This is a genomic window from Microbacterium sp. NPDC058342, from assembly GCF_042723935.1.
Classification (GTDB): Bacteria; Actinomycetota; Actinomycetes; order Actinomycetales; family Microbacteriaceae; genus Microbacterium.
In genome coordinates this window covers 1-115,343 of sequence record NZ_JBHXID010000001.1, presented here as the reverse complement: position 1 = coordinate 115,343, position 115,343 = coordinate 1, and the positions used below count along the sequence as shown (strand labels likewise).

Below are 115,343 nucleotides of genomic sequence, written 5' to 3'. Positions count from 1 at the left end.
CGGCGCCGTGGTCAACCTGCTCGCACTGTACGGCGCCGTGCGGGTGGCGGCGGGCCGGCGACGGCCGGGCCGGATGCCCGTGGTGCGGTCGGTGCTGGCGCTGGCGGCGTTCGGGCTGCTCGCCGTGACCGAGACGTCGGCGTCCCGCGACGCCCTGGAGCCGGCGTCGCTCCTGCTGACCACCACGTACTACTCCGCGACCGTGATCGGCGCGGTGCTCGCCGCCGGGCTGGTGCGTCGCTGGGCCGACCGACCACGCCCGCTCTCACTGGCCACTCTCGCCATGGTCGCGCTGGTGTGCACCCTGAGCAACCCGATCTTCCTGGCGTGGGCGGTCGCTCCGCTCGCGGCCGTCCTGCTGGCGTCGTCGCACCGCTCGCTGCTCGGCCGCCGGTCGCTGCTGCCGCTGTTCGCCCTGCTGGGCGGCACGGCGATCGGGTTCGGAGCGCGTATTCCCTTCTCGGAATGGATCGCGAACTCCGGCGCCGGATACGCGCAGCCCGCGCTCTGGGCCGAGTCCGCGGGGTACTACGCAGAGCTCGCGGGGGTCCGGTTTTCGACACCGGGCGGTCTCGCGGCCGGCGTCTTCAGCGCTCTGCTTCTCGTGGTCGCCATCCGCCACAGCATCCAGCGCTCCGCCGAACCCGGGGGTCGCGTCCTCGCCGCATTCGCGTGGTTCGCGCCTGTCGCGGTCGTGGCCGGCGCAATCGTGCTCGGCACGCACGCCGCGCGCTACCTGCAGCCGCTCGCCTTCGCCTCCGTGCTCGCGATCGTCGCGCATCCGGTGCGGCTGCGCCTGCCGGCCGCCCGGTTGCGGGCGGTCGTCGCCGCGGCATCCGCCCTGCTTCTGCTCGGCGCGGGGCTGTCGCTGCCGAGGATCGCGGCGGCGGCAGGACAGCCGGATGCCGATGCGCGGTGCGTGGCCGACTGGGTCGACTCCTCCGGCCGCACGGGCGCCGGCCAGTTCTGGACGGTGCGACTGCCGAAACTGCTGCTCGAGGATCCCGCGAGGCTGGTGCAGGTCGACCACACGCTGCGCGGCTATGCCTGGCTGGTGAACCGCACCGACTTCGACGCGGGCGAGGTGACCTTCCTGCTCGAAGACGAGCAGACCAGCCCGTGGGACGTCGCCGGCCTTCCCGAGCCGGAGAGAGTCATCGTGTGCGGGCGCTACCGCATCCTCGACTTCCCGTCGCATCCACTCCCCCTGGGTCCCGCGCGCTCCTGAGCTCGCGTCTGGGTCGCAACACGCCGCATCCCCCGCACCCACACCGCGTGTTGCGCCACATCCAGCACGAGAACGCAGGACGAGAGCGCGAGAGCGCAGCGCTCCTGAGCCCGTTTGGGTCGCAACACGCCGCATCACCCGCGCCCACACCGCGTGTTGCGCCACATCCGGCACGAGAACGCAGCGCTCCTGAGCCCGTTTGGGTCGCAACACGCCGCATCCCCCGCACCCACACCGCGTGTTGCACCACATCCAGCAGGAGAACGCGGCACGAGAACGCAGCGCGAGAGCGCGCCCGCGAGCGGATGCCGGACGCGAGGCCTCGAGGGCCCGAGCGGCTCAGGCGGGCGGGGCGCTCGTCTCGCCGGCGCGGAAGACGCACGAGAAGTGCACCGACTCGCCGCGCTCCCCCGCGATCATGCGCGCGACCTGCTCGCCCGCGGCGCGGCCCTTCGCGACGGCGGGCTGGGCGACGGTCGTCAGCCGCAGCGAGCCGAGGCCGTCGGCGGCGATGCCGTCGAACCCCACCACGCTCAGCTCCAGCGGCACGCGCAGTCCCAGCTCCTCCGCCGCGCGAATCACGCCCACCGCGAGCAGATCGCTCTGCGCCACGATGGCCGTCGGCCGGCTCTCGAGCAGATCGCCGCGGGCATCCGCCAGCAGATTGCGCGCGGCGAGCATGCCCTCATCGATCAGGCTCGCGGCCGCCGTCACGCCGGGGGCATCGGGGTACACGTCGCGGAATCCGGCAAGGCGGTCGAGGGTGACGTCGACCGTCGCTGCGGCCACGCGCTCGGGGGTGATCGGCCCCCGCTCGCGATCGACGTCGAGCGCGAGCGTCACCGTCGCGACCCTCGCATGGCCCAGCCCACGCAGATGCTGTGCGATCTCGGCGCTCGCCTCGCGGTTGTTCAGGGTGATCCGCGGGATCCCCTCCCCCGCGTCGCCCTCGATCACCACGACCGGAAGGCCGCGCTGTCGCACGGTCTCCAGAGCCGCGCGTGTGCGTCCCGAGCATCCGATGAGCACGACGGCGTCCACCGGCGCCTCGGTGATGGGCGGCGCCTCGTCGCCCTGCGGGTCGTCGCGCAGCAGCAGGATGCCGGCGCTGATCGACGCGAGAGCGTCGGAGAGCCCGTCCATCATCGCCGTCGTGACCGGATCGAGAAAGGCATGCCGCAGCTCGCCGCCCAGCACGACTCCGACGATTCCGCTGCGGCCACGCCGCAACGACGCCGCGCGCGGATCCGGCCCGGTGTATCCCAGCGACGCGGCGGCCGCGAGCACCTTCTCCCGCGTGGCGTCGGCCACGTTGACCTTGCCGCTGAACACGACCGACGCCGTCGACGTCGAGACGCCGGCTTCGCGGGCCACGTCCGCGATGGTCGCGCGGCGTGCGGTGCTGCTCATCCTCCGAGGATAGCCCCGACCGGTCACGCGCATCGAATCGATTCGATACGATGGTGCGATGGACACCGCTCTCACCCGGTCGCAGTTCGTGCGCTGGCGCCTCGCGATCTTCGCGATCTTCCTGGCCAGCGGCCTCTCGATCTCGACCTGGGCGTCTCGCGTGCCCAGCATCAAGGACGACCTCACGCTCGACAACGCGCAGGTCGGCCTCATCCTTCTCGGCATGGGCGTCGCGTCGATCATCGGCATCTCCACGGGACCCGCCGTCATGGCGCGCACCGGCGCTCGGCGGGGGATGCTCGTGACCATGCTGGCCTTCGCGACGGGGATCGTGCTCATCGGCCTCGGCTCGACCGTCTTCGTCTCGGTGCCGGTCGTGCTGCTCGGCATGGCGCTGTTCGGGTTCGGCAACGGCAGCGTCGACGTCATGATGAACGTCGAGGCCACCGCCATCGAGCAGCAGATGGGCAAGACCATCCTTCCGGTGTTCCACGCGTTCTTCAGCTTCGGGACGGTGATCGGCGCCGGGATCGGCGCACTCGCCGCCGGCGCAGGACTGTCGGTCGCGACGCACGCCGCGATCATGGGCGCGCTGATTGCCGTGATCGCGGTGACGTGCTTCTTCCAGGTCCCCGTGCGCGAGGCCGCACTCGACGCGGCGGACGAGAAGCCGCACTGGCGCGAGCGGATGCACGTGGCGCTGGAGGCATGGCGCGAACCGCGCACCTACATGCTCGGCGTCGTCATGCTCGGGATGTCGTTCGCCGAAGGCGGCGCGAACGACTGGATCGCACTCGGCGCCGAAGAGGGGCACGGAGCGCCCGCCGGCATGGGCGCGGTCGCCCTCGCGACCTTCTCGGTCGGCATGACCGTCGTGCGGCTGTTCGGCGGGCCGGTCGTCGACCGCTTCGGGCGCGTCCTCGTGCTGCGCCTGCTCGCCGTGACGGCCGCGGCCGGCATCCTGCTGTTCATCCTGGCACCCACACTGCCGCTGGTGCTGCTCGGCGCCGCCCTGTGGGGCGTCGGCGCTTCGCTCGGCTTCCCGATCGGCATGTCGGCGGCAGCCGACGATCCGGCCAAGGCGGCCGCGCGGGTGAGCGCCGCGGCGACCATCGGATACGTCGCCTTCCTGGGCGGGCCTCCCGTGCTCGGCATGATCAGCGCGCACATCGGGCTGCTGAACACCCTGTTCATCCTGGTGGCCCTCGTGATCGCGTCCGGCCTGTTCTCCGGCGCCGCGCGTCCGCTGCGCGCCGACGAGACCACGGCGACGAAGTAGGCTCTTCGGGTGCGTCTCGTCATCGCCCGCTGCTCCGTCGATTACACCGGGCGGCTCAACGCCCATCTGCCCCTCGCCACGCGCCTGCTGGTGCACAAGGGCGACGGCAGCCTGCTCGTGCACTCCGACGGCGGCAGCTACAAGCCGCTGAACTGGATGAGCCCGCCGTGCACCCTGACCCCCGAGATCCCGGGCGAGGAAGAGGCGGGCGCCGGCGTCGTCGAGGTGTGGCGCGTGACGCACCGGAAGACCGGCGATGCCCTGCGCGTGCAGATCTACGAGATCATCCACGACTCGAGCCACGATCTCGGAATCGACCCCGGCCTGCAGAAGGACGGCGTCGAAGCCGACCTGCAGCGCCTGCTCGCCGAGCAGGTGGAGCTCATCAGCGCGGGGGCGACGCTCGTGCGCCGCGAGTACCCGACGGCCATCGGCCCTGTCGACCTGATGGTCCGGGATGCCGGCGGCGCGGCGATCGCCGTGGAGGTCAAGCGCCGCGGCGACATCGACGGGGTGGAGCAGCTCACCCGCTATCTCGAGCTGCTGGGGCGCGATCCGCACCTCGCTCCCGTCAGCGGCGTCTTCGCCGCACAGGAGATCAAACCGCAGGCGCGCGTGCTCGCCGAGGACCGCGGCATCCGCTGCGTCGTGCTCGACTACGAAGGCATGAAGGGCGTCGAGTCCGGGATTCCCCGGTTGTTCTGAGCCGGCCCGCAGTCGCGGCGTCGGTAGGCTGAAGACATGCCCGAATCGCCCTACTCCTGCATTCTCTGGGACGTGGACGGCACCATCGCCGACGCGTCGGCGGGCATCCTGCCGCGCCTGCGTCAGGTGTTCGCCTCGTACGGTCTGCCCGACCCGGATGCGGCGGAGCTGTCGCTGTGGATCGGACCGCCCATGTACGAGTCGTTCCAGCTGCGCGCGGGCATGGACGAGCAGCGCGCGCATGAGGCGGTCTCCCGCTACCGCGAGCTCGCCGCCGCAGACGGCTACGCGGCATCGGTGGATATCTATCCCGGTGTACCGGAGGTGCTTCGGGCGGTGCAGGATGCCGGCATCGCGCAGTCCACGGCCAGTACCAAGCCCGAGAATCAGGTGCGTGCGATCCTCGAGCACCACGGCCTCATCGACGCGTTCGCGGCGATCTCGGGCGCCCGGCCGGGAATCGAGGGACGCTCGGACGGCAAGTCGTTCGTCGTCGGTCAGGCCCTCGAGCGCCTGCGCGCGGCTGGCGTCGACACCTCACGGCCGCTGCTGATCGGCGACCGGCACCATGATGTCGAGGGCGGCGCCGAGCACGGCATCCCCGTCGTCTTCGTCGACTGGGGCTTCGGCGAGCCCGCCGAAGCGGATGCCGCCGCGTTCCGGGCATCCGACCCCGTCGCCCTGAGATCCCTGCTGCTGGGCTGAGCCCGCGCCCGCCCCAGCACGGCATCCGGATGCCGGCTCAGAACACGGATGTCGGCAGGATGCCGGCCTTCCCGCCGACATCCGTCGGTCCCGCCGACATCCGTGTGCGGCGGATGCCCGCACACGCAGAACTCCCCGTCGGCACTGCAGTCGCAGCGGCCGACGGGGAGTCCGCTCCCGCCTCAGATGGGGCGGATGTTCTCAGCCTGCAGGCCCTTGGGGCCCTGCGCCACATCGAACTCGACGCGCTGGTTCTCGTCGAGCGAGCGGTAGCCGGAAGACTGGATTGCGGAGTAGTGCGCGAAGACGTCAGCGCCTCCGTCGTCGGGGGAGATGAAGCCGAAGCCCTTCTCCGAGTTGAACCACTTGACTGTGCCCTGGGTGCTCATTTACTGCCGTTCTGCTGATTGCTACGCCGACGCAGGACGCACCGACTGCGCTAACGCTATCCCAGAGGGCCCCCACGTCAACAGCACCTACCAGAAGGTGACCCAAATGTTGCATCCGAGAAGCGCCCGGGGCAAGAAGTTGGCCCTCACCGCGGGGGGAGCGATGAGGGCCAAAGACGACCGGAGGGTGCGTCAGCGTTCAGCATACACAAATCGGCAATCTTTTGTCCCCCATATGGGGGACAAAACGCGGAATGAGTGTCATGATGAGAAAGGCCCCCTCGCAGAGCACATTGGGGACTGTGCCAACGAGAGGGCCAAGCGCATGCGTGGATCGCCGGGGACTGGGGCCCCCTTCACCGACTGGGGTTCGGTGAGAGACGATCGATTTCCCACCGCGCATGCACTTTCACACTAGAGGAGGGGTGGTCCGAAGTCCACGGCTTCGGGCGCCCCGGGTGTGAAAGGCCTTGAGGGGAGATCAGCAGGCTCGGAGAGGGAACGACAGCACAGCGAGGCCGTTCCTCTCCGAGCCGCGCGGATCCTTCTCGGCCATCCTGCGCGCGGCCTAACCTGCTCCGCTCCGCACTGTCAATCCCCTGGGCCCGATTCGGGCGCGGTGGCACTCTGAGTTGTCCGCAGATGGGCGGTTCACCGCCCTCCTCACGAAGGGAGCGCCACATGGGAGCCATGGACGACGCCAAGCACAACGTCGAGAAGATGGTCGGCAAGGCCAAGGAGGGTATCGGCGACGCGACCGATGACGAGAGCCTCCAGGCCGAGGGCAAGGTCGACCAGGTGAAGGCCGATGCGAAGAAGGTCGGAGACGACGTCAAGGACGCCTTCGACAACTAGCGATCACCGCGTCGCCGACGCGTGACGGTCCGCATCGCGGATCGCCCTGAGCAGGACGGGTGCGCCTCGGTCCCGGATGGGATCGTGGCGCACCCGTCTGTCTCCACGGCGGTTCGCGGGAGAGGAGGAGCGGATGCCGCTCACCACCCGCTTCGGCGTCGAGGAGGAGTTCCTGCTGCTCGACGCCGCCACTCTCGTGCCGGTGTCGGCGCGCGCCTTGCACGACGTCGTGCTCGGCGACGCTCCGGAGGGCGGCAGGCTGACCGCCGAGTTCCTGACCAGCCAGACCGAGGCCGCCACGGAGCCGGTTCCCTCTCGCGGGCGGGCGCAGGTGCAATTGAGCGGCATGCGCCGGATGCTGGCACGGCACGCCCCGGTGGGAACGATCGTCGCGGGGATCGGATCTCCCTTCGCGGTGGCGGGCCCCATGCACATCTCGACCTCACCGCACTACGACGATGTCTCCGACCTGATCGGACGTCTCGCGGCGGAGCACGCCGTGAACGGCCTGCACGTGCACGTGGAGGTGTTCGGCGACGAGGAGCGCGTGCGCGCGCTGAGACGGGTGCGCGAAGCGCTGCCCGTGCTGCTGGCCCTGAGCGTGAACTCACCGTTCGCGGGCGGGCTGCCAGCGGGTCTGGCCAGCTGGCGCAGCATGCTCATCCGCCGTCTGCCCGTGTCGTGGGGTCCTCCGGCGTTCGAAGACGCCGACGGGTATCACCGCGCGGTGGAGCGGCTGCTGGACGCCGGTGCGCTGCCGGCACGCTCGTCGGTGTCGTGGGCGGCGCGGCTGTCCGCGCAGTACGACACGATCGAGGTGCGGGTGGCCGATGCGCAGCTGGACGTGGAGGACACGCTGCTTCAGGCGGCACTCACCCGGGCGATCGTGGTCGCCGACGACGATGACCCCGCCGTGACGCCGGCGGAGGAGCTCGACGCCTCGCTGTGGCTCGCGGCCCGACACGGCATGCGTGCCCGCCTGCTCCGGGCGGACGGGCCCGCCGAGCCCGCCTGGGCGGCGGTGGAGCGGATGCTGTCTCGCATCCGTCCGGCCCTGGACGAGCTGGGCGACGCGGAGTTCGTCACCGACCGGCTCGCGCGCCTGCGGACCGAGGGCACGGGTTCCGAGCGTCAGCTGCGAGCGCACCGCGAATCCGGAACGGCCGGGCTCGCGTCTCTCGTCGAGGTGCGCTGACGCACACAGGTCAGCATCCGCTGTATAGTCAGCACATGCTGACCATCGCCTCACGGCTCGGCGCCATGAATCGCCTCGGCCGCGCGATGGCGGATGCCACGCGTTCCCGCATCCTGCTTTCGCTGCTCGAGGGACCCGGCTACCCTGCGCGCCTCGCCGAGGAACTCGGGCTGACCCGGACGAACGTCTCGAACCACCTCGCATGCCTGCGCGGCTGCGGGATCGTCGTCGCTGAGCCGGAAGGACGCCGGACGCGCTACGAGATCGCCGATCCGCATCTGGCATCCGCGCTGACGGCCCTGGTGACCGTCACGCTCGCCGTCGACGCCGACGATCCGTGTGTCGACCCGCGGTGCACGCTGTCCGGATGCTGCGACACGGAGGAAGCGGGATGACCATCGCGCTTCGGGGCTCGTCGCGCACCACCCTGCTGCGCCGACGCATTCGGATCATCGTCGCGGTGACGATCACCTGGAACGTCCTCGAAGCCGTCGTCGCCCTGATCGCCGGCGGAGCGGCGTCATCCGCCGCCCTGGTCGGGTTCGGACTCGACTCCATCGTCGAGGTGCTCTCTGCAGCGGCCGTGGCCTGGCAGTTCGCGGCCCCGGATCCTCGGCGCCGCGAGAAGGCGGCCCTGCGGGTGATCGCGGTGTCGTTCTTCGCCCTCGCCGCATACGTGTCGGTCGACGCCCTCCTCTCACTGACCGGCCTGCGGGAGCCGGAGCACGCGCCCATCGGCATCGTCCTCGCCTCGCTGAGCCTGTTGATCATGCCGTTCCTGAGCTGGTTCGAGCGCCGCACCGGGCGCGAGCTCGGCTCCGCCTCGGCGATCGCCGACTCGAAGCAGACGCTCATCTGCAGCTATCTCTCTGCGGCGCTGCTGGTCGGCCTCGTGCTGAACACCCTGCTGGGATGGGCGTGGGCCGACTCGGTCGCCGCACTCGTCATCGCCGGGTTCGCCGTGCGCGAGGGCTTCGAGGCCTGGCGCGGAGACGCCTGCTGCGCGGCCCCGGTGTCGATGCTCACGGGAGAGCGCCCGGCTCCCGCCTGTGCCGATGGATGCTGCGCGACCGGCGGGAACGGTTGACGGTCACCGCGACCGGGAGCGCCGGACGATGGGTGATACTGGCACCATGGCCGTGCGAAACTCAACGACCGCGCTCACCTCGCGCGCGCGGAAGGTCGCGTCCGATCAAGGCTACGGTGCGCTCAGGTCCGCGCATCGGCTGAATCGCGACCACGGCCGTCGCCTGACGATCGCGGTTCTGCTGCTGCCGGTGTGCGCCGTCGTCTTCCTGAGCATGGGATGGCGGAGCTCGCCGTGGAGCCCGGGCTCGTCGTCGGTGGCGGGCCTGATCGCCTCCGGTGGCGCGGGTCTGGTGTTCTTGGTCCTGTCGGTGATCCTCGTCGTCCCGACGCTGCGCAGAGTTCTCTGGGGCGGGGCACGGCTGTTCCTCTTCGAGCACGGTGCCGTCGCGGAACGGCTCGGAAGCCACGCCTACGTCTGGCCGTACGAGAACGCGACCATCCGGTACGTCTGCTGGGAGGAACCCTGGGAGGGGGATTCCCGCGATCGACCGCAGGTGTGGGTCAGGTTCCAGGACGGCGAGCAGATCTGCTTCGACGGATACGGCAGGAAGGACCGCGAGGAGCTGGAGGCCGCGCTGCGGACGCTGGGGCTGAGCACCGAGCCCGAGCGGATCGGCCCGCTCACGGTCACGAAGGCGCCCACGCCGCTCTGAGACCCCTGCGCGGAATCCGATCCCTCCCCGGTTTCCCCGGAAACGCGTGTTCCTCCCGGCCTTCGGCCCCCGCATCCTTCTACCGTCGAGACAGTGACCGCTACACGCGTCGGATCGCGTGCGTCCGATCCACGGATGCGCGGACCGCGCCGGGAGAACTGCGATGACCGACAGGACCCGCGACACAGACCCCTCCGACCCGCGCCCCGCGCCGAAGTCGTCACCGAAGACGATCCTGAAAGAGGTGACGCACCCGGCCCTCATCCCCGGGATCGGAGTCGAGGACACGCCCCGGGTGTTCAGCACGAACTGGGCGGTGTTCGGCATCGCGGGAGTCCTCGTACTCGGCGTCGTGATCTGGGGATTCGCCGCTCCGGAGAACATCAGCGCCGTGGGCGCGGCATCCCTGAGCTGGGTGACGCAGAACTTCGGGTGGCTGTTCTCGATGCTCGCCGTGGCGACCATCGCCTTCATGTTCGTGGTCGGCTACGGCCGCACCGGTGGCATCCGACTCGGGGCCGACGACGAGTCGCCGGAGTTCTCCACGGTGTCGTGGATCGCCATGCTGTTCTCGGCGGGCATGGGCATCGGCCTGCTCTTCTGGGGTCCGGCCGAGCCGCTGACGTACTTCACCGACGTGCCTCCCGGCTTCACCGCTGAGGCGGGCAGCAGGGATGCGATGCTGACGGCCCTGGCACAGTCGATCCTGCACTGGGGACCGATGGCGTGGGCGTTCTACGCACTCGTCGGCGGGGCCATCGCCTACGCGGCGTACCGGCGCGGCCGGGCGCCGCTGATCTCTGCGATCTTCCGGCCCATCTTCGGCGAGCGCACCGAGGGGTGGATCGGCGCGGTCATCGACGTCTTCGCGATCATCGTCACTCTGTTCGGCACCGGCGTCACGCTCGGCATGGGGACTCTGCAGATCGCCAGCGGAATCGAGGTCGTCTCCGGAGCGGGTCCGCTGGGCAACACCGCGCTGATCGCGATCATCACCATCCTGACCGCCGCGTTCGTCGTCTCGGCCGTCTCGGGCATCAAGCGCGGCATCCGGGCACTGTCGAACATCAACATGGTCGTGGCGGGGATCATCGGGTTGTTCATCTTCATCGCCGGGCCCACCCTGTTCCTGTTGAACATGATCCCGGCAAGCGTCTCGGCGTTCTTCGGCGAGCTGTGGACGATGCTCAGCAGGAATCCCGCACAGAGCGACGACGCGGCGGCCTTCATGGCCAGCTGGACGAACTACTACTGGGCGTGGTGGATCTCGTGGACCCCGTTCGTCGGCATGTTCATCGCGAAGATCTCCCGTGGCCGCACTCTGCGCGAGTTCGTGACCGTCGTGATCGTCGTCCCCTCGGCGGTGTGCATCGTGTGGTTCGGGATCATGGGAGGCACGACCATGCTGCTCGAGTCGCAGACCGGTGAGATCGCGGCGGCCGGCTCACCCGAGGCGATCCTCTTCGCCGTGTTCAGCGAGCTGCCCTTCGGCGTCGTGCTCTCGGTGCTGGCGATGATCTCGATCGTGCTGTTCTTCGTCACCTCCGCCGATTCGGCGGCGATCGTCATGGGCTCGATGAGCCAGCGGGGCAGGCCGGAGCCCTCCAGCTGGGTGACGATCACCTGGGGCGTGCTGCTGGGAGCGGCCGCTCTCGCCCTGCTGCTCGCGGGCGGAGAGACGGCGCTTTCGGGCCTGCAGTCGATCATGGTCGTCTCGGCGCTGCCGTTCGCCGTCATCGTGATCGGCGTCATGATCTCGTGGGCGAAGGAGCTGAACACCGATCCGTACATGCTCCGGCGCCGGTACGCACGGGCGGCGATCGCTCAGGGCGTGCGTCGCGGCATCGCCGAGCACGGCGACGACTTCGTGTTCGGAGCGACGGAGGTCGCCGCCGACGAGGGCGCCGGCGCGGGGATCGACACCGACGATCCCGCGCTGACGGAGTGGTACGAGACGGCGACCGAGCAGATCCCGATCGTCACCGCGGTGGACGTCACCCGCACCCTCGAGCCGGGGCGCATCCAGCCCAAGGGTCCCGACGATCCGACGCACACGGCATCCGGCGACGCGTCGCTGACCGTGGGCGAGGACCGCCGGGAGACTCGGCGGCGTCGGCGGGATGCCGGCGACGGACCCCCGACGGCGCCGGAGCCGGACGACACGGGCGGCTGATCAGGCGCGCGAGCAGCTGCCGCTCTTCGTACCGGAAGTGGCTCTCCATGATCGCGGAGACGCCTTCGAGGTGTCGTTCCACCTCATCGGCCGAGGCGGACCGCTGCACCGCCGCTTCGAGCTCTCCGATGAGCTGGTCGATCATCGAATGATCCTGCTCCAGGCTCCTCAGCACCGGAGCCAGGTCGGGATGCGCCGCCTCGATCGCTCCTTCTGGTCCGACGCCTCCATGTCTGACACTGCCTGCCACCGACACGCGACGCTGCACCCAGCCTACGCCGGAATCCCGGCCGGTGAGGTCTGCGGAGACGACGAGGGCCCCGGCTGACACCGGGGCCCTCGTCATTCTGTGCGCGAGGGGGGACTTGAACCCCCACGCCCTTGCGAGCACTGGCACCTGAAGCCAGCGCGTCTACCTATTCCGCCACTCGCGCATGTCGTGCTCCGAAGAACTCAACCTGCCAAGGTTATCACGTGCGCGCGGGCGCTCCGAACACGGCCGGCAGGCGGGCATCCGGCGGCGACACAGCGCTTTCCGCCCGACATCGCGCACCCGCAGCCGTCTCGTGCGAGAGGTGGATTCTCACCGCGTCGGCGCCGAAACCGACGCGCGACAGGCGGACATTCAGCGGGTCTGGCTACGATGGCCCTACCGGTCGGCATGCCAGAGGAACCTCGTGGGACTACTTGACAGCTTTGAGAAGGGTCTCGAACGCGCTGTGAACAGCGCTTTCGCGAAGACCTTCCGCAGCGGCATCCAGCCCGTCGAGATCGCCTCGGCCCTGCGCCGCGAGGCGGACACCAAGGCGGCTGTCGTCAGCCGCGAGCGCATCATCACGCCCAGCGACTACCTCGTGCGGCTCAGCCCCGACGACCACGAGCGGATGCGGGGGCTCGGCCATGCCCTCAACGACGAGCTGTTCGCCCTGCTCACCAAGCATGCCCGCACCCAGGGCTACAGTTTCTCGGGCCCGTTGCACATCTCGCTCGAGGCCGACGAGCGCGTCGCCACGGGCACGGTGCGGGTGAACTCCTCGTCGGTGGAGAGCGCGGTCACCTGGGAGGGCGTCATCGAGGTCGACGGACACCGGCACACCCTCACCAGCGCCCGCACCGTGATCGGGCGCGGCAGCGATGCCGGGATCACGATCTCGGATGCCGGCTCGAGCCGGCGGCACGCCGAGGTCCTCTGGGACGGCGAGCGCGCCATGCTCCGCGACCTCGGCTCCACCAACGGCACCAAGGTCGACGGGCAGAAGGTGCGCGAGGCCGCACTGGCCCCCGACACGTCGTTCACGATCGGCCGCACCGAACTGGTGTTCCGCGTCGTGCCGGTCACGAACCCCGGATCGGGTCCGTCTTCGGGCTCAGGCAACCGGAAGGGGACCCTGCGATGAGCGAGCTCGTGCTGCTGGTGCTGCGCATCGGCTTCCTGGTGCTGCTGTGGTTCTTCGTGTTCGGCGTGGTGTACTCGCTGCGCGCCGACCTGTTCGGCGTGCGCGTGCGCAAGATGCCCGCCGGCGAGGCGGCAGCGGCGGCTCCCGTGCAGCGGGCGCCCCAGGCGCCGCGTCCTGCCGCGGCATCCGTCAAGACCGCATCCCGTCTGGTCATCACCTCCGGGCCGAAGGTCGGCCTCGAGGTCCCGCTCGGCACGGCCGATTCCCTCTCCATCGGCCGGTCCAGTGAATCCGGCCTCGTCATCCGCGACGACTACACCTCCAGCCATCACGCTCGTCTCTCGAAGCGCGGAGACATCTGGACCCTGCAGGACCTCGGCTCCACCAACGGCACGTTCCTCGACGGCGAGCGCCTGAGCGAGAAGCCGGTGCAGATCCAGATCGGCACTCCGATCAAGGTGGGCGCGACGACCTTCGAGCTGCGAGCGTAAGGGCACCGCACCGCGATGGTCTTCGAGGGCTCGAGTGCCGCGATCTCCCACACCGGGAAGGTCCGCTCCAACAACCAGGACTCCGGCTATGCCGGTGCGAACCTGTTCGTGGTGGCCGACGGCATGGGCGGACACGCCGGCGGAGACGTCGCATCGACTCTCGCGATCGGCCGCATGGAGGACCTGGACCAGGCCTACGCCTCGACGGATGACGCACAGGCGTCGTTGCAGGCGGCAGCGACGACCGCGGCGGCGGACCTCGTGCGCGCCTCGAAGGAGCGCCCCGAGCTGGCCGGGCTCGGCACCACGCTCAGCGCGATCATCATGGTCGACGATCACGCCGTCATCGGGCACATCGGCGACTCCCGCATCTACCTGTATCGCGACGACGCGCTGACCCAGATCACCACCGACCACACCTTCGTCCAGCGACTCGTCGACTCGGGACGTATCACGCTCGAAGAGGCCCGCTATCACCCGCGCCGCTCGGTGCTCATGCGCGTGCTCAGCGACATGGACATCGCGCCCGACCTCGACATGTTCGTCATGCCGACCCAGCCCGGCGACCGCTGGCTGCTGTGCTCCGACGGGCTCTCCGGCGTCGTCGACGAGTTGCACATCGCCAAGGCCATGCGCCTCGGGCTCGCTCCCGGTCGCACGGCCGACAACCTTCTCAAGCAGGCCCTCGACGGGGGCGCCCCCGACAACGTCACGGTCGTTCTCGTCGATGTGGGCGGCGCGCATCCGCTCTCCTCCGGCACCGGAACCGTCGTCGGCGCGGCATCCAACCCCTCCGACCTGCCCGTTCCCGCCGCACGCACCTCGTTCACGGGCTGGCTGCACCCGGTCCGCCAGGCCGCCAACGAGCCCAGCCACTTCGAACCCGACTCCGATTACTTCGAGGAGATCATCGAAGAGGACCGGCGGCGGCGCACCCGCCGACGCATCGCCTGGCTCGCCGCCCTGCTCGTGGCGGTGCTCGCCCTCACCGGCGGTGGCATCCTCGCCTACAACTGGACCCAGACGCGCTACTTCGTCGGCGCCGATGAGGACAGCGTCGTGATCTACCGCGGGGTGCAGCAGGATCTCGGCCCCATCAAGCTGTCCACCGAGGTGAAGGACACCTTCATCCTGCTCGCCGACCTGCCCTCCTATCAGCGCGCGTCGGTGGAGCGCACCATCAACGCCCGCTCGCTCTCCGACGCCGTCGCCATCACCGAGCGGCTGCGCGCCAGCGCTCTGCCGCCGGTGCCGGTCGAGACCCCGACACCGCAGCCGACTCCCGCCCCCACGACCGAGGAGCCGACGCCATGACCGACGTCAGCGCCGACACCAGCGTCATGAGGGCGCTCAAGAAGATCCGGATGCCGCAGAAGCAGCGCAACCGGGAGTTCTGGCTGCTCCTGTTCGCGCTGGCGGTCTCGGGTGCCTCACTCACCCTGGTGCAGCTGGGTGCGCTCGGCGCGATCGACCCGATCATCCTCCTGATCGGCGGGGGCCTCGCGGTGGTCGTCTTCGCCGTGCACGTGGTGCTACGGGTCGTCGCATCCGACGCCGACCCCTTCGTCCTGCCGATCGCGACGGTGCTGACCGGGCTGGGCATCGCGATGATCCACCGGATCGACATCGCGAAGAACTTCGCCGGGTGGGACGCGTTCTCCACCAAGCAGCTCGCCTGGACGGCGATCTCGCTCGCCGGCGCCATCGCGCTCATCATCGCCCTGCGCAACTACCGTGTGCTCTACCGGTTCACCTACCTCTTCGGCCTGGCCGGCATCGTGCTGCTGATCCTGCCCTTCATTCCCGGCCTCAAGGCCAGCGGCTCGAACGCCGACGTCTGGGTGTCGCTGGGCGGCTTCATCTCGTTCCAGCCGGGTGAGCTCGCCAAGATCTGCCTGGCCGTCTTCTTCGCCGGCTACCTGGTGCGCACCCGCGAGAGCCTGAGCTCGGTCGGCAAGCGGTTCCTCGGCATCACGTGGCCGCGCATGCGCGAGCTCGGGCCCGTGCTCGTGGTGTGGATCATCTCGCTGCTGATCATCGTGCTGCAGCGCGACCTCGGCACCGGCGTGCTCATCTTCGGCATGTTCGTCGCGATGCTGTACGTCGCGACGGGCAAGACCAGCTGGGTGGTGATCGGCCTGGCCGGTGTCGGCATCGGAGCGTTCCTGGCCACCCGGGTGCTCGCCTACGTGCAGCGGCGCTTCACGAACTGGCTCGACGCGTTCAACCCCGACGTCATCAGCGCCCGCGGCGGCAGCTACCAGCTCGTGGAGGGCATCTTCGGCCTCGCACACGGCGGCCTCATCGGCACGGGCTGGGGCCAGGGACGACCGCAGATCACCCCGCTGGCGCACAGCGACTACATCATCCCGAGCCTCGGCGAGGAACTGGGCGTCGTCGGGCTGTTCGCCATCCTCTGCCTCTACATGGTGTTCGTCAGCCGGGGGCTGCGCATCGGGCTGGCAGGGCAGGACGACTTCGGCAAGCTGCTCGCGACCGGCCTGTCGTTCACGCTCGCCCTGCAGGTGTTCATCATGGTCGGCGGCGTGACCCGGGTCATCCCGCTGACCGGACTGACCACGCCGTTCCTCGCGGCCGGCGGATCGTCTCTGGTCGCCAACTGGCTCATCGTCGCGCTACTGCTGCGCATCAGCGACGGCGTGCGCCGTCAGCCCAGAGTGGTGATCGGATGAGGGAGGTGATCGGCTGACATGACGAAAGAACTGCGCCGCCTGAGCTTCGTGATCCTCGCGATGTTCCTGTCGTTGTTCCTGGCATCCAGCTGGATCCAGGTGATCGACGCCGACAACCTCGCCCAGAACGCGGCCAACACCCGCACGCGCGAGGACAGCTATCAGATCCAGCGCGGCTCGATCCTCGTCGAGAACTCCGCGATCGTCACCTCGGTGCCCGCCGACGACCGCTACCAGTACCAGCGCGTGTACACGGATGCCGCGATGTGGGCACCCGTGACCGGATACTTCAACCCCGTGCTGCAGTCCGCGACCGGCATCGAGAGCGCCCTCAACGCCGATCTCTCCGGCACCGGCTCCAACGCGTTCTTCGCCGAGATCGAGCGCATCCTCTCCGGTCAGCCGCAGCAGGGCCTCAGCGTGCGCCTGACCATGAACGCCAAGGCGCAGCGCGCCGCGTGGGACGCCCTGCAGGAGAAGGGCTACCAGGGCGCCGTCGTCGCGATCGAGCCGTCCACCGGCCGCATCCTGGCCATGGTCTCGACCCCCGGGTTCGACACCAACAAGCTCGCCGCGCACGACAGCACGGCCGTGAACGCCGAGCACGACCGCCTCGCCGCCGAGCCGGACAAGCCGCTGTACAACCGCGCGATCGCCGGCAACCTGAACCCGCCGGGGTCCACGTTCAAGGTCGTGGTGGCGGCCGCCGCCCTTGCATCCGGCGACTGGACCCTCGAGTCCACGCTGCCCAACCCCGCGCGCTACACGGCGCCGAGTGGTGAGCCCATCTCCAACGCCTGGGGCGGCACCTGCGGCGACGGCAAGACCACCACGATCGCCGAGGCCCTGCGACGCAGCTGCAACATCCCGATGGCCGAGCTCGCCGTCGAACTCGGCGACAAGGCCGTCCGGGTGATGGCCGAGAAGTTCGGCTTCAACGCCGACTTCGAGATCCCCCTGACGGTCACCCCCTCGAGCTACCCCTCCGGCCTCGACGACCCGCAGACCGCGCTGACCGGGTTCGGCCAGGGCAAGGTCACGGCGACTCCCCTGCAGATGGCGATGGTGGCCGCGGGAGTGGCCAACGAGGGCGCCGTGATGAAGCCGCGAATGGTGGATGCCGTGATCGGCGACGACTTCGCCGTGCACAGGCAGTTCACCGACGAGGCCTTCGAGCAGGCGCTCAGCGCCGAGCAGGCCGAGGCTTTGACCGCAGTGCTGACCCAGGGAGTCAGTTCCGGGGCGGCGACGGGTGCAAGAATAGACGGCGTAGACGTCGCCGGGAAGACGGGCACGGCGGAGAACGGCGGCAACCCGTATTCGCTGTGGTTCACAGGTTTCGCACCGGCGGAGAATCCGAAGGTTGCGGTGGCGGTCGTCGTCGAAGACGGCGGTGGAAGAGGACAGTCGGGTTCCGGCAATGGAATTGCCGCTCCGATTGCGAAGAAGGTCATAGAGGCGGTGCTGGGCAGATGAGGCCGACGCAGGGTGTGTCGTTCGGTGGTCGCTACGAGCTGCAGTCGCGGATCGCGATCGGCGGCATGGGCGAGGTGTGGGAGGCGACGGATCACGTCATCGGGCGCACCGTCGCGATCAAGATCCTCAAGGACGAGTACATGGGCGATCCGGGCTTCCTGGAGCGCTTCCGCGCCGAGGCCCGCCACGCCGCGCTCGTCAACCATGAGGGCATCGCCAGCGTGTTCGACTACGGCGAGGAGAACGGCTCCGCGTACCTCGTGATGGAGCTCGTGCCCGGAGAGGCGCTCTCCACCATCCTCGAGCGCGACGGAGCACTGAGCGCCGACAAGACGCTCGACATCGTCGCCCAGACGGCATCCGCACTGCAGGCCGCCCACGCGGCCGGGCTGGTGCACCGCGACATCAAGCCGGGCAACCTGCTGATCACGCCCGACGGGCGCGTGAAGATCACCGACTTCGGCATCGCGCGCATCGCCGACCAGGTGCCGCTGACCGCCACCGGCCAGGTGATGGGCACCGTGCAGTACCTGTCGCCCGAGCAGGCGTCCGGCCACGCGGCGTCTCCGGCCACCGACGTGTACTCGCTGGGGATCGTCGCGTACGAGTGCCTGGCGGGCAAGCGTCCCTTCACCGGCGAGTCGCAGGTGGCCATCGCCATGGCGCAGATCAACGAGCAGCCGCCGCCGCTCGCGGCGACCGTTCCGATTCCGGTGCAGAACCTCGTGATGGCGATGATCGCCAAGAAGCCGGCCGACCGTCCGTCGTCGGCCGCCACGGTCTCGCGCGCCGCACAGGCGTTGCGCCGCGGTGATCTGAACTCCGCCGCGATCGCCGTGCCGGCCATCGCCGGTGCCGGGGTGGCGGATGCCGACGACGCGACCCGCATCCTGACGGGGATGGGCGACGACCAGTCCACCCGTATCCTGCCCACGACCGCGCAACTGCCCACCGAGCAGGCCGTCGCCGAGGAGGAGCCCCAGGAGAAGAAGAAGCGCAGTCCCTGGACGTGGCCGCTGGTCGCGCTCATCGCCCTGCTCGTTCTGGCCCTCGGCGGCACGCTGCTGAGCCTGTTCCTCAACCCGGGCGGGAACGATCCGGACAAGACGCCGACCTCGCAGAGCCAGACGCCCACCCCCGACAACAGTCCCACGCAGGCCGAGCCCGAGCCGGTGGACGTCGCAGCACTGGGGCTGGAGGGCATGACCTGCGAGGCGGCGAGCGCCGCCCTGGAGGCCGTGGACCTCGTTCCGCAGTGCACCGAGCGCGATCCCGCGCCCGCCGAGGACCAGCAGGGCCTCGTGTACGAGGTCGTCGACACCGGCAACCAGCTGCCGGGCGCGACGATCGAGATGCTCGTGTACGCCGGTCAGGTGCAGATCGATCCGCCCGCATCAGCTCCGAGCATCCCCGGAACCGTGACCGAGGGCCAGGAGGCCACGGTCAGCTGGAACAACTACGTCTGCCCGTCCGGTACGGACGCCCTCAGCTCGTACGAGGTCACGCTGACGAACGCGACCTTCACCAAGCCCGACGGCTCCACGGCGAACGTGCTCAGCTTCCCCGCAGGGACCAACTCGCAGGTGATCACCGTCGCCGAGGGAACGGCGGGCCAGACCGTGACGGCCAAGTACCGGGCCTTCTGCGGCGAGCGCCCGTCGGCGATGTCCGGCTCGGGAACATCCACCTCGATTCAGCCCGCCGCGGTCGATCCGGGCGACGGCGTCACGCCTCCGCCGGCCGACGGCGAGTGATCAGGTAGCGCCGGGTACTCTGGCGGAAGGGTTCGGAAGCTTCTAGGGGGAGACGGGACGTGTCGACAGAGCCGCGCATTCTGGGCGACCGCTATCGGGTCGACGAGGCGATCGGCCAGGGCGGGATGGCGCAGGTGCACCGTGGCCGCGACCTGACGCTGGGGCGCGAGGTCGCGATCAAGATCCTCGACCCTGAGCTGGCCCGCGACACGGCGTTCCGCACCCGGTTCCGCCTGGAGGCGCAGGCCGCGTCGCGCATGTCGCACCCGTCGATCGTGCGCGTCTTCGACGCCGGCGACCCCGCGACGGGGCAGTCGGCGGAGGGCTCCGCGAAGGCGGGAGCCGAGCCCTACATCGTGATGGAGCTCGTGCACGGCACGCTGCTGAAGGACCTGATCGCCGAGGGGCCGCTGTCTGTCGAGGACGCCATCCGTTACACCGACGGCATCCTCGAGGCGCTCGAGTACTCGCACCGCGCCGGTGTCGTGCATCGTGACATCAAGCCGGGCAACGTCATGATCACCGACAAGGGCACCGTCAAGGTGATGGACTTCGGCATCGCGCGCGCCGTCTCCGACTCGTCGTCGACCGTGGCAGAGACCACGCAGATCCTCGGCACCGCCGCCTACTTCTCGCCCGAGCAGGCCAAGGGCGAGCCGGTCGACGCGCGCACCGACCTGTACTCCACCGGCGTCGTGCTGTACGAGATGCTCACGGGACGCCAGCCGTTCCGCGGCGATTCGCCGGTGGCCGTCGCATACCAGCACGTGAGCGAGACGCCCGTGCCTCCGTCGGAGCTGAACGAGGATCTGCCGCGTTCGCTGGACGCCATCGTGCTGCGGGCGCTCGCCAAGGATCCGTACCAGCGCTTCCCGGACGCCGTCTCGTTCCGCGCCGCACTGAACGGCGTCTCCTCGGGCGAGGCGCCGACGAAGAAGCAGATCGGTGCGCTGACGAGCGAGCTGTACGGGCCGAATCCTCGCCATGCGCAGGAGACCGCACGCTCGCTGCGCCAGCTGAGCACCGACACGACCATGACCCGCACCCAGTCCGGCCCGCCGGTCGCCTGGATCTGGGCGGGCGTCGCGCTGCTGGCCGTGCTGCTCGTCTCGGTGCTGTTCTGGGTGGTCAGCCTCGCCGTGCGCCCGCCGGATGTGCCCGCGAGCTCGGTGACCGTGCCCAACCTGGTCGATCTGACACTCGCCCAGGCGCGCGCCGAGCTCGAGGAGGAGGACCTCCTGGCCGACGTGCGCGAAGAGGCCAGTGCCGACTTCGCCGAGGATCACGTCATCCGCTCCCAGCCCGGCACCGGCGCGAAGGTGTCGAAGGGCGAGTCGATCATCGTGTACGTCTCGACCGGGGCCGACACGGTGGAGATGCCCGTACTGGAAGGTCTCTCGCAGGACGCCGCGAAGGAGGCGCTCAAGGCCGAGGGGCTGAAGCTGGGCACAGTGCAGCAGCAGAACGATCCGCGCGCCGCGGCGGGCACGGTGCTCAGTGCCAGCCAGGAGGCCGGCAGCCAGATCGCGCCCGGCACGGTCGTGAACCTCGTCGTGGCGAACGGCAAGGTGACCGTGCAGGACATGACCGGGTGGACCGTGGATGCCGCGACGAAGCAGCTCGAGGATCTGGCCCTCGTCGTCGACCCTCAGGAGCAGGGCGCCTGCGGTGAGGGTCAGTCGCCGAACACCGTGATCTCGATGTCGGTTCCTCCGGGCGAGGTGAAGATCCTCTCGACCGTGGCGTTGCGCTACTGCGTGGCGGGCTGACCGGCGGCGACGCCCGCCAGCCAGTTGGCGAGCAGGCGATGCCCGTTCTCGGTGAGCACGCTCTCGGGATGGAACTGCACCCCGAGGATCGGCAGACTCTCGTGCTCGACCGCCATGATGGTGCCGTGCTCGGCACGGGCGGTCACGCGCAGCGACGCGGGGAGGGACCGCTCGGCGAGGGCGAGGGAGTGGTAGCGTCCGGCGGCGAAGGGCGAGCGGATGCCCTGGAACAGCCGCGACCCGTCGTGCGTCACCTGGGAGACCATGCCGTGCATGAGCTCGGGCGCCCGGGACACCACGCCGCCGAACGCCTCGCCGATCGCCTGGTGCCCCAGGCACACGCCCAGCAGCGGCATCCGCCGCCGCGCGGCCTCACGCACGACCGCCAGGGATGCACCGGCGTCGGCCGGGGTCCCCGGTCCGGGGGAGACCATGACGGCGTCGTGCGCGTCGAACCACCGATTCAGCCGGTCGGCGACGAGGGCGTCGGCCTCGACCATCGTCACGTCGGCGCCGAGCTCCTGCAGATAGCCGATGAGGGTGTGGACGAAGCTGTCGTGATTGTCCACGACCAGCACGCGCGGGGTCATTCCAGGTCGATCTCTCCCGGGGTGACGTACGGGCTCACCCAGGGGAACACGTAGAAGAACAGCCCGTAGAGCGCGCCGGCCAGCAGCACGAGCAAGATGATCAGGCGCACCCACCAGGGACCGGGCAGCAGGCGCCAGAGAGCGGCGTACATCAGGGGGCTCCTTCCGCTGACGGGGAGGCGACGTCGACGGACGCGAGCGAGGCGGGCGGGCCCTCTGCGCGCGGCTGGAAGCCGTCGAACACCCCGTAGGCCACGATGCGCTCGGCGAGCGAGTACAGCGGCGAACAGGCGGTGAGGGTGATGAATCGCTCGCCGGTCTGCTGTGCCGGCATCTGCGGTACGTCGGAGAGCACGTCGACCTGTGTCGGTTTGACGTACTCCAGCGTCCGGAATCGGTAGGTGTACCAGCCCTCGGGGGTCTCGATGACGATCGCGTCACCCAGGCGCAGCTTGTCGATCCGGTTGAACGGCTTGCCCCAGGTGGTGCGATGTCCGGCGAGCGAGAAGTTGCCCACCTCGCCGGGCATCTTCGACTGCGTGTACAGGCCGATGCCGATCTTGTCGAGCGTGCGGGCGCGTGAGGTGCCTCCGGCGATGTTCACGCTGTAGTCGTCGCCGAAGCGGGGGATGAGCATGTTGGCGAAGATCTCGGCGTCGTCCGGATGCGGGAGCACCGGTGGCTCGTAGACCGCCTCTCCGTCGTCGGTGGTGTCGATGACGGGCGGGGGCTCGGGGACCGGCTCGGCAGCCCACTGCTGTGACAGCTCCGCCCCCTTCTCGTTGTTCTGCGCGCCGATGATGATGTCGCCGATCCACATCTGCCACGACACGAACAGCAGCACGAGCACTCCTGCGGTCAGCAGGAGTTCACCGAGGACGCCGGTGACCGTCGCTCGCCCGCGTCGCGGGGCCGGACGGCGGCGGGCGGACGCGGCAGCATGCATGAGGGGAAGTCTATTCGTCATGGCTAGACTGATCCTCATGGCACGATCTCGCGTACCCGAAGAGCCCGTTGACCGCCCGGAGGGCGAGCAGGCTCCCAACGCCGTCTGGTTCAAGCCCGTGATGGTGGGATTCATGCTGCTCGGGCTGGTCTGGATCCTCGTGTACTACATCTCCGGATCGCAGTACCCGATCCCCGGGCTCGAGGGCTGGAATCTCGGCATCGGGCTGGGCATCGCCCTGATCGGCTTCCTCATGACGACGCGCTGGCGCTGACCGGCGACGTGAAAGGCCCCTCGCGCTGCGAGGGGCCTTTCTTCGTCTCGGGGCAGGTTGTCCCCAGACTTATCCACAGGCTGGGGAGAATTACACCGCTGTTATTCACACCTCGGGACAACCTGTTAACAACCTCTGATCAGCCGAGAATCAGCAACGGCGGGACGACCGCCGTCGTCACGACGAGCAGGGCTGTGAGAACGATCAGCAGAGCGATCTGCCAGAAACGCTGCTCGCGCCGTCGCGTGCGCGTGAAGACGAGTGCCACGAGCGCCCCCACCACTGCGCCGCCGAGGTGCGCCTGCCAGGCGATGCCGCCGACGAAGAACCCGAAGGCGAAGTTGATGGCCAGGATCACGAGGATGCCCGTGACGTTGGCGCCGACGTGCCGGCCGATGATGAGCAGGGCGGCCATCAGGCCGAAGATCGCACCGGAAGCGCCCACGGTGGCCGTGGTCGGATCGATCACCGCCACGGCGACCGATCCGCCGAAGCCGGCGATGAGGTAGAGCGCCAGGTATCGGATGCGGCCGAGCATCGGTTCGAGGATCTGACCCAGCATCCACAGCGCGAGCATGTTCAGCGCGAGGTGGATGAATCCACCGTGCGCGAAGACCGAGGTCAGCATCCGCCACGGTTCGAACGGATACCCCGACAGATCCGGGTAGAGGTACACGGCGGCGAAGAGCAGCCGGCCGGTGATCGCGTCGCCGATGCCGGGAAGCAGCTGCAGCAGGCCGATCGCCGAGGTCACGGCCAGCAGCACGTAGGTGACGACCGGCTTGCCGCCACGGCCGAGGGCCATCGCGCCGCCACCCCACTGCCGGCGGGCCCGGCGCTGCGCGGGCGACTCGGCCTTGCGCTGCGCTTTCATGCACTCGGGGCAGATCACCCCGACGGGTCCCTGCGTCTGGCATTCCGGGCAGATCGTGCGCATGCAGCGCTGGCAGAGCACGAAGCTCTGCCGATCCGGATGCCGGTAGCAGAAGTTGTCGCGATTGCTCGTGAACTCTGGGGTCGTCATCCGGATCGGCTCGTGCTCTCAGGCCGCGACGATGTCGATCGACTGCAGGACGACCGGCTCGATCGGGCGGTCGCCGGCGGCGGTGGGGACTGCCGAGATGGCGTCGACGACGGCCTTGGAGGCGTCATCGGCGACCGCGCCGAAGATGGTGTGCTTGCCCTGCAGCCAGGGGGTCGGGTCGGTGGTGATGAAGAACTGCGAGCCGTTGGTGCCCTCGGCCTGACCGGTGATGGCGTTGCGGCGCAGGCCCGCGTTCGCCATGGCGAGGATGTAGGGCTCGTTGAAGTTCAGCTCCATGTTGATCTCGTCGTCGAAGTTGTAGCCGGGGCCGCCGACGCCCTGTCCGAGCGGGTCGCCGCCCTGGATCATGAAGTTGGGGATGATGCGGTGGAAGATGACGTCTTTGTACAGCGCGCCCTCACCGGGCTTGCCGGTGGCGGGGTCGGTCCAGTCCTTGGTGCCGTCGGCCAGGCCGACGAAGTTCGCGACGGTGTTCGGAGCGTGGTCGCCGAACAGATCGATGACGATGTCACCGTGGTTGGTGTGCAGGGTTGCGACGTGAGAAGCGTGAGGCATGCTCCATATTCTCGCAGAGGCGGCGGACACGGAGCCGAATGGTCGCACATCTTGTGGGAGTGCGCCAGGTCTCTGCTGCCATTCAGTGTCGTCTGGCAAGATGAACACCTACGACTCCGATCGACGGGAGAGCAACGTGAACCTCAGCCGCAAGCGCAAGAAGGAACTGCGCAAGCTTCAGAACGACGCAGGACAGCTCTGGGAGGCGCAGCAGGTGCTCGTCGGCCACGCCACCGACATCGCACGCGAGGCGGGGCGTCAGCTCGGCCACTTCAACCGCGAGCAGGTCGTGCCGGTGGTGCAGGACACCTACAACCGACGCGTCGCGCCGACGGTCGACCGCGGCCTGAAGATCGGCAAGCACGTCGTCGACGACAAGGTCGTCCCGATCGTGGGTGGCGTCGTCGGCACAGCGCTTTCGGCCTGGGATGTCGCGAACGCCAAGCGTCACGGCCTGGTGCACCGTCCCGCACCGAAGAAGAAGGGACTCGGCGTCGGCTCGGTCATCGCCATCGTCCTCGGCGCCGCCGCCGCGATCGGCGTGGTCGCCGCCGCCTGGCAGGCGCTGCGCGCCGACGACGAGCTCTGGGTCGCCGACGACCCGCTGTCCACCCCCGACGCGTGATGGCGGACCCGCACGAGCGGGTCCGGGCGGCGGCATCCGCTCGCGGTCTCGACATCGAGATCCGCGAGCGCCCCGCTGCGCGCAGCCTCCACGGGGCCGCCGAACTGCTGGGCCTGCAGCCGTCTGACATCGTCAAGACGCTGGTCGTGAAGCGATCCGACGATTCGTACCTGTTCGCCCTCGTGCCCGGCGGGCGCTCGATCTCGTGGCCCAAACTGCGCGGGATCGTCGGGGTCAACCGGCTGCGCCTCCCGGAGCCAGAGCTCGCCCTCGCGGCGACGGGCTATGAGCGCGGCACCATCGTGCCGATCGGCAGCACGACCGACTGGCCCGTGTACGCCGACGAGACGATCGTCGGCCGTCGCATCGCGATGGGCGCCGGCTCGCACGGCTACAGCCTGTTCGTGCATGCCGACGACCTCATCCGCGCCTACGGGGCCACCGTCGCCGACATCTCCGAGCCGGAGCATCCGCGCGACGGATCCGCAAGGTGATCCTCCGGCGCCGGCGGTCGCGTCAGAGCACGCCCGCCATGCGCAGGGCGATGTCGACGAGCTTGACGCGCTGCAGCTGGGCGACCTCGGCGACCGTGAACCATGCGGCCATGTCCGTGGATCCGTTCGTCTCGAAGCGCAGCGCCCCGCCGGTGATCCGCGCGCGGTAGACGATGCGCAGAGTGTGCAGCGGCGTCGGCGCCTTGCGCACGCGCTGCGAGGCGGGGATGACGCGGGAGTGGATGCCGAGCAGCTCGGTGGTCTCGATGCGGAACCCGGTCTCCTCGCGCAGCTCGCGCCGCACGGCCAGCTCCGGGTCTTCGCCCTCCTCCAGTCCGCCGCCCGGCATCGTCCACGCTGTGCGGCGTCCCTCGATCCAGCGGGCCAGCAGGATGCGGTCCTCGTCATCGGTGACGACGGCGTAGGCGGCGACGCGCAGATCCATGTGTTCACAGTAGTGCGTGCGCACCTGGGGCATCCGATCAGGAATCGAGAAGCGGGGCACGCCGAGCCCTCCGTAGTGTGATCTCAGACACGAAGGAGGCCATCATGGCGAAGGCAGGACAGACCGCGAACTTCACGGCCGAGGAGCGCGAGGCGATGAAGGCGGCCGCGAGCGAGAAGCGCACCGCACGCTCCCGGTCGAAGAAGGACCCCGAAGAGGTGCGCCGTGAGGGCGAGGCCGAGGTGCGGGACAAGCTCGCGGCGATGCCCGATGACGACCGTGCGCTCGGCGAGGCCCTGCACGCGATGGTCGCCGAGGCGGCGCCGCATCTGGTGCCCCGCACGTACTACGGCATGCCCGCGTATGCGAACGAGGCCGGCAAGGTGGTGTGCTTCTACAAGCCGCGCTCCAAGTTCAAGGTGCGCTACTCGACGTTCGAGTTCGACCAGGCCGCCAACCTGGACGACGGCGCGGTCTGGCCGACGGCGTACGCGGTCACGTCGTTGGGCGACCAGGAGCGGGCGTTCCTCGCCGAGCGGGTGCGCCGCGCCGCTTCCTGAGCCGGGCGATCGGGATGCCTGAGTTCAGGCGTCCTGAGGGACCTTCGACGGCTCGCCGTCGTCGGCGCTCTCGCCGGCGTCGATGTGCTCCTCGGTGAGCCGGATGCCCCCGCTGCTGTTCGCCGACGTGGCGAGTTCGGTCAGCCAGCGCTGGCTCAGAGCGGGTGTCTCCGGCTCCTCGAACACGAAGCGCAGGGAGATCGAGGGGTGCAGCCACAGCGTCGAGCGGCCCGTGGGCTCACCCTCCGGGTGCTGCCAGGACAGCGTGAAGCTCTCATTGCGTCGGAGCTTGGTCGCGACGACGACCTTGAGGTGCGCGAGTGTGCGATCTTCCATCGTGATCGGTTCAGTCGCGTCGCCGTAGTAGAGATATCCCATCGGAGCCAGATTATGGCGGGGTTCGCAAGCCAACCCTCGTATCGAGCGCTTCCATACAACCGGCGCACTTACTGTTCGCCTGCAGTACGAAACGGGCTCAGTGCTCGAGCGTCTGCTGCGGGGAGCGCCCGTAGGTCTCCCGGTAAGTGGCGCTGAAGCGGGAGGTGTTGCCGAAGCCCCAGCGGCGCGCGATCTCGGTGACCGACCGCCCGGGATGGGCGTTCTGCAGTTCTCGGTGGGCGCCGTCGAGCCGCACCTTGCGAAGATAGGCCGCCGGCGTGATCTCCAGCGCCCGGCGGAACGCGTACTGCAGGCCCCGGGTGGAGATGTGCGTCGCCTCGGCCACGTCATCGATCGTGATCGGCTCGTGCGCGTGGGCGTCCATGTACGCGACGGCGCGACGCACGACCGAGCTGCCCGACAGGCGCGGATCGCGCATCGCCGCGTCGAAGAAGGTCGTGTGAAAGGTGCTGAGCGTGGTCACCAGGGCATGCCTGACCAGCGCGGCTTCGATGAGCGGGTCGTCGCCACCGTCGGCGAGGGCGCTCAGCACGTAGTCGAAGGCGCGGTTCCAGTTGCGTCCCGCGTTGTCGTCGCGCGGCGCCGCATCCGTCAGGCGCACGCGGAGCAGATCGTCGCCGGTGATGCGCCTGGCGAGGTCCTCGGCGATGTCGCGGTCGAAGATGAAGGCGCTCACATCCGCCATGGTCTGCCAGTGAGCCTGAACGTGCACGCTGTCGGTGGCCCACGGCAGTGACGTGCTCAACTCTGTGCGGGCACTGCGCACCCAGCCGGCGCTGGTGGCGACGCGGCACGCCAGGACCTGATCCTCCGGACGCACCTCAGAGGTCACGGTGGCGGTGAGTCCGTAGCGCACGACCGACAGTCCTCCGGTGCGCGCCGAGCGCCAGCGGAACCCGAAGGCCTTCGGATCGACGCGCTGCAGCCGTGCCGAGGGCACGAACCGGGTCCAGAGCTCCTCGACGTCGGATTGATCACCGGAATCCACCCGGACGAACTCTGCCATCGCGCTCCTGACACGCCGAGATGAGGTCGAAGACCGCCCCTCTTCACCATAGGCTGACCCACCGACATTCCGCGTCAGTTGTTGACGACGATGACCTCGTACTGAGCAGGGTCGCGCTGAGAGTTCAGCCAGGGCTGCACCTGCGATACGACAGAGTCGGCCGAACCGCCCATGATTCCCATCGGGAAGCCGCTGGCATAAGAGGCAGCAACCCAGGTAAACACTGCGTTGCCATTCCCATCCCCCGCATGAAGCTTGCGGACCATGATGATGGTCTTACCCGTCGAACTCTCCTGGTTGAGCTTGCTCAGCGCACTGCCCGAGTCATTCCCGGCGCTACCCAGATTCTGTGCGATCTCTTCCTTCACCGCCGGGGGCAGCGGCTGCTCAACATCGATGAGCACGTGCGAACCATCGTTCATCTCATACGGGCGCAGCGTGCCGCGCTGGCCGTTGAGCTGCTTCGCCTCTTCAGCGGACAGCGAGTCACCGGGTGCGCCGGTGATCGGCTCGGGCGAGGCTGTCGCCTGCGGGCTGGGAGCTGAGGATGCCGGCGCAGCTTCGCTCTCGGTTGCCGCGCAGCCTCCCAGCAGGAGGGACGCCGTCAGCACGGCGGTGAGGACCGCGGAGGCGGTGAAAGCACGCATAGCCGGATCATAGCGGGCAAGCGAAAAGGCCCCGCGAAGCGGAGCCTTTTCTCACTGTCTCAACACAGTGTGGAGCCTAGGAGATTCGAACTCCTGACATCTTGCTTGCAAAGCAAGCGCTCTACCAACTGAGCTAAGGCCCCCGAACCAACTCGTCTATCTTACCCGCGACGTTTCGGGCACGCAAAACGACACGAGCTCGATGGACGCCCCACCCCATGTCATCACCGAACGCTGTCAGGCTCGTCACACCTCGAGCCTCATCGCTTGCTTGCGTCGCTCATCCCACACCGGATTTATCCGCGGCACTGAATCGAGCAGCCGCTGCGTGTACGGGTCTTGCGGCATCGTCAGAACGCGGTCTCGCGGACCGTTCTCGACGACTTTGGATCTGCTCATCACCAGAACGTCGTGAGCGATCTCACCGACGACCGCAAGGTCGTGCGTGATGAAGATGTAGCTCATGCCCGTCTCTTCCTGAAGCTCCTGCAACAGGTCGAGGATCTGTGCCTGGACCGAGACGTCCAGGGCGGAAACCGCCTCGTCGCAGATGACGATCTTCGGATCGACTGCGAGGGCACGCGCGATGCTTATGCGCTGCGCCTGCCCGCCGGAGAACTGCCAAGGGTGCCTCGCAGCGTGTTCGGGCTGAAGTCCGACCCGTCGAAGAAGTGAGCGCACGATCTCCGGGTGCTCACGTCGGTCACCCTTCTTCTGATATCGCAATGGCGCGGAGATGATCTGTTCGACCGTGTGACGCGGGTTCAGCGAGGAGAACGGGTCCTGGAACACCATCTGCACCTCGCCGCGGTAGAGCAGTTCCGATCGGGGAGAGCATCTCGTGACATCCTGCCCCTCCAGCACGATGCTTCCCGCAGTCGGCTCGAGCAGTTTCGCCACGATCCGCGCAGTCGTGGACTTTCCGCTGCCCGACTCCCCGACGATGGCCAGTGTCTTCCCCCGGGCCAGTTCGAAGCTCACATCGTCGACCGCACGGAACGCCCTCCCTGGTCTGGTGCGGAAGAGACCCTTTCGGCTCGCGGGATACTCCTTGACGAGGTTCCGTACTCGAAGGAGGGGACCTTCTTGCTTCATCATCACCGAAGGCCGCCTCTCGTCACGGGATCCACGAGTCGTGGCGTCGCGTCCAGGAGTCTTCGTGTGTACTCGTTCTCGGGAGATGAGAACAGACGCTCCACCGGGGCGTACTCGACGAGGTGGCCCGATCTCATGACGGCGACGTGGTCGGCGATCTCGCTGACGACTGCCAGATCGTGCGTGATGAAGAGCATCGACGCATCTGATGACTGCTGAAGCTCGGCGATGAGTGAGAGGATCTCCGCCTGGACGGTCACGTCGAGCGCCGTCGTGGGCTCATCGGCGATGATCAGTTCGGGTTCGCACACCAACGCCATGGCGATCATGATGCGCTGTCGCATCCCGCCTGAGAACTGATGCGGGAAGTCATCGTGTCTCCGAGCCGCGTCCGGAATCCGCACCCGTTCCATCGCCTCGATCGACCCCATCCTGGCGACCCTCCGAGATACGCGTCGATGCGCGAGGTATGCCTCCGCGATCTGGAACCCGACGGTGAGGTACGGATTGAGGCTGGACAGCGGGTCTTGAAAGATCATGGCGACACGGTTTCCCCGCAGCCGTTGCAATGATCGCTCGGACGCCCCGATCAACTCCTGCCCCTGCAATCTGATCGATCCGGTGACGGATGCCTTTGCGGAAAGGAGGCCCATGATCGACAACGCGGTCATCGACTTCCCCGATCCTGATTCGCCGACGACACCCAGCGTGTTTCCTCGCTCGATGGAGAAGGAGACCGCTTCCACGACTCTGGCTGTCGGAAAGTCGATCGTGAGACCCTCGACACTCAGCAGTTCCGCGTTCTCGCTCATGCCGCCCTCCGCACCCTCGGATCCAGGAAGTGATAGACGATGTCGACGACGATGTTCGCGATCACCACGGCGAACCCCGCCAGCAGTGTGATCCCCATGAGGACCGGCTGATCGTTCGTCGCGATCGCGTCATACGCAAGCTTGCCCACGCCGTTGAGCCCGAACACGGTCTCGGTGATGATGGCGCCACCGAGCAGGGTTGCGAAGTCGATCCCGAACAGAGTGACCACGGGGCTCAATGACGGGCGGAGAGCGTGTCGCCCGATGATCACCTTCCTGGAGAGACCCTTCGCCCGTGCGGTGCGGATGAAGTTCTCATCCAACGTCTCGATGATGCTCGATCTCGTGAGTCTCGAATACAGTGCAGCGAACATCAATGCCAGCACGATCCAGGGCATGAGATAGGACTGCAACCAGAGCACGGGCTGTTCGAAGGGACTGACGTTCGACGGGAAGGGAAGCCACCGCAACTTGACCACGAGCACGTACTGCAGCACGAGAGCGACAAGATAGTTGGGGAGCGCGATGCCGATGAGCGCAAAGGTCATCATTCCCTTGTCCCAGACGGTTCCGGCCTTCAGCCCGCTGATGACGCCGCCCGCGATTCCCGCCACCAGCCACAGCACCGCCGCTCCCACAGCGAGCGTCTGCGTCACGGGAAGTCGACTGGCGATCATCCCGAGGACGTCCTGGCGGGTCTGAAAACTGTATCCGAGACACGGTGCCGCGCAGTGGATGGCGCCCGCGCCCTCTCCGATGGTGCGGCCGACGAAGAGCGACGAGATGTAGGTCCAGAACTGCGTGAGGAACGGCTGATCCACACCGAGCATCGAACGTATCGCGTCGATCCGTTCGGGTGAGCAGGTCTGACCGCAGATGCTCGCTGCAGGATCGGGTGTCAGGGTGAAGAAGATCAGCATCGTGAACAGCGTCACGAGAAAGAGCGTCCCGACGCCGCCGATGATCCTCCGAATGATGTAGAGCGTCATCCGAGACGACCTCCCTGAGACCAGCGCGACTGGATATGGTCGCCGACGACCATGCAGCAGAGAACAGTCAGGAACAGGAAGGTTCCCGGGACCGCGAAGTACATCGGGTCACTCTGATACCACGACAGGGCAGAGCTGATCATCTGACCCCAGGAGGGTTCCGGCGGGCGAACGCCCACGCCCAGGAAGGAGAGGCCGGCCTCGGTCGATATGAATGTGGGCAGCTGTATCGTCGCCATCACGATGATCGTCCCGGAGAGATTGGGCAGGAGTTCCCGGAATGCCGTCGCCATGCGTCCGGCTCCCGAAGCTCGGGCCGCATCGATGAACTCCCGCCGTGCGAGCGACATGGCCTGTCCTCGCACGACTCTGGCCATCGCCGGCCAGCTGAAGACACTGAGCACGACGACCAGCATGATCGGCCGATTCTCGCCGGGCAGGGCTGACAGGATCGCGATCATGAAGATCAGTGACGGGAACGCGAGCAGGAAATCCATCAGACGGGAGATCACGGCGTCTGTCCACCCGCCGAAGAAGCCCGCGAGCAGTCCGAGCCCCACGCCGAGGACCGTGGTCAGCGCGGTGGCGCTCACCGCGATGAAGACCGACGTCCGCGCGCCGTAGACGACTCGCGCGAAGAGGTCGCGCCCGTTCAACGGCTCCACGCCGAACCAGTGGTCGGAACTGATTCCGCCCCATGGGCCCACGGGGAGACCACCCATTCGAGGATCCACCGCCGACTTGTCGAACTGGTACGGATCCCATCCGCCCAGGCCCGCGATGAACGGGGCGAAGACGGCCATGATGGCGACGAGCGAGAGGAAGCACAGTGCCAGGGTGACGGGAAGACGCCGACGCTGAGCGGTCCGGCCCTTCCGGCCTGCTCTCCGAGCCGGCGGCGCGACCGCCGGCTCGGGAAGCAGATCCCCGCTTGAGTCGAGAATCTTCGGATACGCCATGGGGGGTTATCGGCCCTCTGGGTCCTTGAGCCCCACGGATGTCAGATCCACGTACCCGGTCATTCCGGCGTGGGCGAACGCGTTCCCCACGTTGGTTCCGACCATCTGCAACGACGTGCCGTGCACCAGAGGAACGAACGGGGCGAGTTCCAGGATGTCGCGATCGAGCTGCCCATACCGGCTCTGCTTCTCCTCGAGGTCGGTGATCAGCGGAATCTCGTCGAAGCTCTTGTTGATCGCGGGGTCGTTCAGCTGGCCGTAGTTGCTGTTGCCCTTCTCCGCAATCCGGTCGCCGTCGAACAGCGGCTCAAGCAGCGTTTCACCGGTCAGCCACCCGTTGCACCATCCAGAGAAGGCGAGGTCTTTCTGTTGTGACGGCGTGCCGATGACCTCGAAGTACGTCGCCTGGTCGACAGGATTGAGCGTGACCTCGATGCCGGCTTTCTTCAGTGACTCCTGGATCGCCTCCGACTGCGGTTGCCACACCGGGGTGCGCACATCCATCACGAGGGATATGCCGTCGGGGTACCCGGCGTCCGCCAGCATCTGCTTCGCCTTTTCGGGATCCCCACCGTTGTCCGGGCTCGGGTACAGATCGAACTCCTGACGCCCCGGCGTCCCCGGAAGCAGCATCTGCGTCGCGATCGATGCGAGCCGCGGGCCGCCGATCGCATCGACGACGCCGTTCTTGTCGACCGCATAGCTGATCGCGCGACGCACCTCCACATCCTGAAGAGGTCCTGCGGTCGTGTTCATGATGAGAAATGAGGTGCAACCGGGCAGGCTCTGCACGGTGCGCGACCGCAGGTTTTCGTCGGCCGATACCTGTGCGAGGTTTGCCGGCTGCAGCCCACCGGTCGAGATCGCGTTCGCGTCCTCACCCTGGCCGGCGATCAGACGCTGATCGATGGTGTTCTGGTCGTATCCGAAGAGGAACTCGAACTCGTCGGGGTAGGCGGGGCGCACCGGATCGGTCTCGGCATCCCACTCCTCGTTCCGCACCAGAGTCAGGTGAGAACCGCGTTCGTACTCCTCCACCCGATAGGGGCCCGACGAGATCGGCTGGTCGTCGATCTGGGTGGTCGACGAGACCTTCCCCGCGGGGAACGGAGTCATCGGCGACATCGCGGTGATCGACGCGAAGTCCGCCTGCGGATGCTCGAGCGTGAACCGGATGGTCTTGTCATCGACGGCCTCGATCGAGTCGAGACCGTCGGGATCCTCGTAGATGCCCTGATAGTCAGCGGCTCCCTTGAGAACGTGATGATAAGCGGAGCCGATGGCCAGAGAAGGATCGAACGACCTCTCGATGCCGTACTTCAGGTCGGCGGCCGTGATCCGACTGCCGTCCTCGAACTTCAGCCCGTCCCTGAGCGTGAACGTCCAGACCGTGCGGTCCTCGTTGGGTTGACCCAGGTCGGTGGCCATGTCCGGCACGACCTCCGTGCCGCCCTCGCCGGGTTCGTTCGCCCACGTCGTCAGGTTGCGATAGATGAGACGGTAGAAATTCGTGACTCCGCCATCGTTGCCCATCGCCGGATCAAGATGGGAGAAGTCGTTGGGACTGAAGACGCGTACGGTACCGCCCGTCTTCGCCTCTCCGGTGTTGAGCGCGAAGCCCGTCTCGGCGATGTCCGCCGTGGAGCCGGGTGATGACGGTGTCGACGTGCATCCCGCAAGTCCGGCGACGGCGATGGTTACCGCGGATACGGTGGCCACCGTTCGGATCCGGGTGCGGCGCCAGCGACCGGTTGATCGCGGCACATCGTTCGGGTGTCTCGTAACCACTTCGTTGGGGTTAACCATAGTTTTTCCTTTATTAAGGGCATGATTCAAAGGACACCCTAAGTATCTGGGTGCCGCGCCGAGGGTGCTACGAGTGCTTTCCTGTGCCACACCATGGTTCTCCTTTTGCATAGGAGGGGTCGCCGAGGCGGAGCCCCGGCATGCGGGCGGGGCGGTGAGACGAAAAAGGCCAAGCGAAATGCCGCTTGGCCTTGTATCTATCGGTGGGGCTACCAGGACTTGAACCTGGGACCTCTTCATTATCAGTGAAGCGCTCTAACCGCCTGAGCTATAGCCCCGTCAACCTCCAAGACTTTACCGGATGACACTGAGCAAAAGCGAATCGAGCCCGGCCTGCGAACAGGCCGGGCGTTTCCGATCCGCGCTCAGCCGTCCGACGCGCGCAGCGTGACCGAACCGGCCGATACGGTGGCTCGGATCTGGCTGCGGCCGGCGTCATTCTGACGCAGGTTGCTGTCGAGCGATCCGGCGCTCACCCGCTGCTGAAGGTCGTAATCCGCATCGGGCAGCGTGAGATCCAGCGCCCCCGCCGACACGCCGATTGCGACGGTCCGCGGCTGAACGGCCAGCGACGAGACGATCCGGCCCGCGTTCACGGTGAACTCGGCCGTCCGGACACCGTCCAGGTCGATGTCGGCGCGGCCGGCGTCCAGGTGCACGTCGAGGTTCTCGGCGTCGCCGTTCAGGCTCAGCGAACCCGCGTCGATGTCGACGTCGAGCTCACCGAAGACGCCGTCGGCGTCGAGCGAGCCGGCCTTCAGGGTGAGGTCGGCGTCGAGTCCGCTCAACTCGTCCGGCAGCACCAGAACGGCGCGCTCCTCACCACGCAGCCAGTCCGGCTGCCACCAGTCGAACCCGCGATCAGGACCGCGCAACTGCAACTCGTCGCCGTCGCGGCGCAGCTTCCAGCCGTCGGCGGACCCGCCCTCGATGCGCAACCGCGCCTCATCGTCGTCGGAGCTGAACTCCACTCGCACTTCCGCCGCGCGCACGTCGACGTCGAGAGCAGTCACGCCCTGCACGTCGGCCTGCACCGTCCCGCCCTGCGATCCGGTCTGCCTCAGTCCCGTCGCTGCGGCCGCGGCGCCCGTGCCCAGCAGCACCACGCCACCGAACACCGCCATCAGGATGGTGATCGCGCCGATGCTCTTCCTCGTGCCGCTCATCGCAGCCCTCCCTGGTTGTCTCGTCCGGCATCCGTGGACGCCGGGTGCGTGTTCTCGATGTGAGCGAGTGCCGCGAGCACCCGCCGGTTCCCGTCCTCGGGATCCAGCCCGAGCTTCTGGAAGATCGCCGTGATGTGCTTCTCGACACTGGCCTCGCTGAGGAACAGCAGGCCGGCGATGGCACTGTTCGACTTGCCCTCCGCGATCAGCGCGAGCACCGTGCGCTCGCGCTCGGTCAGGCGCAGCATCCGCTCGTCGCGGTTGCGTCGTGTCAGCAGCTGGGCGACCACCTCGGGGTCGAGCACCGTACCGCCGCCGGCGATGCGCTGCACCGACTCCAGGAACTCGGCGACGTCGGCGACCCGGTCCTTGAGCAGGTACCCGAGGGCGCCGCCCTGAGCCGCGATCAGATCGCTCGCGTAGCGCTCCTCGACGTATTGCGACAGCACGAGCAGCGCCAGCGCGGGGTGCCCTGAGCGGATGGCGAGCGCGGCCCGGATGCCCTCGTCGGTGAACGTCGGCGGCAGTCGCACGTCGAGGATGCACAGGTCGGGCGACTTCTCGGCGACTGCGCCCAGGAGCCCGTCGGTGTCGGGGAGGGCGGCGATCACGTCGTGGCCGGCGTCTTCGAGCAGGCGCACGAGTCCCTCGCGCAGCAGGACGGAGTCCTCGCAGATCAGGATGCGCATGGCACCGTCACCTCCAGGCTGGTCGGACCGCCCGCGGGACTCTCCAGGCGGAAGGTTCCTCCCGCCGCGAGCACGCGGTTCGCGATGCCGTCGAGTCCGCCACCGGGCTGCACCTGCGCGCCGCCCATGCCGTTGTCCTCGACGCGCGCCCACAGGGCGCCGTCACGACTGCGCACCACCACGCGGCATTCGCTCGCGCGGGAGTGCTTGGCGGCGTTCGTCAGCGACTCGGCGATGGCGAAGTAGACGGCCGCCTCGGCATCGCGGCACCGGGCTCCCGCCCCTGTCATTCCGGCATCGAGGCGCACGTCGAGCTGCACGGGGATGTGCGAGCGTCCGCCGAGTGCCGAGAGGGCGGCATCCAGACCGCGATCGTCCAGGACTGAGGTGTGGATGCCGCGGGCGAGCTGTCGCAGCTCGGTGATCGCCGCCTTCGTCGAGGTGTGCGCCTCGCCGATCAGCTCCTTCGCGGCCGTCGGGTCGGTGTCGATCTTCTGCTGTGCGAGGCCCAGCGTCATACCGACCGACACCAGCCGCGGCTGGACGCCGTCGTGCAGGTCGCGCTCGATGCGGGTGCGCTCCAACTCGGCGGCACGGACAGCGCCCGCGCGCTGCGCGGAGGTGGTGCGCACCTGCGCGCTCAGCTCGGCCTCGCGGCTGGGGACGACGAGGGTGCGGCTCAGCAGGCGGTGCAGCAGGGCGAGCCCGACGATGCCCGCAGCGGCGGCGAGCACCCCGAGGATTCCGACGACCGGTGCCCAGCCGACCGGCATGACGGCCCCGAACGGACCCTCCATCTCGCCCTCCGCGCGCAGCGGAGCGAAGGCGATGACCGCCGACCAGACCACGCCCCACAGCAGACGCAGCACGAGCGTGCCGGCGATGCAGCCGAGCACGAAGTTCAGCATCGCGCGCCACATCCGGCCGTCGATGGACTGGCGCCCGATGCTGCGCACCCAGCCGCCGAAACCGGGGCGGAGGCGCGGGCGCAGCCGCAGGTCGGGAAGATCCTCACCATACAGATCGGCGACGCGGCGCACCTCGAACCAGGCGACGCCGTACAGCGCGTACACGAGCCCCACCAGGACCAACAGGCCGATGCCGAACACGAAGGTGAGGCCCAGGCCCACACCCAACATGGCGGTCAGGGTGGCGAAGACAGCAGTGCCGAGCGCTCCGAGAGCCGCGAGTTCGAGGGCGGTCAGCAGGATGCGGAACGGACGCTTCGCGGCATCGTCGGCCGCCGCAGGTGCCGCCGCGGGCGCGGCGCTCCCGGGCGTCCGGCCCTGCGGCGGGGGCGTGAGCGAAGTCGGATTCGTGGTCATGGCCTCCACGCTACGGGCGCCGCCGAGCCCGGGGAACGAGGACAGCCGGACAGCTGCGTTCGGGTTTTCCCTACCCTGCGGCTGCTGAGAAGACGACGGGCGGGATCCGAATCGGATCCCGCCCGTCTTGCGGCTCGGTCTGCACCCGGGGTCAGTTCGACATGAAGCCGATGAGCAGCCCGCCGGTGACCTTGACGGCCAGGTTGTAGATACCGGCGATCACGGCACCGAGCACCGTGAACACGATGAGGTTCAGGATCGAGACGACCGCGCCGAACGCCATCACCTGCGGCAGGCCGATGAGGCTCTGCAGGTCGATCGCGCCGTCGGTGATCTTGTCGAGGAAGTCACCCGTCTGTGCGAGCACGTTCGTCGCCTGCAGCACCATGAAGATGAGGAAGAACGACACCATCGTGACGATCGCCAGCGCCACTGCACCGAGGAACGACAGCTTCACTGCCGACCAGAAGTCGACGTAGACCAGGCGCAGGCGCACCTGCTTGCCGGTGGTCTTGCGCGTGGACTTCTTCGCCAGCTTGTCTGCCACTGTGCTCATCGGTCAGCTCTCTTCGGGGGTCTCAGCGGGGGTCTGGGGCTCCGAGGTCTCGGCTTCCGTCTCGTCCTCTTCTTCGATGCCGCGCTCGCTGTTGCGGGCGACGGCGAGGATGCGGTCATCGCCCGACATGCGGGCGAACACGACTCCCATGGTGTCGCGGCCCTTGGCGGGCACCTCGGCCACGGCAGAGCGTACCACCTTGCCGCTGGACAGAACCACCAAGACCTCGTCGTCCTCGGAGACGATCAGACCGCCTGCGAGAACGCCTCGCTCGTCGCTCAGCTTGGCCACCTTGATGCCCGTTCCGCCGCGCTTCTGCACCTTGTACTCGCTCACGCTGGTGCGCTTGGCGTAGCCGCCGTCGGTGACCGTGAAGACGTAGGAATCCTCGGCGACGACGGATGCCGAGAGCAGGCAGTCAACGTCGTCCTTGAACTTCATTCCCCGCACGCCCTCGGTCGCGCGGCCCATCGGCCGCAGCGCGTCGTCGGTGGCGTTGAACCGCACCGACATCCCCTTGGCGCTGATGAGCAGGATGTCGTCGTCGGCGTTGACCAGCTTGGCGCTGACCAGCTCGTCCGCTTCGCGCATGCGGATGGCGATCACGCCGCCCTGACGGTTGGTGTCGTAATCGCCCAGTCGGGTCTTCTTCACCAGGCCCCCGCGGGTGGCGAGCACCAGGTAGTCCTTCGCCTGGTAGTCGCTGATCGCGAGCACCTGGGCGATCTTCTCGTCGGGCTGCAGGGCGAGCAGGTTCGCGACGTGCTGACCCTTGGCGTCGCGGCCGGCCTCGGGCACCTCGTACGTCTTGGTGCGGTACACCCGGCCCTTGTCGGTGAAGAACAGCAGCCAGTGGTGGGTGGTGGTGACGAAGAAGTGCTCGACGAGGTCGTCGGCGCGCAGCTGCGCGCCCTTGACTCCCTTGCCGCCCCGGTGCTGCGAGCGGTAGTTGTCGCTGCGGGTGCGCTTGATGTAGCCCTCGCGGGTGACGGTGACGACCATCTCCTCGACGGGGATCAGGTCCTCCATCGACATGTCGCCGTCGAAGCCGTGCAGGATGTGCGTACGGCGCTCGTCGCCGAAGCGGTCGACGATCTCGGTCAGCTCGGTGCGGACGATCTCGCGCTGGCGCGCCTCGGTGGCGATGATCTCCTTGTAGTCGGCGATCTTCGCCTCGAGGTCGGTCGCCTCGTCGACGATCTTCTGACGCTCCAGCGCCGCCAGGCGCCGCAGCTGCATGTCGAGGATCGCCTGGGCCTGATCGTCGTCGATGTCCAGCAGAGACTTCAGTCCCTCGCGCGCCTCGTCGACGGTGGGGGAGCGGCGGATCAACGCGATGACCTCGTCCAGCGCATCCAGTGCCTTCAGGTAGCCCTGCAGGATGTGCATGCGCGCCTGCGCCTTGCGCAACCGGAAACCGGTGCGGCGGACGATGACGTCGAGCTGATGATCCAGCCAGTGCGTGATGAAGCCGTCCAGCGCCAGGGTGCGCGGAACACCGTCGACGATCGCCAGCATGTTCGCGCCGAAGTTGTCCTGCAGCTGCGTGTGCTTGTACAGGTTGTTCAGCACGACCTTCGCGACGGCGTCGCGCTTGAGCACGACCACCAGGCGCTGACCGGTCCGGTCCGAGGATTCGTCGCGGATGTCGGCGATGCCGGTGATCTTGCCGTCCCGGGCGAGCTCCCCGATCTTGACCGCGAGGTTGTCGGGGTTCACCTGGTACGGCAGTTCGGTGATGACCAGGCAGGTGCGGCCCTGGATCTCCTCGACCTCGACCACCGCACGCATGGTGATCGATCCGCGGCCGGTGCGGTAGGCCTCGTGGATGCCCTTGGTGCCGAGGATCTGCGCACCGGTCGGGAAGTCCGGACCGGGGATGCGCTGGATCAGTCCGTCGAGCAGCTCGTCGCGGGGGAGGCCGGGGTTCTCGAGTGCCCAGAGCGCCGCGTTCGACACCTCTCGCAGGTTGTGCGGCGGGATGTTGGTGGCCATACCGACCGCGATGCCGATCGAGCCGTTGACCAGCAGGTTCGGGAACCTCGCCGGAAGGACGTCGGGTTCCTGGGTCTGACCGTCGTAGTTCGGCGAGAAGTCGACGGTCTCCTCTTCGATGTCGCGCACCATCTCGAGGGCGAGCGGAGCCATCTTGGTCTCGGTGTACCGGGGGGCCGCGGCGCCCATGTTGCCCGGGGAGCCGAAGTTGCCCTGACCGAGTGCCAGCGGATAGCGCAGGGACCACGGCTGCACCAGGCGCACGAGGGTGTCGTAGATCGCCGAGTCGCCGTGCGGGTGGTACTGACCCATCACCTCGCCGACCACGCGGGCGCACTTCGAGAACGACTTGTCGGGCCGGAAGCCGCCGTCGTACATGCCGTAGATCACGCGGCGGTGCACGGGCTTGAGTCCGTCGCGCACGTCGGGAAGTGCGCGACCGACGATGACCGCCATGGCGTAGTCGAGGTACGACCGCTGCATCTCGGACTGCAGGTCGACCTGGTTGATGCGGCCGTGCTCGTGCACGGGCTCGGGGCGTTCTTCGTCAGTCATGTTGTTCTTTCAGTACCGGTCGTTGAGCGAGCGAAGCGAGACGAACGCCTCAGATGTCAAGGAAGCGCACGTCCTTGGCATTGCGCTGGATGAACGTGCGCCGCGACTCGACGTCCTCACCCATCAGCACGCTGAAGATCTCATCCGCGGCGGCTGCATCGTCGATGGTCACCTGACGCAGCGTCCGGGTGGTGTGATCCATCGTGGTCTCCCACAGCTCCTTGGCGTTCATCTCGCCGAGACCCTTGTAGCGCTGCACCGGGGCGTCCTTGGGCAGACGCTTGCCGTTCGCGGCGCCGTCCTTCAGCAGAGCGTCGCGCTCGGCATCCGAGTACACGTACTCGTGCGGCGAGTTCGACCACTTCAAGCGGTACAGCGGCGGCATCGCGAGGTACACGAAACCGGCCTCGATGAGTCCTCGCATGTAGCGGAACAGCAGCGTCAGCAGCAGCGTGGTGATGTGCTGGCCGTCGACATCGGCATCCGCCATCAGCACGATCTTGTGGTACCGGGCCTTCTCGATGTCGAAGTCCTCGCCGATGCCCGTGCCGAAGGCCTGGATCATCGCCTGAACCTCCTTGTTGCCCAGGGCCTTGTCCAGGCGCGCGCGCTCGACGTTGAGGATCTTGCCGCGCAGCGCCAGGATCGCCTGGGTGTGCGGGTCGCGACCCTGCACCGCGGAGCCGCCGGCCGAGTCACCCTCGACCAGGAAGATCTCGCTGATCGACGGGTCCTTGCTCGTGCAGTCCTTGAGCTTGTCGGGCATCGCGGCCGACTCGAACACGCTCTTGCGCCGCGCGGTCTCGCGGGCTTTGCGCGCGGCGAGACGGGCCGTCGCGGCGTCGATCGCCTTGCGGATGACGTTCTTCGCCTGAACCGGATTGCGATCGAACCAGTCACCCAGTTGATCGTTCACGATCTTCTGCACGAAGGTCTTCGCCTCGGTGTTGCCGAGCTTGGTCTTGGTCTGACCCTCGAACTGCGGCTCGCCGAGCTTGATGGAGATGACCGCCGTGAGTCCCTCGCGCACATCGTCGCCGGAGAGGTTCTCGTCCTTCTCCTTGAGCAGGTTGTTGGCACGCGCGTAGCGATTCACGAGTCCGGTCAGCGCCGCGCGGAAGCCCTCTTCGTGCGTGCCGCCCTCGTGCGTGTTGATCGTGTTCGCGTAGGTGAAGACGTTCTCGGTGTACGAGGTGGTCCACTGCATCGCGAGCTCGAGCGAGATCTTGCGCTCGGTGTCCTCGGCTTCGAAGTCGATGATCTCCTCGTTGACGACCTCGGCCTTGCGCACCTTGTTGAGGTACTCGACGTAGTCGACCAGGCCGCGCTCGTAGAGGAAGACATCGGAGGGCTGCCTCGTCTCGATCGCGCCGTCGACCTCCTCCTCGAGCGCGGATGCCGCACGCTCGTCGCGCAGGGCGATGCGCAGTCCCTTGTTCAGGAACGCCATCTGCTGGAAGCGGGTGCGCAGCGTGTCGTAGTCGAAGTCGGTCGTCTCGGTGAAGATCGTGGCATCCGGCCAGAAGGTGATGCTCGTGCCGGTCTCGGTGGTCTCCTCGCCCTTCTCCAGCTTCTGCTGCGGGGCGCCGCCCTCGGCGAAGCGATGCCGCCAGACGAAGCCCTTCTGGCGGACCTCCACGTCGAAGCGGGTGGAGAGCGCGTTCACCACCGAGGAGCCCACGCCGTGCAGGCCGCCCGAGACCGCGTAGGCGCCGCCGCCGAACTTGCCGCCGGCGTGCAGGATGGTCAGCACGACCTCGACGGTCGACTTGGTCGGGTCGGAGGAGTGCGGGTCCACCGGGATGCCGCGGCCGTTGTCGACCACGCGCACCGCGCCGTCCTCCAGAATGGTCACCTCGATGTTGTCGGCGTAGCCCGCGAGCGCCTCGTCGACGGAGTTGTCGACGATCTCGTACACCAGGTGATGCAGGCCACGAGGACCCGTCGAGCCGATGTACATGCCAGGGCGCTTGCGGACGGCCTCGAGCCCCTCGAGGATCTGGATCTGGTCGGCACCGTAGTCGCCGGGAACCTTCCCTGAGCTTGTCGAGGGGTCGTGCTCGTCGGCGGGGTTTTCAGGCGTCATCAGAAATGGTTCTCCACATCGAAAGTACTCACCCAGTCTAGCGGGTCTGGGAGGTCGACCTGGGCCTCAAACGCCGTGTGGGCGCTTCTGAGCGCTTCAAGGTGCGTTCGTGATGCCCTACCCGTAGGTGTCCCGCGGGCCTCTTCCCGGCACGACGCGCGGTCCCCACTTCCACGACGGCACGTCCGGTCCGATGAAGCGCAGATTCTCGACGCCGGCATCCGGATACCGATTCGAGATCTCGGTCATGATGACCGCCCGCATGAACTGCAGGTTCTTCGCCCACGCGGTGGAATCGCACTTCACGGTCAGCACGCCCCGCTCCAAGGACAGGGGCTCCGAATGCTTCGCCGTGTCGGCGCCGGCCAGCTCGGCCCACTGACGCACCAGATCCTCGGCGGCCAGCGTCTTCTCCCAGCCGGAGTCCTTGGTGAGCTTGGCGAGCACATCCCCGAGCGTCCCGGGATCGCGCCCCTGGGTGAACGGAGCGTTGTCGTCGTCGACGACCAGTCGCCTGCGCCGCTTCCAGTTCTTCGCACTGGGCTTCAGTCCGCGCAGGCGCAGGTAGGTGGCGACGGTCTCGGGGGGCTGCGGGTCAGTCATCCGCCGCCTCCGCCTCGTCCACCTGCGGGCGGTCGTCGGCGATCGTGCCCGCACTGATTCGCACGACATGGCGGTGCAGCGGCTCGGGGATGTCGGCTTCGACCGCCGCCGTGACGATCACCTGCTCGTAGCCGGCGGTCAGCGACGCGAGTCGCTGACGCCTATCGGCGTCGAGCTCGGCGAAGACGTCATCGAGGATGAGCACCGGGTCGCCCGCCGGCGATTCGGCACGCAGCAGCTCGGCGGATGCCAGCCGCAGCGCCAGCGCCATCGACCAGGACTCACCGTGCGAGGCATATCCCTTGACCGGCAGATCGCGCACGCGCAGGATCAGGTCGTCGCGATGCGGCCCCACCAGGGTGAGTCCGCGTTCGATCTCCTTCCCGCGTCTGGCCTGCAGTGCCGTGCGGAAGAGGTCTTCGATCTCGCCGCGCACGTCGGCATCCGCATCCGCTCCCTCCTCCTCCGGGTCACCGCCGCGCACCGACAGCGCCCATTCCAGCTGCGGACGATGATCGGCACCGGCGATCGCCGCGTAGGCGTCGGTGAGCGGACCCTGCAGATCGGTGGCGAGACGGATGCGCGCGTGGATGATTTCGGAACCCAGCGCGATGAGCTTGTCATCCCAGACGTCCAGGGTCGACAGCCCGTCACCGCGCACGCCCCGCGTGCGCGCCGATTTCAGCAGCGCGGTGCGCTGACGCAGCACGCGCTCGTAGTCGGCGATCACCCCGGCCATCCGCGGCGTGCGCTGAATCAGCAGCTGATCGGCGAATCTTCTGCGCGAGGACGGATCACCCCGGACGATCTGGAGGTCTTCAGGAGCGAAGAGGACGACATGCGCATAGCGCGGCAGCTCGCTGGTCTTCGAGGGGGACCCGTTGATGCGCGCCTTGTTCGAGCCCTGCCTGTTCACCTGCACCTCGACGAGCACCTTGCGCTCACCGTGCGCGAGACGGGCCCGCACGACCGCGAACTCCTTGCCGTCTCGGACCATCGGTGCATCCGACGACACCCGGTGCGAACCGAGCGTCGCGAGGAACACGATCGCCTCGGCGAGGTTCGTCTTACCCTGGCCGTTGCTGCCGACCAGCACGTTCGGGCCCCGGTGCAGAGTCAGATCGGCGGTCGCGTAGTTGCGGAAATCGCCCAGGTTCAGGTGCTCCACAATCACCGGGACAGCCTACCTTCGAGGCCGGACATCGGTCCGGGGACCGACGCCGGCGATCACCGTAGCAGCAGGTTCGGCTGCAGCAGGTACTTGAACGAGTCGAGGCCGGCCTGATCCACCGAGGTCTGGCTGGTCACAAGAACCGGGCTGAGCTTGTTCGCGTTGTCGCTCGAGGTGAACGTGACGCGGGTGAACTCGCTCTTGACGGCGCCGAGGGCCTCGAGCAGGTACTGCGGGTTCAGGCCGAGGGTCACGTCGTCACCGCCGTTGAGGTGCGCGTCGACCGACTCGGATGCGCGGGCCTGCTCGCTGCCCGAGGCATCCATCGTCACACCGTCGGCCCCGAAGGTGAACCGCAGCGGGGCGGAGCGGTCGAGCACCAGCGCGACACGGCGGACCGCCTCGATGAGCTCAGCGGTGTTCACGACCGCGTAATGGTCGGTCTGCTCGGGGAACAGCCGGCGCACCGGCGGGAAGTTGCCCTTGATCAGGAGTGAGGTGACCGTCTTGTTGCCGGCGGTGAACGCGATGATCTCGCGATCGCCGGCTCCCGAGAAGGCGATCTCGATGTTTCCCGCATGGGCGAACGTCTTGCCGACCTCGGTCAGCGTGCGTGCGGGGACCAGGGCGGTCTGGTCGCCGGCCTCGCCGTCCCAGGGGACGTCGCGCAGCGACACCCGGTAACGGTCGGTGGCCACCAGGCTGAGGTTGGTGCCGGAGACCTCGAGCTGCACCCCGGTGAGCACAGGGGTGACGTCGTCGCGGGATGCCGCGAACGCCACCTGCGCGATCGCGGTGCCGAAGTCCTCGGCGGGCACGACTCCGGTGGCGCCACTGACCTCCGGGATGGAGGGATATTCCTCGACGGGCATAGCGGCGAGCGTGAACCGCGCGGATCCGCAGGTGACGGCGATGCCGCCGTCCTCCTCGACCGCGATCTCGATCGGAGCGTTGGGCAGGCGGCTGGCGATGTCGGAGAGCAGACGGCCGTGCACGAGGATCGTACCCGGGTCGTCGACGGTCGCCTCGATCGTTGTGCGAGCGGATGCCTCGTAGTCGAACGCCGAGAGGGTCAGCCCCTCTGCGGATGCCTCGATCAGGACACCCGCGAGGATCGGCTGCGGGTTTCGCTGCGGAAGCAGCTTCACGACGAAGGACACAGCCTCGCTGAACACATCGCGGTTGACCTGGAACCTCACGGACGCTCCCTCGTTGCACTTCACCTGTTCGCAGTGGGCCCACTGCAGGCGATCCCATGCTAGTCGCAGGAGGGTGAGCGCTCGCTACCCTGCGAGTGCCGTGACGCGGTTCCCGTCCACATCCGTCTGGTCATCGGGGAGCCCATTTCAGAGAGAGATCTCTTAACGGTGTTAACAACTGTGGATTCTGTGGATAAGTCGGTGGATATCAGCGGAGAGTAAGAAACTACAGCCGTGTGAGATGTGGAAGCCCTGAGGAATCCGGGGGTTTCCGGGGCATCCGGTCGATGTGCCGACTCCGACGTTATCCACAGCCGACGCAGGTCCAGGGCATCCGGAGGCCGATGTTTCCACAAGTTATCCACAGTGCCTGCGGACAACTGTCCCGATGCCGCTGAGCGACAGGCGTGTCGCGGTCGTCAGCGACGGCTGATCTGCGTGGTGATCTCGGTCACCTGGTTGTAGATCGAGCGGCGCTCCTTCATGAGCTCACTGATCTTCTTGCAGGCGTACATCACTGTGGTGTGATCGCGGTTGCCGAACAGCTGCCCGATCTTCGGCAGCGACAGGCTCGTCCGCTCACGGCAGAGGTACATGGCGATCTGTCGGGCGACGGCGATCTGCTGCGAACGGCTCGAACCGTACAGGTCGTCGACCGTGAGCTTGAAGTAGGCCGCCGTCGACGTGATGATGTCGGTCGGCGAGATGACGTTGTCCTCGGTGGTGTCGACGATGTCGCGCAGCACGGTCTGAGCGAGCGAGATGTCCAGCGCCGACCGGTTCAGGCTCGCGAAGGCCGAGACGCGGATGAGCGCCCCCTCGAGCTCGCGGATGTTCGACGAGACCACGGTGGCGATGTACTCGAGCACCTCGTCGGGGATGTGCAGCGACTCGCTCTGCGCCTTCTTGCGCAGGATCGCGATGCGCGTCTCGAGGTCGGGTGCCTGGACGTCGGTGATCAGACCCCACTCGAACCGGCTGCGCATGCGGTCCTCGAAGCCGGTGAGCAGCTTGGGTGCCACATCGCTGGTGATCACGACCTGCTTGTTGTGGTCGTGCAGCTGGTTGAAGGTGTGGAAGAACGCCTCCTGCGTCTCGGCGCGGCCCTGCAGGAACTGGATGTCGTCGATCATGAGGATGTCGACCTCGCGGTACCGGCTCTGGAAGGCGGCGCCCCGGTTGTTCGCGATCGAGTTGATGAAGTCGTTCGTGAACTCCTCGCTGGAGACGTAGCGGACCTTGACCCCGGCGTAGAGGGACTGGGCGTAGTCGCCGATCGCATGCAGCAGGTGCGTCTTCCCCAGACCGGAGTCGCCGTAGATGAACAGCGGGTTGTAGGCCTTGGCGGGTGCTTCGGCGACCGCGACCGCCGCGGCGTGCGCGAAACGATTGGACTGGCCGATCACGAAGTTGTCGAAGGTGTACTTCGGGTTCAACCGTGATTCGTGGCGCAGCACGGGAGGGGAGTCGGCAGCCTGTTCGACGCGCAACGGCTCGGAGACGGCGAACTCGGGCACCGAGATCGGTGCGGTCGGCTGATCGGCGAGCTCGTGGTTCACCACGGTGCGATACGAGGTGACCTCCTCGCCGATCGCGGAGAGGGCCTCCATCAGCGGCATCCGCAGGCGCTTGTTGATCTGCGCCGCGGTCAGGTCGTTCGGGACGTCGAGGTAGAGCACGCCGCCCATCACCCCGGCCGGCACGACCAGGCTCAGGAACCCGTGCAGCTGAGGCGAGACGCGATCGTCCTCGGAGAGACGCTGCAGCAGGGTCGGCCAGATCGGCACATCGGGGTGGGCTGCAGAGGTCATGGTGCTCCGGCGAGGTTGTGGAAAGGCCGCGTGAAGCGTGAACTCCCCCTGTGGATAACGTCGGATGCCACGGTAGTCATAGCCCGGCGAGACGGCAACCCGCCCCCGGAAACACGCGGGTGTGTCGTGATGTCACGCAATCTCCACAGTTGTGGATAATGGGTGTGCGTAACTGGCGGGCGGCACAGCGGCATCCGTCGGCGGATTTGCCCTGCGCCGTGGCAGGTCGTACCCTTAGTCGGTTGACTTATGCCTTTTGGCAGTACCCCCTGTCTCCGGATGATCAAGCCCGGTGACACCAGTTCCGGAGTGATTCCATGAGCAAGCGCACTTTCCAGCCCAACAACCGTCGTCGCGCCAAGAAGCACGGCTTCCGCGCCCGCATGCGCACCCGCGCCGGCCGTGCCATTCTGTCGGCCCGCCGCGCGAAGGGCCGCACCGAGCTCTCGGCCTGAGCCCTCGCCCGGACCCGCCGTGCTCGCCCGGCCGAATCGTCTGACCCGCGGTGTCGACTACCGCCAGGTGGTTCGTCGCGGCAAGAGGTGCGGTGGAGCGCGCGTGATCACGTCCGTCCTGCCCTCTGCGCAGGACGGCGTGCCGCGATTCGGGTTCATCATCAGCAAGCAGGTGGGAACCGCCGTGGTTCGCAACACCGTTCGACGCCGTCTCAAGGCGGCATGCGCGGAGTTCGCCGACACGGTTCCCCAGGGCACGGATGTCGTCATCCGTGCCCTTCCTGCATCCGCAGACGCCGACTTCGCCCTGCTCCGCGGCGATGTCGCCCGCTGCCTCGACCGTCTGGTCGGCGGGGCGGTGCGCGCATGAGCGCCCTGCCGTCCTATGCGTTCGGAACCGCCCGGTTCCGGGCATCCGATCTGCTCCGGGGCGTCCTGATCCTGCCGAGGAACGCCGTTCTGGCGTTTCTCGTTGCCTATCGATCCCTTATCTCTCCGCTGTATGGGGACGTGTGCAGGTATTACCCGTCCTGTTCCGCATACGCTGTAGGTGCGGTGCAGCAGCACGGTGCCGTGCGGGGAGCAGTGCTCTCCGCGTGGCGCATCCTGCGCTGCAACCCGTGGAGCAAGGGTGGCGTCGACGACGTCCGCCCGCACGCTCACTTCCGATACGACCTGACTCCTCGCGGGTTCGTCGTACCCGCTCGAAAGGACTGAACAGTGGGTCTTGACCTTCTGCTCGCAAGCACCACCGCACCGGCCGACTCCGGCGGCGGCTTCGACCTGCTCGGCGTGATCCTCTGGCCGCTGAAGTGGGCGGTCGAGCTGATCCTCGTCGCCTGGCACTGGCTGCTGACCGTCGCCGGCCTTCCCGCCGCCGAGGGCATCACCTGGGTGCTGTCGATCGTCGGACTGGTGATTATCGTGCGCGCGGCGGTCTTCCCGCTGTTCGTGAAGCAGATCAAGAGCCAGCGGAAGATGATGGAAATCGCTCCTGAGCTGCGAAAAGTCCAGGAGAAGTACAAGGGCAAACGTGACCAGCTGTCCCGCGAGGCGATGAGCCGCGAGACCATGGCGCTGTACAAGAAGCACGGAACGACGCCGATGTCGAGCTGTCTGCCGCTGCTCGTGCAGATGCCGATCTTCTTCGCGCTGTTCAGCGTGCTGCGCGATGTGGGTACCCACGCGCAGGCCGGCGGCGGCGGCGTCGGGATGCTGACGCCCGAGCTGACCCGCGAGTTCTACGACGCGAAGCTGCTCGGATCGGTCTCGCTGCACGAGACCCTCGGCGACGCCTGGAACGCGCAGAACACTCCTGCGATCGTGCTGCTGGTCATTCTCGTGGTGCTCATGATCGCGTCGCAGTTCTTCACGCAGCTCCAGATCATCTCGAAGAACCTGTCGCCCGAGGCGAAGACCGGCCAGGCGTACCAGATGCAGAAGATCATGCTCTACGTGCTGCCGCTGGGCTTCATCTTCTCTGGTGTCTTCTTCCCGCTCGGCGTCGTCATGTACTGGTTCGTGTCGAACCTGTGGACCATGGGCCAGCAGTTCCTCGTGATCCGTGAGATGCCTACGCCCGGATCCGAGGCCGCTCGCGCGCGTGAGGAACGCCTGGCGCGCAAGGGCAAGGCGATCAACGCCGAGGGCAAGGTGGTTCCGATGTCCGTGTACGAGGCCGAGCAGCAGCGCAAGCTCGAGGAGGTCGAGCGGGCCAAGGCCGAGGCACCCAAGCGCGAGCAGCCGATGAGCAAGAAGCGCGCGAAGAAGAAGGGGGTCAACTGATGACCGCTGAGGAGCTGAAGACGTCCGTCGATGCGACGGACGAGGAGCTCGAGCACGAGGGTGACATCGCCGCGGACTTCCTCGAGGAGCTGCTGGACATCGCCGACATCGACGGAGACCTGAACCTCGACGTCCGGCAGGGACGGGCCTACGTCTCGGTCGAGGCCGAGGACGACTCGCTGTCGCTGCTGTCCGCACCGGACACCGTGCAGGCGCTGCAGGAGCTGACCCGGCTCGCGGTCCAGAGCAAGACCGGCTCGTTCTCGCGCATGATCCTCGACATCGGCGGTTCCCGCGACACGCGTCGCCGTCAGCTGGAGTCGCTGGTCGACGCGGCCGTGGCCAAGCTCGACGAGGGCGCGAGTCAGGCATCCCTGCCGGCGATGTCGAGCTACGAGCGCAAGCTGGTGCACGACATCGTGTCCGACAGGGGACTGGTGTCGGAGTCGTACGGTGAAGGATCGGACCGGCACACGGTCATCTCGCGCGGCTGACGCGGCGGGATGTTTCACGTGAAACGGTGCGACTTCGTTGCGCCCGGTCATTGAGCGAGCGGAGCGAGTCGAAATGATCCTGTCGCCTCCACCCCGGTCATTGAGCGAGCGGAGCGAGTCGAAATGATGCTGTCAAGGAGGACCGTTGTCTGATGCCCGTCCCGCGTTCGAGCCAGAACCCGCTGTCGCCGAGGACCTCTTCGGTGATCAGATAGATCTGGCGCGCCGGTTCACGGCCGCCCTCGCTGCGGAGGGGGAGCTGCGGGGACTGATCGGCCCTCTGGAACTTCCGCGCCTGTGGACGCGCCACGTGCTGAACTCCGCGATCGCCGCGCCACTGTTCCATGGCTCCGTGGCCGACGTCGGTTCGGGTGCGGGTCTTCCGGGTCTGGTCCTCGCGATCGCTCGGCCGGATGTGGAGTGGACGCTGATCGAGCCGATGGAACGCCGCGTCGCCTGGCTGGAGGAGCGCGTCGCCGACCTGGCTCTGCAGAACGTCCGGGTGATGCGTGCTAGGGCGGAGGACGTGGGCCTGGAGTTCGATGTGGTCACGGCGCGTGCCGTGAGTGCGCTGCGAACACTCGTTCCGATCACCGCGCCCCTGGCGAAGGACGGCGGTGAGCTGATCCTGCTCAAGGGCATGAACGTGCAGACCGAGATCGACGCCGCACAGAAGGTGCTGAAGAAGCACAGAGTCACGGACGTGAGCGTGGAGGTGCTCGGCGAGGACGTTCTCGCAGAGACCACGCGGGTCTTCCGCGCGCGCGTTCGCGCATGATGTTTCACGTGAAACGCTGAGCCAGGAGCGAGGCGGCATATGGGTAGCTGCTCTCCGGTCGTTGAGCGAGCGAAGCGAGTCGAAACCGGCCTCCCCCAGCGCCATGTTTCACGTGAAACGCTGCGCTGGCGCAGAGCGACGCGGGACGTGGATGGCTGCTCCCCGGTCGTTGAGCGAGCGAAGCCAGTCGAAACGCCCACTCTTCTCCACAGGTTGGCGTTTCACGTGAAACATCCACCGTCACTGGCACAGCGGCGGTCGCCTCGGTGCGTCAGAGCGTAGGTTCGATCGATGATCGGATACACCTACATCCTTCGTTGCTCCGACGGCACGTTCTACGCCGGCAGCACGCGCGACCTGGAAGCACGGCTGCAAACCCATGCTCAGGGGCTCGGCAGTGACTACACGTCGTGTCGGCTCCCCGTGGAGCTCGTGTGGTTCGCGGAGTTCGACCGGATCGACGAGGCATTCAGTCTCGAGAAGCGCATTCAAGGATGGAGCCATGCCAAGCGTCTTGCCTTCATTGAGGGAGGCTTCGACGCCATCAAGGGCTGGAGCGCGCGGGAACGAGCGCTCCGCTCGTCGCAGTAGCGCTTGATACTCGGGGTGGTGGTGGGCATTTCGTCTCGTCGCTGCGCTCCTCGCTCAATGACCGGGTGGTGTGGCGGTCGTTGAGCGAGCGGAGCGAGTCGAAACGTGCTCCATGAAGCGGCGTTGTTTCACGTGAAACCGGAGTGGGGCATTTCGTCTCGTCGCTGCGCTCCTCGCTCAATGACCGGGGGTGTGGTTCCCGGTCGTTGAGCGAGCGGAGCGAGTCGAAACGTCGCCCGTGAAGCGGAGGCGTGTGCCGGTCGTTGAGCGAGCGAAGCGAGTCGAAACGTGTCCATGAAGCGGCGATGTTTCACGTGAAACGGGGGTGGGCATTTCGTCTCGTCGCTGCGCTCCTGGCTCAATGACCGGGTGGGAGTGGCGGTCGTTGAGCGAGCGGAGCGAGTCGAAACGTCGCCCGTGAAGCGGAGGCGTGTGCCGGTCGTTGAGCGAGCGAAGCGAGTCGAAACGCGGTCTAAAGGCGGGGATGTTTCACGTGAAACGGGAGTGGGGCATTTCGTCTCGTCGCTGCGCTCCTCGCTCAATGACCGGGGGTGTGGGTGCCGGTCGTTGAGCGAGCGGAGCGAGTCGAAACGTGCTCCATGAAGCGGCGTTGTTTCACGTGAAACGGGATGGGGCATATCGTCTCGTCGCTGCGCTCCTCGCTCAATGACCGGGGGCGGAGGCGTGTACCGGTCGTTGAGCGAGCGAAGCGAGTCGAAACGTCCTCCATGGGTCGACGACACATTTCGGCTCCTCGCTCAATGACCGGGAGGCGCGTTTCGCCATGTCCGAGCGCACGATTAGAGTGGTAGACGGTCCCGAAAGGAGTCGATGTTTCACGTGAAACCATCCGACAACGCATCGCCGAACGACGACTTCGGGATGGATACCCCGCTTGCTCGGGAACTCGCCGACCTCTCCAGCCGCCGCAGAGCACTTCGGGACGTGAAGGTCACCTTCGGGGGAGAACCGCGCATCTTCACGGTCTCGAATCAGAAGGGCGGCGTCGGCAAGACGACCTCGGCGGTGAACCTCGCATCCGCCCTCGCGGAACTCGGCGCGCAGGTACTCGTCGTCGATCTCGACCCGCAGGGCAACGCGTCCACCGCACTGGGTGTCACGCACAGCGCCGACACCTCCAGCATCTACAACGTGCTCATCGACGACCTGCCTTTCGCGGAGATCGTGCAGCCGAGCCCGGAATCCCCCAACCTCTTCTGTGCCCCCAGCACCATCCACCTCGCGGGCGCTGAGATCGAACTCGTCTCGCAGGTCGCGCGCGAGTTCCGGCTGCGTCGAGCGCTGGAGACCTATCTTCGGGAGAGCCCGAAGGACATCGTCATCATCGACTGCCCGCCTTCACTCGGCCTTCTCACGATCAACGCGTTCACGGCGGCATCCGAGGTCATGATCCCGATCCAGTGCGAGTACTACGCACTCGAGGGCCTCAGTCAGCTGCTCGGCAGCATCCAGATGATCCAGAAGCATCTGAATCCCGAACTGCACCTGTCGACGATCCTCCTGACGATGTACGACGGCCGCACGCGCCTGGCGCAGCAGGTGGCCGACGAGGTGCGCACCCACTTCCCGGAGCAGGTTCTGGATGCGGTGATCCCGCGCTCCGTACGCGTCTCCGAGGCGCCGAGCTTCGGACAGACCGTGATCGCCTACGACGGGTCCTCCGCCGGGGCGGTCGCCTATCGTGAAGCTGCGGTGGAGATCGCACGACGCGCTCCCCACGACGCGCAGAAGAAGGAGAACTGATGGCCAAGAGAACCGGACTCGGTCGGGGAATCGGCGCGCTGATCCCGACGACGGATCAGGCCGAGCGCCCGGTCGACGTCTTCTTCCCGGGCGCGAAGACCGTCTCGGAGGCCCCAGTCGCGGATGCCCCGGCGCCCGACGACGTCGCGCTCAACGAGGTCCCGGGCATCCACCTCATCAGGATCGACCCGCGGAAGATCGTCCCGAACCCGCGTCAGCCGCGCACGCACTTCGATGAGGAGCACCTCGCCGAGCTCGTGCACAGCGTCCGAGAGTTCGGCGTGCTGCAGCCCGTCGTGGTGCGCAAGAACTCCGCGGGCGACTACGAGCTGATCATGGGGGAGCGGCGCACCCGCGCCGCGCGCGAAGCCGGGCTCGCCGAGATCCCCGCGATCGTGCGCGAAACCGCAGACGAAGATCTGCTGCGAGACGCGCTGCTCGAGAACCTGCACCGATCGGAGCTGAACCCCCTCGAAGAGGCATCCGCCTACCAGCAGCTCCTCGAGGACTTCGGCATCACGCAGGAGGAGCTCGCCACGCGCATCGGTCGCTCGCGCCCGCAGATCAGCAACACGATCCGCCTGCTGCGCCTGCCCGTTCCCGTGCAGCAGCGCGTCGCCGCCGGCGTGCTCTCTGCCGGTCATGCCCGCGCCATCCTCTCCGTCGACGATCCGGAGCGCATGCAGCACCTCGCCGACAAGGTCGTGAACGAAGACCTCTCGGTGCGTGCCACAGAAGCCGCCGCGAAGACACTGCCCGCAGCCCCGGGCGGCAGGAGCAAGCCGCAGGCGGGGGCCAGGCGCGCGTACCTCGATGAGGTGGCGAGCAAGCTGGGCGATCGCCTCAACACGCGCGTGCAGATCACCCTCGGTGCACGAAAAGGCCAGGTCAAGATCGAGTTCGCATCCATCCAGGACCTCAACCGGATCCTGAACGACCTCGGCGAGGACGAGTACGGCGCACGCTGATCCAGCCCCTTCCGCGGGCTTCTGCCGGTGCGTTATGCTCCGGGCAGATCCAACAGGGGGGTTGCCATGGCAAGCACGGCGAAGGCGGATTCGATTCGCGGACGCGTCATCGGAGTCAGTATCGCCGCGGCCCTGGGAGGCTTCCTCTTCGGGTTCGACACCGCGGTGATCAACGGCGCGGTCGACGCCCTGGCCGGAGCATTCGACCTGGGCGTCGGTCTGAAGGGCTTCGCGGTCTCCTCGGCCCTGATCGGCTGCGCCATCGGCGCCTGGTTCGCAGGCCCGGTCGCCAACCGGTACGGGCGCGTCCCCACCATGATCACCGCGGCCGTGCTCTTCTTCGTCTCCGCCATCGGCTCGGGGCTCGCCTTCGGCGTGATCGACCTGATCATCTGGCGTATCATCGGCGGCTTCGGGGTCGGGGCGGCGTCGGTGATCGCCCCCGCCTACATCGCCGAGGTGTCGCCCGCCCGCGTGCGCGGGCGCCTCGGCTCGCTGCAGCAGCTCGCGATCGTCACCGGAATCTTCGTCGCGCTGCTCTCGGATGCCCTTCTCGCCGGCGCAGCCGGCGGTGCCGCGGAGTCCCTGTGGGTGCTGGATGCCTGGCGGTGGATGTTCATCGCTGAGGCGGTGCCGGCGCTCGTCTACGGCATCATGGCGCTCCGGCTGCCCGAATCACCGCGCTACCTGGTGGCCAAGGGAGACATCGACCGGGCCTCCGAGGTGCTCAGCACGGTGACCGGTGCCATCGACGTCGATGCGAAGATCGTCGAGATCACCGGCACGATCAACACCGAGCGCAAGGAATCGCTGCGCGATCTGCGCGGAAGCAGACTCGGCCTCAAGCCGATCGTCTGGGTCGGGATCCTGCTGAGCATCTTCCAGCAGTTCGTGGGCATCAACGTGATCTTCTACTACTCGACGACGCTGTGGAAGTCCGTCGGGTTCGACGAGTCCGACGCTCTGACGATCACCGTCATCACCTCGGTGACCAACATCGTGGTCACCATCATCGCGATCCTGCTCGTCGACCGCGTCGGGCGCCGCCTGATGCTGCTCGTCGGTTCGGTCGGGATGACGGTCACGCTGGGACTCATGGCGGTCGCGTTCTCGTTCGGCACCCTGGATGCCGAGGGCGCGGTCGTGCTTCCCGAACCGTGGTCGGGAGTCGCCCTGGTCTGCGCGAACGCATTCGTGGTGTTCTTCGGGGCGACCTGGGGCCCGCTGGTGTGGGTGCTTCTGGGGGAGATGTTCCCCAACTCGATCCGCGCCGGCGCCCTCGCGGTCGCCGCGGCGGCGCAGTGGGTGGCGAACTTCTTCATCTCGACGACGTTCCCTGCGTTCGCGGAGATCGGCCTCACCTTCGCCTACGGGTTCTACGCGTTCTTCGCTCTGCTGTCGTTCTTCTTCGTGTACTACAAAGTCGCCGAGACGAAGGGCCGGGAGCTGGAGTCGATGACCGAGGATGTGATCGTCGAGCGCCGCAGGCGTCCCTCCGGCGCGTAGGCTTGTCGGGTGACCGAGTCCGTGCCCCGCAGAGCCAGCCTGGAAGTGCTGCGCGCCGAGGCGTCGGACGAGCGTGCCGTGCTGATCCAGGAGCGCCTGCGGGCGGGTGAGGACCCGTGGGACTTCATGGAGGATCTGCCGAGCGTGGACGAGCTCGTGGTGTACCTGCTGCGCGCCGAGAACATCCGCGCCAACGACAGCGTGCGCCCCAACGCCGCCCGTCACTACCGCGTGCTTCGTCAGATCGCGCTCGAGTATCCCGAGCTGACCAAAGCGGTGTGGGGGATGCTCGGAGAGCAGCGCCACCGGCGCTGGGACCCGTCGATCGCCGACGCGTCCTGAGCCGGGCAGGCCGCCTCCGCCTCCCCGCATCCGCCTCCCCGCATCCGGCATCCGGTACGACGAAGCCCGCCGCCGGTGAGGCGACGGGCTTCGGAGAGAGCAGCGGGATCAGCCGATGAACGCGGCGAGGTCCTGCTCGAGCGCGAACTTCGGCTTGGCGCCGATGATCGTGGTCTTGACCTCACCGCCGTGGAACACCTTCATCGCGGGGATCGAGGTGATCTGGTACTGCATCGCGAGGTTGGGGTTCTCATCGACGTTCAGCTTGAGGACCGTGATCTTGTCGGGGTTCTCGGCCTGGATCTCATCGAGAACGGGAGCGACCATCCGACACGGACCGCACCACGCGGCCCAGAAGTCGACGAGAACGGGGCCGTCGGCCTGGAGCACGTCCTGCTCCCAGGTCGCCTCGGTGGTTGCCTTGGCAGTCATGGTGTCTCTTCCTGTTCGGTCCTGCGATTCGGTCTCTTCCCGGGTACAACACGGGAAGTGGGGGATGTGTTCCCGTCGCCTCAGCCGACGATGATCTCCGCCGCTTCGGCGGCGGGGACCTCGACGGAGGCGTCTTCGAGTGAGGCGAGGAAGTGCTCCACGTCGAGCGCGGCGACCACGCCCGAGCCGGCGGCGGTCGCGGCCTGGCGGTAGGTCGGATCGATCACGTCGCCGGCGGCGAAGATCCCGGGCACCGAGGTTCGCGACGAGCGGCCGTCGACCCAGATGGTGCCCTCCGGTGCGAGGTCGAGCTTGTCGTGCACGAGGTGGGTGCGCGGGTCGTTGCCGATCGCGACGAAGACGCCCTGCACGTCGAGCTCGCTCGTAGAGCCGTCGACGACGGACCTCAGTCGCACGCCCGAGGTCTCGAACTCACCGAGGATCTCGTCGACCTCGCTGTTCCAGATGAACTCGATCTTCTCGTTCGCGAACGCGCGCTCCTGCATGATCTTCGAGGCGCGCAGGGTGTCCTTGCGGTGGATGACGTACACCTTCGACGCGAAACGGGTGAGGAAGGTGGCCTCCTCCATCGCCGAGTCGCCGCCGCCGACCACGGCGATGGTCTTCTCACGGAAGAAGAAGCCGTCACAGGTGGCGCACCACGAGACGCCGTGGCCGGACAACCGCTCCTCGCCCTCGACGTTCAGCTTGCGGTAGGCGGATCCGGTCGCATAGATGACGGCGGATGCCTCGTGCACCGCGCCCGTGCCGAGCGTGACCCTCTTCACGGGGCCGTGCACGTCCAGCTCCACCACGTCGTCGTAGAGCACCTCGGTGCCGAACTTCTCGGCCTGCTCCTGCAGCTTGACCATGAGGTCGGGACCCTGGATGCCCTCGGGGAAGCCGGGGAAGTTCTCGACGTCCGTGGTCTTGGTCAGCTCTCCGCCGACCTCGACGGAGCTGGCGACGAGAAGCGGCTGCAGGTTGGCGCGCGCCGCGTAGATGGCGGCGCTGAATCCGGCCGGACCGGAACCGATGATGATGACCTGACGCATGTGCTCTCCTCTGCCGGCAGGTGCGTCCCCGGACGCGGGGAACCCGCCACGACTGCTTCAACCCATGCTAACCGTGAGACATTCCCCGCGGCTGAACAGGTCAGCGCGAGGGCAGGAACCGCTTGACGAGCCCCGAGACCACGCTCAGCTCAGGCGCGCGCAGCAGGAACAGCACGACCAGGTAGACGACCACGGCCGCACCCCCGACGACGCCGGTGCCCACGGCGCCGAGCAGGCGCCCGGCCATCCCGTCCGAGGCCACCGCCCAGCCGTCGGCGCCTCCGATCAGCGCGTAGACACCCCAGCCGGCGAAGCCGGCGGGAACGGCCGCGAGGGCGAAGCGGCTCAGGGACAGCAGGATGCCAGGGACCTCCAGGCCCCCGAGGCGCCGTCGCAGCAGCACGATCGCGATGAGGGCCTGCACGAGACCCGCCAGTGACTGTCCCAGCGCCACGGCGGCGGCGAGCTGGCTGAGCGGGACGAGCAGCGGGGCGACGAGCGCCGAGACGACGATCAGCGCGCACTGCACGACCGTGAACCAGAACGGCGTGCGCGTGTCGCCGTAGGCGTAGAAGGTGCGCTGCACGATGAACAGCACCGAGAGGGGGAGGAGCCCCACCAGGTAGCAGATCAGCACGGGTGCGGCCTGCTCGGCTTCGATTCCCGACTGGGTGAAGATGCGGCTGGCGGGCACGGATGCGACGGCCAGCGCCACGGCGGAGACGACGATGAAGATGCTGATGGCGCGGATGCTGCGGGCCACGTCGCCGCGCACCTCATCGTGCCGGCTCTCGGCGGCGTGCTCGGAGATCTGCGTGAAGTACGGGGTGCCGATGGAGACGGCGAAGATCGAGTAGGGCAGCATGAACACCAGCCACGCGGCCATCATGATGGTCCCGGCGGGATGCTCACCGGACGCCTCCGACACGACGTTCGCCTGTGCGAGACCGGCGAGCTGTCCGGCGATCACCATCAGGAAGGTCCAGCCGGCCAATCTGCCGACCTGACCGAGCCCGACGCCCTTCCATCGGAAGTCGGGGCGCAGGTGCAGCCCGGTGCGCCGCCATGCGGCGAGCAGCAGTGCCGCCTGGACGGCGATACCGAGGGTGGCGGTCCCGCCCATCACCGCGATCATGGTCGGGTCCCACATGTCGACGTCGTTCCGGTTGCCACCGAACAGCATCATGAAGACGAGGAAGCCGGCGATCGAGATCAGGTTGTTCGCGATCGGCGCCCACGTGTAGGGCCCGAAGACGCGCTTGGCGTTGAGCGTCTCGCCGATGAGCGCGTAGAGACCGTAGAAGAAGATCTGAGGCAGGCACCAGTAGGCGAACGCCGTGCCGAGGGCGAGCTGGTCGGGCGTGAACCTGCTGGCGTAGATGAACACGAGCCACGGGGCCAGCACCATCGCGACGCCGGTGGCGGCGAGGAACACCACGGTGCCGAGGGTGAACAGCTTGGAGATGAACGCCTGGCCGCCGTCCTTGTGCGAGGCGGACTTCACGATCTGCGGGATGATCACGGCGGTGAGGATGCCGGTCTGGATGATCGTGAAGACGTTGTTGGGCAGCTGATTGGCCGTGCTGAAGGCGTCGCTCGCCCTCCCGAGCGAGCCGATCGCGGCGACGAGCACGATGGTGCGCACGAGCCCGGTGACGCGGGAGACGAGCGTCCCCGCGCCGAGGATCGCGCTGGCCCGGCCGAGACTGCTCATTCGTCCTCCTCCGCCGACGTCGTGTCGACCGTGTTCCGACGCCGTCGGCGGATGGTGCGGATGAGGCCGAGCACGAACAGCACGGCGATCACCCCGCCGAGGATGCCGATGCCGATGCCCTCCCAGTCGGCCCGCAGTGTGACGTCGGCGGTGGCGGGGCGGCCGATCGCCACACCGGTGGGGCTGGTGAGCTCGAAGTCCACCTCCACCTCGCCGCTGGCGACGCGGGCCTGGATCGGCACGTCGACGCGGGTGCTGCCGGAGCGTCCGGCCTCGACCTCGGTGGACGGCGTGATGTCCAGTCGCGGATCGGACGGGTCGCTGTGCAGCGTGACGCGCACCGGCCAGGGCAGGTCGTTGCGCACCCACACCGGCAGCGGTGCCGCGGAGGTAATGAGCTGAACGGGTTTGGGTCGCTGGATCCCGACGGAGTCGAGGATCGTCCGCACGCGCGCTGCGCGGTCGGTCACTCCGCCGGTGAAGGCCTCGTCGCTGAGCCCGACGCGGATCGCACGCAGCAGGCGGATCCGCTCGGGGGTGAGCAGCACGCCGGGTTCGTCGAGGATCGATGAGAACGCGCGAAGACGCTTCTCGCTGTCCAGCATCGCGGTGAGCGCCGCGGAGCGTGAGGTGTTCGCCTCTGCGATCAGACGCGTCCGCGCGGCGTCGGAGGTCGTCAGGGCGGACAGGCGCACGTCGGGTGACGCGAACGTGCTCAGCAGTTCGCGCAGCGCCACGGGCGACCGGGACTCGGAGCGCTCCAGGCCCACCAGCACCGTGGAAGAGCGCTTGCCCGCGAAGAAGAGGTGTCCTGCGGCGCCGGCGAGCTGCCTCTCGGCCGCACCGACGTCGGTCTGTTCGACCGTCGCGGACATCCGTGCGGACGTCGGCGCATCGAGCACGAGCACGTCGTGTCCGTCCACCGTGCTGTGCGCGACCGCTGTCGCGTTGAGCGCTGTCGACGGGAGCACCGTGACGGCGCGTCCTTCGACGTACGCGTCGAAGGCGTCGAGGTCGGCTGCGGTCACGTCGGCATCCGGCCACAGGATGTCCGTGCGCGCCCCGCCGATGCCGGTGAGCTCCGCGTTGTCGGGAAGAACGGGGTCGCCGGACGGTGTGGGGCCGGGTGTCGGCGTCGCCTCGGGTTGCGCCTGGGGGAGATCGGCGGGTTGGATCAGCGGTCGCAGGTCCAGCGAATCGAGCCCCTGAGACAGTTCGGCGTGCGACTGCACGGCGGCATCCGCGTCGGCGAACCGCAGAGCGAAGACGTCGTTGGCCAGACCCTCCAGGCGGTCGAGCCAGTCGACGGCGCTCTGCGGGGCGCGTGTTCCGAGCATCCGGATGGCGGCGGGGATCGCGGGATCGACGCCGACGATCGCCGTCGTGCCTGTGACGGCGTCGAGCTGCCCGGTGAGATCGCCGTCGGATGCCGTGAGCTCGGTCAGCTCGTCGGCGGTGAGCAGCGAACCGTCTTCCGGAGTGGCCGTGATGGGCACGAGCACACCGACGGTCCGCTCGCCGGGTGCGGCGACCACCATCACCGAGGTGGCGGACACGTCCCAGGTGGTGTCGTCGGCGTCGTCCGTCGTCGCGCCGGTCAGCTGCGCTTGGACGGGGTAGACCCCGGGGCGCAGGTCGCCGAGCGCGTCGGCGTCGACGATAGTGCTCACCTGGGCACTTTCCCCGGGGGGGACGGCCGGCGTCTTCTCGGTGGCCAGGCTGCGGAAACCGCCGGGCGCGGTGCCGAGGTCGAGCCAGGTGTCCAGCGCGCTGCCGTCGGCGAGAGGGGTGTCGTTGATCTCGAAGGAGACCGAGCCGGCGCTGAGGAGGTTCTCGGTGTCGTTCGTCACGGTGACGGCGGCCAGCAGCGGCCCGCCCGGCTCGATGCGCGAGCCCGCACCCGTGGACACGGACAGAGCGACCGCGGGGTCGCCGCCCTTCTCGGCATCCGCATCGTCGGCCGCGGACGCGGTGGAGGCGCTCCCGACGGCGATCGCGCCGACGACGACCACCGCGGCGAGCCGGCTCAGCAGCCGGCGCGCGCGGTGGCGGAGGCCGTCGCGGGGGGAGATCGCTGTCATTGTTCGGGTCGACGACGCCGATATGACGGTGCGGTCGATGCCCCCGATTCTAGGTGGCGACCCGCGGGGAACCCTGAAGGCGCGTAGAGTGACGGCCGTGCCGGATCGTGCCCACCCCCGTCCAGACCCCGTTCTCGCGCTGGCGCTCGCCGCTGATCTGGATGCCGCGGACTTCCGTTCCGACCCGCTGCGGCGGCTGTGGGGAGAGGAGGCCGACGACGCGCTCGGACGCGGTCTGCGTGAGCCGATCCTGCGCGCGCTGGCCTCGCGCGACGACCCGCTTCCCACGCTCGGACGGCTGTGGGTGCTGGGGATGCCGCAGCCACTGCCCGCCGTGCAGCGCGCGCTGGCCCGCGTCGGCGTCGACGGCATCATCGCGCTCGGACTGGCGCGCCTGGACGGTGCGACCGTGGTGCCGGAGGCGCTGATCCGGCCACAGTCGTTCGTCGATGCCGACGGCGTGGGGGAGTGGTGGATCGCCAGCGATCTCGACGAGACGGCGCTGGGCACCTCCCTGCCCGCCGACCACGTGCTCGGGGTGGGCGGAGCGTCGCGCACGCTGGCCGAGCTGATCATCCCGGCCTCCGTCGAGCGGGCGCTGGATCTGGGCACCGGATGCGGCATCCAGGCTCTGCTCGTCTCCCGCCACGCGCAGACGGTGGTGGCGACCGACATCTCCGCCCGGGCGCTCGCGTATGCGGAGCTGAACGCGCAGCTCAACGGCGTGCGCAACGTGGAGTTCCGCCTCGGCAGCCTCTTCGAACCGGTGGCCGGCGAGGCGTTCGACCTGATCGTGTCGAATCCTCCCTTCGTGATCACTCCGCGCGCCACCGGCGTGCCGGAGTACGAGTACCGCGACGGCGGCCTGATCGGCGACGCCCTCGTGGAGCGCTTCCTGCGCACGGCGCCGCAGCACCTTGCCCCTGGAGGGGTCGCCCAGCTGCTGGGCAACTGGGAGTCGCGCGGGGGCGTCGACGGCCTGGAGCGCGTGCGCACCTGGCTTCCGGAAGACCTCGACGTGTGGCTGATCCAGCGGGAGCAGCTGAGCCCGCTCGGCTACGCCGAGCTGTGGATCCGCGACGGCGGCACGCTCCCGCGGGATGCCGGGTTCACCGGCCTGCTGCGCGCCTGGCTCGACGACTTCACGACGCGCGGGGTCACGGCGATCGGCTTCGGGTACGTGCTCCTGCGTCGTCCGGCACGGGCGGATGCCCAGCCGCTGCGCCGCTTCGAGACCCTCGCCCAGCCGGTCTCGGATCTCGGCCGTGCGCTGGGCGCCGGCCTCGCAGCGCACGACGCGCTCGCCGGAGGCATCCCCGACCGGCTGATCGTGGCACCCGACGTGACCGAGGCGCGTCACCACATGCCCGGCAGCGAGGACCCCAGCGTGATCGAGCTGCGTCAGGGCGGAGGCTTCGCCCGCACGATCAGCGTCGACTCGGCGCTGGCCGGCTTCGTCGGCGCCTGCGACGGCGAACTCTCGGTCGGGCAGATCATCGCGGCGCTCGCGGACCTGTTCGAGGTGCCGCTCGCCGAGATGCGCGCCGACATGGAGCCGCGCATCCGGCGCCTGGTGGCGGACGGCCTGCTGGTCCCGGCGGAATAGCATCCGGCATCCATTCGTTCGAATAGAGCATGAAGGCTTTCGGTTTCCTCTCCTTCGGGCACTACGCGGATGTGCCCGGCTCGTTCACGCGCACGGCGGGCGACATGCTCCGCCAGAGCATCGAGATCGCCGAGGGCGCCGATGAGATCGGCGTGAACGGCGCGTACGTGCGCGTGCACCACTGGGCCAGGCAGGCTGCCTCACCGATCCCGCTGCTGACCGCCATGGCCGCCCGCACCCGTCGCATCGAGGTCGGCACCGGCGTGATCGACATGCGCTACGAGAATCCGTTCCAGTTCGCCGAGGAGGCGGCTGCGCTCGACCTGATCGCAGACGGACGCATCGCCCTCGGTGTGAGCCGTGGCTCACCCGAGACGGCGCTGCGCGGCTACGAGACCTTCGGCTTCCACGACGGCGAGGACACCGAGCGCGGCAGCGTGATGGCCCGCGAGAAGTTCGACCTGTTCCTGCGGATCATCGACGGGGAGCGTGTCGCCCCCGGCGACCCGCGCATGGTGGGTGCCGGTCAGTACCTGGCCATCGAGCCGCAGTCCCCCACGCTCCGCGACCGCATCTGGTGGGGCGCGGGCTCACGCGCGACGGCGGAGGACACCGGGCGCAAAGGCCTGAACCTGATGAGCTCCACATTGCTCACCGAGGCCACCGGGCAGCCCTTCCACGAGCTGCAGCGCGAGCAGATCGACCTGTTCCGGGCCGCATACCGGGCGGCAGGGCACACCGGCAGCCCGCGCGTCTCGGTCAGTCGCAGCGTGTTCCCCCTGGTCAGCGACCGCGACCGGGCGTACTTCGGGCTGCGCTCGGAGGAGTCCGGCGATCAGATCGGCATCATCGACGGCTACCGCTCGACCTTCGGCAAGACCTATGCGGCCGAGCCCGACGTGCTGATCGAGCAGCTGCGGGCCGACGAGGCCGTGATGGCGGCGGACACGCTCATGCTCACGATCCCCAACCAGCTCGGCCCCGAGTACAACCTGCACGTGCTGCAGTCGTTCGCCGAGCATGTCGCCCCCGCGCTGGGCTGGAAGCCGAACACCGACGGACCTGTGCAGGGAGACGCGGTGAGCTGATCGCCTCCGGGCTTGATCGCCGTGTTCTGCGCAACCGTTGCCAGAACAGTCAGTTAACTGAGCGATTAACCCGATTGTGCTGTCTATCCTGCTCAAATCATGCAAGATTGCTGGTGGGCGCTCGGCGCTCTCATCCGAGGCCCGTGTCGAGAGCCACGATCCTGCAAGGGGGCAGACAGCATGAATCCTGTTACGCACAGCACCTTCTCCCGACGCCGTGCCTTCGGCCGCGCTGCGGCGGGTCTGCTCGCCGTCGCCGTCGGCGCGACGCTCGCCGGGTGCGGCACCGGGCCGAAGCCGGCCACGAAGCTGGACCCCGAGGCCGATGTGACGATCACGTGGTGGACGGGACAGGCCGATCAGGCTCAGACGATCCTCAAGGGTCTCGCGGAGGAGTTCGAGGAGGAGCACTCGAACGTCACCATCGAGATGTCCTCGGGAGCGCCGTCCACCGAGGATCTGCTGCAGAAGCTCTCCTCGTCCTTCGCGGGTGGGACCTACCCCGACATCTCGTACTCGTTCGGATCCTGGGCGAGCGAGCTCGCCGGCTCAGGACGCACGCTCGACATCACCGACAAGGTCGCCGACGACGCCGATCTGGGCTGGGACGAGTTCTCGGGGGCGGCACGGGCGACCGCGCAGCCCGAGGGCGGAGCCACGATCGGCTTCCCGGCCGTCGTCGACAACATCTCCCTGATCTACAACAAGACCGTCTTCGACGCCGCCGGCGTCGAGTACCCCACCGACGACTGGACGTGGGACGACTTCCGCGCCGCGGCCGCCGAGATGACCGATCCCGCGACCAAGACATACGGATACGGCTACTCGGTCTCGGGATCCGAGGAGACGACCTGGCAGTTCTGGCCGCACCTGTGGCAGCGCGGCGGTGAGATCCTCGACGGCGACACGGCGACCTTCGACTCCGCGGAGGGCGTCGAGGCGCTGACCTTCCTCAAGGAGATGGCCGTCGACGACAAGTCGGTCTATCTCGACCAGACCGACACCAAGTTCGGGCAGTTCTTCGCCAGCGACCAGATCGGCATGATCACCTCCGGACCCTGGATGCTGTACGACCTGAAGACCGCCGGCACGAAGTACGGCGTCGCGCCCCTTCCCGGCATCGACGGCGACCACACGACGATCTCGGGCGCCGACATCTGGGTGATGTTCGACCACCAGGATCCGAATCGCGAGTACTGGTCGTACGAGTTCATGAAGTGGCTGACCGCGGCCGAGCAGGACGTGCGCTGGAACGTGGCCTACGGCAACCTTCCGCTGCGCGAGAGCGAGGTCGAATCGCCTGAGTTCCAGAAGCAGGTCGACGACATGCCGGGCATCGAGATCATGGCTGCGAACAGCGCGAACGCCACGATCCCGCGCCCGACCGTGCCCGGCTACGTGAAGCTCTCCGAGTCGATCGGCGACGCCATCTCGCGGGTTCTGCAGGGACAGGCCGAGCCCGAGCCGGCGCTGCAGGACGCCGCCGACCGCGCCACCGAGGCGCTGGGGGAGCAGTGAGGCCGAAGGCGGCCACGGCGTCGCGCCCGGGGAGGGCGCGACGCCGCACGCAGGACAACCTCACCGGATGGGGATTCGTCGGTCCGGCGACGCTGATCATCCTGGGGCTCTCGATCTTCCCGGCGGTGTGGGCGTTCCTGCTCTCGCTCCAGAAGTGGAACGGGTTCGCCACCCCGGAGTGGATCGGCGCCCGCAACTACACCGAGATGGCCGCGGATGCCGACCTCGGGGCGGCCGTGCTGCACACCCTGGTGTACACGGCGATGTTCGTCCCCGCCTCCGTCCTGCTGGGACTGGGGCTGGCCGTGGCGCTGAACCGGCGGATCGTGCTGATCGGGGTGTACCGCACGCTGATCTTCCTGCCCTTCGTCGTCTCCGCAGCTGCGACGGGCATCCTCACCACCTACCTGTTCAACCCGCAGTTCGGCCTGGTCAACAGCGCACTGCGGATTCTCGGGCTCCCCCAGCAGGGGTGGCTGGAGGATCCCTCGCAGGCGATGCTCGTGATCGCGATCATGTCGGTATGGGGTCAGGCCGCGCTGACGACGGTCATCTACCTCGCCGCTCTGCAGGACATGCCCGCGGAGCTGTCGGAGGCGGCTCGCGTGGACGGCGCGAACAAGTGGCAGGCCTTCTGGCACGTGATCTTCCCGCAGCTCGCTCCCGTCACGGTGTTCGTCACGATCTGGCAGGCCATCCAGGCGATCCAGCTGTTCGACGTCGTGTACACCACGACCCGCGGCGGCCCCCTCGGCGCCACCGAGACCATCGTCTACTACCTGTGGAACGCCGCGTTCCGCGAGCTGGAGTTCGGCTACGCGTCGGCGGTCGCCTACGGGCTGTTCGCCGTGACCCTGGTCGTCACGATCATCGTCGTGCTGTGGCAGCGGCGCTCTGCGAAGGGGATCACCGTATGACAACCTTCATCGATCGGCCGTCGCCCGAGAGCGTCGCAGCGCCGGCCACGACGCGCACGCTCATCGTGACCAGGCGCAAGCGGCGCCGCAGGTCATGGGCGCACCTGCTGCTCGTGCCGGTGGCGCTGCTGTTCGCGGTGCCGTTCCTGCAGATGTTCATCACCTCGCTCACCCCGGAATCGGAGATCAACCGGTTCCCCCCGAGCTTCATCCCCTCGCACTTCACGCTCGACGGATACGTGAAGCTCTTCGAGCAGTCGGACATCCTGCACTGGCTGGGCAACTCCGTGATCGTCTCCGCGATCGGCATCGTCTCGCACGTCGTGCTCTGCTCACTGGCGGGCTACGGATTCGCGCGGCTGCGCTTCGCAGGACGCAACGTGAGCTTCCTCATGATCGTGGCGACGATCATGATCCCCACTCAGCTGCTGATGGTGCCCACGTACGTGATGTTCGCCGCGGTCGGCATCATCGACACTCTCGCGGCCGCGATCGTGCCCTGGTTGGCGAGCGTGTTCGGGATCTTCCTCATGCGGCAGTTCTTCCTGTCGCTCCCGGCCGAGCTCGAGGAGGCCGCGATGCTCGACGGCTGCTCGAGGTTCGGCACCTTCTGGCGGATCATCTTCCCGCTCGCGCGTCCGGCGCTGGCGACCCTGGCGATCTTCACCCTGCTCGGCTCCTGGAACGACCTGGTCTGGCCGCTCATCGCGATCAACGATCCCGGCGCGTTCACGGTGCAGCTCGGCATCACGAACTTCCAGGGTGCGCGACGCACGGACTGGTCCCTCTTGATGGCATCGAACGTCATCGCGACGCTGCCGCTGATCGTCTTCTTCGTCTTCGCGCAGCGTCAGTTCATCGCGACGATGACGTTCTCCGGGGTCAAGGGATGAGCTCCCCGGTGGGCCCTCCGCGTGCGGTGCTGGTCGTCGGAGACGCGAACGCGGACCTGGTGCTCCGCGGCGACGTCGTGCCGCGGTTCGGGCAGGCCGAGCAGCTTCTCGACGCGGCGGACCTCGTGCTGGGAGGCTCCGCGAGCATCGTGGCGTGCGGCACGGCGCACCTCGGCGTGCCGACGTCGCTGCTCTCCCGCGTGGGGGACGACGCCTTCGGCGCCGTCGTCCTCGACGCCCTGCGCCGACGCGGCGTCGACACCTCGGAGGTGCGGGTCCGGTCCGACGTCGGGACGGGCCTCTCGGTGATCCTGTCCGCGCCCGAGGACAGGTCGATCCTCACCGCGCTCGGAACGATCCCGCTGCTGACGGGCGAGGATGTCATCGACCGGCTGGAGCACTGGCCGGGGAGCGTCGGCATCCTGCACGTCGCCGGCTTCTTCCTGCAGCCCGCGCTGGTCGCGCAGCTGCCGGCGATCCTGGAGCGGGCGCGGTCGCTGGGATGGACGACCTCCCTCGACACGAACTGGGATCCGGCCGATGAGTGGTCCGGAGTGGAGCCGGCACTGGAGCACCTGGACCTGCTGATGCCGAACCGCAGCGAGCTGCGCGCGATCGCCCGCGCGGTCGGCGCAGACGGGACGACGGATGAGGAGCTGGCCCGTTCTCTGTCACGCCGCGGACCGCGTGTGATCGTCAAGGACGGTGCGCGTGGCGGCTGGTCGGTGCGCGGGGAAGAGGACGTCGAGCGCGGCCCCGGCCTGACGATCGACGTCGTGGACACCACCGGTGCCGGCGACAGCTTCGACGCCGGGTACCTCGCCGCGCTCGCGCACGGGGTCGACACGGAGGATCAGAGGCTCCGCTGGGCTGCTGTCGCCGGATCGCTGTCCACCACCCGCTCGGGAGGCACCGCAGGACAGGCCGACCTGTCCGCCCTCACGGCTGCGCTGTCGCACTGACGGGAGGCCTCGGCCGCTGACGCCGGTGGTCGCCCTCGCGGTCTCAGCCGCGGACGGCGTCGTGGTCCGCGACGACCTGCACGTCGACGCCGGCGGCGGCGATCGCGGCGAGCTCGACGGGATCGGCGCTGGAGTCGGTGACGAGGATGTCGATCTCGGACAGGTCGGCGACCTTCGCCAGCGTCGCCCGCCCGATCTTCGAACCGTCCGCCACGACGACCACGCGATCGGCCTGCGTCACCATCGCGTGGTTCGTGCGGGCCTCGGTCTCGTTGTGCGTCGTCGCCCCGCCGCGCGCGCTGATTCCGTCGGTGCCGAGGAATGCGGTGCCGACGTTGATCGCGCCGAAGGTCCTCTCGGCGAGCACCCCGACGGTCTCGAGCGAGCTGGAGCGGATGAAGCCACCGGTCATGATGACGTTGAGCTTGCTGCGCGTGGCCAGCTCGACGGCCGTCGTGAGGGCGTTCGTCGCGACGGACAGGTCGTCTCTGGATGCGAGAGCGCGGGCGACCGCGGTCGCGGTCGTGCCGCCGCTGATCGCGACGGAGTACTGCCCCTGGGGCAGCAGCCGTGCGGCGTGCTCGGCGATCCGCAGCTTCGCGTCGCGGAATCGCGAGTCCCGAAGCTGCACCGGCACCTCGGTCGTGGGATCCAGCGCACGGGCGCCGCCGTGCGAGCGGATGAGCAGACCCTGCTCGTCCATCTGAGCCAGGTCGCGCCGCATCGTCGCGGTCGAGACGCCGAGATCGTCGGCGATCTCGGTGAGTCGGGCGCTCCCGCGCTCGTTGACGTAGCTCAGGATGCGAGACATCCGCTCAGTGCGTCGCCGTGACGTCGCCTGCGGAGCCACCCCTGGTGTGTCGAGCATCTGATCCCCTTCGCGCCTTCGCGAGTTCCGACGGTCGATTCATTCGATCATGCGGAATGAGTGAAACAAGCAATCTGTTCCCCAATTATTGCGTGGAAACCGTGCAGTCGGCAATCATCAAGGCATGGTCAACATCGTCTTCATCGGCGCGGGGAGCGTCGTCTTCACCCGTCAGCTCGTCGCCGACATCCTGCGCTACCCGGAGCTCGCCGAAGCGCGGCTCGTGCTGCACGACATCGACGCGGAGCGTCTGGCGGTCGCCGAGGCGAGCGCGAAGCACGTGAGCGCGCGCCTCGGAGCGCGCGCGGACGTCGCGGCGACGCTGAACCGCCGAGAGGCGCTCGAGGGGGCCGACTACGTCATCAACATGATCCAGGTGGGCGGCATCGATGCGACGATCGCCGACCTGGAGATCCCGGCGCGTCACGGCCTGAAGCAGACCATCGGAGACACCACCGGCATCGGCGGCGTGTTCCGCGCGCTGCGCACGTTCCCCGTGCTGAGCGCGCTGGCCGAGGACATGCGCGAGGTGTGCCCGGATGCCTGGCTGCTCAACTACACCAACCCCATGGCGATGAACCTGTGGTGGCTGTCGGTCGTCGCGCCCGACATCAAGGCCGTCGGCCTGTGTCACAGCGTCTACTGGACGGCGAACGACCTCGCCGAACTCATCGATGTGCCGTTCGAGGAGACCAGCTTCCGGGCTGCCGGCGTCAACCACCAGGCATGGCTGCTGGAGTGGACCCGAGACGGTCAGGATCTGTACCCCCTGCTCCGGGAGCGCATCCAGGGCGACGACGACCTCGCCCGCCGCGTGCGGGTGGAGATGTTCCGCCGGCTGGGTCGGTACCCCACCGAGACCAGCGAGCACTCCTCGGAGTACCTCTCCTGGTTCCTGAGGTCCGAGGAGCAGATCGAACGGTACCGTCTGAAGCCCCTGGAGTACGTCGACATCAGCCGCGAGAACATCGCCGAGTTCGAGGCGGCCCGCACGGCGCTGGCCGAGGGTCGCGATCTGGAGCTGCCCGACGGCGCGAGCGAGTACGCTCCCCAGATCATCCACTCGCTCGTCACGGGCACGACGCGCGAGGTGCACGTGAACGTGCCCAACCGGGGTCTGATCGACAATCTCCCGGCCGATGCCGTCGTGGAGGTTCCGGCCGAGGTCGGCGAGGGCGGGATCGTCCCGCGGCCCATGGGCTCGCTGCCGGTTCAGCTCGCCGCTCAGAACATGCCCTACATCTCGGTGGGACGATTGACGGTGGAGGCCGCCCGGACCGGCGACCCCACCCTCGTTCGCCAGGCTGTGCTGATGGACCCGAACGCGCAGTCGACACTCACGCCCGAGCAGATCTGGCAGGTGTGCGACGAGCTGACCCGTGCCCACGGCGACCTGCTGCCTGCCGGGCTCCGCACGCCGATCGGTGACACCGGGTTCTGAGCGCTGCGCCGAGGGGGACGCAGTCGAGAAGTGATGACAGGAGAAGGCGCAGTGCACACGACACGGAGGAGAACCATGAACAAGCTGATGACCCTCGGCGGCGCGATCGCGATCGCGATCGGCCTGACGGCCTGTGCGACCGGGGCGCAGGGCGCGCCGTCGCCCGAGCCCGCCGCCGTGGAGCTTCCGCCCACGACCGGCGTCTTCGACTACCAGCTCGGCGGCGCGTACGACGAGCTGGATCTCGGCGACGGTCCCGTCGAGATCGACGTCGTGGTGCGCGATGCCACGGCGCAGCCCCTCTCCGGTGCCTACAGCGTCTGCTACGTGAACGGCTTCCAGACCCAGCCCGGCGAGGCGGACTTCTGGCTCGATCATGAGGACCTGCTGCTGCACGACGGCTCCGGAGAACTCGTGATCGACCCCGAGTGGCCCGACGAGTACGTTCTCGACCCCAGCACCTCGGCGCAGCGGGACGGGATCCTGGACGTCATCGGGCCCGTGATCGACGGCTGCGCCCAGAGCGGCTTCGACGCCGTCGAGATCGACAACCTCGACACCTGGACGCGCTTCGCCGAGATCGACGAGGCGGGTGCGCATGCGCTCGCCTCGGCCTACGTCGACCGGGCGCACGGCGCCGGCATGGCGATCGCCCAGAAGAACGCCGCGGAGATCACGACCCTCGCGCATGACGAGCTCGGTTTCGACTTCGCCGTCACCGAGGAGTGCGGTGTGTGGAACGAGTGCGCCGCGTACACCGGCGTGTACGGCGACCATGTGCTCCAGATCGAGTACCCCGGGGCGCTGGCCGAGGAGAACATGACGTTCGCCGACGCGTGCGCACAGTCCGACCGCGCGCCGCTCACCATCCTGCGAGACCTCGATCTCGTCGCCGCAGGGACCGCCGGCTACGTGTACGAGGCCTGCTGACCCGCGCATGCTTCTCGCCGACTGGGAGCCGCAAGCCCAAGTGAGCGTCCCCGCCACCTCCGTGCCGCGAGCGGCGGTGCCGGCGATCGACGTGCACAATCACCTCGGCACGTGGCTGACGGAGGACTGGTGCGCTCCCGACGTCGGAGCGCTGCTCGGCCTGATGGACCAGACGAACGTCGAGGCGATCGTCAACCTCGACGGCCGGTGGGGCGCCGAGCTCGATGCGAATCTCGAGCGGTACGACCGCGCGCATCCGCACCGCTTCGCCACCTTCTGTCACGTGGACTGGGACCTCCTCGCGGAAAGCGGTGGCGTCGCCGCCCTGCAGCGGCAGCTGCGCGAGTCCGCGGACCGCGGGGCGCGCGGCGTGAAGGTGTGGAAGAACCTCGGCCTCGCGGTGCGCGGCCGAGACGGGAAGCTGGTGCGTCCTGACGCTCCGGAAGTCGTCGACGTGCTGTCGACCGCCGGCGAGCTGGGGCTTCCCGTGCTCATCCACGTCGCCGACCCGAAGGCGTTCTTCGAGCCGGCGGACCGGTACAACGAGCGCATCGACGAGCTGAACGAGCAGCCGCAGTGGTCCTTCGCGGATCGGTCGCGCTTCCCCTCCTTCGGGGAGCTCATCGACGCCCTGGAGTCGTTGCTGGTCGCGACGCCGGGTACCCGGTACATCGGCGCCCACGTCGGCTGCGTGGCGGAGGACCTCGACCGCGTGGAGCGGCTGCTGGACGCGGCCGCCAATCTCACGGTCGACATCGCCGGTCGCCTGGGCGAGCTGGGGCGTCAGCCACGACGCTTCCGGCGTCTCGTGGAGCGGCATCCCGACCGCATCCTGTTCGGCACGGACGCTTTCCCCCTGCACCGCGACGATCTGCTGACGCACTTCCGCTTCCTGGAGACGGATGACGAGAGCTTCGACTACGCCGCCGGCTGCGCGGTGCCACCGCAGGGCCGATGGACGATCTCGGCGGCGGACATCCCCCGCCGCCTGCTCCCCGGTCTCTACGCGGACAACGCACGGAGGGTCCTGGGCCTCTGAGCCGCCTCACGCGCGAGGGCGCCGCCCGGAGGAATCCGGACGGCGCCCTCGTCATGGGGACTACTCGGCGTCGGCGCGCAGACGCCGGCGGACGATCAGGAACGTCAGGCCGAGCGCCACGAGCACCGCGGCGGTGACCACGTACGGCATGCTGTCGGCACCCGTGATCGCGAGACCGCTGTCACCGGCCTCACCGCCGTCGGTCTCGTCCCCGCCGGTCTCGCCGCCGCCGGGTGCGTCGTCCGGGTCATCGGTCCCGGGAGGCACCGCGGCGGCGGTCACGGTGAGCGGCGCCGTCACCTCGGTGCCGTCGGCCCTGATGACCGCCAGCGTGTGCTCGCCGGGAAGCGTCGCGGCGGGGACGACGAGCGATGCCGTGAACGCGCCGTCGGCATCCGCCGTCGCGGTTCCCAGCGTCACCGGCTCGGAGCGCAGCTCGATCGCCAGCTCCTCGCCCGCCGTGAAGCCCGTGCCCGACAGCGTCGCGGTGCCGCCGGCCTTCACGGCGGCTTCCTCGAGCGAGACCGATGCGGGCGCCTGCTGTGCGGGCGGGGTCATGCCCGCCTCGGTGACCCACTTCTGCCCGTCGTCGTACTTCGTCACGGTGAACTGGTCGTAGACGTCGCCGACGTTCTTGTCGGTCGTGGCGCCGGCGACCTTCTCGGCGATGTAGGAGCGGTAGACCAGCTGGTCCTTCGAGACGTCGATCACCTGGTAGGTCGTGATCTTCTCTCCGCGCAGCACCTGAGTGGCGCCGTTGTTCGTCCACACGTTCTTCGCCTCGGTCTCGAGGTCGTAGTGCTTGGCGCCCGAGTTCGACACCATGTAGACCGGTCCGGTGGTGAGGCCCGGGGTCTCGGTCGCGGTGGTGTTCTTGTAGCCGCGTGCGTACGTGTGGTCGTGGCCCATCATGACCAGGTCGATGTCGTTGCGCTCGAACACCGGCACCCACTCGTCGCGGAGGATCGGCTCGTCGCGTCCCGCCGAGGTCGAGTACACCGGCTGGTGGAACGTGACGACGTTCCACTTCGACGGGCTGGCGCTGAGGATGTGGTCGAGCCAGGCCGCCTGGAAGCGGGTCCACAGGCGCGCGACGTCGTTCTGCGGGCACTCCTCAGCCGTGCACGAGGGCAGCCCGGACGGCGTGAGGAACGTCGTGTCACGCGTCGCGTTGAGCGTGATGAAGCGCACGTTCTGGTAGTCGGTGTAGTACGCGGTCTCCTTCGCGAACTCGCTCCAGTGCTCGAAGTACGCCTTGTACTGGCGTGCCACGTCGGTGTCGCCGTGGGCGAGGTTCGCGAGCTCGCCCACCGTGCCCACCGACGGGTTGTTGTGCGGGTACTCGAAGTTCGCCTTCCACGCGGTGAGCATCTTGTCGCCCGAGTACTCGTGGTTGCCGGGAGCGGCCATGACGTTCGTGGTCGCCGCGGAGTCGTTCATTCCCTTGAACCAGTTCAGCCACTCGGTCTCGTTCGAGCCGGTGTTGATCAGATCGCCGGCGTGCACCGAGCCGATCGAGCGCGGCGCGTTGGCCTCGGCCTGCTTCACGACCGAGGGCCAGGTGGAGTCGAGGCCGATCTGCGCGTCGCCGTAGTAGACGAACTGGAAGTCGGTGGCGTCCGGGTCGGCGGTGCGGAACTCTCGCCAGTCGCTCCAGCTGCCCTCCAGCCCGACCCGGTAGCGGTAGGCGGTCGCCGGGGACAGCCCGTCGACCGTCGCCGAGAAGTGCTGCAGCGGGTTGCCGTTCACGACACCGGCCGAGTAGGCGTCGACCGTGCGCACGTCGCCTCCGGATGCCGGGGCGATCTGCACCCCGCCCTGCACGTGCGAGGCGTCGCCCGCCAGCCACGAGAACGACTGCGAGGTCTCGGGAGTCGTGGTCGGCGTGAGGATGACACGGCTCGGCGGGGCCGAGACCGGTTCGGCGGAGGCGGAGTTGAGCTTCAGCTCCGACATGTCGAAGTAGATGTCCGAGCTCGATTCGCGATCCTGGTACAGGGCGACGGCGACGGTGTTCTCGCCGTCCTTCAGCAGGTCACCGGTCGCCGTGAACGTGCTGGTGAGCGGATCGCCGTTGCTGTCGCCGGCGTACTCCAGGTTCGTGGTCCCGGTGACGCGGCCGTCGACGTACCCGGCGACCTTGGTCCCGTTGACCCAGACGACCAGCGCGTCGTCGTAGGTGACCGTTCCCGCGAGCGAGGCGACCTGATCGGCCACGCCGTCATCGAGGGTGAACGAGGTGCGGAAGAAGTACGTGGGGATCGTCGTCGTCGTGTCGCCGATGTAGTGGGTCAGCAGCGTGCGCGGCTGGTGCGGTCCGACCTTGCCGAGCTCGCCCCGCTTCGCCCCGAACGATCCCGGTGCGCTCTTCCAGGTGCTGTCGTCGTACGACGGCGTCGTCCACGAACGCAGGTTCGCATCGCCGTGGGCGGGGTCGGTGTTGTCGTCCAGGTAGCGCCAGGTGCTGTCGGTGGTGAGCACCGGTGCGGTCGGCACGTCGGAGGCGGATGCCGCGGCTGCCGCGGCCGGTGCCACCAGTATGCCGCCGAGCAGTGCGGCGAGCGCGGCGGCGCTCGCCGTTCTGCCGTGCCGTGCTGCGGGTCGAGAATGCATGTCGGTCCTTCGTTCGGAGTGGGGAGCGGGCGCGCGGGCCCGCTCCTACCGAACCGACCTCAGGTGTCTGCGCGGTGACCTGCCGGGGGCGCAGCGGTGAACGTCGCGTTCCGCGCCTCGCGGGCGATCGCGTCGGGATCGGGGCGGCTCGCGACGAGCTTGAGGATCGGACCCAGGGCGGCGCGCACGCTCAGCATCCGCATCACCGTCTCGCGCAGCCAGGCGACGAGCCGCCCGCGACGGAACATCAGCTTCGCCAGCATCCGGGAGTTCGACTGCGCCGCCTCGACGCGCGGGCGCTCCGCCCGCTCCCACGCCTCCAGCACGTCCGCCAGCACGGCGCGATCCGCCTGGCGCAGCATGCGCGCCAGCATCCAGGCCGACTCGATCGCCATCCCCGCGCCGATCCCGGCCGTGGGCAGGAATCCGGCTGCGGCGTCGCCGAGCAGGACGCCGTGCGGCAGCACCCAGCGGGGCACGCGCGCGTCGTCGAGGCGCCAGAGGTAGGGGTCCGGATCCGCCGCGACGGCGGCGACGGCGGCCGACAGACGCGGGCCGAGCTCGTCGACCCGGTTCCGCACGGAGCCGGCGAAGGCGGCCGGGCCGTCCGCGAGAGCGGCGTCCGGCCCGCCGAGGAACACCCCGAGCCGGTCCTTCACCGGGTAGACGCCGAGGAAGAACCCGTCGCCCCAGAGCTCCTCGCCCAGCGCGGGATCGCCGAGATCCTCCGCCCAGGCGACCCAGCCCGACCAGCCGGTCTCGACCGCATCGGGTGCGCCCGCGCCGAGCACGTCGCGCATGCGGGAGCGGATGCCGTCCGCGCCGATGATGAGATCGAACGCCGCTTCGGAGGCGGGCGCTCCGTCGGGTCGAACGAAACGGGCGGTGCCCTCGGCGACGGCATCCACCGTGGTGCCGAACGTCACCGGGCACCCGTGCGCGGTCAGCACCTCGATGAGCGCGCCGCGGGAGATCCCGTTGTACTCGCCGTAGACGCTCAGCAGCTCGCTCATCGAGTCGGTGCGCAGCAGCCTGCCCCGGTGCGAGCGGAACGCGTACCGGGCCATGGGCGTTCCCGCGTCGCGGTACTCCGTGTGAACCCCGAGGTCGACGAAGGCCTGATCCACGGTGGGCATGAGCGCGAGCATGTACCCGGGATGCTCCATGACGGGCATGCGGTCGACGAGCACGGGATGCAGACCGTCGCGGCGCAGCAGCTGTGCGAGCGTGATGCCGGCGATCCCCGCACCGACGATGAGCACCCGCAGACGGTCGTCGCGCTGTGCGGCGAGCTGTGCGGCGAGAGGTGTCTCGGTGAGCATGTTCCTCCTTCTGGACCAGCCGGTCCAGTGCCCACCGTACTCCCTACTGGACCGGGCGGTCCAGTAGACTTCCGGCATGGCTGAGCTCACCGGCACGCATCGTGACGCCCTCATCGAGGCGACGGTCTCGGAGTTCGCCTCGGCCGGTTACGAGGGCGCGTCGCTGAACCGCATCATCCGCGCCGCCGGCATCAGCAAGAGCTCGTTCTACCACGCGGTCGGATCCCGGGCCGAGCTGCTCGACGCCGTCGTCGAGACGCTCGTCGCCGACGTGCGCGGGCGGTGGACGCCGCCCGCGCCCGCCGAGTTCGCCGAGGACTTCTGGGCCGTCGCGAATCGGGTGCTGGCCGAGCTCACCGCCCTCGCGGGACAGGACCGTGCTCTCGCGCTGCTGGGACGCATCTTCTACCTGCCGGCGACCGGATCCGCGGATGCCCGCAGCACCCTGCTCGACGCGATGCGCTCCTGGGTGGGGGAGGTGCTGCGGACCGGGGTAGCCGCCGGCGCGGTGCGCGACGACCTGCCCGTCGACGCGCTCGCCGCCGCCGCGTTCGGGATGCTGCGCGGTCTGGACGAGTGGGCGCTCAGCGGGGTCGCGGACGAGACGAGTGCGGCATCCGCCCCGGGCCTGCTGCTGCACGCGATGCTGCAGCACCCGCCCCGGTAACCTGGAACCCATGCTCAACATCGCCGAGGGCCTCTCCCGACTCGGCGCGCTCGCCGCGCATCCGGTCGTCCGCACCCTCGGCGAGGCGTTCCACGGCGCGGGCTTCGAGCTCGCGGTGGTGGGCGGCCCGGTGCGCGACGCGCTGCTCGGTCGCGAGACGCACGATCTCGACTTCACCACGAACGCCCGGCCCGACGAGATCCTCGCGATCGTGAAGCCCCTCGCCTCGGCCCACTGGGACATCGGCCGCGCCTTCGGCACGATCGGCGCACGCGTCCGCGGTGAGCAGGTGGAGATCACCACCTATCGTGCCGACAGCTACGACGGCATGACCCGCAAACCCGTGGTCGAGTTCGGCGACGGCATCGACGGCGACCTGCTGCGCCGCGACTTCACCGTCAACGCGATGGCGCTGCGGGTCACCCCGGCGCAGGGGGCGCAGGAGCAGGCGCCCGGCCCGAAGCTCGTCGACCCGACCGGCGGCGTCGAGGACCTCGTCGCCGGCCGGCTGCGCACCCCCATCGATCCCGCGGTCAGCTTCGGCGACGACCCGCTGCGCATGCTCCGAGCCGCCCGCTTCAGCGCGCAGCTCGGCTTCGACCTCGCCGACGAGACCCGCGAGGCCGTCGAGCGGCTGCGCGAGACGCTGAAGATCGTGAGCCCCGAGCGGGTGCAGGGCGAGCTGGTGCGCCTCATGCAGACCGATGACCCGGTGCGCGGGCTGCGCGTGCTCGTCGACACGGGGCTGATCGACGAGTTCCTGCCCGAGGTCAGCGCGCTGCGGCTCGAGGTCGACGAACATCATCATCACAAGGACGTCTACGAGCACTCCCTCACGGTGGTGCGGCAGGCCATCCAGCTCGAGCGGATCCGTCACCCCGGCGCGGCGCCCGACGTGCCGCTGCGCCTGGCGGCGCTGCTGCACGACATCGGCAAGCCGCGCACCCGCAAGCTCGAGCCCGGTGGCGGGGTCACGTTCCACCACCACGACGTGGTCGGCTCGCGCATGGCGCGCAAGCGCCTGCAGGCGCTGCGCTTCGACGGCGAGACGACGGATGCCGTGGCCAGGCTCATCGAACTGCACCTGCGCTTCTTCGGCTACGCCGAGGGCGCCTGGACCGACAGTGCCGTGAGACGGTACGTGCGCGATGCCGGCGACGTCGTCGAGCGGCTGCACATCCTCGTGCGCGCCGACGTCACCACCCGCAACAAGCGCAAGGCCGAGCGGCTCGCCAGCGCCTACGACGACATCGAGCGGCGCATCGCCGAGCTGCGCGAGCAGGAGGAGCTCGACAGCATCCGCCCGGAGCTCGACGGGAACCGGATCCAGCAGATCCTGGGCATCCCCCCCGGGCGCGAGGTGGGAGAGGCGTACCGCTTCCTGCTCGAGCTGCGTCTGGACGAGGGCGTGCTGGGTCCGGATGCCGCCGAGCAGCGGCTGCTCGACTGGTGGGCGCAGCGCTGAGATCGACGATTTCGGTCTCGTCACGAAACAGACCGATCGTTTGGGTCCCTCGCCGAGCAGGCCTAGATTGAGTGCGGACCGTCCCCATCGGAGACGGTGACACGAACCATCAAGGGCAGGTTATGTCAATGAAGATCACCAGGGGCCGACTCGGCCTTGCCATCGGGGCGCTGGGCGTCTCGGCCATCGTCCTCTCGGGCTGCGCCACGAGCACCGGCGACCAGGGCGGCGGCGACGGAGACGCGAAGGGCGGCGACGTCATCGTCGGCACCACCGACAAGATCACCTCGATCGACCCGGCGGGCTCGTACGACAACGGGTCCTTCGCCGTCATGAACCAGATCTACCCGTTCCTGCTGAACAGCGAGTACGGCACCGCCGAGGTCACCCCCGACATCGCCGAGTCGGCCGAGTTCACCTCGCCCACCGAGTACACCGTGAAGCTCAAGGCGGGCCTGACCTTCGCCAACGGCAACGAGCTCACCTCGAGCGACGTGAAGTTCTCGTTCGACCGCATGGTCAAGATCGCCGACCCGAACGGTCCCTCGTCGCTGCTGGGCAACCTCGACTCGGTCGCGGCCCCCGACGACACCACCGTCGTGTTCACGCTGAAGAACGGCGACGACCAGATCTGGCCGCTGATCCTCTCGAGCCCCGCGGCCCCCATCGTCGACGAAGACGTCTTCTCCGCCGACGCCGTCACCCCCGACGACGAGATCGTCGAGGGCAAGGCCTTCGCGGGTCAGTACACGATCGACTCGTACAAGCTCAACGAGCTCGTCTCCTACAAGCCGTTCGACGACTACCAGGGCAACCTCGGTGCCGCCGAGAACGACGGCGTGCAGGTGAAGTACTACGCCGACGCCTCGAACCTCAAGCTCGCGATCGGCAACGGCGACATCGACGTGGCCTTCCGCAGCCTGTCGGCCACCGACGTCGAGGACCTGTCGACCAACGACAAGGTCCAGGTCGTCGACGGACCCGGCGGCGAGATCCGCTACATCGTCTTCAACTTCGACACCATGCCGTTCGGTGCGAAGACCCCCGAGGCCGACGCGGCCAAGTCGCTGGCCGTGCGCCAGGCGATGGCCGACCTGATCGACCGCGCGGCGGTCGCGAAGGACGTCTACAAGGACACCTACAGCCCGCTGTACTCGTTCGTGCCCGAGGGCATGCCCGGCGCGACCACGCCGCTGAAGGACATGTACGGCGACGGCGAGGGCGGACCCGACGTCGACAAGGCGACCAAGACGCTCGCGGATGCCGGCGTGCAGACCCCCGTCACCGTCAACCTGCAGTACAACGGCGACCACTACGGCCCGTCGTCGGGCGACGAGTACGCCGCGTACAAGACGCAGCTCGAGAAGGGCGGCCTGTTCAAGGTCAACCTGCAGCAGACGGAGTGGGTGCAGTACTCCAAGGACCGCACCGCCGACGTGTACCCCGCGTACCAGCTCGGCTGGTTCCCGGACTACTCCGACGCCGACAACTACCTGTCGCCGTTCTTCGTGAAGGACAACTTCATCGTCAACCACTACGACAACCCCGCCGTCGCCGAGGCGATCGTCGAGGAGCAGACCGAGACCGACTCGGCCAAGCGCATGGAGCTGATCGGTCAGATCCAGGAGATGGTCGCCAAGGATCTCTCCACCCTGCCGATCCTGCAGGGCAAGCAGGTCGCGATCGTGGGCAAGGACGTGCAGGGCACGACCCTGGACGCCTCGTTCAAGTTCCGCTACGCGCCGCTGACCAAGTAACGCGTTCCGCACCAGGGGGTGCTGCCTGACCGCAGCACCCCCTGGTGTGCTCGCTCGAAGAACGCAAGAAGAGGTACCCATGGTCGTCGAGGCCACTGAAGCTCTCGCCCCCGTCCAGCCGCGCAGCCGCTCCGCCGGGGGCGGGCTGTGGCGCTACATCCTGATCAGGCTGCTGCTGATCATCCCCACCGTCTTCATCCTGGTGACCACCGTGTTCTTCCTGATGCGGATCACCGGCGACCCGATCACCGCGGCCCTCGGCGGCCGGCTGCCCCCCGAGCAGCTCGCCGAGCGCGTGCACGCCGCCGGGTACGACCGCCCGCTGATCGTGCAGTACCTCGAGTACCTCGGCGCCGTGTTCCGCGGCGACTTCGGCACCACGATCACCGACCGCCGTCCGGTCGTGGAGATCCTGCTGCAGTACGGCTCGGCCACGCTCGAGCTCGCCGTCTACGCGCTCCTGGTCGCCCTGATCGTCAGCATCCCGCTCGGGCTGATCGCCGCCTACCGGCGCGACCGCTGGCACGATGCCGTGCTGCGCGTCATGGCGATCCTCGCCTATGCCACCCCGATCTTCTTCGCGGGCCTGCTGCTCAAGCTCGTCTTCTCCGTCTGGCTGGGCGTGCTGCCGGTGTCGGGTCGCGGCAGCACCCGCACGGAGCTGCTGATGGCGGGCATCGACACCCCCACCGGCATCTACCTGCTCGACGCGATCCGCCTGGGCAACGGCGCCGCCATCGCAGATGTGCTGCAGCACGCCATCCTGCCCGCGACCGCGCTCGGCCTGCTCACCGCCGGCGTCTTCCTGCGACTCATCCGGACGAACGTGATCGGCACGCTCGGTCAGCAGTACGTCACCTCCGGCCGCTCGCGCGGCGTCAGCGAGTACCGCCTGGTCACCAAGCACGCGTACCGCCCCGCACTCATCCCGATCATCACCGTGATGGGCATGCAGATCGCCCTGCTGCTGGCCGGTGCCGTGCTCACCGAGACCACCTTCGAGTGGAAGGGCATCGGCTTCATGCTCGCCGAGTACCTCAAGGCGCGCGACTTCGTCGCCGTGCAGGGGATCGTCGTGATGATCGCCGTCGTGGTGGCCGTGACCAACTTCATCGTCGACATCATCGCGGCGTTCATCGACCCGAGGGTGAGGTACTGACATGGCCGGGATCCCCGACACGCACGACGAGATGCCCACCGTGAAGACCTCGGCGCTCGCGGCCGTGCCTCCGCGCAGAAAGCACTGGACCGAGCGGGTCCCGGTGCTCACGCAACTGCGTCAGAGCGTCGGCCTGCAGCGCGGGATGCTGATCACCGGCCTGGTGATCACGGTCGTGTTCGTCGTGATCGCCGTGCTGGCGCCCGTGCTCGCCCCGTACTCGTGGGCGCAGCAGCAGTCCGCCGACGGAGTGTCCTTCGGCACCCAGCAGGCGCCGAACGCGATGAACCTGCTCGGCACCACGGTGTCGGGCTTCGACGTGCTCTCGCGGGTGCTCTGGGGCGCGCAGACGGCGCTGCTCGTCGTCCTCGCCGCCATCGCCTGCTCGATCTTCATCGGCATCGCGCTGGGCCTGCTCTCGGGCTACTTCGGCGGATGGCTCGACCGCGTCCTCGTCGTGGTCGCGGATGCGATCTACGCGTTCCCCTCGCTCCTGCTGGCGATCGTGATGTCGATCGTGATCAGCCGCGGTCAGTCCACCCTGGGCGGCGGCATCATGGCCACCGCCATCGCCATCACCGTTGTGTTCGTCCCGCAGTACTTCCGCGTGATCCGCGCCGAGGTGGTGCGGGTGCGGGCCGAGCCGTTCGTCGACTCGGCCAAGGTGATCGGCGTGCCCACCACGCGCATCCTGCTGCGCCACGTGCTGCGCAACTCGACGCGCTCGCTTCCCGTCATCATCACGCTCAACGCCTCGGAGGCTCTGCTCACCCTCGCCGGACTCGGCTTCCTGGGCTTCGGCATCGAGGCGACGGCCGCCGCCGAGTGGGGCTACGACCTGAACCGCGCCGTGCAGGACGTCACGAGCGGCATCTGGTGGACGAGCGTGTTCCCCGGCGTCGCGATCGTGCTGGTGGTGCTGGGCGTCACCCTGGTCGGCGAGAGCCTGAACGATCTGAGCGACCCGCGGCTGCGGCTTCGTCGTCGCCCGGGAGCAAAGAAGAGGGCTCGCGCGACGAGCGCCGGAGGAGAGTCATGAACGCGGTCGTCCCCGGGACGGAGGTCGCCGAGATCCGCGACCTGAGGGTGGTCTTCGCGACCGACGGAGAGCCCGTCGAGGCCGTCAAGGGCATCTCCCTGAGCGCCCACGCCGGCGAGGTGCTCGCGATCGTCGGCGAGTCGGGGTCGGGCAAGACCGTCACCGCCAACACCCTGCTGGGCCTGCTGCCCGAGACCGCCACCACCTCGGGCGCTGTCATCGTGCGCGGTCGTGACGGCGGTGAGACCGACATCGTGCACGCCGGGCACGGTCGCCTGCGCGAGATGCGCGGGCGGGACGCGGCGATGGTGTTCCAGGAACCGTCCACGGCGCTGAACCCGGTCTACACCGTGGGCTGGCAGATCGCCGAGGGGATCCGCGCGCACGCGAAGGTCTCGAAGAGGGATGCCCGTGCGCGGGCCATCGACATCCTGCGCCGCGTGGGCATCCCCGATCCCGAGCAGCGCGTGGACGACTACCCGCACCAGTTCTCGGGTGGGCAGAAGCAGCGCATCGTCATCGCCATGGCGCTGGTGCTCGACGCCGGCCTGATCATCGCCGATGAGCCCACCACCGCGCTGGACGTGACCGTACAGGCCGAGATCCTCGATCTGCTGCGCACGTGCCGCGACGAGTTCGGTGCGACGATCGTGCTCATCACCCACAACATGGGTGTGGTGGCCGACCTCGCTGATCGGGTGGTCGTCATGTACCAGGGCGACATCGTCGAGGAGGCACCGGTCGCCGAGTTGTTCGCGAACCCTCGCGAGGAGTACACCCGTCAGCTGCTGGCCGCTGTTCCGCATGTCGGGCAGGGCAAGTCGGCGTCGGCTCCCGCCGTCGGCGCGACGCCCGCGGATGCCCCGCACGAGGCGCCCGTGGCACCGGCCGGCAGCCTGATCGTGGCATCCGGGGCCGAGATCGGATACCCGGGCCGCTTCGGGCGCGGCGCGATGGTCGCGGTGAAGGGCGTCGACTTCCACGTCGGTCCCGGCGAAGTGGTGGGACTGGTGGGCGAGTCCGGCTCGGGCAAGACCACCATCGGCCGCGCCGTGGTGGGACTGACGACGGTGCTCGGCGGGTCGCTGAGCGTGCTCGGTCAGGAGATGCGCGGCGTGAAGAGCCGCACCCTGGCGCCGCTGCGCCCGCAGGTGGGCTTCGTGTTCCAGGATCCGGCGACGAGCTTCAACCCGCTGCTGACGATCGCCGAGTGCATCGCCGAGCCGCTGATCGTGCACGGCCGCGCGTCGAGCCTGCAGGCCGCCAGGCCGCGGGTGAACGAGCTGCTCGACGCGGTGCGTCTTCCCGTGAACTTCGGCGACCGCTATCCGCACGAGCTCTCCGGCGGGCAGCGTCAGCGCGCCTCGCTGGCGAGGGCCCTGGCGCTGGACCCGAAGCTGCTGATCGCCGACGAGCCGACCAGCGCGCTGGACGTCTCGGTGCAGGCCACCGTGCTGGAGCTGTTCGTCCAGCTGCAGGCCGAGCTCGGCTTCGCATCGCTGTTCATCAGCCACGATCTGGCCGTCATCGACGCTGTCTCGGACCGCATCATCGTGCTGCAGCAGGGGCGGATCAAGGAGCAGGGCACCACGGCACAGGTGCTCGGCGATCCTCGCGACCCCTACACCCGCGAGCTGCTGACGGCGCTGCCGGTTCCCGATCCGATCGCCCAGGCCGAGCGCCGCGCGCAGTGGGAGGCCGTGCGCCGGCACTGAGCCCCTGCCGCCGCGCGGGCGGACGACCTACACTGGGCACACCAGCCGTCAGCGTCGATCGGAGGCTCCGTGCCCTCTGCCTGGTCCTCGTCGCGCGACCTCTCCGCAGAGGCGTCGCGCCTGATCATCGAGCGCGCGCACGAGGAGCTCGTCGCCGGGAACCTCCACGATCGACGGCTGCAGCAGGTGCGCCCGGTCGTCCGCGAGTCCTGGCAGCGCGCCTGGCACGGCAGAGTCGGCGCCGAGGCCCTGCCGCGGATGGACTTCACGCAGGACGCCCTGGACACCTACCGCAGCGGGCATCCGCTGGCGGGCGCGATGGACCTCATCCGCACCCTGCTGCTGCCCGGCACACCGGAGGAGTCGGGGGTGATCGTCGCGGTCGGCGACCATGCCGGACGCCTGCTGTGGGTCGAGGGCGACGTGCGCCAGCGCATGATGTCGGGCGAGATGGGATTCGTCGAGGGCGCCGACTGGTCGGAGGCATCCGTCGGCACCACCGCACCCGGGACGGCTCTGGCGCTCGGCGAGTCCGTGCAGATCCATCGCTCCGAGCACTACAACCGCCTGGTGCAGCCCTGGTCGTGCACCGCGGCGCCGGTCTTCGATCCGGAGACGCGGGGGATCCTGGGCGTCATCGACGTCACCGGCGGCGACGAGGCGGCGACGCCGCAGGCCAGGATGCTCGTGGACGCGACGGCTCGCGCGGTGGAATCGGAGCTGCTGGTGGCCCGGCTCCGGGCGCGCGCCGCCGAGCCGGCTCCGGCGCCGCGGCGCGCACGGGCATCCGATCGCTCGCGGCCGGCGCGTGCCCGCCTGCAGGTGCTCGGCCGGGACCGCGCGCGCCTGGAGGTCGAGACCGGCGACGGCACGTCGCTGGTCGAGCTCAGCGCGAGGCACGCCGAGATCCTCCTCATGCTCGCCGTGCACCGTCAGGGTCTGTCGGCCGATCGGCTGGCCGAGCTCGTCTACGGCGAAGGGTCCTCACCCGACACGCTGCGGCCCGAGATGGTGCGGCTGCGCAAGGTGCTCGAGCGGCTGTCACCGGAACTGGTGCCGCAGTCGCGCCCGTACCGCCTGACGGCGTCCGTCGAGACCGATGCGCACGATCTGCTCTCGCTGCTCGATCGCGGCGCGCACCGCGTCGCCCTCTCGGCGTACCGCGGGCCGGTGCTGCCCGACTCCGCGGCGCCCGGCGTCGAGGAGTTCCGCTCGGCGCTGCGCGGGACGCTGCGGGAGACGATGCTCGCCGAGGCGAGCACGGACGTGCTGCTCTCCTACGCCGAGATCCCGGAGGGAGCCGGCGACCCGGCCGTCCTCGAGCTGTGCCTCAAGATGCTCCCTGCGCGCTCCCCGCGACGAGCCGGTCTGGTCAGCCGCCTCGAGAAGCTCGCGCAGGCGTGAGACCGCTCAGGTTTCGCCGTCGTCCGTGCGGACCTCGCGCGACCTCAGGAGAAGCCCGGTGCGACGCGCCACCTGCACCGCCTCCTGGCGGCCTCCCACCTCGAGCTTGCGGTACACCGACCGCAGCTGAGACTTGAGCGTGTTCGTCGACACCGAGAGCATCTGCGCGATCTCCGGCAGCGTGCGGTCGCTCGCGAGCGCGGCGAGCACATGATGCTCGCGCCGCGTCAGCGCGACGGCGACGGCCGGCTCCGGATACCTCGACGCCTCACCCGGGATCTGGTCGAGCAGCGCCGGTCGCCGGTAGCCCAGCTCGATCAGGTCGGCACGCGGCATCGATGCGAAGGGGGTGAGGGTGCCGGTGCGCTCCGCGATGGCCGCACCCTGGTCGAACCGCCGCTGCGCCGCCTCCCGGTCCCCGGCGCGCAGGTTGGCGGATGCCGAGATCAGGAGCAGGTCGATGCGGTTGTGCCAGGGCTGCGCCTCGCCGAGGGCGTTGCGCTCGGCGATGCCGGCGGCCTGATCCCAGTTCCCGGAGAGCAGCAGGGATCTGCTCCTGGGCACCTCCAGGCGCACCGACCGGCGCAGCCGGCTCGAGGTCAGCAGGGACGCCGCTTCGGCGCCGAGCCCCGCGGCCAGCAGCAGCTCGGCCTCCAGCGCGACGAGCAGCAGCACCAGGGCGTCGCCGATCGGAGCCTTGAACCGCTTCTCGGCGCGGCCCTCCCGCAGCGTGAGCAGGGCCGATTCCGGTCCCCTCAGCTGCCAGTCGGCGTGCGTGCGCGCCTCGAGCACGAACGGCCAGTACTCCATGGTGGGCCAGTGCCGGTCGCTGTGCTTCAGCACGTGTTCGGCAGCCCGCGCGTCGAAGCGCTCCAGTGCCGTCCACGCGGCTGCGACATGCGCGGTCACCGCGAAGAAGCTGTCGTCGAACTGCGCGGGCCTGCCGACCTGGTCCATGCCGCGCAGCACCTCCGCGGCGCGAGCCGGGTCGCCGCGGCGGGCGTGCGTGAACGCGGTCAGCCCCTGCAGGTTGGCCTGCTGCAGCGGTGACATGGGATGGCGTTCGCGCACGGTGTCCAGCGCGAGATGCTCGGCCGCGTCGAGCCGGTCCATGAAGCTGAGCGTGATCACCGTCTGCGTGCGGAACAGCAGCATGGCGGGGTCGAGGTGCCCGGCCGGGTCGTCCACAGCCTCGAGCATCCGCGAGAAGCGTCGCAGCGCGACGGGCACCATCTCGTACCTGCCGGCCAGGCGCAGGGCGATGGTCAGGATGCCCTGCACCCACACCTGGTCGGGCGTGGATGCACGTCGGCCGACGACGCGCTGGCGCTCGCACGCGGCCACCGCCGCGAGCAGCATGCGCACCGCCTTCGCGTGATGTCCCGCGCCGTAGTGCGCGACGCCGCTGACCAGCATCAGCAGCGGCTCCTGCCGGAGCACCGAGCGGGGGACGGCCTCAAGAAGGTCGGGATGCAGACGCAGGCGCACCAGCACCTCGAACAGGTCCGATCGCACGCATCGCCCGGCCAGTGCCCACTGCCCGGCACGGACGGCGGCTTCGAAGGCGGGGGCGAACTCGCGTCGCGAGACGTGCCAGCGGGCGAGCCGCGTGAACGCGGCGCGGGTGCGGTCGTCGTCGAGTCGTTCGCGCAGTGCGCGCCGCAGCACCGGGTGCAGCCGGTACTCGGGCGGATCGGTGTCGAGGTGCCAGGTGCCCAGTCCGCGCGATTCCAGCTCGTCGAGCACGGGATGCGATTCGAGCGCTGCGCCGAGAACGGTCGCCTGCTCCAGGGTGAACGCATCGAGCACCGAGGTGACGGTCACCAGTTCCAGCCCGTCGAGTCCGCGCAGCGATTCGAGCAGGTGAGAGCTGACGTACGACGGATCCATCGAGGTGGGCTGACGGGTCGGCACGCCGAAGACCGCGTGCCGCGCATCCGCGATCGTCGCCGATTCCTCCCTCAGATGCCGCTCCAGCACGGCGCGCACGCCGAAGGGCCAGCCATCCAGGTGCGCCCGCAGCTCGTGCAGCTCGCGCTGCGACGCCGCCACTCCGAGGCGGGCGGCGAGCTCCCGGATCTCCTGATCGGTGAAACGCAGCGTCGCCGCATCCAGATGCAGCGTGTCGAGGCGGCTCGCCGTGGCCACACTGCCGAGCTCCGACGGCACCTGGGTGGCGACGACCAGCCGCAGTCCGTCGGTGCGGGTGAGGATGTCGATGAGCTCGCTCTCGATGCCCGTGCCGTCGAGACGCTCGAATCCGTCGACCACCAGCGTCACCGGTGTGAGAAGCGAGGCGAAGCCGCGCCGCAGTGAAGCGGTCAGTGTGTCGGCGATGTCGCCGCGCACCTCCACGCGCGACAGCTCGCTGCCCGCCAGCAGACCCGTGCGATCGATTCCGTGCAGGACCTCGCGCCAGAATCCGACCGAGTCGCGCACCGTCTCGTCGGCGGTGACCCAGACGAGCGGTTCGTGATCGGGACGGGTGCGCGCCCAGTCGGCGAGCAGCGACGTCTTGCCGAATCCCGATCCGGCCTGCACGACCGTCAGTGCGGGCGCGGGCTCGGCGTCCAGCCTCGCTATCAGCCGCTCGCGCGGGATCAGCCGGCTCGAGACCCGCGGCACGCCGATCGCCCGTTCGCGGGCACGCCCGGCACCGCCGGGGTCGCGCGAGGCGTGATGCTCGCGGCCCTCGTGCCGCCGCGCCGCGGCGCGCGGGTCAACGTGCCGTCGATCTGTGTGCTGGGTCACTTGTCTGCCGTATGTGGTCTGCCGGCGCATGTCCCCTCGCGCCTCGCGTCCCCGCCGACAGTCAAGCACACCTGGGAGGGGGGAGGCGCTCCCCGGCGCAGGGGTGAAAAAGGGGGTGAGTTCTCGATCGGGACGGTTCCGCCGCGCGTCGCATCGCTAGCTATAGAGGTGGCGTGGGTGAGACCGCGCGTCAATCGTGCCGTTCTGAGGGGAACAGATGATCAGGCAGAAGAGTGCTCGGCGTGCGACAGCACGCACGTCGCGTCGCGACGACAGCACGGCGGTGCCCGTTCGGCGCCGCGTCGTATCCGGCTTCGTGGCGGCGCTGCTCGCCGGCAGCGCAGGCCTCGCCACCGCCGCGCCCGCGATGGCCGCCGACGTGACGACGGCTGCGACCGGGGCCTCCAGCTCGGCGCCGCTGGCGCGTCAGAGCGCGGGCAGGCTCGTGACGGCCGCCAACGCACCCGGCAACCCCGGCGTGCCCGGTGACCCGAAAGTGCGCTTCGAAGAGGACTTCGAGAACACCGCCGGCACCGAGCCGGTCGTGCTCGACGAGTACGAGGGCGCCGAGGGTCACACCTACACCGCCGCGACGGGCTGGCTGACGAACTGCAACGGCGTGATCGTCAACTTCGGCATCCCGCACACCGAGCTGGGCAACTGCGCAGACCCCCGCAGCTCCGCCAACCTGCGTCAGCTCACGTACGCACTCGGCGCCAACGGCGGCGCCACAGCCGAGACGAACGACGCGGTCTCCGCTTACACCGAAGGCGACCCCGGCGCGAACGCCGCCGAGTTCGAGACCGTGGATCCCATCGCGCTCAGCAGCTCCTCGGGTCGCTTCCTCACCTTCAGCGTCGACGCAGCCGCCAAGAACTGCCGCGTCTCCGCGCCGGTCTACCAGTTCTCGTTCCTGTCCGAGACAGGAGCCGCCACGGCGGTGGGTGGACAGATCAACGCCTGCAACTCGGGACAGACCGTCTCCGCGCCCGCCGTCGGCCCCATCGGCGCCGCGGCCGTGAACGTGGGCACCTACACCTCCACCGGCTCGGTTCTCTTCGACGGCGCCTCCCTCGGCATCCGCATGGTGAACGCGAACGGCAGCGGAATCGGCAACGACGCCGCGTTCGACAACATCCGCATCCTCGACGTCACCCCTCAGCTCGACAAGAGCTTCGCCCCCGCACGCGTGCCGGTGGGCGGGACGTCGACTCTGACGCTCACGGTCACGAACACCAGTGAACTCGCCGCCAAGAACGGCTGGGCCTTCACCGACGAGCTGCCGGCCGGCCTCACCGTCGACTCGCCCTCGACCGTCGGCGGCACGTGTGTCGCGGATGTGACCGCGGCAGCCGGCTCCGACTCGATCGCGGTCGCGAACGGCGCGCTCGCAGCCGGCACCGAGTCGTGCACGATCACCGTGCCGGTGACCTCGAGCACGGCCGACAGCTACACCAACGGACCCGACAACATCACCGGCGTGACCGGTGTCGACCTGCCCGCCGCCTCGACCGTCGAGTTCTACGTGCCGCCGGCGTTCGTCTGCACCTCCGGCGCCGGAGGCATGCTCTTCCAGTACCCGGAAGGCCCCACGCTCGTCCGGGACGTGAACATGATCACCGGCAAGTACGAGACGGTGAACACCATCACGGGAAACGCGATCAACGCCGTCGGGTACAACGTGCTCGACGACTACATCTACGGCTGGGACCTCACCGGCGGCGCCTCGAGCATCGTGCGCGTCGCCGCTGACGGCACGGTGACGGCGCTGGGTGTCCCGGCCGGCGCGGTCGGCAGCTCGGTCCTGGGTGACGTCGACGAGGACGGCCAGTACTGGGTGATCAACGGCAACACCTGGAACAAGATCGATCTCGCGCCAGGATCCTCGACCTACATGACCGTCGTCGACAGCGGTACGAGCCCGATGCCGACCGGCCTGAGCTCCGTCGGCGCCGACTGGGCGTACGTGCCGGGCGCGGGGAACTACCTCTACTCGGTCGGCCAGGGCACGGGCGGCCAGGCGCAGCTCATCCGCTTCGATCGCAGCACGGGTGTGCGCACGATCGTCGGCCCCTTGGGCCTCGGCACCGGGACCTGGAGCTTCGGCGCCGTCTACGCCGACGCGAACGGGTATCTGTACGCGTCGAACAACCCGACCGGCATCATCTACCGCGTCGACATCGATGACGTGAGCGCCCAGGTCTTCGCGCAGGGTCCGGCCTCCAACGCGAACGACGGCGCGCGCTGCGCGGCATCCCCGATCCTGCTGGACTTCGGAGACGCACCCGACACCTACGGCACGACGCTCAGCGGAGACGGCGCTCGCCACGGCATCCTCGGATACGACGAGAACGCGCAGACCGCTCCGGTGATGCTCGGCGCGAGCATCGACCCCGAGGACGACGGCCAGCCCGCCGGCGACGGCGACGGCGCCGACGAGGACGGCGTGGAGTTCAACCCGGAGCTCGGGTACAGCAGCCCGACGCTGCGCACCGGCGTGGATCCGATCTCGCAGCAGCCGCTGGAGAACAGCCTTGAGGTCACGGCGTCGGCCGCCGGCTTCGTGTCGGTCTGGGTGGACTGGAACAACGACGGCAGCTTCGCCGACACCGAGCGCATGGCGAACGCCCAGGCGGTCGACCCCGGTGCGAACGTGATCACCTTCGCTCAGGCCGAGAACGCGGCGGGGATCTTCGCGCAGGTGCGCGTGCGCTACTCGACGGACGCCCCGTCGATCGCGCTCCCGAAGGGTCCCGCGCCCGACGGTGAGGTCGAGGACTATCGGGTGCTCGTCGAGCGGGTGACGCAGCCCGACATCTGTCTCGCGGACGGCGTGGCATACAACGCGATCACCTACTCCACCCTTGTCGATCAGATCGGCGGCGGTCGACCGATCACCACGGCCCGCTACCCGGGCGTCACCGTCGCGGACGGTGTGCCGGTCGACATGCTCGTGGAACTCCGCGAGGGACTGATGGGCAACGCGAACGGCTTCCGGGTCGGCGACGGCTCCAACGGCATCGGACCGGATGACGCCCGCTGGCAGATCAACGGTCACGCCCTGATCCGCTACACGTTCGTGGAGTCGGGAACCGACACGGAGATCCCGGTGAATGCCGTGCTCACCGTCAACGACATGGATGGCGGCGAGAGCGCGACCTTCGCCGCGGCTGACCTGGCCGACTACGTGATCTCGGCGGACAGCACGGTGCGGGTCGACGACCCCGTGGACGGCTCCGACCCCGAGCTGGTGCGCTTCAACGGCACGAACAGCAACAACGGCGAGCCGAAGAGCCGGTTCCAGTTCCTCGTGCAGGGCGTCTCGACGTTCGACGTGGACTGGCGCGGGGGCAGCAACTCCGGGTTCGGCTTCGACGGCGACGGAGACCTGGCGGTCGGGCCGTCGTGCTTCGACCGCGGCGACGCGCCGGCGAGCTACGGCACGCTGGCCGCGGACGGCGGAGCCCAGCACGAGATCCTCTCCGGACTCACGCTCGGCGAGCGCGTCGACTTCGAGCAGGACGGACTGGCCTCTGACGACGCGCGAGGCGATGACGAGGACGGCGTCGCCGACGAGGACGGCGTCGCGGACGACATCGTCGTGACCGCGGGCGAGAAGACCACCGTCACGGTCAGCGCCACGAACACCACGGCCCAGCCCGCCACGCTGGCAGGATGGATCGACCTCGACGGCAGCGGCACGTTCGACACCGGAGAGCTCGTCAGCGTCCCGGTGCCGGCGAGCAGCGGCACCGCCGATTACGAGCTGACCTTCCCGGTGCCGACGGAAGCCGGAGACGCCTTCGCCCGATTCCGTCTGTTCGCCGGCGAGGTGGCGGCTCCGCTGCCCACCGGAGCAGTGGAGGGCGGTGAGGTCGAGGACTACGCGACGACCTTCGTGGAAGGCGCCCCCATCTTCGCCACCTGCTCCGCAGTCGCGACCTTCGACTCCGACAACAGCGGCTGGCGAGCGGCGACCACCAGCCAGGGGACGAATGTCATCCTCCAGCCTCGGCCGGTCGGCTGGGCCGCGGACGCCGGCAATCCCGGCGGCGCGATCATCGAGGATGACCTCGACGGCAACTGGACCGAGTTGTGGACTCCGCCGCTCGTCGCCAGCGGCTACGCGACGGACTACTCCGCGTCGGTGGGTGGGGATATCCAGTTCGACTACCGCAACGACACCGGGATCGGGTACAACGTGTACGTCGGCGTGGTCGGTGAGAACGGCGCGCACTACTGGTACAACTTCCGGAGCCAGATCGTCGACTCCACGCAGTGGACCCGCGTGATCGTTCCGCTCGATGCCGCTCAGTGGCACACGCAGTTCAACAACAACTCCGGGCCCTTCGGCGCGGCCCCGTCGGAGGACGACTTCCTGGCGGCGCTCGAGAACGTCGACCGCTTCACCTTCTCGATCGAGGGACGCACCGGGCAGGATCGCACGGCGTTCGACAACTTCGGACAGCCCTGCGAGGACTTCGGCGATGCGCCGGACACCTACGCCACGTCGATCTCGAAGGATGGCCCCCGTCACCAGGTGCTCGGGTTCGTCGACGCGACCGGCACGGCGCCGCTGATGCTGGGCTCGTCCATCGACATCGAGGATGAGGGCGTCGCATCTGCCGCCGCCAGCTCGGACGACAACACGGGCGTCGCCGACGAGGACGGCGTCGCGGACGAGATCGTCGCCACCTTCGGCGACGAGACGACCGTGACCGTGATCGCGACGAACGACACGGACAGCGCGGCCACCCTGGCCGGCTGGATCGACCTGGACGGCGACGGCGCGTTCGAGGCCGGGGAGCTCGTCACCGTCGAGGTGCCGGCGAACAGCGGCGAGGACGACTACGACCTCGCCTTCCCGGCGGGGACGACGCTGACGGACACCTTCGCCCGGTTCCGCCTGTTCCCGGGCGCGGTCACGGATCCGCTGCCCACCGGCGCCGCCAGCGCCGGAGAGGTCGAGGACTACGCCGTCACGGTGATCGACCGTGAGCTCTCCATCACGAAGTCCTCCGACTTCAGCGCCGACTCGCGCCCCGGCGACACGATCGAGTACACGATCGTGGCCGAGAACACGGGTACCGCTGACTACACCGCAGCCGATCCCGCGGTCGTGTTCGACGACCTGGCCGGCGTGCTCGACGATGCGGAGTACAACCGCGACGCGAGCGCGGAGATCGACGGCGCCGACGCCGGTGCGGTCGGCTTCCTTCCGGACTCGTTCCTCTCCTGGTCGGGCGCCCTGCCCGCCGGTGAGTCGGTGACGATCACCTACACGGTCGAACTGACCGGCGGCGGTGACGGCGCCGTGCGCAACGTGGCCTGGGAGCCGAGTGTGCCGCCCACCCCGGGCGACCCGCCGACCGACGTGCCCACCTGCGAGCCGCGCACCAGTGACGGCACGGACCCCGTCACGGGCGAGGCCTGCGGCTTCGTCGAGAACGCGCTGCCGAAGCTGACCGTCGAGAAGGAGGCGGATCGCACCGATCTTCCCGCCGACGGTGAGACGGTGACCTACACCGTCACGGCGACGAACGTCGGACCCGGCGTCTTCACCGAGGACGCTCCGGCGACCGTCACCGACGATCTGTCCCGCGTGCTGGACGACGGCGCCTTCGGCGAGATCCTCTCGCCCGCGAGCGGAGCCACGATCGACGGCGACGAGCTGACCTGGACCGGTCCGCTGGGCGTCGACGAGAGCGTCGAGATCGTGTACACGGTCGTCTACGACGCCAACGCGACCGGCGGCGACCACAACCTGATCAACCAGGTGTGCGTGCCGGTGGACGACGCTCTGGACCCCGACGAGGCCTGCGATGTCGTGCAGGTGCCCGCCGCGGCGCTCGTGATGTCGAAGAGCGTCGACCCGGCCGACGGCACCGCGGTGGACGCCGGCCAGGAGGTCACCTACACCCTCTCCTTCGAGAACGTCGGCCAGGCGCCGGCGACGGTGGATGCGCTGGATGACCTCTCCGGCGTGCTGGACGACGCCGAGATCAGCGTCCGCCCGACCGCGGATGCCGGGCTCAGCGCCACGCTCACCGGCGATCAGCTCGCCGTGACCGGCGAGGTGCCGGCCGGCGAGGTGCTGACGGTGACCTACGCGGTCGTCGTGAACGCCTACGAGGATCAGGCCGACCACCGGCTGGGCAACGTGCTCGGCAACGGAGACGGAAGCTGCCCGCCCGCCGGATGTGAGGAGACCGTCAACCCGATCCGTCACTTCTCGGTGACGAAGTCGGCCGACACGGTCGACGACGTGCAGTCGGGCGACACCATCACCTACACGGTGACGGTGACGAACGACGGTGAGGCGGACTACACGACCGGCATCCCGGCCAGTGTGTCCGACGACCTGACCGACGTGCTCGATGACGCCGCCTACAACGACGACGCCGCGGCGCTGGCCACGGACGGCTCGATCGCTCCCACCCCGGACTTCGCGACACCGCAGCTGAGCTGGTCGGGTGCCATCGCGACCGGCGAGTCGATCGAGATCACCTACAGCGTCACGGTCACCAACCAGGGAGACCACGATCTGGTGAACGTCGCGACTCCGGTGTGCGCGCCCGGCGTGCTGTGCGATCCCCCCGCCGAGGTGGAGATCCTGCTGCCGAGCATCACGCCCGTCAAGACGTCGGACCCGGCTTCGGGTGCGGCGCTGCAGGCCGGCGATGTCGTGACGTACACGCTGAGCTGGACGAACGACGGCCAGGTCGCGGGTCCCCTGGACTCGACCGACGACCTGTCGGGCGTGCTCGACGACGCCGAGCTGACCACCGACCCGGTGGCAGACTCCGCCGACGTCGACGTCGAGTTCGACGCCGCGGCGGAGACCGTGCGGGTGACGGGTGAACTCGCTCCCGGCGAGACGGTCACGGTGACCTACCAGGCCACCATCCGTCCCGACGGCGACCGAGGCGACAACGTCGCGGGCAACGTGCTCACTCCCGACGTGCCCCCGTTCGCCTGCGCCGACGGCGACGCCGACTGCGACCCGTTCGTGCCGCCGGCGACGTCGCACCCGCTGGGTGAGCTCGACGACTGGAAGACGGTGGACCCCGCCACGGGCACCACGGTCCGCCCCGGGCAGGAGATGACCTACACGCTGCACTTCGCCAACACCGGCGAGGCCGACGTGGACGTCGCCCGCGACGATGTGCTCACGATGGTGCTCGACGATGCGACCGTGACGGCCGCGCCGACGGCATCCGACCCGGCGCTGTCGGTCTCCGAGATCGTGGACGGACGCTTCACGGTCACGGGCACCCTCGTCCCGGGTCAGGACGTCACCGTCACGTACACGGTCACCGTGAACGCCGACGGCGAGCGCGGCGACGACCAGCTGGGCAACTTCCTGGTCGACGAGGGCGAGCAGCCTCCGGCGGAGTGCACCCCGACCGATGACGAGCGCCCCGACTGCTCGGTCAACTTCGTCTCGAACGTCATCGCATCGAAGTCGGCCGACCCGGCATCCGGCACGGCGATCGACCACGACCAGAACGTCACCTACACGCTGACGTTCCGCAACGTGGGCACCAACGCCGGCGCCGCCGCGGTTCCGGTGGACTACACCGACCACCTGGTCGACGTGGTCGATGACGCCGTCGTGACCGTCGGTCCGATCCCGTCGGACCGCAGCGTCGAGGCCGCTCTCGACGGGGACACCATCCGCGTCACCGGAGCGGTGGCCACCGGTGAGACCGTGACGGTCACCTACACGGTCGTGCCGAAGGCCTACGACCAGCAGGGCAACCACACGCTCGGCAACGTCGTGGCCGTCACCGGCACCGACCCGGTCTGCGCGCCGGACAGCCCGCTGTGCACCACCCACGAGATCACGCCCCCGCCGCCGCTCGCGACGACGGGTGCCGAGGCCAACTGGTCGATGATCCTCGCGGCGCTGCTCCTGCTGGTCGGCGGTGGCCTGCTCGCGACGATGGCTCGTCGCCGCAGCAGCCTGAGCTGACAGCCGCATCAACCGGCGATGCCCTCCCGTTCCCCCGGACGGGAGGGCATCGCTGTGCTGCGCGCGATGAGCGGCGCAACCGAATGCAACCTTGCGCACGGGTGTGCAACCCCGTGCGGCCTACCTTCGAACCGGACGCGGCACCGAGGCCGCCGGATGTCGAAGGAGACGCCATGACCATCGTCGAAGAGAGCGTGTCGACCGCCTATGCCGCCCCCGGGCAGCCGGGTGCGGTCGCGAACTACCGCCCGCGCTACGGGCACTACATCGGCGGCGAGTTCGTCGAACCCGCGAAGGGCCAGTATTTCGAGAACATCAGTCCGGTCAACGGCAAGGCGTTCACCGAGGTCGCCCGCGGCACCGCCGACGACATCGACCGCGCGGTCGACGTCGCATGGAAGGCGTTCGAGGGGTGGAAGCGCACCTCGCCGGCCGAGCGAAGCGTGATCCTGAACCGCATCGCCGACCGCATGGAGCAGCACCTCGAGCGGATCGCGGTCGCCGAGACGTGGGAGAACGGCAAGCCGGTGCGCGAGACGCTCGCCGCCGACATCCCGCTCGCCATCGATCACTTCCGCTACTTCGCCGGAGTGCTGCGCGGGCAGGAGGGCGGCATCAGCCAGCTCGACGAGAACACCGTGGCCTATCACTTCCACGAGCCGCTCGGCGTGGTCGGGCAGATCATCCCGTGGAACTTCCCGATCCTCATGGCGGTGTGGAAGCTCGCTCCCGCTCTCGCCGCGGGCAACTGCGTGGTGATGAAGCCCGCCGAGCAGACACCGGCATCCCTCCTCTTCCTCTTCGAGATCATCGGCGACCTGCTCCCGGCGGGCGTCGTCAACATCGTCAACGGCTTCGGGATCGAGGCCGGCGCGCCGCTCGCGCAGCACAAGCGCATCCGCAAGGTGGCGTTCACGGGTGAGACCACCACCGGCCGGCTGATCATGCAGTACGCCTCGCAGAACCTCATCCCGGTCACGCTCGAGCTCGGAGGAAAGAGCCCGAACGTGTTCTTCGATGACGTGGCGCGCTCGACCGACGACGCGTACTACGACAAGGCGCTCGAGGGCTTCACGATGTTCGCGCTGAACCAGGGCGAGGTGTGCACCTGCCCGTCGCGTGCGCTCATCCAGGCGTCGATCTACGACGGCTTCCTCTCCGACGGCCTCGAGCGCGTCGGGAAGGTCATCCAGGGCAACCCGCTGGATCCGGCGACGATGATCGGTGCGCAGGCGTCGAACGATCAGCTGGAGAAGATCCTCAGCTACATCGACATCGGCAAGCAGGGCGGCGCGCGCCTGCTCACCGGCGGTGAGAGGGTGGATCTCGGCGGCGACCTCAGCGAGGGCTTCTACGTGGCGCCGACCGTGTTCGAGGGCACGAACGACATGCGCATCTTCCAGGAGGAGATCTTCGGTCCCGTGCTCTCGGTGACGAGCTTCAGCGACTTCGACGACGCCATCTCGATCGCCAACGACACGCTGTACGGTCTGGGCGCGGGCGTGTGGAGCCGCAGCGGCGACACCGCCTACCGCGCCGGCCGGGCGATCGAGGCCGGGCGCGTGTGGACGAACACCTATCACCAGTACCCGGCCCACGCGGCCTTCGGCGGGTACAAGCAGTCGGGCGTGGGACGCGAGAACCACAAGATGATGCTCGACCACTACCAGCAGACCAAGAACCTGCTGGTCTCGTACGCCGAGGGTCCGATGGGCTTCTTCTGATGTCCGAGCAGCACTCCAGGGTCGCCGTGTCCGAGGGCGCGGCGGCCCTGCTGCGGCAGCTGACCGCGCAGCACGGGCCGCTGATGTTCCACCAGTCCGGCGGATGCTGCGACGGCTCCTCGCCCATGTGCTATCCGGTGGGCATGTTCCTCACCGGGCCGGGAGACGTGAGACTCGGTGAGCTCGACATCGGGCTGGACGCCCCCGTCGAGGTGTTCATGTCGGCGTCGCAGTTCGAGTACTGGAAGTACACGCACCTGACCATCGACGTGGTCCCGGGTCGGGGTGCCGGATTCAGCGTCGAAGGGCCGACGGGGATGCGGTTCCTCACCCGCTCCCGGATGCTCGATCGCACCGAGCTGGAGCACTTCGGCCTCGCGCCGGCATGAGCCCCGCCGCGTCCGTCTCGAAGGGGCCGGCCCGGATCGCGTAGTCTCACGGCATGGCCGAGGAATGGCAGTGGCTCGAGAGCGGACCGGTGTTCTCCGCGCCCGGACGGCGAGGCGGACGTGTGGTGCGAGTGCCGCAGCGCGCGACGCTCGCTCCCGTCGGTGCCGACTGGATCCTCACCGTCGCGGCGTTCGCGCTCAGCGGCGCGGTGCTCGTCGTCGCGGCGGGGCTGCTCATCGACAGCGCGTTCGTCGCGGCGAGGCCCGCCGGCTGGTGGTGGCTCGCACTGGCGGTGCCGGCCCTGCTCGCCACCGTCTTCTTCTTCAGCGGCACATACGTCGTCTCGACCGAGCGCGCCATGAAACCGGCCTCGGTGGGACTGATCGTCGCGGCGGGTCTGGCCGGCGCCGCGGCGCTCGGCACGGGGGTCCTCGCGCTCGTGGCGAACGTGCTCGCGGCCGGGCGCGAGCACGACGACCGGGCGGCCGAGGGACTGACGATCGCCGCCGCCCTCGCGGGTGTCGCGCTGGTCGTGCTGGCGTTCGTGTCGATCCGGTCGGTTCGTGAGGCGCGCGGCGAGGTGCATCGGATCCTGCGACTGCGGGCATCCGCCTCGCGGCATCCGGGGATGATCATGGCGCTGCCCGACCCCGACGCCTGGAACGGCGGGGGAGACGTGCCGATCCGGTACACCGACGACGCCGGCGACCACGTCATCACCATGCGGCTCACCGCGTACGCCCACGAGATCCCCGTGCGCGGCTCGCGCGTGCTCGTCCTTCGCGGAGCCGGCGGCGACGTGCACGTCGAGCTCGACCCCGAGCACCCGGTGACGTACACCCCGCACAGCGCCCGATACGAATCGGATTCCTCGGGCGGCGGCTCCTGACCACCCGCTCGTCAGCGCAACAGGAACAGCCCGCCGATCACACCGAACAGCTGCGGCAGGAACATGAACCCCGCGATCACGATGATCGCGATGATCGTCACCCACGACACCCCCTTCTTCAGGCGACGCCCCGGCAGCGCGACACCCGGCGGCGGCTGCAGCATGCCCGCCGGGGGAGCGAACGGCAGCGCCCCGGCGGCACCGGGAGCCCGGGACGCCGGCGGTACGGGGGGCATGGGGAGACCAGCCGCCGGCGGGACGGCGACCGGCGGTGCGGATGCGACCTGCGCGGCCTGCGCTTCGCGCAGCCGGTCGTCGCGCCAGCGCGTCCACTGGTCGAACTTCGTCATGAGCGCACCCACCGTGCCGAACAGCCACGCCCAGGTCGCGGCATCGGTCGTCGAGGCCGGTCGCTGCATGTACAGGAACATCCAGTCGTCGACGATCTCCACGTCGAGCTGCGCGGCGTGATCGATGAAGCGGGCCATGATGTCGGGGGTGAACAGGTAGAGCGCGTCGGCCTCGTACCCGCGCGGGCAGTACAGGGTGAAGTACCGGTCGAAATCACCCTCGAGCGACAGCCGCTGGTCGCGGGAGAACGACGTCGGCAGGTTGCTGCCCAGGGCGTTGTTGCCCAGGGCGTCCAGCACGATGTTCGGCAGCGGCACGTCGAGCTTCACGGCCACGTACCCCCAGTTGTGGGTGGTGCGGTTCTTCCCCGACCCGGTCGTGTACCGATGGTTGCCGAACTCCACGAACCGCGGCGAGTACCCGCGCACCAGTGAGGATGCCTGGCGGCCGCTGCCGTGCTGGAAGATCATGCCGGGCAGGGGCGGGTCATCGATCCGGTGCTCGTACGCCATCCCGTTCGCGGCGGCGAAGCGCGACAGACGGTAGGCGGTCGTGCGCGTGCGACGGTACGAGGCGATGCCGAGCGGGATGCCGATGGCCCCGATCGCGACGAGGACGAGCGTGGGCACCGCGAACGTCAGGCCCACCGGGCCGACGTGGTTCATCGTCAGCAGGCCGAACACGGCCGCGAGCAGCATCGGCACGATCACGAACACGCCGACCACCCCGACGACGACCCAGGCGATGATCGTCCCGGCCGACGCGGGGTGCGTCGCGCGGATCCTCCGCCAGAACTCCGCGACCGCACGGCGGTCGACCGGCTCGGTGAGAGGCCGGGTGTCGAACGGGTACTGCTGCCGTGCCGCCGGTTCCATGCGTCCACGGTACCCGCCGTGATCCGCGTCACCGGATGTTCACCCTCGCGTCGCCGTGCCGTCAGGACGGTGCGGCACCATGACCCGGTGGCCGCCCCGCTCGTGACCGTCATCGTGCCGGCGAAGGATGCCGGTGCCTTCGTCGGCACGGCGCTCGAGACGCTGACCCGCCAGTTCGACGACCCGACGGCGGTGAAGCTCGTCGCGATCGACGACGGCTCCCAGGACGACACCGGCGAGGTCATGCGGCAGCACGCCTCCCGGTTCGCGCATGCCGAGGTGATCGTGAACCCCGTCGCGCGCGGGTTGGCGACCGCCCGCAACCAGGGGCTCGCGCACGTGGAGGGCGAGGCATTCTGCTTCCTCGACGGCGACGACTGGATGCAGCCGGGCCGGCTGGCCGTGTTGCATCGGACGCTGCGGGAGCTCGACTGCGATTTCGTGCGCACCGATCACGTCACGGTCCGAGGCGCCGAGCGGCGGCTGGTGCGCGCGCCGTTCACGCCTCGCGGCGTCGTCACCGACCCGAGGAGCGCCGTCCTGCCGATCGACGATCGCAGCATGGTGGACTACCCGTACGCATGGGCGGGCATGCTGCAGCGCCGCGTGCTCGATCAGGGACTCGCGGGCTTCGGTGACGGCCTGTTCACCGCCGAGGATCGTCCGTGGGTGTGGCGGCTGCACCTGCAGGCGGCGTCCTTCGCCGTCGTCGACGCTCCCCAGCTTCTCTACCGCCGCGGCCTGCCCGACTCGCTGTCGACGACGCTCGATGATCGGCAGCTGCACTTCGCCCGCGCGCTCGGTGAGGTGATCGACGTCGTCGAGGCCGATCGCGACGCCGAGCGGATGCTGCCCAAAGCGGTGTTCACGGTGCTGGCGCTCAGTTCGCACCACCTCGTACGCGCGCGCCGCATGCGACCGGCGGTGCGAAGGCGGCTGCGTGCCGGCATCCGCTCCCTGCTGGCGCGGCTGCCCCGCGATCAGGTCGAGGCGGCGGCATCCCGCCTCGACGGGCCGCGCCGTCGGGTGCTCGCGCGCGTGCTGCGGCAGGCCGGCCGCTCATGATCCAGCTCTTCCTCCTGCACAGCCCGTACGGGCTGATGACCGCCGCTGCCGCCATCGACGAGGGACTGCTGGGCGGCGCCGCGCAGCGCATCCTCGTGCCGACGAACACCGCGGCCGTGCCCGAGACCGCCCATGACGTGGCGACGCTGCGGCGGCTCGCTCCGCTGCGCGCCCGCTTCGACCGCGTGGAGCCGCTGGACGCGCTGATCGGCCCTCGGCATCCGACCCGCTGGGAGCCCGACGAGCAGGACCTGCCGATGCTGGAGCGACTGCTGCGCCGGGCGTGGGGCCTGGGGGACGCGCCGCTGGAGCTGTTCGTCCAGTCGCCACAGGTGGCGCCGGCCCGCACCCTGATGGCGCTGTTCCGCGACGCGCGAATCGGCGTGATCGGCGACGGCCTGATGACCTACGCGCCGATCCGCGCCCGCCTCCCGCGGCAGGTCGCCGAGCGCGTGACGCGGGTCGTGCACGCCGATGTCGTGGCGGGCGTCGAGCCGCTGGTGTTCGCCCAGACCGGTGCGCGGAGCGTGCCGCTGCCGCCGGCCGCGTTCGGAGCGGTGCTGCGACAGGCGGGGGAGGCGGTGCCGGATCCGAGCCTCGAGGCGCTCGCCGCGGAGCCCGCCCGCACAGCGTTGGTGGTGGGGCAGTACCTGTCGGCGCTGGGACTGGTGCCGCTCGCGGAGGAGCGCGCGATGCAGGTGGAGATGATCGACCGGGCCGCGGATGCCGGAGTGGAGCGGGCCGTGTTCGCCCCGCACCCTTCGGCGCCACCCGCCCTGACCGCGGCGCTCGCGGCGAGGGCGCGGGAGCGCGGGATCGGCTTCGCGGTGCTCTCCGGTGACGTCCCGGCGGAGCACGTCGCCGAGCGCCTCGGCGCCACCGACGTCGTCGCCGGCTTCTCCACCGTCCTGCCGACCGTGCGAACCCTGTACGGCACGCGCGTGCACGCGGTGGGCACGCGGCGGATCCTGGCCGGTCTGCGGCCGTATCAGAACAGCAACAGGATGCCGGCGACCATCGTCGATGCGATGGTGCGTGCGGAGTACGCGGCGCCGGCGCGCATGCGGCGCCTGGTCGACGCGGTCGGCTACGCCATGCAGCCGCAGATCATGGCGCACCTGCGGCAGCCGGCTGTCGAGTTCCTCGGATCGCTGCCGCCCGACGAACGCGAGAGGTACGTGCCGGCGCAGCGGCTGTGCCGGCTCGGTCTGCCCGGGGCGCCCGCTCCGACCCGGCTCCAGCGGCTGGGCGACTCGTCGGGTGGCGTGGGCCGACTGGAGGAGCTGCGGCTCACCGTGGCGGGCGTCCGGCGCCGCGCCGGCCGAGTGTGGAAGGCGGCGCGAGGCCGATGACCGGAAACATCACCGTCGCGATCATCCCCGCCCGCGGCGGATCGAAGGGGATTCCGGGCAAGAACCTGCGCCGCGTCGGCGGGGTCGCGCTCATTGAGCGGGCCGTGCGCGCGGCAGCCGCGGCATCCGGGATCGACCTGGTCGTCGTCAGCACCGACCACCCGGGCATCGCGTCGACCGCCGCAGCCGCCGGTGCCAGGGTGATCGAGCGACCCGCCCACCTCGCCGGAGACTCCGCCACGTCGGAGAGCGCGCTGCTGCACGCGCTCGACGTGCTCGAAGCCGACGGCGTGCGGGTCGGGACGGTGGTCTTCGTGCAGGCCACGTCGCCCTTCATCGCATCGGAGGGGATCTCCGAGGCCGTCGGTCACATCGTCTCGAGGCGCTTCGACAGCGTCTTCTCCGCGCATGAGACGTTCGGATTCCTCTGGGGCCGGGATGCCGCGGGCCGGGCCGTCGCGATCAACCACGATGCGACGCACCGACCCCGCCGCCAGGACCGCGACCCGCACTTCCTCGAGACCGGTGCCTTCTATGCCTTCGATGCGGCCGGGTTCCGCACGGCGGGACACCGCTTCTTCGGGCGCGTCGGCATCGTCGAGGTGCCCGAGCGCACAGCCATCGAGATCGACGACGAGCATCAGCTCGCCCTCGCGGACTCCCTCGCCGCGCTCCTCGACGGCGCGCCGGAGCCGATCACGGCGTCGGCGCTCGTCACCGACTTCGACGGCGTGCACACCGACGACACCGCGAGCGTCGACACCGACGGGCGCGAGACCGTGCGGGTCAGCCGTGAGGACGGCATGGGCGTCTCCCGTCTGCGGCACGCGGGCATCCCGATGCTCATCCTCTCCACCGAGCAGAACGCGGTCGTGGCCCGGCGGGCCGAGAAGCTGCGCGTGCCCGTGCTGCACGGCATCGACGACAAGGCGGCGGCGCTCGCCGCCTGGGCGGCCGAGCGGGGCATCCGTCTGGCCGACGTCGCCTATGTCGGCAACGACGTGAACGACCTTGGCGCCCTGGGGATCGTCGGCTGGCCGGTCGCGGTCGCGAACGCGCATCCGGCGGTGCGGGCCGCCGCCCGCGTCGTGCTCACCCGGCGCGGCGGCGAGGGGGCCGTCCGCGAGGTCATCGAGCGGATGCTGGGCGGCTGAGTCCGCGCCGGCAGCCCGAGGACTTCGTCGCGTGCCCTTCCGCGAACGGTCACGCGACGGACGACGCGGGTTCATCTCGGCTGCGTAGACCGGGAGGACGGACCGGAGAACCTATCGAACGGAGCGTCCTCATGACCGTCAGCATCGCGGATCGGGTGGTCGGTGGGGGCCGACCCGCCTACGTCATCGCCGAGATCGGCCTGAACCACAACGGCGACGTCGAGATCGCCAAGCAGCTCATCGACGTCGCCAGGGCGGCCGGAGCGGATGCCGTGAAGTTCCAGAAGCGCACGCCCGAGATCGCCACGCCCGAGCACATGCGCGATGTCCCGCGCGAGACGCCCTGGGGCACCATGAGCTACCTCGACTACCGGCGTCGCGTCGAGTTCGGCCGCGAGGAGTACATCGAGATCGGCGACCACGCCACGATGGCCGGCCTGCACTGGTTCGCCTCGCCCTGGGATGTGCCGAGCGTCGAGTTCCTCGAGGACCTGAACGTCGTCGCGCACAAGGTGGCGTCGGCGAGCCTCACCGACACCGAGCTGCTGCAGGCCCTTCGCGACACCGGCAAGCCCGTCATCCTCTCCACGGGCATGTCGACGATCGAGCAGATCGACCGCGCGCTGAACACCCTGGGCACCGACCGCACCATCCTCATGCACGCCACCTCGACGTACCCGATGGAGGCGGGAGAGGCGAACCTCAGGATGATCCCCACCCTCCGTGATCGGTACGCGGGCGTGCCGGTCGGCTACTCCGGTCACGAGCGGGGCCTGCAGATCTCGCTCGCTGCCGTCGCACTCGGGGCGGTCGCGGTGGAGCGGCACATCACCCTCGACCGGGCGATGTGGGGATCCGACCATGCGGCCTCTCTGGAGCCGGCCGGGCTGGAGCGCCTGGTGCGCGACATCCGGGTCGTCGAGGAGGCGCTCGGCGACGGGGTGAAGCGCGTCTACCCCGGCGAGCTGGCCCCCATGGCCAAGCTGCGCCGCGTCGGCGCATGACGTTCCCGGGCAGCCGGTCGCCCCGGCTGCGGGTGGTCGCGATCGGCGACGCCGACTCGTTCGTCAAATGGGCCGCTCATCTGATCGACCGGGTGGACGATGTCAGCCGGCACCTGCTGCTGGTGCGGACGCCCCTGGCCGTCAGCGACGCGCAGAAGGATGCGGCGATCGCCGGCACCCGCTTCGCCGGCGATCCGCGAAGCGTCACGCGCGTCGCCTTCACCGAGGTGACCGGGTGGCTCGCTCGGGACATGCCCGATGTCGTCGTGCTCGCGGGACGAGCGCCGTTCGTGCGGTTGATGAGCCGCGAGATCGACCGTCTCGCGCGCCGTCCCGTCGTGGTCAGCGGACTGCCGGGCATGTCGATCCCCGCGCTCCGAGGAGCCCTGCATTACCGCCGGCACTGCGATCTGATGGTGGTGCACTCCCGTCGCGAGGTCGCCGCCTACGCCCGGCTGGGCCGCGCCATCGGCGCGACGGTGCCGGTCGCCCTGGCCACCCTGCCGTTCGCGCACCGCAGCGCCGATCGCGCCGGGGGCACGGACCTCGTCTTCGCCGCGCAGGCGCTCGTGCCGTCGGCGCGGGAGGACCGCCGCCGGATCGCCGAGATCCTGCGTCTGGCCGCCGTCGCCGATCCGCTCAGGCGCGTGGTGGTCAAGCTCCGCTCGCGGCCCGGGGAGGTCGAGGCGCATCAGGAGCGGGACGGCTACACGCAGCTTCTCGAGAACGCGCCGGAGAATCTGGTGTTCTCGTTCGCGCCGATGTCCGAGGCGCTCGAGACGGCCGAAGGACTGGTCACGGTCAGCTCGACGGCGGCGATCGAGGCGATGGCGGCGGGCGTGCCGGTGATCGTGCTCGACACCTTCGGCGTGCACGCCGATCTGCTGAACGGGGTGTTCGCCGAGAGCGGCCTGCTGGGCGGCGCGGACGACGTCGTCGCGCGGCGGTTCCGGCATCCCGAGCCCCGCTGGGCGAGCACCAATTACTTCCACGACCCGCGCGACTCGCGCTGGTGGGAGCAGGCCCAGCGGCTGGTCGCGCTGCGACGCCGGGGGATGCTGCCTGCTCGCACCGTGCCGCGTGCTCGGGGCGGTGCGCTGCACGAGGCCTGGCACCGCAGGAACGTGCTCGGCGATGAGGACCGCACGCTCACCGGCCGGCTGGCCGGCGTGCTCGTCACTCCGGTGATCTCGGCGCTGACCGCGCTGAAGCGGCGGCGTGGGCGCGCGGATGCTCCGGATGCCTCTGCCGTCGACCTCACGCTCGCACCGAGCCCGCTCGCCGAGTCGTCGCGCCGGCTCGCCGGCTCGCGCGTGCGGAGCTGACCGGCTCGGCGATCGAACGGGCTGCGCCGTGGCATTCGCCGCCCGAGCACGACGAAGCCCCGTGGGTTCCCACGGGGCTTCGCTGCTCGGGCCAGCGGGCCGGTCTCGCCGGCCCGCTCCGAATCAGAGGCCGAGGCCGCTGAGGAGGCCGAGGACGGTGTTGAGCAGACCGGTGACGAGGGCGAGGATTGCGTCCATTTTCATTCCTTCGTTAGGTGGGCGGTGGCCCAGTTCTCAGTGGTGCGCCGGGGCGCGCTTTCATCCTGGCCTCCGATATATCGGAATATCAATACCCCGGCCAGAAATTCATGCCGCCGTCTCCTCGCGTTCGCACATGGTCAGCAGGCCCACAGAGACGGTTCGGCAGCATCGGTCGCGATCCGGTAGACTGCTGTGGTTGTCTGCTCTGCACGAGCGGACGGCATGCACACACCCTCCTGCTTCCGGGAAAGTCCCGGGAGCCGTTCTAGTCCGAAGGAGGTGGGTAAGTGACGCACCAGTACGAGCTCATGGTCATTCTGACCCCCGAGCTGGACGAGCGCCAGGTTGCCCCCAACCTCGACAAGTTCCTGAAGGTCATCACCAACGATGGTGGCTCGATTGACAAGGTCGACATCTGGGGCAAGCGCCGTTTCGCCTATGAGATCAACAAGAAGAACGAGGGCATCTACGCCGTCGTCAACTTCACCGCGACGAGCGAGGCCACCCAGGAGCTCGACCGTCAGCTGAAGCTGAGCGAGCTCGTCTTCCGCACCAAGGTCCTGCGTGCCGAAGAGGCACAGGCCATGGTCGCCGCCGAGGCGAAGCGCGCTGCCGACAAGGCCGCCCGCAAGCCCAAGGTCGCGAAGGCGTAAGCATCATGGCCGGCGAAACCGTCATCACCGTGGTGGGCAACCTCACCGCAGACCCCGAGCTGCGTTACACGCAGAACGGCCTGCCGGTGGCGAACTTCACCATCGCCTCGACCCCGCGCACGTTCGACCGTCAGGCCAACGAGTGGAAGGACGGCGAAGCGCTGTTCCTCCGCGCATCGGTGTGGCGCGAGTTCGCCGAGCACGTGGCAGGTTCCCTGACCAAGGGCATGCGCGTCATCGCGCAGGGCCGCCTGCGTCAGCGCTCCTACCAGGACCGCGAAGGCAACAACCGCACGGCGATCGAGCTGGAGGTTGACGAGATCGGTCCTTCGCTGCGATACGCGACGGCACAGGTCACGCGGGCCGCATCCAACGGCGGTGGACAGTCGCGTCCGCAGCAGCAGCAGGTCTCGGACGAGCCGTGGTCGACCCCCGGCTCCTCGAGCGCTGACGCCTGGAGTGCTCCGGGCAGCTTCGGCGACGACACCCCGTTCTAAGAACTGCGGATGCCGAAGGCATCCGAACACATCTCAAAGGAAAACTCATGGCTGGAAAGTCGAGCGGCGACCGCCGCAAGCCGCGGAAGGGTGGCAAGCCCACCGCTCCCGCGAAGTCGATCCGCGTGGGCGTCATCGATTACAAGGATGTCGCAACGCTTCGCAAGTTCATCTCGGAGCGCGGCAAGATCCGCGCCCGTCGTATCACCGGTGTCTCCGTGCAGGAGCAGCGTCTGATCGCCAAGGCGATCAAGAACGCTCGCGAGATGGCTCTCCTGCCCTACGCCGGCGCTGGCCGCTGAGGGGTACGGACATGGCAAAGCTGATTCTCACGAACGAGGTCGCCGGGCTCGGAAGCGCCGGTGACGTCATCGAGGTCAAGAACGGGTACGCCCGCAACTACCTCATCCCCCAGGGCTTCGCGGTCGCATGGACCCGCGGCGGCGAGAAGCAGGTCGAGTCGATCCGCGCCGCCCGCACGGCGCGCGCGATCCACGACCTCGATGAGGCGACCGCCCTGAAGAACAAGCTCGAGGGCACCAAGGTGCGCCTGGCCGTCAAGGCCGGCGCCGAGGGTCGCCTGTTCGGCTCGGTGAAGACGGCCGACGTGGCCGACGCTGTCGCCGCCGCCGGCCTCGGCTCGATCGACAAGCGCAAGGTGCACATCACCACGCCGATCAAGAGCACGGGAGAGCACGAGGCGACCGTTCGTCTGCACGACGACGTCACCGCCGTGATCTCGCTGCAGGTCGTCGCCGCGAAGTAACCACTTCACGCAGGAAGCCCCGGATCTGAACTGATCCGGGGCTTTCCTGCGTTCGGCGGCGACGGGCTGACGGAATCGCCGCTGTGCCCGGTTGCCGAAGACCATACCCGCTGTGGGAGCGCGCCCACAAAACGCTTGACTCGACCACGAGAGCGTGCGTATGGTGATGTCCAACCCCGTGGGAGCGCGCCCATGATCGTGGTGTGGGAGCGCTTGCATAGTCAACTCAGCGCACACAAGGAAGTGACCGTGAACACAGCACGAAGCAGGATCGCCGCATCCCTCGCCGGCGCAACGGCATTGGCGCTCGCCGCCACCGGCTGCTCGACCGGCGGTGGTGACGCGGGCGGTGACGAGAAGATCACCCTCTCGATCACGACGTTCGGCACGATGGGCGTCGAGGCCAAGTACCAGGAGTACATGGACGAGAATCCGAACATCACCATCGAGGCCACCAATCTCGAAGGCGGCGGCGCGGCCCGCGACGACGCCTACGCGAAGATCGCGGCCGGAACAGGCCTCAGCGACATCGTCGCGATCGAGGAGGGCTGGCTCGGCACCATCCCCGAAGACGCCTTCGTCGACCTGCGCGACTACGGCATCGAGGACGTGAAGGACACCTGGCTCGACTGGAAGTACGACCAGGGCACGACCACCGACGGACAGGTCATCGGCGCCGGCCTCGACATCGGGCCGCAGGGCATCTGCTACCGCGGCGACCTGTTCGAGAAGGCGGGACTGCCCAGCGAGCGCGACGAGGTGGCCGAGTACTTCGGCGGAGAGGACGCGACCTGGGAGCGCTTCTTCGAGGTCGGCCGTGAGTACGTCGAGAACACCGGCAAGGCGTTCTACCACAGCCCGCGATTCTTCTGGAACTCGTTCGTGAACCAGCAGGCCGAGGGGTACTACAAGAAGGACGGCGAGACCCTCAACATCAAGGACAACGACGTGCTCAAGGCGCACTTCGCCGAGATCGTCCAGGCCGAGAAGGACGGACTCGGCGCAGGCCTGCCCGGCTGGGAGGTCGGACCCGAGGCCAAGGCGGGCGACTTCGCCGTGTACATGTGCCCCAGCTGGATGCTCGGCATCGTGCAGGGATACTACGACGAGGGCACCACCGACAGCGGCTGGGACTTCGCGAACGTGCTGCCGGGCGGCGCGGCGAACTGGGGTGGCGCGTTCCTCGGCGTCTCCAGCTCATCCGAGCATCCGGAGGAGGCGGCCAAGCTCGCCCTCTGGCTGGCTTCGCCTGAGCAGCAGGCGTCGGCCTTCGAGAAGGCGGGACCCTTCCCGAGCACGCTCGAAGGCCAGGAACTGGTGGCCGACACCACGAGCGCCTTCTTCAACGACGCGCCGGTGGGGAAGATCTTCGCCGAACGCTCGAAGGGCGTCGTCGCGCAGGTCAAGGGCCCGGAGGACTCCAACATCCAGGACAACGTCTTCGGCCCGATCTTCGACCGGGTCAGCCAGGGCGAGGTCACCGATGCCGATGAGGCCTGGGACGCGGCTATGGAGCTGCTCGACCAGATCGTCGGCTGATCGCACGGGCGTCCCGGGTCACAGCGGCCCGGGACGCCCGCGCGGCACCTTCCGCATCCTCACCGACGACCCGATTGGTTCCACGATGTTCAGCACATCGGTCCGCGCGACCCGCTCGGAGCTGACGTTCCGGCAGAAGGTCAGCCGCTTCGACCACACCTTCTCGCCGTACCTGTACGTCGCGCCGTTCTTCATCCTGTTCGCCCTCATCGGGGTGTTCCCCATCGTGTACACGATGAACGTGTCGCTCTACGACTGGCACCTGCTCCAGGGCCAGGGCGACTTCGTCGGCATCGACAACTATGTCTCGGTGCTGTCCGATCCGTTCTTCTGGAACGCGTTCTTCAACACGATCAGCATCTTCCTGCTCTCGGCGATCCCCCAGCTGATCGTCGCCACGCTCATCGCCGCACTGCTCGATCAGGCGATCCGGGCCAAGACCTTCTGGCGCATGAGCATCCTGCTGCCGTACATCGTGGCCCCGGTCGCGGTGACCGTCATCTTCCTGCAGATCTTCAACCAGTACCACGGACCGATCGCCGGCATCCTCGAGGCGCTGGGCCTCGACCCGATCCGCTGGTCCTTCGACGTCTTCCCCTCGCACATCGCGATCGCGAGCATGGTGAACTGGCGCTGGACCGGATACAACGCCCTGCTCCTGCTCGCCGCGATGCAGGCCGTTCCTCGTGACGTGTACGAGTCGGCCACCCTCGACGGGGCCGGCAAGCTGCGTCGCTTCTGGTCGGTCACCATCCCGATGATCCGGCCGACCCTCGTCTTCGTCGTGATCACCGCCACCATCGGGGGACTTCAGATCTTCACGGAGCCGAAGCTGTTCGACCCTCGCACGCACGGGGGAAGCGACCGTCAGTTCCAGACGATCGTCCTCTACCTGTACGAGCTGGCCTTCCCGCGGCGGGACTTCGGCCGCGCATCGGCCACCGCCTGGATCCTGTTCGTCATCATCATGCTCGTCGGCCTGCTCAGCTTCCTGGTCACGCGCGCCGTCCGCACAGCTGATGTGAAGACCGTCCGTGCCCGACGCCTGACCGCGCCGGTGAAGCGGGGAGAATCATGACCGCCACCGTCACACCCACCCGCATGGCGGACCTGACCGCGCCCGAGGAGCGACGCACCGCGGCCGTTCAGCGCAGCGCGCGCCGACGCGGGGCTTACGAGCGACCGGGCATGCTCACCTATGCGCTGCTGATCGCATTCTTCGCCGGATCGGCGTTCCCCCTGTGGTGGTCGTTCACGATCGCCAGCCGCCAGTCGTCCGACGTGAACCTGGTGCCGCCCGCGGTGCTGCCCGGCGCGAACTTCGTCGGCAACGCGGCCAAGGTGTTCGACACGGTGCCCTTCCTGCTCTCGCTGATGAACAGCGTGATCATCTCGGGTGCGATCACCATCTCGGTGGTGTTCTTCTCGACGCTGGCCGGCTACGCGTTCGCCAAGCTGCGCTTCCGCGGGCGCACCGGGCTGCTGCTGGCGGTGATCGCGACCATGGCCATCCCGACCCAGCTCGGCATCATCCCGCTGTTCATGCTGATGGCGGACTGGAAGTGGACCGGCACCCTGCAGGCCGTCATCGTGCCCGGGATGGTCACCGCGTTCGGCGTGTTCTTCATGCGCCAGTACCTCGTCGACGTCATCCCCGACGAGCTGATCGAGGCCGCCCGCATGGACGGCGCCAGCATGTGGGGCACGTTCCGGCACGTCGCCTTCCCTGCGGCCCGCCCGGCGATGGCGGTGCTGGGCCTGTTCACCTTCATGGCCTCGTGGACCGACTACCTGTGGCCGATGCTCGTGCTCAGCCCGCGCAACCCGAACGTGCAGACGGCGCTTGCGGCGCTGAGCGCCAGCGGCGGGCAGAACCCCGACAACTCGATGGTGCTCGCCGGGGCCGTGCTCTCGACCATCCCGCTGCTCATCCTCTTCTTCATCGCGGGCCGGCAGCTCGTGGCCGGAATCATGCAAGGAGCAGTGAAAGGCTGACATGACCATCCAGATGCAACCGCACACCAGGGATCGACCGGACTATCGCGACTCGGGGCTCGAGTTCCCGGCGGACTTCCTGATCGGCGCCGCGACGGCCGCGTACCAGATCGAGGGCGCGGTGAGCGCCGACGGACGCGGGCCGTCGATCTGGGACACGTTCAGCTCCACGCCGGGCAAGATCACCGGCGGAGACACCGGTGAGGTCGCCGTCGATCACTACAACCGGCTGGAGGCCGATCTCGACCTGATGGCCGAGCTCGGCATCGAGGCCTACCGGTTCTCGATCGCCTGGCCGCGGATCCAGCCGACCGGAACGGGCCCCGCGAACGCAGCGGGCATCGGCTTCTACAGCCGGCTGGTCGACGGGCTCATCGACCGCGGCATCCGCCCCATCGCCACGCTCTATCACTGGGACCTGCCGCAGGCGCTCGAGGACGCCGGCGGCTGGACGAACCGCGAGACCGCCTACCGGTTCGCGGAGTACACGCGAATCGTCGCCGAGGCACTCGGAGACCGGGTGCGGATGTGGACGACCCTGAACGAGCCGTGGTGCAGCGCCTTCCTCGGCTACGGCTCGGGCGCGCACGCCCCCGGCCGCACCGATGGAGCCGCCGCGCTCGCCGCCATGCACCATCTCAATCTCGCGCACGGCCTGGCCGTGCCGGTGATCCGCGAGATCGTCCCCGGGGCCGAGGTCTCCGCCACCCTCAACTTCCACGTGGTCCGGCCGGCCGACGACACGAGTGCGGATGCCGTGCGTCGCATCGATGCGCTGGCCAACCGGTCCTTCACCCAGCCGATGCTCCTCGGCGGATATCCGCAGGATCTCATCGACGACACGAAGTCGATCAGCGACTGGTCGTTCGTGCAACCCGGCGACACCGCGATCATCCACCAGCCGCTCGATTTCCTCGGCGTGAACTACTACTCCACGACCCTGGTGCGCGCGTGGGACGGCGTCGCCCCTCGCGAGCGCGCCGACGGCCACAAGGACATGGGTGGATCGTCCTGGCCGGGCGGCGACGGCGTGGAGTTCCCGCTGCAGGAGGGTCCCTACACGTCGATGGGGTGGAACATCGCCCCCGACGGACTGGAGGATCTGCTCCTCTCGCTCAGTCGCGAGCATCCCGGACTGCCGCTGATGGTCACCGAGAACGGAGCGGCGTTCGACGACGAGCCGGAGGGCGCCCGGGTCCACGACCAGCAGCGCGTCGACTACCTGCGCCGGCACTTCACCGCCGCGCACCGGGCGCTGCAGCAGGGCGTCGACCTGCGCGGATACCTGGTGTGGTCGCTGTTCGACAACTTCGAGTGGGGCTACGGCTACAGCAAGCGGTTCGGCATCGTGCACGTCGACTACGTCACGCAGGAGCGCACCGTCAAGGACAGCGGTCTCTGGATCGCCCGCCTCATCGACGAACACGTCATCCCGCGCTGAGGATCCGGTGGTTATGTCGTACGGTGAGTAAGCCCACCTCCGCAGCGAGGAACCCACGAACGCGCCCGACGGGCAGCAGGAGACGACAGTGACGACGGAGCCGCCCCGCAAGGCGCAGCCGTGGATCCCGACCCTGGAAGAGGTCGCGGCTCTGGCAGGAGTTTCCAGCTCCACGGCGTCCCGGGTGATCAACGGGTCCCCCCGTGTCACCGAGCAGACCATCGCGCGGGTGAACGCGGCGATCGCGAAGGTGGGGTACGTGCCCAACCGGGCGGCCCGCAGCCTCGCGCGCCGGCGCACGCAGACCGTCGCCATGATGATCCCCGAGCGCACGGCCGAGTTCTTCGCCGACCCGTACTTCGCCGAGGTCATCCAGGGCGCGGCGATGCACGCATCGTCGACCGAGTACTCCCTGACCCTGCTCATCGAGTCGGAGAACGATCCCGAGAAGACCCACCAGTTCCTGCGTCGGGGCAACGTCGACGGCGCGCTGATCCTGTCGCATCACAGCGCGTCGTCGTCGTACCGGGAACTCGCCCGCACCCTTCCGGTCGTGTTCGGCGTGCGGCCGCCTGGGGACATGGGAGACGAGATCCACGTCGTCGATGCGGACAACGTCGCCGCCGGCGCGCTGGCCACGAAGCACCTCGCGGAGCGCGGGCGCAGGCGCATCGCCACCATCTCCGGCCCGCTCGACACCTCGGCCGGACGCGAGCGCATGCAGGGATGGAGCGAGGCGCTCGCCGCGTCCGGGCTGGAGCCCGGCCTCAGCGAGCAGGGCGACTACACCCCGGCCGGCGGCGCGGACGCGGCCCGGCGGCTCGTCGAAGCGGATGCCCCGTTCGACGCCCTCTTCATCGCCTCGGCGCAGATGGCGTCGGGAGCGCTGAGCGCGCTGAAAGAGGCCGGCCTGCGGGTGCCCGAGGATGTCGCGATCGCCACGGTCGACAACAACGTGTTCTCGACGAGCACCACGCCGCAGTTGACCACGGTCGACCTGCACACCGGCGCGAAGGGCGCCGCGATGATGGCGACGGTGGTGCGGTTGATCAAGGGCGAGCAGATCGGCGTCGAGACGCTGGTGCCCATGGAGCTCATCGAGCGGGCGTCGTCCGCCGCCTGACGCGAAACTCCGGGCTCCCGGCTCCGTGTCGACGCCCGACCCCGGGCGCGGTTCCGCCACGGACGGAGGTGGCAGGTGCCTCGCGAGGGGATGCGAGGCACCTGCCGGAGCGGCCGGCGCCCAGCGCCGGGAACCGCTCGAGGTGCGGCGCCGCGGGGGGGGGGGGGCCCCCCCCCGCCGCCGCCCCCCGACTCGACGCGGAAGCACCCGTCGACGCCCGGAGCCGGCAGGAACATCCGCT

At 68.8% G+C, this 115,343-nt stretch carries 101 protein-coding genes, 3 tRNA genes and 1 pseudogene (1 of these 105 running past the window's edge); 66 read left to right on the top strand and 39 right to left on the bottom strand.

Translation table 11 applies throughout. The features are described 5' to 3' along the window. Positions 1-1,228, top strand: the 3' portion of a protein-coding gene (locus ACFWHT_RS00525) for a hypothetical protein (RefSeq protein ID WP_378824452.1). It extends 272 nt beyond the left edge of the window; 1,228 of the gene's 1,500 nt are visible here — the last part of the coding sequence; its start codon lies off the left edge, out of view; its stop codon occupies positions 1,226-1,228. A gap of 339 nt (positions 1,229-1,567) precedes the next feature. Here the strand turns inward: ACFWHT_RS00525 and ACFWHT_RS00520 are convergent, their stop codons facing one another. Beyond that, positions 1,568-2,638 (bottom strand): LacI family DNA-binding transcriptional regulator, encoded by a 1,071-nt coding sequence (locus ACFWHT_RS00520; RefSeq protein WP_378824451.1) that lies wholly within the window; start codon positions 2,636-2,638, stop codon positions 1,568-1,570. A gap of 58 nt (positions 2,639-2,696) precedes the next feature. Here ACFWHT_RS00520 and ACFWHT_RS00515 point away from each other — a divergent pair, with 58 nt between their 5' ends. The 3 genes from ACFWHT_RS00515 to ACFWHT_RS00505 are packed head-to-tail and all read left to right on the top strand — an operon-like array spanning position 2,697 to position 5,327. After that, the gene (locus tag ACFWHT_RS00515; RefSeq protein WP_378824449.1) at positions 2,697-3,917 is read left to right on the top strand and encodes an MFS transporter; all 1,221 of its coding nucleotides are present in this window, start codon (positions 2,697-2,699) and stop codon (positions 3,915-3,917) included. A 9-nt stretch (positions 3,918-3,926) separates the two neighbouring features. Next, positions 3,927-4,622, top strand: a complete 696-nt coding sequence (nucS, locus tag ACFWHT_RS00510; protein WP_378824447.1) for an endonuclease NucS — start codon at positions 3,927-3,929, stop codon at positions 4,620-4,622. A gap of 36 nt (positions 4,623-4,658) precedes the next feature. Further along, positions 4,659-5,327 carry an HAD hydrolase-like protein gene (locus tag ACFWHT_RS00505; protein WP_378824445.1) on the top strand — a complete coding sequence of 223 codons (669 nt, stop codon included), beginning with the start codon at positions 4,659-4,661 and terminating at the stop codon, positions 5,325-5,327. 182 nt (positions 5,328-5,509) lie between these two features. Here the strand turns inward: ACFWHT_RS00505 and ACFWHT_RS00500 are convergent, their stop codons facing one another. Further along, positions 5,510-5,716: a cold-shock protein gene (locus tag ACFWHT_RS00500; protein ID WP_311256060.1), complete on the bottom strand. Its 207-nt coding sequence runs from the start codon at positions 5,714-5,716 to the stop codon at positions 5,510-5,512. A gap of 681 nt (positions 5,717-6,397) precedes the next feature. On the opposite strand from ACFWHT_RS00500, the gene ACFWHT_RS00495 reads away from it, so the two are divergent. From ACFWHT_RS00495 to ACFWHT_RS00470, 6 genes are all read left to right on the top strand, one after another. Beyond that, a complete protein-coding gene (locus ACFWHT_RS00495) occupies positions 6,398-6,571 on the top strand; it encodes a CsbD family protein (RefSeq protein ID WP_378824444.1) in 174 nt (57 codons plus the stop codon). A gap of 133 nt (positions 6,572-6,704) precedes the next feature. Next, positions 6,705-7,766, top strand: coding sequence for a YbdK family carboxylate-amine ligase (locus ACFWHT_RS00490; RefSeq protein WP_378824442.1), 1,062 nt, complete (start codon positions 6,705-6,707; stop codon positions 7,764-7,766). Between the two features lie 35 nt (positions 7,767-7,801). After that, positions 7,802-8,161 (top strand): ArsR/SmtB family transcription factor, encoded by a 360-nt coding sequence (locus tag ACFWHT_RS00485; protein ID WP_378824441.1) that lies wholly within the window; start codon positions 7,802-7,804, stop codon positions 8,159-8,161. Continuing rightward, positions 8,158-8,853 (top strand): cation transporter, encoded by a 696-nt coding sequence (locus tag ACFWHT_RS00480; protein WP_378824439.1) that lies wholly within the window; start codon positions 8,158-8,160, stop codon positions 8,851-8,853. The genes ACFWHT_RS00485 and ACFWHT_RS00480 overlap by 4 nt, the downstream gene beginning before the upstream one ends. Positions 8,854-8,899: 46 nt before the next feature. Beyond that, positions 8,900-9,508, top strand: coding sequence for a hypothetical protein (locus ACFWHT_RS00475; protein WP_378824438.1), 609 nt, complete (start codon positions 8,900-8,902; stop codon positions 9,506-9,508). A gap of 163 nt (positions 9,509-9,671) precedes the next feature. Beyond that, complete coding sequence (locus ACFWHT_RS00470; RefSeq protein WP_378824436.1) at positions 9,672-11,681, top strand: BCCT family transporter; 2,010 nt, start codon at positions 9,672-9,674, stop codon at positions 11,679-11,681. A 64-nt stretch (positions 11,682-11,745) separates the two neighbouring features. Here the strand turns inward: ACFWHT_RS00470 and ACFWHT_RS00465 are convergent. Together ACFWHT_RS00465 and ACFWHT_RS00460 are read right to left on the bottom strand one after the other, a co-directional pair. After that, a pseudogene (locus ACFWHT_RS00465) lies at positions 11,746-11,826 on the bottom strand (hypothetical protein); the annotation flags it as partial. 205 nt (positions 11,827-12,031) lie between these two features. Next, positions 12,032-12,115 (bottom strand) — tRNA-Leu (locus tag ACFWHT_RS00460). Between the two features lie 243 nt (positions 12,116-12,358). Between ACFWHT_RS00460 and ACFWHT_RS00455 the strand changes: the two genes are divergently transcribed. From ACFWHT_RS00455 to pknB, 7 genes are read left to right on the top strand one after another with little or no spacing between them, the layout of a single operon-like run. Beyond that, complete coding sequence (locus ACFWHT_RS00455) at positions 12,359-13,078, top strand: FhaA domain-containing protein (protein ID WP_378824434.1); 720 nt, start codon at positions 12,359-12,361, stop codon at positions 13,076-13,078. Then, positions 13,075-13,569, top strand: coding sequence for an FHA domain-containing protein (locus ACFWHT_RS00450; RefSeq protein ID WP_378824432.1), 495 nt, complete (start codon positions 13,075-13,077; stop codon positions 13,567-13,569). Before ACFWHT_RS00455 ends, ACFWHT_RS00450 begins: the two co-directional genes overlap by 4 nt. Before the next feature lie 15 nt (positions 13,570-13,584). Beyond that, on the top strand, positions 13,585-14,883 hold the full coding sequence (locus tag ACFWHT_RS00445; protein ID WP_378824430.1) for a PP2C family protein-serine/threonine phosphatase: 1,299 nt from the start codon (positions 13,585-13,587) through the stop codon (positions 14,881-14,883). Beyond that, positions 14,880-16,262 (top strand): FtsW/RodA/SpoVE family cell cycle protein, encoded by a 1,383-nt coding sequence (locus ACFWHT_RS00440; protein ID WP_378824428.1) that lies wholly within the window; start codon positions 14,880-14,882, stop codon positions 16,260-16,262. The genes ACFWHT_RS00445 and ACFWHT_RS00440 overlap by 4 nt, the downstream gene beginning before the upstream one ends. An 18-nt stretch (positions 16,263-16,280) precedes the next feature. Further along, on the top strand, positions 16,281-17,738 hold the full coding sequence (locus ACFWHT_RS00435) for a peptidoglycan D,D-transpeptidase FtsI family protein (protein ID WP_378824427.1): 1,458 nt from the start codon (positions 16,281-16,283) through the stop codon (positions 17,736-17,738). Next, a complete protein-coding gene (locus tag ACFWHT_RS00430; protein ID WP_378824425.1) occupies positions 17,735-19,492 on the top strand; it encodes a protein kinase in 1,758 nt (585 codons plus the stop codon). Before ACFWHT_RS00435 ends, ACFWHT_RS00430 begins: the two co-directional genes overlap by 4 nt. Positions 19,493-19,551: 59 nt before the next feature. Then, a complete protein-coding gene (gene pknB / locus ACFWHT_RS00425) occupies positions 19,552-21,261 on the top strand; it encodes a Stk1 family PASTA domain-containing Ser/Thr kinase (protein WP_378824424.1) in 1,710 nt (569 codons plus the stop codon). Here the strand turns inward: pknB and ACFWHT_RS00420 are convergent. From ACFWHT_RS00420 to ACFWHT_RS00410, 3 genes are read right to left on the bottom strand one after another with little or no spacing between them, the layout of a single operon-like run. Beyond that, positions 21,243-21,851: an anthranilate synthase component II gene (locus tag ACFWHT_RS00420; RefSeq protein ID WP_378824421.1), complete on the bottom strand. Its 609-nt coding sequence runs from the start codon at positions 21,849-21,851 to the stop codon at positions 21,243-21,245. The two genes, pknB and ACFWHT_RS00420, sit on opposite strands and share 19 nt — an antisense overlap. Further along, a complete protein-coding gene (locus ACFWHT_RS00415) occupies positions 21,848-22,003 on the bottom strand; it encodes a hypothetical protein (protein ID WP_378824419.1) in 156 nt (51 codons plus the stop codon). The genes ACFWHT_RS00420 and ACFWHT_RS00415 overlap by 4 nt, the downstream gene beginning before the upstream one ends. Continuing rightward, on the bottom strand, positions 22,003-22,797 hold the full coding sequence (locus ACFWHT_RS00410; RefSeq protein WP_378824417.1) for a class E sortase: 795 nt from the start codon (positions 22,795-22,797) through the stop codon (positions 22,003-22,005). Before ACFWHT_RS00410 ends, ACFWHT_RS00415 begins: the two co-directional genes overlap by 1 nt. Positions 22,798-22,834: 37 nt before the next feature. On the opposite strand from ACFWHT_RS00410, the gene ACFWHT_RS00405 reads away from it, so the two are divergent. Next, the gene (locus ACFWHT_RS00405) at positions 22,835-23,071 is read left to right on the top strand and encodes a cell division protein CrgA (RefSeq protein WP_378824415.1); all 237 of its coding nucleotides are present in this window, start codon (positions 22,835-22,837) and stop codon (positions 23,069-23,071) included. 139 nt (positions 23,072-23,210) lie between these two features. Here ACFWHT_RS00405 and ACFWHT_RS00400 read toward each other — a convergent pair whose 3' ends face one another. Both ACFWHT_RS00400 and ACFWHT_RS00395 read right to left on the bottom strand, forming a co-directional pair. After that, positions 23,211-24,095, bottom strand: coding sequence for a rhomboid family intramembrane serine protease (locus ACFWHT_RS00400; RefSeq protein WP_378824412.1), 885 nt, complete (start codon positions 24,093-24,095; stop codon positions 23,211-23,213). Positions 24,096-24,113: 18 nt separating this feature from the next. After that, complete coding sequence (locus tag ACFWHT_RS00395) at positions 24,114-24,671, bottom strand: peptidylprolyl isomerase (RefSeq protein ID WP_378824411.1); 558 nt, start codon at positions 24,669-24,671, stop codon at positions 24,114-24,116. A 136-nt stretch (positions 24,672-24,807) separates the two neighbouring features. Between ACFWHT_RS00395 and ACFWHT_RS00390 the strand changes: the two genes are divergently transcribed. Together ACFWHT_RS00390 and ACFWHT_RS00385 are read left to right on the top strand one after the other, a co-directional pair. Then, the gene (locus ACFWHT_RS00390) at positions 24,808-25,296 is read left to right on the top strand and encodes a DNA helicase (protein WP_378827844.1); all 489 of its coding nucleotides are present in this window, start codon (positions 24,808-24,810) and stop codon (positions 25,294-25,296) included. Further along, positions 25,296-25,790 carry an aminoacyl-tRNA deacylase gene (locus tag ACFWHT_RS00385; RefSeq protein ID WP_378824409.1) on the top strand — a complete coding sequence of 165 codons (495 nt, stop codon included), beginning with the start codon at positions 25,296-25,298 and terminating at the stop codon, positions 25,788-25,790. The genes ACFWHT_RS00390 and ACFWHT_RS00385 overlap by 1 nt, the downstream gene beginning before the upstream one ends. A gap of 22 nt (positions 25,791-25,812) precedes the next feature. Here the strand turns inward: ACFWHT_RS00385 and ACFWHT_RS00380 are convergent, their stop codons facing one another. Further along, complete coding sequence (locus tag ACFWHT_RS00380) at positions 25,813-26,235, bottom strand: NUDIX hydrolase (RefSeq protein WP_378824407.1); 423 nt, start codon at positions 26,233-26,235, stop codon at positions 25,813-25,815. 104 nt (positions 26,236-26,339) lie between these two features. On the opposite strand from ACFWHT_RS00380, the gene ACFWHT_RS00375 reads away from it, so the two are divergent. Further along, on the top strand, positions 26,340-26,795 hold the full coding sequence (locus tag ACFWHT_RS00375; protein WP_378824406.1) for a hypothetical protein: 456 nt from the start codon (positions 26,340-26,342) through the stop codon (positions 26,793-26,795). A 24-nt stretch (positions 26,796-26,819) separates the two neighbouring features. Here ACFWHT_RS00375 and ACFWHT_RS00370 read toward each other — a convergent pair whose 3' ends face one another. The 20 genes from ACFWHT_RS00370 to dnaA all read right to left on the bottom strand — a co-directional run bounded on the left by ACFWHT_RS00370 (position 26,820) and on the right by dnaA (position 47,664). Beyond that, entirely contained in the window at positions 26,820-27,173 is a 354-nt protein-coding gene (locus ACFWHT_RS00370; protein WP_378824404.1) for a hypothetical protein, read from the bottom strand. 97 nt (positions 27,174-27,270) lie between these two features. Further along, positions 27,271-28,200, bottom strand: a complete 930-nt coding sequence (locus tag ACFWHT_RS00365) for a helix-turn-helix transcriptional regulator (protein WP_378824403.1) — start codon at positions 28,198-28,200, stop codon at positions 27,271-27,273. A gap of 74 nt (positions 28,201-28,274) precedes the next feature. Next, a complete protein-coding gene (locus ACFWHT_RS00360; RefSeq protein WP_378824401.1) occupies positions 28,275-28,847 on the bottom strand; it encodes a hypothetical protein in 573 nt (190 codons plus the stop codon). Positions 28,848-28,917: 70 nt separating this feature from the next. Further along, positions 28,918-28,990: transfer RNA gene (locus ACFWHT_RS00355), tRNA-Ala, on the bottom strand. A gap of 103 nt (positions 28,991-29,093) precedes the next feature. Further along, positions 29,094-29,942 (bottom strand): ATP-binding cassette domain-containing protein, encoded by an 849-nt coding sequence (locus ACFWHT_RS00350; RefSeq protein WP_378827842.1) that lies wholly within the window; start codon positions 29,940-29,942, stop codon positions 29,094-29,096. A gap of 2 nt (positions 29,943-29,944) precedes the next feature. Continuing rightward, positions 29,945-30,754 carry an ABC transporter ATP-binding protein gene (locus tag ACFWHT_RS00345; protein WP_378824399.1) on the bottom strand — a complete coding sequence of 270 codons (810 nt, stop codon included), beginning with the start codon at positions 30,752-30,754 and terminating at the stop codon, positions 29,945-29,947. After that, positions 30,751-31,743, bottom strand: a complete 993-nt coding sequence (locus ACFWHT_RS00340; RefSeq protein ID WP_378824398.1) for an ABC transporter permease — start codon at positions 31,741-31,743, stop codon at positions 30,751-30,753. Before ACFWHT_RS00340 ends, ACFWHT_RS00345 begins: the two co-directional genes overlap by 4 nt. Continuing rightward, positions 31,740-32,702 carry an ABC transporter permease gene (locus ACFWHT_RS00335; RefSeq protein ID WP_378824396.1) on the bottom strand — a complete coding sequence of 321 codons (963 nt, stop codon included), beginning with the start codon at positions 32,700-32,702 and terminating at the stop codon, positions 31,740-31,742. Before ACFWHT_RS00335 ends, ACFWHT_RS00340 begins: the two co-directional genes overlap by 4 nt. Before the next feature lie 6 nt (positions 32,703-32,708). After that, positions 32,709-34,748 (bottom strand): ABC transporter substrate-binding protein, encoded by a 2,040-nt coding sequence (locus ACFWHT_RS00330; protein ID WP_378824395.1) that lies wholly within the window; start codon positions 34,746-34,748, stop codon positions 32,709-32,711. After that, positions 34,713-34,786, bottom strand: a tRNA-Ile gene (locus ACFWHT_RS00325). Before ACFWHT_RS00325 ends, ACFWHT_RS00330 begins: the two co-directional genes overlap by 36 nt. Positions 34,787-34,873: 87 nt before the next feature. After that, positions 34,874-35,674, bottom strand: coding sequence for a hypothetical protein (locus ACFWHT_RS00320; protein ID WP_378824393.1), 801 nt, complete (start codon positions 35,672-35,674; stop codon positions 34,874-34,876). Then, positions 35,671-36,363 (bottom strand): LuxR C-terminal-related transcriptional regulator, encoded by a 693-nt coding sequence (locus tag ACFWHT_RS00315; RefSeq protein WP_378824391.1) that lies wholly within the window; start codon positions 36,361-36,363, stop codon positions 35,671-35,673. Before ACFWHT_RS00315 ends, ACFWHT_RS00320 begins: the two co-directional genes overlap by 4 nt. Then, the gene (locus tag ACFWHT_RS00310) at positions 36,351-37,688 is read right to left on the bottom strand and encodes a sensor histidine kinase (protein WP_378824390.1); all 1,338 of its coding nucleotides are present in this window, start codon (positions 37,686-37,688) and stop codon (positions 36,351-36,353) included. The genes ACFWHT_RS00315 and ACFWHT_RS00310 overlap by 13 nt, the downstream gene beginning before the upstream one ends. A gap of 151 nt (positions 37,689-37,839) precedes the next feature. Then, entirely contained in the window at positions 37,840-38,244 is a 405-nt protein-coding gene (locus ACFWHT_RS00305; protein ID WP_378824388.1) for a DUF3566 domain-containing protein, read from the bottom strand. Between the two features lie 3 nt (positions 38,245-38,247). Then, positions 38,248-40,794 carry a DNA gyrase subunit A gene (gene gyrA, locus ACFWHT_RS00300; RefSeq protein ID WP_378824386.1) on the bottom strand — a complete coding sequence of 849 codons (2,547 nt, stop codon included), beginning with the start codon at positions 40,792-40,794 and terminating at the stop codon, positions 38,248-38,250. 49 nt (positions 40,795-40,843) lie between these two features. Next, on the bottom strand, positions 40,844-42,880 hold the full coding sequence (gyrB, locus tag ACFWHT_RS00295) for a DNA topoisomerase (ATP-hydrolyzing) subunit B (protein WP_378824385.1): 2,037 nt from the start codon (positions 42,878-42,880) through the stop codon (positions 40,844-40,846). 117 nt (positions 42,881-42,997) lie between these two features. Next, a complete protein-coding gene (locus tag ACFWHT_RS00290) occupies positions 42,998-43,483 on the bottom strand; it encodes a DUF721 domain-containing protein (RefSeq protein ID WP_378824384.1) in 486 nt (161 codons plus the stop codon). After that, positions 43,476-44,657 carry a DNA replication/repair protein RecF gene (gene recF / locus ACFWHT_RS00285; RefSeq protein ID WP_378824383.1) on the bottom strand — a complete coding sequence of 394 codons (1,182 nt, stop codon included), beginning with the start codon at positions 44,655-44,657 and terminating at the stop codon, positions 43,476-43,478. The genes ACFWHT_RS00290 and recF overlap by 8 nt, the downstream gene beginning before the upstream one ends. Positions 44,658-44,710: 53 nt before the next feature. Continuing rightward, the gene (gene dnaN / locus ACFWHT_RS00280; RefSeq protein ID WP_378824382.1) at positions 44,711-45,853 is read right to left on the bottom strand and encodes a DNA polymerase III subunit beta; all 1,143 of its coding nucleotides are present in this window, start codon (positions 45,851-45,853) and stop codon (positions 44,711-44,713) included. Positions 45,854-46,272: 419 nt separating this feature from the next. Then, positions 46,273-47,664 (bottom strand): chromosomal replication initiator protein DnaA, encoded by a 1,392-nt coding sequence (dnaA, locus tag ACFWHT_RS00275; RefSeq protein WP_378824381.1) that lies wholly within the window; start codon positions 47,662-47,664, stop codon positions 46,273-46,275. 317 nt (positions 47,665-47,981) lie between these two features. Here dnaA and rpmH point away from each other — a divergent pair, with 317 nt between their 5' ends. From rpmH to ACFWHT_RS00220, 11 genes are all read left to right on the top strand, one after another. After that, a complete protein-coding gene (gene rpmH, locus ACFWHT_RS00270; protein ID WP_022879826.1) occupies positions 47,982-48,119 on the top strand; it encodes a 50S ribosomal protein L34 in 138 nt (45 codons plus the stop codon). Further along, entirely contained in the window at positions 48,067-48,489 is a 423-nt protein-coding gene (gene rnpA / locus ACFWHT_RS00265; RefSeq protein ID WP_378824380.1) for a ribonuclease P protein component, read from the top strand. Before rpmH ends, rnpA begins: the two co-directional genes overlap by 53 nt. Continuing rightward, positions 48,486-48,836, top strand: coding sequence for a membrane protein insertion efficiency factor YidD (gene yidD, locus ACFWHT_RS00260; RefSeq protein ID WP_378824378.1), 351 nt, complete (start codon positions 48,486-48,488; stop codon positions 48,834-48,836). Before rnpA ends, yidD begins: the two co-directional genes overlap by 4 nt. Before the next feature lie 3 nt (positions 48,837-48,839). Continuing rightward, on the top strand, positions 48,840-49,904 hold the full coding sequence (yidC, locus tag ACFWHT_RS00255) for a membrane protein insertase YidC (RefSeq protein WP_378824377.1): 1,065 nt from the start codon (positions 48,840-48,842) through the stop codon (positions 49,902-49,904). Further along, on the top strand, positions 49,904-50,398 hold the full coding sequence (locus tag ACFWHT_RS00250; RefSeq protein ID WP_378824375.1) for a protein jag: 495 nt from the start codon (positions 49,904-49,906) through the stop codon (positions 50,396-50,398). The genes yidC and ACFWHT_RS00250 overlap by 1 nt, the downstream gene beginning before the upstream one ends. 145 nt (positions 50,399-50,543) lie before the next feature. Continuing rightward, positions 50,544-51,176: a 16S rRNA (guanine(527)-N(7))-methyltransferase RsmG gene (gene rsmG / locus ACFWHT_RS00245; RefSeq protein WP_378824373.1), complete on the top strand. Its 633-nt coding sequence runs from the start codon at positions 50,544-50,546 to the stop codon at positions 51,174-51,176. Between the two features lie 291 nt (positions 51,177-51,467). Continuing rightward, on the top strand, positions 51,468-51,767 hold the full coding sequence (locus tag ACFWHT_RS00240; RefSeq protein ID WP_378824372.1) for a GIY-YIG nuclease family protein: 300 nt from the start codon (positions 51,468-51,470) through the stop codon (positions 51,765-51,767). Between the two features lie 882 nt (positions 51,768-52,649). Next, complete coding sequence (locus ACFWHT_RS00235; RefSeq protein WP_378824370.1) at positions 52,650-53,531, top strand: ParA family protein; 882 nt, start codon at positions 52,650-52,652, stop codon at positions 53,529-53,531. Continuing rightward, entirely contained in the window at positions 53,531-54,499 is a 969-nt protein-coding gene (locus ACFWHT_RS00230; protein ID WP_378824367.1) for a ParB/RepB/Spo0J family partition protein, read from the top strand. The genes ACFWHT_RS00235 and ACFWHT_RS00230 overlap by 1 nt, the downstream gene beginning before the upstream one ends. 66 nt (positions 54,500-54,565) lie before the next feature. Then, complete coding sequence (locus tag ACFWHT_RS00225) at positions 54,566-56,005, top strand: sugar porter family MFS transporter (protein WP_378824366.1); 1,440 nt, start codon at positions 54,566-54,568, stop codon at positions 56,003-56,005. Between the two features lie 9 nt (positions 56,006-56,014). Further along, entirely contained in the window at positions 56,015-56,347 is a 333-nt protein-coding gene (locus ACFWHT_RS00220) for a tryptophan synthase subunit alpha (protein ID WP_378824364.1), read from the top strand. A gap of 108 nt (positions 56,348-56,455) precedes the next feature. Here the strand turns inward: ACFWHT_RS00220 and trxA are convergent, their stop codons facing one another. The 4 genes from trxA to ACFWHT_RS00200 form a co-directional block, all read right to left on the bottom strand. Next, complete coding sequence (trxA, locus tag ACFWHT_RS00215) at positions 56,456-56,779, bottom strand: thioredoxin (protein ID WP_378824362.1); 324 nt, start codon at positions 56,777-56,779, stop codon at positions 56,456-56,458. A gap of 80 nt (positions 56,780-56,859) precedes the next feature. Continuing rightward, on the bottom strand, positions 56,860-57,834 hold the full coding sequence (gene trxB, locus ACFWHT_RS00210) for a thioredoxin-disulfide reductase (protein WP_378824361.1): 975 nt from the start codon (positions 57,832-57,834) through the stop codon (positions 56,860-56,862). Positions 57,835-57,934: 100 nt separating this feature from the next. Beyond that, on the bottom strand, positions 57,935-59,548 hold the full coding sequence (murJ, locus tag ACFWHT_RS00205) for a murein biosynthesis integral membrane protein MurJ (protein WP_378824359.1): 1,614 nt from the start codon (positions 59,546-59,548) through the stop codon (positions 57,935-57,937). Then, positions 59,545-61,629, bottom strand: coding sequence for a DUF6049 family protein (locus tag ACFWHT_RS00200; protein ID WP_378824357.1), 2,085 nt, complete (start codon positions 61,627-61,629; stop codon positions 59,545-59,547). Before ACFWHT_RS00200 ends, murJ begins: the two co-directional genes overlap by 4 nt. An 88-nt stretch (positions 61,630-61,717) precedes the next feature. On the opposite strand from ACFWHT_RS00200, the gene ACFWHT_RS00195 reads away from it, so the two are divergent. From ACFWHT_RS00195 to ACFWHT_RS00170, 6 genes are all read left to right on the top strand, one after another. After that, positions 61,718-63,235 carry a methyltransferase gene (locus tag ACFWHT_RS00195; RefSeq protein WP_378824355.1) on the top strand — a complete coding sequence of 506 codons (1,518 nt, stop codon included), beginning with the start codon at positions 61,718-61,720 and terminating at the stop codon, positions 63,233-63,235. A gap of 29 nt (positions 63,236-63,264) precedes the next feature. Next, complete coding sequence (locus ACFWHT_RS00190; protein ID WP_378824354.1) at positions 63,265-64,323, top strand: LLM class flavin-dependent oxidoreductase; 1,059 nt, start codon at positions 63,265-63,267, stop codon at positions 64,321-64,323. Between the two features lie 180 nt (positions 64,324-64,503). Further along, positions 64,504-65,841: an ABC transporter substrate-binding protein gene (locus ACFWHT_RS00185; RefSeq protein ID WP_378824352.1), complete on the top strand. Its 1,338-nt coding sequence runs from the start codon at positions 64,504-64,506 to the stop codon at positions 65,839-65,841. After that, positions 65,838-66,758, top strand: coding sequence for a carbohydrate ABC transporter permease (locus ACFWHT_RS00180; protein WP_378824350.1), 921 nt, complete (start codon positions 65,838-65,840; stop codon positions 66,756-66,758). Before ACFWHT_RS00185 ends, ACFWHT_RS00180 begins: the two co-directional genes overlap by 4 nt. Continuing rightward, positions 66,755-67,651, top strand: a complete 897-nt coding sequence (locus ACFWHT_RS00175; RefSeq protein WP_378824349.1) for a carbohydrate ABC transporter permease — start codon at positions 66,755-66,757, stop codon at positions 67,649-67,651. Before ACFWHT_RS00180 ends, ACFWHT_RS00175 begins: the two co-directional genes overlap by 4 nt. After that, the gene (locus ACFWHT_RS00170; protein WP_378824347.1) at positions 67,648-68,613 is read left to right on the top strand and encodes a carbohydrate kinase family protein; all 966 of its coding nucleotides are present in this window, start codon (positions 67,648-67,650) and stop codon (positions 68,611-68,613) included. The genes ACFWHT_RS00175 and ACFWHT_RS00170 overlap by 4 nt, the downstream gene beginning before the upstream one ends. A gap of 43 nt (positions 68,614-68,656) precedes the next feature. On the opposite strand, the gene ACFWHT_RS00165 is transcribed toward ACFWHT_RS00170, so the two are convergent. Continuing rightward, entirely contained in the window at positions 68,657-69,481 is an 825-nt protein-coding gene (locus ACFWHT_RS00165) for a DeoR/GlpR family DNA-binding transcription regulator (protein ID WP_378824344.1), read from the bottom strand. A 124-nt stretch (positions 69,482-69,605) separates the two neighbouring features. Here ACFWHT_RS00165 and ACFWHT_RS00160 point away from each other — a divergent pair, with 124 nt between their 5' ends. The 3 genes from ACFWHT_RS00160 to ACFWHT_RS00150 all read left to right on the top strand — a co-directional run bounded on the left by ACFWHT_RS00160 (position 69,606) and on the right by ACFWHT_RS00150 (position 72,891). Further along, a complete protein-coding gene (locus ACFWHT_RS00160; RefSeq protein WP_378824343.1) occupies positions 69,606-70,922 on the top strand; it encodes an alpha-glucosidase/alpha-galactosidase in 1,317 nt (438 codons plus the stop codon). Between the two features lie 75 nt (positions 70,923-70,997). Then, positions 70,998-71,852: an endo alpha-1,4 polygalactosaminidase gene (locus ACFWHT_RS00155; protein ID WP_378824341.1), complete on the top strand. Its 855-nt coding sequence runs from the start codon at positions 70,998-71,000 to the stop codon at positions 71,850-71,852. Between the two features lie 40 nt (positions 71,853-71,892). Continuing rightward, the gene (locus ACFWHT_RS00150; protein ID WP_378824339.1) at positions 71,893-72,891 is read left to right on the top strand and encodes an amidohydrolase family protein; all 999 of its coding nucleotides are present in this window, start codon (positions 71,893-71,895) and stop codon (positions 72,889-72,891) included. 60 nt (positions 72,892-72,951) lie between these two features. Here ACFWHT_RS00150 and ACFWHT_RS00145 read toward each other — a convergent pair whose 3' ends face one another. Continuing rightward, on the bottom strand, positions 72,952-75,504 hold the full coding sequence (locus ACFWHT_RS00145; RefSeq protein WP_378824337.1) for a fibronectin type III domain-containing protein: 2,553 nt from the start codon (positions 75,502-75,504) through the stop codon (positions 72,952-72,954). A 59-nt stretch (positions 75,505-75,563) separates the two neighbouring features. Then, a complete protein-coding gene (locus ACFWHT_RS00140; protein ID WP_378824334.1) occupies positions 75,564-76,826 on the bottom strand; it encodes an FAD-dependent oxidoreductase in 1,263 nt (420 codons plus the stop codon). Positions 76,827-76,902: 76 nt separating this feature from the next. Between ACFWHT_RS00140 and ACFWHT_RS00135 the strand changes: the two genes are divergently transcribed. From ACFWHT_RS00135 to ACFWHT_RS00105, 7 genes are all read left to right on the top strand, one after another. After that, positions 76,903-77,493, top strand: coding sequence for a TetR/AcrR family transcriptional regulator (locus ACFWHT_RS00135; RefSeq protein WP_378824333.1), 591 nt, complete (start codon positions 76,903-76,905; stop codon positions 77,491-77,493). A gap of 10 nt (positions 77,494-77,503) precedes the next feature. Then, positions 77,504-78,958, top strand: a complete 1,455-nt coding sequence (locus ACFWHT_RS00130; protein ID WP_378824331.1) for a CCA tRNA nucleotidyltransferase — start codon at positions 77,504-77,506, stop codon at positions 78,956-78,958. Between the two features lie 122 nt (positions 78,959-79,080). Continuing rightward, on the top strand, positions 79,081-80,715 hold the full coding sequence (locus tag ACFWHT_RS00125; RefSeq protein ID WP_378824330.1) for an ABC transporter substrate-binding protein: 1,635 nt from the start codon (positions 79,081-79,083) through the stop codon (positions 80,713-80,715). A gap of 79 nt (positions 80,716-80,794) precedes the next feature. Further along, positions 80,795-81,874 (top strand): ABC transporter permease, encoded by a 1,080-nt coding sequence (locus ACFWHT_RS00120; protein ID WP_378824328.1) that lies wholly within the window; start codon positions 80,795-80,797, stop codon positions 81,872-81,874. 31 nt (positions 81,875-81,905) lie between these two features. Next, the gene (locus tag ACFWHT_RS00115; RefSeq protein WP_378827840.1) at positions 81,906-82,913 is read left to right on the top strand and encodes an ABC transporter permease; all 1,008 of its coding nucleotides are present in this window, start codon (positions 81,906-81,908) and stop codon (positions 82,911-82,913) included. Next, on the top strand, positions 82,910-84,628 hold the full coding sequence (locus tag ACFWHT_RS00110) for a dipeptide ABC transporter ATP-binding protein (protein ID WP_378824327.1): 1,719 nt from the start codon (positions 82,910-82,912) through the stop codon (positions 84,626-84,628). Before ACFWHT_RS00115 ends, ACFWHT_RS00110 begins: the two co-directional genes overlap by 4 nt. 69 nt (positions 84,629-84,697) lie before the next feature. Next, positions 84,698-86,032: a GAF domain-containing protein gene (locus tag ACFWHT_RS00105; RefSeq protein WP_378824326.1), complete on the top strand. Its 1,335-nt coding sequence runs from the start codon at positions 84,698-84,700 to the stop codon at positions 86,030-86,032. Between the two features lie 6 nt (positions 86,033-86,038). Here the strand turns inward: ACFWHT_RS00105 and ACFWHT_RS00100 are convergent, their stop codons facing one another. Continuing rightward, the gene (locus ACFWHT_RS00100) at positions 86,039-88,783 is read right to left on the bottom strand and encodes a LuxR C-terminal-related transcriptional regulator (RefSeq protein WP_378824323.1); all 2,745 of its coding nucleotides are present in this window, start codon (positions 88,781-88,783) and stop codon (positions 86,039-86,041) included. Between the two features lie 217 nt (positions 88,784-89,000). Here ACFWHT_RS00100 and ACFWHT_RS00095 point away from each other — a divergent pair, with 217 nt between their 5' ends. The 4 genes from ACFWHT_RS00095 (at position 89,001) to ACFWHT_RS00080 (ending at position 99,761) form a co-directional block, all read left to right on the top strand. Beyond that, complete coding sequence (locus ACFWHT_RS00095) at positions 89,001-96,758, top strand: GEVED domain-containing protein (RefSeq protein WP_378824321.1); 7,758 nt, start codon at positions 89,001-89,003, stop codon at positions 96,756-96,758. A 173-nt stretch (positions 96,759-96,931) separates the two neighbouring features. Then, positions 96,932-98,482: an aldehyde dehydrogenase family protein gene (locus tag ACFWHT_RS00090; protein ID WP_378824320.1), complete on the top strand. Its 1,551-nt coding sequence runs from the start codon at positions 96,932-96,934 to the stop codon at positions 98,480-98,482. Next, positions 98,482-98,871 (top strand): DUF779 domain-containing protein, encoded by a 390-nt coding sequence (locus ACFWHT_RS00085; protein WP_378824318.1) that lies wholly within the window; start codon positions 98,482-98,484, stop codon positions 98,869-98,871. The genes ACFWHT_RS00090 and ACFWHT_RS00085 overlap by 1 nt, the downstream gene beginning before the upstream one ends. A 53-nt stretch (positions 98,872-98,924) precedes the next feature. Continuing rightward, positions 98,925-99,761: a hypothetical protein gene (locus ACFWHT_RS00080; RefSeq protein ID WP_378824317.1), complete on the top strand. Its 837-nt coding sequence runs from the start codon at positions 98,925-98,927 to the stop codon at positions 99,759-99,761. 11 nt (positions 99,762-99,772) lie between these two features. Here the strand turns inward: ACFWHT_RS00080 and ACFWHT_RS00075 are convergent, their stop codons facing one another. After that, complete coding sequence (locus ACFWHT_RS00075) at positions 99,773-100,987, bottom strand: hypothetical protein (RefSeq protein ID WP_378824315.1); 1,215 nt, start codon at positions 100,985-100,987, stop codon at positions 99,773-99,775. Between the two features lie 87 nt (positions 100,988-101,074). Between ACFWHT_RS00075 and ACFWHT_RS00070 the strand changes: the two genes are divergently transcribed. The 14 genes from ACFWHT_RS00070 to ACFWHT_RS00005 all read left to right on the top strand — a co-directional run bounded on the left by ACFWHT_RS00070 (position 101,075) and on the right by ACFWHT_RS00005 (position 115,102). After that, positions 101,075-102,052 (top strand): glycosyltransferase family 2 protein, encoded by a 978-nt coding sequence (locus ACFWHT_RS00070; RefSeq protein WP_378824314.1) that lies wholly within the window; start codon positions 101,075-101,077, stop codon positions 102,050-102,052. Then, on the top strand, positions 102,049-103,404 hold the full coding sequence (locus ACFWHT_RS00065; protein WP_378824312.1) for a polysialyltransferase family glycosyltransferase: 1,356 nt from the start codon (positions 102,049-102,051) through the stop codon (positions 103,402-103,404). The genes ACFWHT_RS00070 and ACFWHT_RS00065 overlap by 4 nt, the downstream gene beginning before the upstream one ends. Then, positions 103,401-104,558: a cytidylyltransferase domain-containing protein gene (locus ACFWHT_RS00060; protein WP_378824311.1), complete on the top strand. Its 1,158-nt coding sequence runs from the start codon at positions 103,401-103,403 to the stop codon at positions 104,556-104,558. The genes ACFWHT_RS00065 and ACFWHT_RS00060 overlap by 4 nt, the downstream gene beginning before the upstream one ends. Positions 104,559-104,689: 131 nt before the next feature. Further along, a complete protein-coding gene (locus ACFWHT_RS00055; protein ID WP_378824310.1) occupies positions 104,690-105,562 on the top strand; it encodes an N-acetylneuraminate synthase family protein in 873 nt (290 codons plus the stop codon). Then, positions 105,559-106,887 carry a DUF6716 putative glycosyltransferase gene (locus tag ACFWHT_RS00050; RefSeq protein ID WP_378824309.1) on the top strand — a complete coding sequence of 443 codons (1,329 nt, stop codon included), beginning with the start codon at positions 105,559-105,561 and terminating at the stop codon, positions 106,885-106,887. The genes ACFWHT_RS00055 and ACFWHT_RS00050 overlap by 4 nt, the downstream gene beginning before the upstream one ends. Positions 106,888-107,375: 488 nt before the next feature. Next, positions 107,376-107,741, top strand: a complete 366-nt coding sequence (rpsF, locus tag ACFWHT_RS00045) for a 30S ribosomal protein S6 (RefSeq protein WP_193597389.1) — start codon at positions 107,376-107,378, stop codon at positions 107,739-107,741. A 5-nt stretch (positions 107,742-107,746) separates the two neighbouring features. Continuing rightward, entirely contained in the window at positions 107,747-108,238 is a 492-nt protein-coding gene (locus ACFWHT_RS00040) for a single-stranded DNA-binding protein (RefSeq protein WP_378824306.1), read from the top strand. A gap of 47 nt (positions 108,239-108,285) precedes the next feature. Beyond that, positions 108,286-108,540 (top strand): 30S ribosomal protein S18, encoded by a 255-nt coding sequence (rpsR, locus tag ACFWHT_RS00035; protein ID WP_071641238.1) that lies wholly within the window; start codon positions 108,286-108,288, stop codon positions 108,538-108,540. 11 nt (positions 108,541-108,551) lie between these two features. Continuing rightward, positions 108,552-109,004, top strand: a complete 453-nt coding sequence (rplI, locus tag ACFWHT_RS00030) for a 50S ribosomal protein L9 (protein ID WP_378824305.1) — start codon at positions 108,552-108,554, stop codon at positions 109,002-109,004. Between the two features lie 249 nt (positions 109,005-109,253). Beyond that, a complete protein-coding gene (locus ACFWHT_RS00025) occupies positions 109,254-110,543 on the top strand; it encodes an extracellular solute-binding protein (RefSeq protein ID WP_378824303.1) in 1,290 nt (429 codons plus the stop codon). Between the two features lie 85 nt (positions 110,544-110,628). Beyond that, entirely contained in the window at positions 110,629-111,621 is a 993-nt protein-coding gene (locus tag ACFWHT_RS00020) for a carbohydrate ABC transporter permease (RefSeq protein ID WP_378824302.1), read from the top strand. Further along, a complete protein-coding gene (locus tag ACFWHT_RS00015) occupies positions 111,618-112,538 on the top strand; it encodes a carbohydrate ABC transporter permease (protein WP_378824300.1) in 921 nt (306 codons plus the stop codon). Before ACFWHT_RS00020 ends, ACFWHT_RS00015 begins: the two co-directional genes overlap by 4 nt. A 1-nt stretch (position 112,539) precedes the next feature. After that, positions 112,540-113,979, top strand: a complete 1,440-nt coding sequence (locus tag ACFWHT_RS00010; protein WP_378824298.1) for a GH1 family beta-glucosidase — start codon at positions 112,540-112,542, stop codon at positions 113,977-113,979. An 88-nt stretch (positions 113,980-114,067) separates the two neighbouring features. Further along, positions 114,068-115,102, top strand: a complete 1,035-nt coding sequence (locus tag ACFWHT_RS00005) for a LacI family DNA-binding transcriptional regulator (RefSeq protein ID WP_378824296.1) — start codon at positions 114,068-114,070, stop codon at positions 115,100-115,102. The last annotated feature ends 241 nt before the right edge of the window (positions 115,103-115,343 follow it).

Coding starts and splice junctions, on each gene's coding strand:
- ACFWHT_RS00520 (WP_378824451.1), bottom strand. CDS start 2,638: ATGAGCAGCACCGCACGCCGCGCGACCATCGCGGACGTGGCCCGCGAA.
- ACFWHT_RS00515 (WP_378824449.1), top strand. CDS start 2,697: ATGGACACCGCTCTCACCCGGTCGCAGTTCGTGCGCTGGCGCCTCGCG.
- ACFWHT_RS00505 (WP_378824445.1), top strand. CDS start 4,659: ATGCCCGAATCGCCCTACTCCTGCATTCTCTGGGACGTGGACGGCACC.
- ACFWHT_RS00500 (WP_311256060.1), bottom strand. CDS start 5,716: ATGAGCACCCAGGGCACAGTCAAGTGGTTCAACTCGGAGAAGGGCTTC.
- ACFWHT_RS00495 (WP_378824444.1), top strand. CDS start 6,398: ATGGGAGCCATGGACGACGCCAAGCACAACGTCGAGAAGATGGTCGGC.
- ACFWHT_RS00490 (WP_378824442.1), top strand. CDS start 6,705: ATGCCGCTCACCACCCGCTTCGGCGTCGAGGAGGAGTTCCTGCTGCTC.
- ACFWHT_RS00485 (WP_378824441.1), top strand. CDS start 7,802: ATGCTGACCATCGCCTCACGGCTCGGCGCCATGAATCGCCTCGGCCGC.
- ACFWHT_RS00480 (WP_378824439.1), top strand. CDS start 8,158: ATGACCATCGCGCTTCGGGGCTCGTCGCGCACCACCCTGCTGCGCCGA.
- ACFWHT_RS00475 (WP_378824438.1), top strand. CDS start 8,900: ATGGCCGTGCGAAACTCAACGACCGCGCTCACCTCGCGCGCGCGGAAG.
- ACFWHT_RS00470 (WP_378824436.1), top strand. CDS start 9,672: ATGACCGACAGGACCCGCGACACAGACCCCTCCGACCCGCGCCCCGCG.
- ACFWHT_RS00450 (WP_378824432.1), top strand. CDS start 13,075: ATGAGCGAGCTCGTGCTGCTGGTGCTGCGCATCGGCTTCCTGGTGCTG.
- ACFWHT_RS00445 (WP_378824430.1), top strand. CDS start 13,585: ATGGTCTTCGAGGGCTCGAGTGCCGCGATCTCCCACACCGGGAAGGTC.
- ACFWHT_RS00440 (WP_378824428.1), top strand. CDS start 14,880: ATGACCGACGTCAGCGCCGACACCAGCGTCATGAGGGCGCTCAAGAAG.
- ACFWHT_RS00435 (WP_378824427.1), top strand. CDS start 16,281: ATGACGAAAGAACTGCGCCGCCTGAGCTTCGTGATCCTCGCGATGTTC.
- ACFWHT_RS00430 (WP_378824425.1), top strand. CDS start 17,735: ATGAGGCCGACGCAGGGTGTGTCGTTCGGTGGTCGCTACGAGCTGCAG.
- ACFWHT_RS00420 (WP_378824421.1), bottom strand. CDS start 21,851: ATGACCCCGCGCGTGCTGGTCGTGGACAATCACGACAGCTTCGTCCAC.
- ACFWHT_RS00415 (WP_378824419.1), bottom strand. CDS start 22,003: ATGTACGCCGCTCTCTGGCGCCTGCTGCCCGGTCCCTGGTGGGTGCGC.
- ACFWHT_RS00410 (WP_378824417.1), bottom strand. CDS start 22,797: ATGCATGCTGCCGCGTCCGCCCGCCGCCGTCCGGCCCCGCGACGCGGG.
- ACFWHT_RS00405 (WP_378824415.1), top strand. CDS start 22,835: ATGGCACGATCTCGCGTACCCGAAGAGCCCGTTGACCGCCCGGAGGGC.
- ACFWHT_RS00400 (WP_378824412.1), bottom strand. CDS start 24,095: ATGACGACCCCAGAGTTCACGAGCAATCGCGACAACTTCTGCTACCGG.
- ACFWHT_RS00395 (WP_378824411.1), bottom strand. CDS start 24,671: ATGCCTCACGCTTCTCACGTCGCAACCCTGCACACCAACCACGGTGAC.
- ACFWHT_RS00385 (WP_378824409.1), top strand. CDS start 25,296: ATGGCGGACCCGCACGAGCGGGTCCGGGCGGCGGCATCCGCTCGCGGT.
- ACFWHT_RS00380 (WP_378824407.1), bottom strand. CDS start 26,235: ATGGATCTGCGCGTCGCCGCCTACGCCGTCGTCACCGATGACGAGGAC.
- ACFWHT_RS00375 (WP_378824406.1), top strand. CDS start 26,340: ATGGCGAAGGCAGGACAGACCGCGAACTTCACGGCCGAGGAGCGCGAG.
- ACFWHT_RS00370 (WP_378824404.1), bottom strand. CDS start 27,173: ATGGGATATCTCTACTACGGCGACGCGACTGAACCGATCACGATGGAA.
- ACFWHT_RS00365 (WP_378824403.1), bottom strand. CDS start 28,200: ATGGCAGAGTTCGTCCGGGTGGATTCCGGTGATCAATCCGACGTCGAG.
- ACFWHT_RS00360 (WP_378824401.1), bottom strand. CDS start 28,847: ATGCGTGCTTTCACCGCCTCCGCGGTCCTCACCGCCGTGCTGACGGCG.
- ACFWHT_RS00350 (WP_378827842.1), bottom strand. CDS start 29,942: ATGAAGCAAGAAGGTCCCCTCCTTCGAGTACGGAACCTCGTCAAGGAG.
- ACFWHT_RS00345 (WP_378824399.1), bottom strand. CDS start 30,754: ATGAGCGAGAACGCGGAACTGCTGAGTGTCGAGGGTCTCACGATCGAC.
- ACFWHT_RS00340 (WP_378824398.1), bottom strand. CDS start 31,743: ATGACGCTCTACATCATTCGGAGGATCATCGGCGGCGTCGGGACGCTC.
- ACFWHT_RS00335 (WP_378824396.1), bottom strand. CDS start 32,702: ATGGCGTATCCGAAGATTCTCGACTCAAGCGGGGATCTGCTTCCCGAG.
- ACFWHT_RS00330 (WP_378824395.1), bottom strand. CDS start 34,748: ATGAAGAGGTCCCAGGTTCAAGTCCTGGTAGCCCCACCGATAGATACA.
- ACFWHT_RS00320 (WP_378824393.1), bottom strand. CDS start 35,674: ATGAGCGGCACGAGGAAGAGCATCGGCGCGATCACCATCCTGATGGCG.
- ACFWHT_RS00315 (WP_378824391.1), bottom strand. CDS start 36,363: ATGCGCATCCTGATCTGCGAGGACTCCGTCCTGCTGCGCGAGGGACTC.
- ACFWHT_RS00310 (WP_378824390.1), bottom strand. CDS start 37,688: ATGACCACGAATCCGACTTCGCTCACGCCCCCGCCGCAGGGCCGGACG.
- ACFWHT_RS00305 (WP_378824388.1), bottom strand. CDS start 38,244: ATGAGCACAGTGGCAGACAAGCTGGCGAAGAAGTCCACGCGCAAGACC.
- gyrA (WP_378824386.1), bottom strand. CDS start 40,794: ATGACTGACGAAGAACGCCCCGAGCCCGTGCACGAGCACGGCCGCATC.
- gyrB (WP_378824385.1), bottom strand. CDS start 42,880: ATGACGCCTGAAAACCCCGCCGACGAGCACGACCCCTCGACAAGCTCA.
- ACFWHT_RS00290 (WP_378824384.1), bottom strand. CDS start 43,483: ATGACTGACCCGCAGCCCCCCGAGACCGTCGCCACCTACCTGCGCCTG.
- dnaA (WP_378824381.1), bottom strand. CDS start 47,664: ATGACCTCTGCAGCCCACCCCGATGTGCCGATCTGGCCGACCCTGCTG.
- rpmH (WP_022879826.1), top strand. CDS start 47,982: ATGAGCAAGCGCACTTTCCAGCCCAACAACCGTCGTCGCGCCAAGAAG.
- yidD (WP_378824378.1), top strand. CDS start 48,486: ATGAGCGCCCTGCCGTCCTATGCGTTCGGAACCGCCCGGTTCCGGGCA.
- ACFWHT_RS00250 (WP_378824375.1), top strand. CDS start 49,904: ATGACCGCTGAGGAGCTGAAGACGTCCGTCGATGCGACGGACGAGGAG.
- ACFWHT_RS00240 (WP_378824372.1), top strand. CDS start 51,468: ATGATCGGATACACCTACATCCTTCGTTGCTCCGACGGCACGTTCTAC.
- ACFWHT_RS00235 (WP_378824370.1), top strand. CDS start 52,650: ATGGATACCCCGCTTGCTCGGGAACTCGCCGACCTCTCCAGCCGCCGC.
- ACFWHT_RS00230 (WP_378824367.1), top strand. CDS start 53,531: ATGGCCAAGAGAACCGGACTCGGTCGGGGAATCGGCGCGCTGATCCCG.
- ACFWHT_RS00225 (WP_378824366.1), top strand. CDS start 54,566: ATGGCAAGCACGGCGAAGGCGGATTCGATTCGCGGACGCGTCATCGGA.
- trxA (WP_378824362.1), bottom strand. CDS start 56,779: ATGACTGCCAAGGCAACCACCGAGGCGACCTGGGAGCAGGACGTGCTC.
- trxB (WP_378824361.1), bottom strand. CDS start 57,834: ATGCGTCAGGTCATCATCATCGGTTCCGGTCCGGCCGGATTCAGCGCC.
- murJ (WP_378824359.1), bottom strand. CDS start 59,548: ATGAGCAGTCTCGGCCGGGCCAGCGCGATCCTCGGCGCGGGGACGCTC.
- ACFWHT_RS00200 (WP_378824357.1), bottom strand. CDS start 61,629: ATGACAGCGATCTCCCCCCGCGACGGCCTCCGCCACCGCGCGCGCCGG.
- ACFWHT_RS00190 (WP_378824354.1), top strand. CDS start 63,265: ATGAAGGCTTTCGGTTTCCTCTCCTTCGGGCACTACGCGGATGTGCCC.
- ACFWHT_RS00185 (WP_378824352.1), top strand. CDS start 64,504: ATGAATCCTGTTACGCACAGCACCTTCTCCCGACGCCGTGCCTTCGGC.
- ACFWHT_RS00175 (WP_378824349.1), top strand. CDS start 66,755: ATGACAACCTTCATCGATCGGCCGTCGCCCGAGAGCGTCGCAGCGCCG.
- ACFWHT_RS00170 (WP_378824347.1), top strand. CDS start 67,648: ATGAGCTCCCCGGTGGGCCCTCCGCGTGCGGTGCTGGTCGTCGGAGAC.
- ACFWHT_RS00165 (WP_378824344.1), bottom strand. CDS start 69,481: ATGCTCGACACACCAGGGGTGGCTCCGCAGGCGACGTCACGGCGACGC.
- ACFWHT_RS00160 (WP_378824343.1), top strand. CDS start 69,606: ATGGTCAACATCGTCTTCATCGGCGCGGGGAGCGTCGTCTTCACCCGT.
- ACFWHT_RS00155 (WP_378824341.1), top strand. CDS start 70,998: ATGAACAAGCTGATGACCCTCGGCGGCGCGATCGCGATCGCGATCGGC.
- ACFWHT_RS00145 (WP_378824337.1), bottom strand. CDS start 75,504: ATGCATTCTCGACCCGCAGCACGGCACGGCAGAACGGCGAGCGCCGCC.
- ACFWHT_RS00140 (WP_378824334.1), bottom strand. CDS start 76,826: ATGCTCACCGAGACACCTCTCGCCGCACAGCTCGCCGCACAGCGCGAC.
- ACFWHT_RS00135 (WP_378824333.1), top strand. CDS start 76,903: ATGGCTGAGCTCACCGGCACGCATCGTGACGCCCTCATCGAGGCGACG.
- ACFWHT_RS00130 (WP_378824331.1), top strand. CDS start 77,504: ATGCTCAACATCGCCGAGGGCCTCTCCCGACTCGGCGCGCTCGCCGCG.
- ACFWHT_RS00125 (WP_378824330.1), top strand. CDS start 79,081: ATGTCAATGAAGATCACCAGGGGCCGACTCGGCCTTGCCATCGGGGCG.
- ACFWHT_RS00120 (WP_378824328.1), top strand. CDS start 80,795: ATGGTCGTCGAGGCCACTGAAGCTCTCGCCCCCGTCCAGCCGCGCAGC.
- ACFWHT_RS00115 (WP_378827840.1), top strand. CDS start 81,906: ATGCCCACCGTGAAGACCTCGGCGCTCGCGGCCGTGCCTCCGCGCAGA.
- ACFWHT_RS00110 (WP_378824327.1), top strand. CDS start 82,910: ATGAACGCGGTCGTCCCCGGGACGGAGGTCGCCGAGATCCGCGACCTG.
- ACFWHT_RS00095 (WP_378824321.1), top strand. CDS start 89,001: ATGATCAGGCAGAAGAGTGCTCGGCGTGCGACAGCACGCACGTCGCGT.
- ACFWHT_RS00090 (WP_378824320.1), top strand. CDS start 96,932: ATGACCATCGTCGAAGAGAGCGTGTCGACCGCCTATGCCGCCCCCGGG.
- ACFWHT_RS00085 (WP_378824318.1), top strand. CDS start 98,482: ATGTCCGAGCAGCACTCCAGGGTCGCCGTGTCCGAGGGCGCGGCGGCC.
- ACFWHT_RS00080 (WP_378824317.1), top strand. CDS start 98,925: ATGGCCGAGGAATGGCAGTGGCTCGAGAGCGGACCGGTGTTCTCCGCG.
- ACFWHT_RS00075 (WP_378824315.1), bottom strand. CDS start 100,987: ATGGAACCGGCGGCACGGCAGCAGTACCCGTTCGACACCCGGCCTCTC.
- ACFWHT_RS00065 (WP_378824312.1), top strand. CDS start 102,049: ATGATCCAGCTCTTCCTCCTGCACAGCCCGTACGGGCTGATGACCGCC.
- ACFWHT_RS00060 (WP_378824311.1), top strand. CDS start 103,401: ATGACCGGAAACATCACCGTCGCGATCATCCCCGCCCGCGGCGGATCG.
- ACFWHT_RS00055 (WP_378824310.1), top strand. CDS start 104,690: ATGACCGTCAGCATCGCGGATCGGGTGGTCGGTGGGGGCCGACCCGCC.
- ACFWHT_RS00050 (WP_378824309.1), top strand. CDS start 105,559: ATGACGTTCCCGGGCAGCCGGTCGCCCCGGCTGCGGGTGGTCGCGATC.
- ACFWHT_RS00040 (WP_378824306.1), top strand. CDS start 107,747: ATGGCCGGCGAAACCGTCATCACCGTGGTGGGCAACCTCACCGCAGAC.
- rpsR (WP_071641238.1), top strand. CDS start 108,286: ATGGCTGGAAAGTCGAGCGGCGACCGCCGCAAGCCGCGGAAGGGTGGC.
- rplI (WP_378824305.1), top strand. CDS start 108,552: ATGGCAAAGCTGATTCTCACGAACGAGGTCGCCGGGCTCGGAAGCGCC.
- ACFWHT_RS00020 (WP_378824302.1), top strand. CDS start 110,629: ATGTTCAGCACATCGGTCCGCGCGACCCGCTCGGAGCTGACGTTCCGG.
- ACFWHT_RS00015 (WP_378824300.1), top strand. CDS start 111,618: ATGACCGCCACCGTCACACCCACCCGCATGGCGGACCTGACCGCGCCC.
- ACFWHT_RS00010 (WP_378824298.1), top strand. CDS start 112,540: ATGACCATCCAGATGCAACCGCACACCAGGGATCGACCGGACTATCGC.